This window comes from Gemmatimonadaceae bacterium (assembly GCA_036496605.1).
Classification (GTDB): domain Bacteria; phylum Gemmatimonadota; class Gemmatimonadetes; order Gemmatimonadales; family Gemmatimonadaceae; genus AG2.
This window is the reverse complement of sequence record DASXKV010000032.1, coordinates 115,343-230,685: the sequence shown is the minus strand read 5'-3', so window position 1 is coordinate 230,685 and position 115,343 is coordinate 115,343. Positions and strand designations below refer to the sequence as shown.

Sequence of the window (115,343 nt, the reverse complement as noted above, 5' to 3'; positions counted from 1 at the left end):
GTTGACGTGGACGGCGTCGCGAAGGACCGCGACGTTGCCGTGCACTTCATCGAGGGCGACAAAACCCGTGCTGTCGCAACGATCTTCCGCGATAAGGCCAGCCTCGACGCGGAAATCGCGATGGAGCGTCAGAGCTAATGGGTCCAGATCAGCACGCGACGAGTTTCTTGAGCAGCGCGATCTGCCCGCCGTGATACGTCCCATGCTCGACGACGCCGTCGAGCATGACACGGACGGTGTAGTCGTGGCCAACGACTTTCTCGTCGAGCTGGTCGTCGCCCATGGCCTTGACGGTTGATGCGAGCGCACGATGTCGCTCCTCGAGCCGCGTCAGCGCGGCCGTCCACGCGTCTTCGGTCGCGACCCTGGGTGGAGACGGCCAGTCTTCGTCCGTCACAACGTCCTTGCGAGGGGCACCGCCCAGTCGCTCGTGCGGTATGTCGACCCAGGTGATGATGTGGAGCACGAGCTCCCAGATCGTGTGAGCAGACGCCACCGGTCGCTCCATCGCTTGTTCGTGTGTTACGCCGCCGAGCACCTCCGCCAGGGCCGGGCCATGCCACATGGGACCGATGAACGTCCGCTCGAGTCGATTCGCCAAGGCCTGTGTCTCGGACATTGTAATGGTGTTTAAAGACTCATCATCGCGGCGGCGCATAGTATCGGAATCCGCCCGAACTGGCTCGGAACCCAGCGGTGGTGAACGCGGCGGCGTAGGCGCTTCCTGCGGCGGGCACACCGTCGACGGTCTCGATCATCGGATCGCGGCGCCCGTCGCTCGTCTCGGCCAACCGTCTCACGAGCGCTCGCGCCGCGTCCGTCACATCGGCGAGGCTCGCGCCGGACTTGATCGTTAGGCGGCGCCCTCGCGCTTCGGCGACGAGAAGTACCTCACCGGCGCGCGTCGCGAGCAATGCCCCTCTGCTCCGTCGCCGTGCCAACTCCAGCGAGCGACTTTCGGCAACGGCGGTGCCAGGCAGCGTGTACGGGTTCGCAGGATCACTCGAGGCCATTATCACGATCGGCGACGCGCTGCTCGCCTCCTCGGCGTTCGCGCTCGCCTTTCCACTGGTACGCAGCAGCTCGACGGCCGCTGGCAGCGCGAATTGAGCACCGGCCAGGCCGCGCACGAAGTACCCTCGCCGCACGTCACCGCGAAATTCGAGTCGCTTGAGCTCCCGATAGATGGCGCGCCACGAAACGGTCGGTCGCTCCCGCTTCCACCAGTCACGCGTCACGACCCCATAGCGGTCGAGCCATTGCCGCGCGACGACTTCGGCGAGAACGCTCTCGTCGTCGGATACCCCAAGAATTCCGCTTGTTCGTAGGAGTGCCCAGCGGCCAGGCCACGTTGCGGAGCCCGGATCCGGTCGCCCCTCAGTCGGCGGCCTCCACTTCGGGAGACGCCGCAGGTTCGGGCGCCGCTGCACCACCGGTCGGTTCGCCGAAGGTGAGAAATCCGCCGGAAGCCAACGTGTCGGATCGGGTTGCCTGCGAATGCGCGCCGATAGGAAGGGCCGCCAGCGCACGACGTGACGCAGGGATTCCATCGTATCGTTCGTGACGAGTCCCGCGCCGACGAGTTCCTTGAGGCCGTCGCGCGTGGCCCGCCCTCCGAGCTGCGTCGAACGCACGAGGTCATCGAAGAACGATGCTCCTTCGGTCCGGAGCGCCTGATATAGCCGCTCGGCGTTTTCGGTCAGCGTTGGCCCGCCATCTACCGGCTCCACGAGCCACGCGCGCCCGCTTCCACGCCTAACGAACCGGAGCTGGGCGAGCGTCGCGCTCTCGTCACTCGCGGTGGTGGCGGAGCCGCCCACCCACACGGCCTCACCAGCGGCAAAGAGCCGCGAGATTGCCTCAGCGTCGTATCCATTCACGCGTTGGCGCAGGTACTCGCGCTCCCACGCATCCGCCGGTCGCGCGATGCCGTACATCTGGCGAATCACCGCACTCGTGCCGTCTGCGCCGTCCAGCTGGGACGCGGGTTCCAGGTGCTGCCAGCGCTGCAGAAAATGCGCGAAGGCTTCGATGCCGACGGCTTCGACCTGTCGTCTGGCGGTGGCGAGCTCCCGACGACGTGCCTGCTCGAGCAGACGACGCGAGACCCATCGCTGCGCCGGCGGTTGGCCTTCGCCGATCGCAAAATTGCCGCGTACCAGCTTGCCGGCAGCAGTCCACTCGTCCAGCTGTCGAGCAACAGTTTCGACCTCGAGATCGTAGCGCTGCCGGACGTCTTCGATGGAGAGAGGGCCATTGAGCGCGACAAATCGAGCGAGGAGCTCGCGTCGCGCGGCACCGCGGGTTACGGTGGCGCGGCGCAGTGACTCCGGGATGGCAACCGTTGCTGGCGTCTCCGCGAGCTCCGGCCCCGCCCCCACCATGATCATCGCCGCTTCTCCGAAGGAAGCCACGTAGCGCGGGTAGGCATCCGTGAGAATGATCCGTTGTTGCGTCCAGCCGTTGCCTAACGGGATTGCCAAGCCCACCGCTCTTCCGCTCTCGAGCAGCTCGCGGATCGGTTCACCCATCACTCCTTCCGTCACGATCCGTTCGCGCAACTCCGCGATAGTGAGGTCGCCAGCGCGATCGAGGAGAATCGCGAGCTCGTCGGCCGTCCGCGCGCGACGCGTCAACGCCGTCCCGCGGCGAACGGCGAGGAGTTCCTCGAGCGAGCGGAGCGTGCCTTCGTCCGCCGCAAGACCATCGGTGCCCAGAAGTTCGTCGAGCAGCCCTCGATCGAGCGATAACATCGCGGCGCGCTGCTCGGCGCGCGGCGTGTCGTCCGCGTACATCCAATCCATCACGAAGCCGAACTGCAACGTCGCCGCGAACGGCGACGGGACTGCCGTCTCGACGTCGCGCATCTCGATGGCGCCCGACTGCAGCGCGCGCAGCACCTCCGCGAGCGCCGGCATGTCGAATGCGTCCTGCAGCACGTCGCGATACGTCTCCACGAGGATCGGAAAGGACGGAAATTCGCGCACTGTCTGCAGCAGATCCTGCGCCTTGAGTCGCTGGAGCCAGAGCGGCATGCGCCGGCGCGGATTGCCGCGCGGCAGCAGCAATGCGCGGGCGGCATTCATGCGAAAGCGCGCTCCGAACAGCGAAGAATCTCCGATTTCCTCGAGGACGCAGCGCTCCGCGTCCCCAGGCGTGAGAAGGCGCAAGGCATCCAGCGGAACGGGACCGTTGAGATCGGGGAGGCGGAGCATGATCCCGTCGTCGGTCGTCTGAACCTGGACGTCCGTACGCGAGGTGCGTCGTGCGCCATTGCGATGGAGCGCGTCACGCACACGAGCGGCGAGTACCATTCCCCAGGGTGCGTTGACACGTCCGCCGAACGGCGCGTGAAGGACGATGCGCACCGCGTTCGTCTCGTCCCGAAAGTGTTCGACGACGAGAAGCTTGTCGTCAGGCACCACACCGGTGGCGTGGCGCTGCTGGTGGACGTATTCGACTAGCGACTGAGCAGTCGCAAGATCACACTCGTACTCCTTTGCGATCTCGGCGGTGTCTGCTTCTGTCCGTGCCTCGTCGAGTCGCCGTCGCAAGACACCGACACGCGGTGCGAGGTGCGCCGAGCGCGCCGCGTATTCTCCATGCCAGAAAGGCATTCGCGCGGGCGCGCCGGGTGCCGGTGTGACGATGACACGATCGTGCTCGATCGCGTTGACCCGCCAAGTCGACGAGCCGAGCTGAAAGACATCGCCGATTCGCGTCTCGTGCACGAACTCCTCGTCGAGCTCCCCGAGCCGGGTGCGGTCGGGAAGATTCACCGCGTATAGTCCACGGTCGGGGATGGTACCACCATTGACGACCGCGACGAGTCGCGCGCTCCGGAGCGGCGTTAGGCGGTCATTCGTTCGATCCCAGACCATGCGCGCCTCGAGTTCCCCCGCGACGTCGGACGGATACTTGCCCGCGAGCATTGCCAGCACCTCGTCGAATGCGGCGCGAGTGAGGGCGTGATATGGGTACGCCTGCCTGACGAGCTCGAAGAGATCCTTGCTCGTCCAGTCGTCGTCGATCGCGACGGCGGCAACCACGCCCTGCGCAAGTACGTCGAGAGCATTCTGCACGACGCGCGTTGGCTCGACGTCGCCGCTCCTCATCCCTCGCATTATCGCCAGCGTCTCGGCGGCATCATCGCGAAATGTTGGCACGAAAACGCCGCGACTCACTGCCTCCAGCGTATGTCCGGCCCGGCCCACACGCTGCAACGCCGTCGAGACGCGCTTAGGACTCTGCAATTGCAGAACGAGATCGACTGAGCCGATGTCGATGCCAAGCTCGAGTGAGCTCGTGCTTACGAGCGCCTTGAGCTTACCGGCCTTGAGCGCTCCTTCGAGTAGAAAGCGCCGCTCGCGCGAGAGTGAGCCGTGATATGGTAGTGCGAGCTCCTCGCCAGCGAGCGCATTGACGCGCGCGGCCATCTTCTCCGCCTGAGCGCGATTGTTGACGAAAACGATGGTTGTGCGCGCGCTACGCATGTAGCGCAGCACGAGCGGTGCAACTGAGGGCCAGATGGTGCCGCCCGGAACATGTCCCAGATCCTCGACCGGCGATTCGACGATGATCTCGGTGCGCTTCACGAGTCCGCAGTCGACGATCGTGACGGGACGGAACCGGCCGTCGCGGCAACCGCCGAGGAAGCGCGCGATCTCGTCGAGTGGCCGTTGCGTAGCGGAGAGACCGATTCGTTGAGGACTCTGCTCGCACAGCCGCTCGAGTCGCTCGAGCGTGAGCGCGAGGTGAACGCCGCGCTTTGTACCGGCGATGGCGTGGATCTCGTCCACGATCACCGCCCGAACTGCCGAGAACATCCCTCGCCCGCGCACCGTCGTCAGCATTATGTGCAGGGACTCGGGCGTCGTGATCAGTACATGAGGCGACTTCCGGATCATGCGCGCACGCGCAGACGCGGGCGTGTCGCCGGTGCGTACCGCAACGCGAATCTCGGGGAAGGACTCACCCGCGGTGGCGAACCGTTGCTTCAGCTCAGTCAGCGGCCGCTCGAGGTTGCGCTGGATGTCGTTGTTGAGCGCCTTGAGCGGCGAGATGTAGAGAATGTGAACGGCGTTCGCGAGCGGCTCGACACTCCCGTCGACAATGAGGTTGTTTAGTTCCCAGAGGAACGCGGTGAGCGTCTTGCCCGTCCCGGTCGGTGCGAGAATGAGCGTATGCTCACCGCTCGCAATTGCCGGCCAGCCCTGCTCCTGCGGCGCGCTAGGCGCGCCGAGGGTCTCGCGAAACCACTCTCTAACGAGAGGATGGAAAGGCTCGAGAACGGGCGACACCAGCGGGCGCTTCGGCATATCAGGAAAGCTGCCCGGCGTCCGACTTCCGCGCTAGGAAAAATGGAACGTCGTCGTGTCTCGTGATGACGTTGGTGGCTGGTGCTTGGTCGTTGGTGGTTAGGAACTAACGGCCAGCAACCACCCAGGGACCAACCTCCCACGACCAACCACCAGCCACCAACCGCCCACGACCAACCACCAGCCACCAACTACATCACCACTGCCTGCGCCAAAGTCATGTGCAACGATGCACCGGCTGGCAGACAGGACTCGTATTTTTCCGTCGCCTTCGCGGCGACGGCGCCGGCCGCCGCTCCTGTCGCGGCGCCGATCACAGTGCCCTTGGTATTGTGGCCGATTATCTGACCGAGAATCGCGCCCGCAATCGCGCCGCCAATGACCTTCTTCTTATCCGCATTGGCGTCCGGATTCGGGACTTTCACGCGCTCCAAAGGCGTGCTCGGCGAAACGTCGCCGGCAATGCTGTACGACGAGTCGTTGACGTATACCGAACGCACTCGGAAGAGAATCTGGGCCTGATCGCCTGGCGTTACCGAAGCGACCTCTAACACGACCTTCGAGCCCGCCGGAATGACAGCGCCGTTTGTGCCGTTCACTGGCGAGTCGACCGTAGCAACGATCTTATCGCCCGGCCGGTTGGTCTCGGTGCAAACTCGGCCGCCGGATGTCATGTCGATGCCCGTGCCCGAGCCGATCTGACGCGTTGGCGTGGCCGCCGGCGCTGGGCCAGGGGCCGGAAGTGGTGCCGCAACCTGAGCATGCGGTGTCGCGTCCAACGGCGTCTGAGCCGGCGACATCCGTTCTCTGCGAGCCGTGCGCGTCGGCGTGGGCGTCTTTGCCGGTGCAGACGCCCGGATGGGCGCGGTCCGCGGACTCAGCGCCGTGTCCTGAAAAGTCGGCTGAGGCTGCGCGGCTACTTGCCCTGCGAGCTGGAGATCGCGCGAAAGGTCCGAGTCTGCCGATGCGTTGCGCTTCTGATCCGAGCAGGCCGTAATTCCGCCGACCACACACAGAATCACCGCTACTGTCTGGCGTGATGGAATTCTGGAAACGAGCAAAGGAATTTCTCCGCTACGTGCTTAAGGGTCAGTGCCGTCACTCCGGCCAGCGATCGGAGAGATCTCTTCATCGCGGCGCTACCTGGAATGACACAACTACCGCAACGATCCCTTATTACACGCGCGAAGAGCGCTAGTTCGCTGTGACGCGAAGCGCTCAGCTTTCTTTACGGCTGGAACTTGTACCCGACTTTCCACACGGTGAGGATGTGCCTCGGCTCTGCCGCGTCGGGCTCCAGTTTGCGTCGCAGCTCGGCGACGTGCGTGTCGACAGTTCGACTCACGACCGACGCGCTGTAGCCCCAAACGGCCCGCAGCAGCTCGTTCCGGCTCGTAACCCGACCCTGACGGCGGAGAAGAGCGATCAACAGATCGAACTCCTTCGGGGTAAGCTCGACACGCTCACCGAGACGTCGCACCGTCCGAGCACTGACGTCGACCTCGACGTCGCCGAAGCGCTCGATGACCGGCGTCGCCGGCGCGGTCGCCACACCTCGCCAATGTCGTGTCCGCCGGATCAACGCCTCGATGCGTGCGAGCAGCTCGAGCACGCCGAAGGGTTTCGTGACATAATCGTCCGCGCCGAGGCGAAAGCCCAGAACCTTGTCCGCCTCCTCGCCGCGCGCCGTGAGAATGAGAACCGGCACGGCGCGTCCCTCATCGCGAAGCGTCCGCAGGACGCGGTAGCCATCCATCCCGGGGAGCATCAGATCGAGCACGATGAGATCTGGATCGAGCTCTCGCGCCTGCTCGACGCCCGAGAATCCATCCTCGGCAACAGCGACGGTGTAGCCGGCGATCTCGAGACTGTTGCGGAGGCCGTAGGCGAGGTCCGGATTGTCCTCGACGACCAGCACCGTCGAACCAAACTGAGCATTCGGTCGCGCGTCGGCCATCTGCGGGGCGAAGGAGGAATCGTCGCGAGATAAAATGCGCTCGCGCCGGACGTCTGCACCTCGTACGAAAATGCTCATTGTCTGGTGACGAGATGCTCTGCGACGCCGCTGTATGAGGCGGAGGCGCTCGAGACGGTGGCGGCCGCCGGCGTGCGCGAGTACGGCTGCGCTGCGCAGGGGATCTCGATGGTGAAGCGCGAACCGGCGGTAGCGCCTTCGTCGACGAAAACACGGCCGCCGTGCGCGGCGGTCAAGTTGAGCACGAGCGCTAAGCCAATTCCGCTGCCCGCGATGGCGGAATTGGCATCTCGGTCGAGACGGTGGAATGGCTCCCAGATCCGCTCGCGTTCGGACGGGGGAATTCCCGGTCCCTCATCCTCGACCCACATCCGCGCCGAGCGACCGTCGCCGACACGCTCGAGTCCCACGGAAATGGTCTGACCGGACGGCCCGTACTTCACAGCGTTGTCGAGCAGATTGATGAGGACCTGACGCATCGCGCCGCGATCCACCTCCGCGACGACGTCGTCGTCGAGCCGCACGCTCACTTGCACGTGCCGCGCGTTCGCGAGCGGCGCGAACGCCTCGAGCACTTCCCGAACGAGCGGCGCGAGCTCCGTCTGCTCGGGCATAAGCGTATTCTCACCACGCTCGAGACGGTCGAAGCAAAGCACCTTGTCGACGAGATGGCCGAGGCGCCGGGCTTCCTGATCGATGATGTCGAGCGAACGCGTATGCTCCTGCGTCGAGCGAATCCATCCCATGCGCAGCAGCTCGGCGAACATGCGGATCTGTGCGAGCGGCGTCCGTAGCTCGTGCGAGACGCTCGACACGAAGTCGGCTCGGAGCCGAGCCAGCGCTGCCTCGCGTCGCAACTGCCGGAAGGCAATTGCGACGAGAGCAGCCGTGATCACGAGCAGCGCGAGGAGAACGGGAAATCGATAAGAGTCGCCGAGGATGAGCCTTCCAGCGACTCCCGGCTTGAGTGATGCCTCGACGGAGAATCCGGCGACGTTCTTCTGTTGCTCGTACTCCGCGCTGTACTGATCGCCGAACTGCCACGGTGATCGGTACAGAACGTTGTTTTTTTCGTCTCGGACGGTGATTGCCACCAGATGGTCGTCACCGGCCTGCTTGGCCAGTGATGGCGGGAGCAGTTCCCATTTGGCGAGATTCGCCGCAAAGGCGGCGACATACCGTTTCGATTCGCTCACGACGCCGAACGCGGCAACTGGTCGGCCCAGCGTATCGCGAACGACCGTGTACGACACCGTTAGGCGGCGTCCGTCGACCTCACCGACGACAGTGGCAACGCGCCAGTTCATCTTGAACACGCGGATGGCGTGGCGCGTGATCGTATCGCGCAGCCAGGATCGTTCGAGGCGCTCCGGCTCGCGCGCGACATTGCCATCGCTGAGAACCGTCGTCAGCGCGCTGTCGTTCAAATCGAGCCGGAAGTAGTACGACGCGGGGATCGGCGCCGCGCAGTCGTTGCAATGCTCAATGTGGCGATTCTGTGCGACGAGAATACCGGGAGATGGAAGGTCAGCACCTGGCTGCGGCGGATCGAGCTGCTCCGCGGGACGCAGCAGCTCCGTCATCGAGAGCCACATCTCCTCCTTCATATTCGACGCGAATTCCCAGGCGGCGAAGCCTGCGTATTCGTGGAGCGCCCGCGACGCCGTCGCGCGCTGGTCCTGTTCGGCGCGGAAGGCCTGAAATACCAGCGCCGACACGACCGCCAAGGCGGCGAGCAAAATGGCCAGGGTCGGCACGCCACGACGTGCACGGCCAGACGATCGCGAGAAAACGTTAGGCATACGCGTCACACGAGTCACGGACAGACCGAACGGAAAGTCGCCCCGAAATATGCGATCCGGCGTCCGGCGTACCTGTCAGCAAATTGTCAGGCCTGCCTCAGACCGACCGGCCGATGACCAATTCCTCTCCTGCCGATGACGGCGTTCGCTGCGGGAGCATCACGGAAAAAACGCTCCCGTCGCCGTAATTGCTCCGCACGCTAACCGTGCCGCCGAGACGGTCGAGCAACTTTCGCGTGATGCTCAACCCGAGTCCCGTTCCGCCGAACTCGCGCGTGCGTGATTGGTCGACCTGGCGGAAATCTTCCCAGATCGCCTGGAGATCCTTCTCGCGAATGCCGATGCCGGTGTCGACGACATCGATGCGCACGCCGTCGCCAGTGTCGGCGCAGCGTGCAACGACGGCAACGCGTCCCTTGTTCGTGAACTTCACCGCGTTCGACAACAAGTTGAGCAATACCTGACGCACCTTCGTCCGATCGGTATGCAGCGCTGGACATTCGAGCCCGATGTCGACGACGAACTCCAGGCTCTTCTTGCGGACCATCGGTTCGATCTGCTGCGCGACCTCCGCAATGACGTCGCGGAGCTCGACGTCCTCGAGGTGTAACGGCATCTTCCCGGCTTCGATCTTCGCGAGATCGAGGATGTCGTTGATCAGCGCGAGCAGGTGCTCGGCGGCCGCGCGGCTGCGGCGCAGTGCGTCGCGCTGGCGGTCATTGATGTCGCCGAGCACGCCGTCGATGAGAAGTGCCGAGTAGCCGATGAGAGCGTTGATCGGCGTGCGGAGCTCGTGCGACATGCTTGCGAGAAACTCCGACTTCAGCCGATTGGCGCGCTCGACCTCCTGTGACTGCCATTGGAGTCGCGCGTTTTGTTCCGCGAGATCGGCGGTCGCCGCTCTGATCCGCTCCTCGAGCTCGCTGTTCATCGTCTTGAGCGTTTCATAAAGCCGCTCGATCTCGACCTCCTTGGTGCGATCGTGCAGCACGGAGACGATGGCGATCGGCTCGCCGCGCTCGTTGAGAATCTTCCCGGAAACCACTTCCACGGGCAGCTGGCTGCCGGTGAGCGGATGGACGAGCGCGATGCGCTCGCGCCGCGCGCGCGCGTCGAGCAGCGCGAAGTCGGAGATGAATGACGTGAACTTCGTGTCGTTGCCGCGAACCGCTTGCAGTTGTCTCCGACTGCGCTGTTGGATCTCGCTCGCCTGGAACAACTGCTCTGCCTGATCATTCATCAGGATGATGTTCGCGCGCTCGTCGGTTACGAGAATGGGATCGGCGACGTTCTCGAGAATCAGATTCAGTCGGTCGCGCTCCGACGAGGCTTTCATCTCGGCGAGCCGAACGCGTTGTACCTGTCGTTCGAGCTCGTTGGAAGCGCGTCGCAGGTCCGTGACGTCGCGCAAGACCGAGAGAACGGCGTCGTCGGGTCCGACGCGTTCGCTCAGCGGGTGTGCCAGTACTTCGAACAGGAGATCATTTCCTTCGTCCGGGTCGACGAGATTCAACTCGCGCGGTCCACTGGCCTGGCCGCCCGTCATCACCGCCTTCGCCAGAAACGACGTGAACAGCAGGTTATTCAGCTCGATCGCGCGGCGGCGACCGCTCGAATCGCCGTCCTTCCCGTTGAGCAGTCGCTCCGCGCGCGAATTCTGAGCAATGATGTCGTTCGTGGCGTTGGTGATGACGACCGGATCGGGAAGCGAATCGACCATCAACGTGAGACGATCGCGCTGCTGCGAGAGTCGCTCGATCGAGTCGCGCGATTCCTGCAGCGAGGCGAGGCGAGCGATGATCGGGCCTGCCAGCATAACGAGCGTGGTCACCGATCCGATGACGCGCTCGGAAACGGCACCGTCGATGACGATCACGCCGCCCGGCGCACTTGCGAGGCGCCGTTCGACGGACGCGAGCAGTCGGACCTCGCCTTCTCCCACAATCTCTTGAGCGTGCGGGAGCGACATCACGGGCAGCGACCCGCGCACTCGCGCTTGCGGCATCGGCAGCGCGGTCCAGCGAGCCATCGAAACGAAGGCACGAATGCTCGACCGGCCGCCACCGGTGACTGGCGCAAGGGTGAGCGCGCAAATCACAAGCGGATTCGAGAGATCGCCAATCGAGATCGCCGCGTGAGGCGGCGAGTCGTAGCCGATGCTCGAGACTGAAATCAACGACTCCTGCGCCGTATCGAGGCGCAGCATGTGCCCGCGTTCTACGTCTGCAAGGTCGAGCACCTGCGCGAGGAGAAACGACGCGGCCGAAGAGAAATCGGGTGCCTCGGCGAGCGCCGACAAAACGCTCGCCACCGTCCGATCGGCGACTTCCGTCGCGCCGATCAATCCTTCGAGCTCACGCGTTCTGCTGTTCAAGCCGACGTCTCAGCTCCGCGTTCTCACGCTGCACGCGTTCGAGCTCCGACATCTCGCTCGCCCCAAGCTCACGCGGACGGGATACGGGCGACGTGATGCCGACTGCCTCCGAGTACTTGAGGTACGTGTCGATCGATGCCACGACGATACGAGCCTCGACCGTCACCAGGTCGATGCCGACGAGCGAGACGCGTACCCACGCGTCGATGACGATGCCTTTGTCCAGTACACGGTCGAGAACATCAATGAGTGAACTGCCGCTAGGCGTGCGTTCGACGGCCATGGAGGAGAGGGTTGGGGGCTAGATGACGAGCGGGGGGTTGGTAACGCAATTCTCGGTTCGTTTGAGAGTGTTCGGGTTCGGCGGCAACGCCTCACCCCTTCGATCCTCTCTTCTTCGCGAGTCCTTCGAGCGTACGCTCGATCCGATCGAGACGTTCCTCGAGCTGCCCGGGTCGCAGGGCGGCGTAAGGCGAGCCAGTCGTGAGGCGCGGATCGCTACGCCACCAGTTCAGACCGATTTGTTCGGCCTTATCGATGGAGCAGACAAGGAGCCGCACCTGAATCGTCAGCAGCTCGACATTCGCGAGATTGATTTTGATATCGCCGGCGACGACCAGGCCCTTGTCAAGGACGCGGTCGAGAATGTCTACCAGGCCGTGCGAGCGAGATGGATTAACGAACTCGGGCAATCAGCGATCCTCGTGAGTCGAGTTCTCCTCGGTCGAGATGAACGCGCCAGTGAGCTCGCGCGGCCCTCTCGTCATTAACGAAGTCGGCCCAACGGCCCGAGGTCGATATTCAGATCCTCGTCGGTGAGTCCGAATGTCGTCTTGAGCTCCCCCATTCGCTCGTTGAGCTTCAGGAGCGAGAGCCCGAGACGTTCGACTTGTTCGTCCGACAACGTGCCGCCATCCATGCGACGGATGGCTTGATGCTCGAGAATTTCCCGCAGCAGTTCTATCACGGTCAGCACGAGTCGCGCAAGGCCGTTTTCGACGTGTTCTGGGTCGGCGTTGATGCGGTCAGGCAATGCACGAGCAAGCGCTTCCAGCGCTAGATCCGGAGAGGAAGCCGGACCTATCGCATTGTGGCCGCTTGGTTCCTTCGGCGCGGCGAGGGGATCGTCGCGTTCACTCATTGCGGTTCGGGCTGCCAGAATCATGCCGAGCGCACGCCATGCTAATCTGACGCAAAACTATACGGCGCGCGCGGTCCCGCGACGACGATTCTGAGCGACGGACCCGCATTCACGCCAGCGAGCGCCCGTCGATAGTGCTCGAGATCTGCCCGCCGCACGAGATGCGCAATCGCAACCGGTTCTTTGGAAAGGGACCGGCGCTCATCCCTGGCGACCTCCGACACCGCGACCGTTACGCGATCGGTCAGGGCATCAGCGGCCGCGCGACGTTCGTCCGCGGCTCGTGTACGCTCGCGCACTACCTCGAGGTAGCGTCGACCTGCAGAAGGTTCCTCCCCCCGTGGAAGGGCGGCCGGCCATGGAACCGCACCTTCGATCGGGACGAGAAGCACCGACATCTCGATCGCGTCGGCGACTCGCTCCAAGCGCTCAAATAACTCGTCCTCACGCGCCGAGAGGTCGGCGAGGCAAGCCTCGTCGTCAGCGAAGCAGGAACCGAAGCGAGTCGGGAGCGGTGTGCGCCGCGTCGCCAGCGCGGCCTCGATCACCTCGTTATGCAGCAGCGCGAGCCGCGCGAGCGCGCTGCCGCTCGCGCGGAGTTTCGATTCGTCGACAGTCGCCACCCATGCCTCGAGGCCCGCGCCCGCGCGTGTGGTGATTGCACGGACGGCTGCACCGGCGATCCCGGTCAGGCCGGTGGGAAAATCCTCAGTCTTTGGCGGAGCCAGAACGCAGTAGAGATACGTCGCCATGCTCTGCGGAATCGTAGCGCTCGAGCGCCGTTTGCACGGAAGTCAGGATGAGCTTGAGATCCAACGCCAGCAAATCGATGTCGGCAATCGAGATCGTCACGTGGCCCGAAATGACGACGCCCTTGTCGAGAACGCGATTGAGCAAATCGCCAAGCGCGAGCTGGCGGTCGGACAGCTCATCGTCGTCCGAGTCGTTAGGCGTCGTCGTCACTGGATGCGGGCTGGCTTTGAACGAAGTGATATAGCGGCCATGGACCGGTAAAGTCGAACCGAAACCCCCGGGACGAGTGACGGCTGACAAGATCGGTAAGCACTCGCTGGAACCGTTCCAGCTCGCCCGCGGCGACCAGAAACGCGGCATCGAGGATCAGCGCCGCCTCCGCACCGCCATGACTGGCGCGAGGCGGGATACGAGTCTCGGTCGAGCCCACAGCGACGGGTCGGAGCGCGGCGACGATATCGCGGGCGACCCTGGCGCCGATGGCGAGGAGCTCCTGCTTCCGTTCCGTTTCGAGCTTGCGCTCGATGAGGTATCGCTGACCGGGCGTGGCCGCCGCCGCGGCGTCGCGCAGCTCGGCAAGTCGCGGACTGAAATCCACTGCCGACTTCGCGAGCTCGGAGTCGATGCGATAGACGCGCAACGCGTACTCACGTCCAGACCCGGCGCGGTCCAGCGCCGACGAGAGTTGTGACCCTCGTTCGATCAGCATCTTTTGAACTGCCGGTGCACCACTGAACAGAGAGAAGAGCGGAAGCGGCACCACCGGACCCTGGTCGCTCGCCCAGATCAACACGCGGTCGTGCGCAACCGCTCGCGGCGCGAGCCATTCCACGTCTTCCGTCGCATGCTCGACGGCTGCCGGCGCATATTGCTCTCCGTCGAGTCGCGACACCAGCGCCGCGAGATCGCCGTCAGCACACAGCTCGACATCGGTGTCGTCCAAGCCAGTCGGCGCGCGGGTCACGTCGAACGCTGCAGGAACGACGCCATAGACGTACCAGATATCCGAGAAAGATGGGGAGGGACGCGCCATCAGATTTGAGAAAAGGGAACTCGAGCCTTAACGCGAATCTTCTCGCTGCCAACGTTCGCACCAGTCGCGAATCGCGGCAACGCCAATCGGAGGTGGATCCATCTCGGGAGCGAAGAAAACCACGCGTGCCAATTGCTCCGGAGCCACTGAGGTATGGGAGCTCGCAGCCACACGATTGCGAACTTCCCCAAGGATCGCGATTCCCGTTGCGCCAAGTGCCGCCGACAATCGCTGTGTCTCGGCGGTCACCGCTGGCTCGTCGAGCGAGACCAGCACGGCGCCGGCTCTTGTCGAATCGTGGAGCAATCGATCCAGTGTGCGCGTCCGTCGACTGAAGGTCACGAGATCCTGCGCCGCGTCTACCAGTCCAGCGACTTCTCTGTACTTCATGATGAGACGCATCAAGCGATGACTCCATTCGAGAGCCAGTGACGGCAACTCGAGGAGCCGCATCAAGTGTCCCGTAGGAGCGGGATCGATAATGACGCGGGCGTAGCGTCCTGCTTCGAGCAACTCACCCAGTGACGCGAGCGCGTAGAGCTCATCGATGCCAGGTGGAGCGAGCGACAACAGGTCACGTAGAATGGCGCGATCGTGTGCGATATCGACGCTGCCGCCGGTAATTGCATCGAAGAAGCTGTCGACACGATGGCGATAGCGATCACGGAGCTCGTCGAAGCCGCTCCCGGCATCCATTTGCCATACATGTAGCCCGGGTGCAGTGTTCAGGGACTCCGGCCCTTTGTGTGCCCAGGGCGTGCCAGTGATTCCAAGAGCGTCACCGATGGATGGCGCGGGATCCGTCGAGACGAGCAGTGTGTCGTCAACTCCCTTGGCGCCTTCGAGAGCGGAGATGATTGCGAGGGCACAGGAGACTGTCGTCTTACCGACACCCCCCTTGCCGCCGACAATTGTGAGAGTGCGCAGCAGGCGGAGGATGCGTTTCCTCTGGCCGGCGCTGTCGGGCCCGGCGCTGGGGGGCCCCCCCGCCTTCGAATCTACCTTCGATCGATGTTCGTTCCGAAAGCGTTCTCTCGCACCCACCATCGATTTCCGACGGCCGGCAGCCACTCCAAGCGGAGTCAGCGCGCCTAACGCTAACGAACACGCCCTCAGGCCGATCGGCGGCGGCTCGACGCGCGGCAGCCCGAACAAACCACCCGCCGGCGCGATCTCCGACAGCTCTGCCATCGCGACCGCATCCTCTGAAATCGCTCCCTCCATCGAGTCCACGACAACCGCGACAATAGAGATCCCGAGCCCCCGCAGCGCCTGTGCATATCGCACCGTTTCGTTCACGACGACGCGCTCCGACCGCGTCACCAGCACCGCGCCCGCTCGTTCCGAATTGCCTAACGCTTCTCGCAATTCGCCAAGCGTGCGCCGCATCTCGTCCAGAAAGTCGTCCGCCGCGTCCCGTCGGTAACGGTGCGTCAGCGCGCTCACCATGAACCGATGCTTCGCCTGCATCGAATCGAGCAGCGAAATCATCGCGGCGAAGGTGTCAGGCAGCGCGAGGAGACGAAGCGTGTGCCCGGTCGGCGCCGTATCGACAGCGAATCGACTCCATCGTTGCGGCGCGTCGGCGCTCAACAGCTGCGTCAGAACGAGCAGACCGAAGATCTCGTCTGCGCCGGGAAATGATGTGTCGACGAGACCTCGGATCTCCTCCGAGTCGAGGTAGGTCCCACGATCGATGATCGTGACCAAGACCTCTCGCCACCGCTGGAGAAACGCTGCCCGTGCGGAAGCCGGATCGAGTTGCATCGCCGACAGCCCATTCGCGCCGAGGACAGCGCTGGCTTCTCCAGGGACGAGCGTCGTTTCGAGGGCGGGACCGAGTGAACCGGCGGGATCCGTGGCGACGAGGAGGGTCCGGTTCCCTGCGGCGGCAAGCCGTGCGGCAATACCAATTGCGCATGTGGTCTTTCCGACTCCGCCTTTACCGACGATGAGGGCGAGGCCGGGCAGTCTCTCGAGAAATTCGTCTATCGCGGGACGGCTCGGCGCTCGATCAGCGCTCACCCCTTTGCGCCTTCGTCCTCGTCGCGCGCGACGCGAACCGGGCCTCCCGAGACGCCCTTTCCCAGACGCTCACGCCACTCGCGCACTTCGCGCAGTCGCTGCATCAGTGCCGCTTCGCGCCGCACGTACTCGGCATCGTCGATGTCTCCGAGCTCGACCAGCATCTGCAGTTCCATGAGCTGCTGCTTCACGGCCGAGTCGTCCGTCAACTCCTCCTCCACAACGGCCTGAACCTTTCCTAACGCCCACCGGACACCCGCAACGGGGCCGGTAACGGGAAAGAAAAGGATGTTCGAGAGCAGCCCCATGCGGGAGGTCAGTCCGCCTTCTCTAACTTCAGCTTGATATTCACAAAGTTGTACGGGGGCCAAGGGCCCGAGTACTTGAACGTCAACAACTCCTCGTACTTTCGGCTCGTCTCCTTTACGCGCTCGTCGAAGGCAAACTCCTGCGCTCGATCGACGAGGAACGCCGCGTTGAGGATCATTCGATCGCCGATCGGCTTGTTGCTGCGGCTTGCGACGGCAACGGGCTTGATCTGATCGTGAATGTCGTTCACGTAGCGTTGGCCGATTTCCTCGAGTGCGGAGTCGATCAGGCGGCCGAGCTGCATGCGAGCGAAGTATGTCGATGATGCGGTGTGTCGACTGATCTCGTCCTTCAACCTTCGGATCTCGTCGTTCTCTCGCTCGATGTTGGCGATGACCTTCTCTCGGTCCCACAACACTTTCAGCCCGAACTCGATCTTGTCCTGCATCTTGCTGAGAACATCGCTGAACGCTTGATAGGTCGAGCGCAGTAGTTCGGTAACGTCGTCTTCCGATCGAAACACCGTGCCGAAAGACATGGGAATCACGGTGTGCTCTTTCATCACGGTCTCGTTCACGAACTCGTGAGCGAGTACGTTCTCGCGCGTCGGATCGTAGATGACGATCGGAGTATCGCTCACGACCGCCGCGAGATCGTGAAAGGCCACCGTGTATACGCGCTGTCCACCACCGATCCCGATCGCCCCGAACTCACGCAGGCGATCGCTGCGAATGATGCAGTACACGTATTTACCGACGTCGGGTGCGACGCCGGCGGTTACAACGTCCGTCGGGGAGGTTTGCAAATCAGCCATGATTCGCTGGCACTGGGATGCTTGTACGTCAAGCAGGGCGCTGGCCGATCCTGAGCCGACCCTGCCGCAAGGTCGGGAGAATATATGGGCGAGTACAAACTTCGGCCAACGGGAAGCAACGCCCAGTGTCCTTCGTCACCTTCCTGATGAGACTTGCTGTCATACCAGCGTGACTCTGTATTCTCGTTAGACACTGAGCTCGAATTGCGGAATCTCGCCCTCCAGTCCCTCACGCACTTGCATAGCGATGTCATCGATCGCCGTCGGATCCGCGATGATGTCGTACTCGCGAACATCGATTGCGAGGACGGGACAGCGATGGAAACCCGCAATCCAGTCAGCGTACCGCGTGTGCAGTGCCGTCCAGTATTCGACGCTCGTATCGCGCTCCTTCGGACGCCCACGATCGGCGATGCGGTCGAGAACCGTAGACAGGGGCGCATGGAGGTACACGAGCAGCCGCGGCGGCCGAGCTGCGGGCGAGTGTAGGAGCTCGCCATAGAGCCGAGCGTAGAGGTCCCACTCGGCCGCCGTCATCAATCGTTGCTCGTACAAGCCACGCGCAAACACTTCAGCATCTTCGTACCAGGTCCGGTCGAGCACCCAGCCACCGCCCGCGCTGCGGATGCGCCGCATAGCTGCGAAGCGCGAGGCAAGAAAGTGAAGCTGGAGATGCAACCCGTACGTGCGCATGCCCTCGGGCTCGCCGTAGAAGTGCTCGAGCCATGGGTTGGTTGCGTCGACACTCTCGAGCGCGAGCTGAAGGCCGAATCTGGCTGCTAGTGCTCGGGAAAGGGTCGTCTTTCCGGTTCCGACCATCCCGGCAACGCCGAGGAGCATGTCTGACGAGGGGCGGTGGGGAACGGAAGGAGACCGGCGAGCGCGAGGGGACGCGAACACTGCCCCTTCTTGCTCTCCGAAGCAACACCGCGCGTCACACTTTTTCGCGCGTGGCGTGAGGACGGGCTAGCCGATCGTCAACTCGTCGGTTTGAGGGTTATACGAGGTGGGGATCGTCGCGAGCGGGTTGATCGATGTGGGCGCGGAGTTGTCCGGCCCATTGATCACCGTCCCGTCAGGGTTGAAACGCGAATGATGACAGGGGCATTCGATGATGTTCGTCGGCTGCACGGCTGTGTCGCACCCTTGATGAGTGCAGATCAGCGACAACGCAAAGAACGACATTGTGTCGACTCGCTTGACGGCGCGTTCGCCGAACTGCACGAGCGTGCCGACGGAGGCGAGCTCAGTGTGATCAGAAACCTTGATCGTCAGCGTGCCCGAGGGGACGCCGCCGGCGGAGTGCGACGGCAGGGGTGGACCGAACACGCCGTTGCCGCACCCTGCGACGAGTGCGGCGGCCGCCGCCGCCGCCGCGCCCTTCGCCAGAAACGCGCGCCTACTTAAACAATTCGCACACGACATGAGGCTCCTTCGTCAAGCCTGAATGAACGCCCCTTTCCACTCCGCGGCGTCCTTGTCCTGTTGATACAGTTTGTCGAGATCGACCACGACGTTGTCGCCGTTGCGGCGTACCGCGAATCGATCCATGCCGCGGGTTGCACGTCCCTCGATGAAGGAGCCGTCTGGGCGATACTTTGAGTGATGCTTGGGGCACTGGAACTGCGCTTCGCGCTGCTCCCATTTGAGCGCCGTGTTCTGATGCGGACACGCGAGCGAGAAGACGTAGACCGTTCCCTGCCAGCGCACGACGATCAACGATTCCTCCCGGTCGATCATGGCGCCGTCCTCGTTAGGTATCGGATATGTGCGCTCGTCGGCACGCGCCGACACCGGCAACGAGGACGCGAAACGCACCGGCAGCGCACGCGCGTCGGAGGTGACGGCGCCAAGCGCGGCGAAGATACCCACCGCAGCCAGCGCGGCGTCGCGCAGAAAGCGGCGGCGCTCCAGAACCTCGCCCAATGGACACTCGGTGCACGAATTCATACTCTGCTCATCTTTCACATCACGACGATTCATCGATGCTCCTGCCGATCGTATCGGACGTGCCAGGGCGGCGCTAGGCAATATTGGCCAACGCGACGCCGGCGAGGGTGATGGCGTACCACAGCGCAACGCTCGTGAGCGCCGTCCGACGCAGACGCGTCCACGCTGGCGAGCTCTCGGCCGCGTCTGCGCGGAGCGCCTTTTCGGCGCGAGTCATCGCGAATCCGTTTCCGAGCAGCACACAGATCATTCCCATTTTCAACCAGAAGACCCACGAACGCAGAAAGGTTTCCACATCGGAGGCGAACAACAGCAGCCCCGTTGAGACCGAGAGCACGAGGCCGCCAACGACGAGCTGGTGGACGCCAGACAGCTCCAGGAGATGCCGTCCGCGTTCGGCGGCGGCGAGGCGCAACGCACGCAGCGTCGCACGGTCCGTCGCAACCGCCAATCCGCCGGCCATGAGCAGCGAGGCGATGTGGCCAAAGGTCACCACGGTCGCGATCAACTTCGAATCGGCGTAGAGATGCGCCCACGGTTCGAACAGGCGCGCGAGTGCCACGGTCGTTGGCGCGGCGGCTGATTCCAGGAGCATGCTACTTGTTATACAGCTTCATCGCCAACGCACTCACAACCGTCACCGCCATCGATGAGATCGCGATCGTGCGGTGCTCGCGTCGCTTGTTGAAGTCCGTCTCGGCGTCCTTCGACAGCTTCACACCCGCGTAGGTGAAGCCCGCGTCCGCCACGAGCATCGTCAACGCGTGAAAGTATCGCAGCGCGCGACCGTTCGGAGTACTTCGCGAGTCCCAGAGATTCCACAGTCCAGTGACTGTATTGACTGTGAAGATACCCGCGAGTGCGGTCGCTCCAGCGCGATGCGTCGTCTTCGCCCAGTCAGGAGCCTCGTTTCCGTGCTTGTAAATCCGCTCGCCGGCGAACCACTGTGCGGCGAAGATTGGGATCACGGTGTAGCTGAGCGTGCGATGAATGGTCAGGCGACGCCCGTACCAATCGCTGATTTCAATCGCTCGCGGACGAACGCGCGGCGTGTCCGCGACAACTAACGGGGGCACGAGAAACGTCAACGACGTATCTCGCGCCAACGTCGAATCCGAAGCCCCGACGACGACACTCACGACAAACGGCAAGACATGTACGAGCAGCATGTACGATCCTGTACTGGACGATGCGGTAGACGGAACCACCAACCCCGGACGAGTAGGTGGCGTTCCCGGCAATACGTGGAACTGGCGGAGTGATTGGCAACTGCCGGAGAGCGCAATCGATTGAGACGCAGCGAATGCAAAGCGCAACTGAGCGACGGCGTCTGTCGTTCGCGCGTCGGTGTCAGCTGCGCCTCACTTGATTGCGTCGTCAGCCAGCGGCGGGATTTTCGGTCGCGGGGAAGCTAGTCCTGCGCTTCAGCATCAATCTGCTCTCATCTGAACGCGAAGCTTAGTGAGCGCTTCGCCCCTAATCTGCGAGATCCGCGACGCAGATAGTCCCAGAACTCGCGCGATCTCCTGAAGCGTGAGCTCCTCGTAGAAGTAGAGCGCCAACACAGTGCGCTCCTGCGGTCGCAGCCCGCGAATCGCCAGGCCAAGCAGTGCGACCTCCTCCTCCTGGCCAAGGCGCTCATCCGCGCCCGGTGCGCTCTCGTCCGCGATCGCGCCCGCGGCGGTGAGCTGTCCCTCGTCACGGAGCGCGCGTGGTGCGACGTCGAGCGACACTTCGATTGCGCCGTCGACGTCCATCTCCCACTGACGCAGCGTGTCGACGCTGACGTTGAGTTCCATCGCGACTTCCGACGACTTGGCCTCTCGACCCAATCGATGGAGGAGTGCCTCGCGCGCTGCGGTTATCGATCGCGCCTTGCGGCGCGCGCCGCGCGACATGAAGTCGTGTCGTCGCAACTCGTCCAGCATCGAGCCACGGATGCGCGGAACAGCGTAGGTGCTGAACGTGAGACCTCGTGCGGGTTCATAGCTCGCCGCCGCCTGCATCAGCCCTACCGCGCCGGCACTCACGAGCTCATCGAGGTCGACCTTGTCGTGCAGGCGCCGTGAGAGCTGACGCGCGACATGGTGCACGAGACCCACGTGCTGTTCGGTCAGCACCGACACGCTTGCGTCGGCGGTTTGGCTCGACAGCCGGAGAGAATAAGAGAGGGAGGGAGACATCGCGGAGATCCTCGTGAACGGAGGGGAAGGGCCCGTCTCGATCGTCCGCGCCTCTAAAGGCAAACCGTGCTCCACTATTAGACCGGCGATTCTTGCCGCCAAGGCTAACGCGGCTTCGGTTGGCATGAGTGCGACTAATCAACTGTAAGTCAACAACTTGCGATCGCTGCCAGAGCCACCAGTTGCAGCTCTCCGCCGAACGTACGTCGTGCGGCGTAAACTAGGCAGAATTTTCCCTACGGCAGAAATTGCCGGGTAGTGTTGGTTATCCTGGGTCCTGAAGGAAAAAACGGGCGCGACAGCGCCCGCCCCCGAACTCGCTCTTCTAGAGCAGCTGTTCGGGTTCTCGACGGGTCAGCTCCTCGGCAGCGCATTCAGTTTGTTTCTCAAGGTACGCACGCTCAGCCCCAGCAATTCGGCCGCGCGCGTGCGATTCCCCTCTGTCGCCTCGAGCGCTCGGACGATCAACTGCGTCTCGGCCGCGCCGAGGTCGAATGAGTTCAGTACGACTCGCTCGAGATCACTGGGGTCAGAGCCGTTGGTCTCCAACGCGTGGATCCGAAGCCCCACCTCTCGAGCGGAGCTCGCTTTTTGTATGAGACCGAATCGCTGACCCTCGAAGTGCGTCGGCAGTAGCATCGGCCCGCTTGCCAGAATGACTGCTCGTTCGATCGCGTGCTGCAGCTCCCGCACATTTCCCGGCCAGTCGTATCGCTGCAGCAGGGCCAGCGCATCCAATGAGATTCCCGCAAACTCCTTCTTCGTCTCGGTCGCCGAGTGCGCGGCGAACCGATAGGCCAGAAGCGGAACATCCTCGGAACGCTGACGAAGCGGCGGTATTTCGATTGGAATCACGCTGAGGCGGAAAAAGAGATCGCGGCGAAAGCGGCCGGCTTCGGCTTCCGTGGCGAGATCGCGGTTCGTGGTTGCGATGATGCGGACGTCGACCTTGATCGATGATGTCCCTCCGACGCGCTCGAACTCCTGCTCCTGCAAAACGCGCAGAAGCTTTGCCTGAAGATCGAGCCGCATCTCGGAGATCTCGTCGAGCAGCAGCGTTCCACCGTGTGCGCGCTCGAATGCACCGGCCACGCGCTTGATAGCGCCGGTGAATGCCCCGCGCTCGTGACCGAAGAGCGCACTTTCGACGAGTCCCTCAGGCAGCGCAGCGCAATTCAGCTTGATGAACGGACCTTCCGCTCGCTCGCTCTGGTCGTGGATTGCCCGGGCTACGAGCTCCTTGCCAGTTCCCGACTCTCCCTGGAGGAGCACGGTGGCTCGAGTGGGCGCCGCCGTCGCAACTGTTTGCAACAGACGCCGCATAACTGCGCTCTCGCCGATGATCTGCCGCTCGTTGCGTAGCGCCATCACTTCGTGCCGCAGGACGTTGTTCTCTCTTCGCAGTCGAGCCACTTGCAGAGCTTTGGTCACCGCGTGCTCGAGCTGTTCGGGCCGGACGGGTTTCGTTATGTAATCGGCGGCCCCTGCCTTGATGGCCTGCACGGCGTGCTCGATCGAGGCGTATCCCGTCACCATGACGAGTGGGATTTCATAGCCCTCATCGCGAAGATGCGCGAGGAGCTCGAGACCCGTCATTCCGGGCATCTTGAAATCCGAAATGATCAGCTCGATGTCGCCATACGAGAGAGCTTGTAGTGCCTGCGGTACGCTGCGCGCCCCGATGGCCTTGTGCCCCGCGCGGAGGAGTGTGTCCTCGAGCAGCAGACCGATAGTCGGGTCATCATCGACGTACAGAATCGTCGCCATCGTCGTCCCGGAACGACTGGTCCTCTCACTGGCGCGGGAGCAATCCCCGCCGATACTCGGATACCTGATGCAGAAACGTCACTGTTCACCTACGGTCCGGTGAAAGGACGAGGCGGCCGAGAACGCTCTAAAGAATCCGCGGCCGCTCCCGATACTGTAGCTATGAGGTTGCGATGACGATAGGCTTCTCGCCCTTTATCACTGCGGACGTGGACGAGACCTTCAGCCACGGGGCCCAATGGTCGCCTGCCACAGGCGGCACGGAAGGGAACGACACTCTTCCGATCAGGCTCGAGCTCATCCGGCGCCGAGTGCTTGTCGGATACTACGCTTCGCCCCGAGTAGCGACTGAGCTTGCTCGCCGCATCGTCCAGAGTGACTCGTTGTCGGAGTATTAGCTCGCGGTAGCAGAGTCTGGCCGTAATAGCTTACGGCCATGACGTATTCGCACCGTCGCGAGCCAGACCAGTCGACTCGGCGCATTGCCATCAGCGGAGCCTCTGGGTTCCTGGGCGCCGCGCTCGCCGCGCAACTGCAGCGAGAGGGCATGACCGTTCAACGCCTCCGTCGAAGCGAGCGCGCTACTCCTCCCGACGTCTCATGGCGACCGGATAAGGGAGAGATCGACATCGCCGCACTGAACGGTGTCGACGCGATCGTGAATCTCGCCGGCGCGCAGATCGCCCGACGCTGGACACACAGGCGGAAACGAGAGATTCGCGACAGCCGAGTCACATCGACAACGGTCCTTGCGAACGCGATCGCGCGCCTCGAGCATCCGCCGACAGTATTCGTCAGCGGATCCGCGATTGGGGTCTACGGCGATCGTGGCGACGAGGAGCTCGACGAGGAGAGCGCGATCGGAACGGGGTTCCTCGCCGACGTTGCCTCTGCGTGGGAGCAATCGACGGAACCGGCCCGCCTGGCCGGAATTCGGGTCGTGCTCATACGCACGGGCATTGTGCTGAATCCCAGCGGCGGTGCGCTCGCGAAGCTGCTTCTGCCCTTCAAGCTTGGGATTGGCGGGCGAATCGGATTGGGGACTCAGTGGATGAGTTGGATCGGACTCGAGGACTGGATTGCTGCCGTTGAATTCGCGCTCGCCGCCGACGTTGCGGGTCCGGTCAATCTCGTCGCGCCCAACCCCGTGCCTAACGCGGACTTCGTGACGACCCTAGCGCGCGTCCTCGGTCGGCCGACACTCCTTCCCGTTCCTGCGAGCGCGATCAGTCTCGTCTTCGGCGAGATGGGGCGTGAGACCTTACTCGGCAGCCAGCGCGTCCACCCCCGTCGTCTGGTGAAGGCGGGTTTCGAATTCGCTCATCCCACGCTCGAGCAGTCGCTGCGACAGGAGCTGGCGTTAGGGGCCAGTCCAGCGAAATCACAGCCCCTAGCGCCTCAGGTCTAGCCACTCTACTCGATTAGCGCGCTCAGCCGATCCGAGTACACGCGACTTGCCGTCAATCGGGTGCCGTCGCGCATGATGACGATGTACTCACCGTGGAACCAGGGCTCGAGCTCTTTTACGCGATCGATGTTCACGATGGCCGAACGATGGATCCGCACGAACGTGTTCGGATCGAGACGACCTTCCATGTTCTTCATGCTTTCACGGAGCAGATGCGATTCGCTACGCGCATGCAGACGAACGTAGTTGCCCGCTGCCTCGACCCAGTCGATCTCTTCGGTCCTCAGGAAGAACACGCGACCGCCCGATTTGACGATCAGGCGATCGGAGTGTCGCTGTCCACGACGTTCGGTACGCAGATCCTCGAGTAGGGCCAACAGGCGAGCATCGACCGTGTCGCGCGACTGTCGCACGTGCCGTCGTGCACGCGAGAGCGTCTTCTCGAATCGTGCTTCGTCGAAAGGCTTGAGAAGAAAGTCGAGCGCGTGGATCTCGAAAGCCTTGAGGGCGTGATCGTCGTGTGCGGTGACGAACACGATTGCTGGCGCCTTGACGCCAGTGCCTTGAGGCGCCTCGGGATCGCCGCGCTCGAGCGCCTCGACGACCTCGAATCCATCGACGTCGGGCATTTGAACGTCGAGAAAAACGAGATCAGGATTCTTGTCGTCGATGGCGCGCAGTGCCTCGGCGCCGTCGGCGCACTCGGCAACGACTTCGATGTCGTTGTGCTCCGAGAGTAGTGCGCGCATGCGCTCACGCGCGAGCTCTTCGTCGTCGACGATCGCGACGCGGATTTTGTTGAGATCGGTAATCAATCGGCCGCCGTCCGTTCGAGGGAATGATATGGAATTGCGAGCGACACGCGGGCACCGCCGCCCGGGTTCGCCAGGAGCTCGAGAGAGAACCGTTCGCCGTACAGGTGGCGCAATCGTGCGCGGGTGTTACTGATGCCCACGCCTTCGCGAGGGCCCGACAGCGGAATGCCGCGTCCATTGTCGACGACCTCGCAATGCAGCATATCCCCGTCCGGTGCCACCTTCACGCGTACGTGGCCGGCCCGCATACCGTCGCCGAATCCGTGACGGAGCGCATTCTCGACCAATGGCTGCAACACGAGCGTCGGCACGCGCGCGTCGAGGACTTCCGCTTCGATATCAAGCGTCACCGTTAGGCGATCGCCGAATCGCAGACTCATGATCTCGAGGTATCGCTGGAGGAAGTCGATTTCCTCGCGCAGCTCCACCTCCTGGACGCCAACGCTTCGCAACGACATGCGCAGCAAATCGCTCAATGCTGCGATCATGGAGTCGGCCCGTTTCACGTCCTTGTGCATCAGCGCCGAGATCGTATGCAGCGTGTTGAACAGAAAGTGTGGCTGCAGCTGCATGCGAAGCACCTGCAACTGCGCCTGGGCCAGCCGCGCCTCGAGCTGTGAGGCGCGCAGGGCGCGGTCTTGCGAGACGCGGTAGTACACCAGCGCGTGGTACACGGCGAGCAGCGTACAATAAACGATGGAGTCGAGCGTGAACCACGACGCCAGATAGCCGGTGAATAGCCGGGAGAGTGGAATGGCCGTCGACACATCGCCAAGGAGCAACGACGCCGCCGTGAACAGGGCGACGTGCAGAATGACGAACGAGACGACGGCGACGAGCTGAAAGATCCAATTGCGAAGGGTGGTGCGCCCGTCGCTGCCGTGATGCGTTCCCCACACCGGGAAGCGACGGCCCGTCCACATCACGAGTGGGGTCAACAGTGCCCACAGATACGTGAAAACAAGCTCGGCGGGGACAAGCTGACCCAGCGAAACCTCTTGCCCGAGCAATCGCCGATAGAAATACCGTTCGAGCGAGTAGAGAACGGCGATGATGGTTGCGATGGCGAAGATGATCAGCGCGAAACTCGCGCGGCGTTCGCGGCTGATCGGGGGCTCTCCGGCCCGAGTCAGTCCGAAGATCGAATATTCTCCGGTCTTCGCGAGTCCATCAGCCAGTGTTGCGGGCGTGGTCGGCGGAGGAACCCGCCGTAGCTCGTGCCCGCTTCGAGATCGTCTGCCAGCCGCGCCCGTGAGGAACATCGAACCTCTGCAGGTCGAAAGAATCAGCGTGGGCTTTATGCGATCGATCGATCATCAATCGATCATTACCGTACCGTGACGACGCGTCCCAAGTTTCGCACTTCTGCGGCTGAATTCTGCCGCGCTGACACCAGTTTGACAGGGTAATCTCGCGAAGCGTTGCAGGCGTGCTGTCTGACTTTTGTAAGCAACTCGGTCTACTGTCCGGATTCGAACAGTGGATTCCCAGCCGCGGACAGCGTGTGCGCGTCATTCGCTGCTCGTTGACGCGATCGCATGTGCCACATGAGCGCCGGTCATTCGTTATGCGGACCAGGCCAAACGACAAACCCCCGGCGAAGTCGATCTCGCCGAGGGGGTCTATGACAACGAGATCCGTCAGGCGAAAGACGGTGGTCGCTTCAGATGAAAGTCCGTTGCGCTCTGAAACGCGTGGGCGACGGCGAGTATTTTCTCATCCTGGTAAATCGGACCCATGATGTAGATCCACGTAGGAAGGGGCGTCTTCGACGGCGGAGGCGGCCGCAACGTCTCGGCGCGCAACGAATCGTTGTGCGTGAGGGGTGGCGGACCCCCGCGACCGCCCCCAAACCCTCCCGGCTGCGGCACCGCGAATCCCGTCGGTACGACGATCGATGGCGTACCGGTGATGTTCGTCACGGAGGTGTTCTCGCGCGGCGTGAGAATCACGTCGTGAGTCTGGAACAAATCCCACCAGTCCTTGCAGAGCTTCGTGCGCGCGCGTTGAGCGTTCACATAATCCACCGCCGGCAGGAACTGAGCGGCCCTGAACGTGTTGGGCCAGGTGCTGTACGGCTCGAGCTCGCTGATCTTGCCGTTGAGCGTGTCGGCCTCGAAGGCGGCGCCGCACTCGGCATTGAGCGTGAGCTGGGCCAGGAAGCCAGAGTTCGGCGTGGGCTCGTCGATGGGCGTGAGCTTCACGCCTAACGATTCGAGCACTTTGAGTACGTTCAGCGCCTCCTCGTTGCGGAACGGCGTTCCATCCTGCCGCGCCCCCTCGAAGTGCGATTTGATGTAGGCGATGCGTAGCTGCGACGGTTTGAGGTTCGCGTTCCAGTTGAATGGATAGTTCTTCACCGAGTAGTCGAGACCATCCGGTCCCTGGATGGCGTCGAACACGAGTGCGCAATCTTCAGCGCTGCGGCAGATCGGACCAAGCTTGTCCATCGTCCAGGAGAGCGCCATCGCTCCCGTGCGTGGTACGCGGCCGAAGGTCGGACGGAAGCCACTCAGTCCGCATGTTCGCGACGGCGAGGTGATGGAGCCATTGGTCTCGGACCCGATCGAAAAGCCTACCAATCCCGCCGCGGTTGCGGATGCCGGACCGGCGGAGGAGCCACTGGAGCCCGTCTCCGGATTCCACGGATTGCGCGTGCGCTCGGCATACCAACGGTCGCCCTGCGCGAGCGCGCCAAGCGTCAGCTTGGCGAGGAGAATGGCGCCCGCGTCGTCGAGTCGCCTAACGACTGTCGCATCGTAATCGAAGGTCTGGTTCTTGTACAAACCGGCTCCCCACGTCGTCGGGTAGCCCTTCACCGCGAGCAGGTCCTTCGCGCCCCAGGGAATTCCGTGCAGCGGACCACGATACTTGCCGCGGGCGATGTCGTCGTCGGCCGCTTTCGCCTGGGCGCGTGCACGATCTTCGGTGAGCGTGATGACACAATGGAGCTGTGTGTCGAAGCGCTTGAGTCGCGCGAGGTACATCTCGGTCAGCTCGCTCGGCTTCACTTTGCGCGTGCGAACGAGCTCGGAGAGCTGCGTCACCGGCGCGAACGCCAGCTCGTCGAGGTTTCCCGGCCGCGCCATGACGGGTTTGCGCGAGCGCACCGGTGCGGAGTGTACCTTCGCTGAAAGCTTCTCACCTGGCGGCACCGGATCGAACACGATCGCCGGGAAGACGGACATATCGAGCGGCGCCTTGTGCAGCGCCTCGATGGCGGTACGAGTTTGCTGAAGTCCACGGGTGATGTCGGCGCGCTCGTCGTCGGTCAAATGAATTCCGGCGATTTGTTCGGCGGAGGCGATCATCTCCTTCGAGATCTCGGGTTCTTGTTCCTGCTGTAGTCGTGCCCAGAGCACGCCGGGGAGCAGGGTCGAGCCGAGGCCGATCGAGCCGAAGTACGCCATGAAGGCGCGTCGGTCGTAAGTCGTTGATTGCGTCATCATTTGTGAGGTCGGAGGGGGCGTCACGACAGCACGTCGTGGGCAAGAGCTACGATGGAGGAGAACGCAAAGCAAGTCCGCCCGATGGCTGCACAGGCTTGCAATCGAAAGCAAACATAACAATGGACGTTAAACATCACGCGCGTCGCAAGCTCGTGACGCGCCTTGGGATGCACGCGGTCCTCTGTGAGTCCCGTCTCGTCAACTGAAACTGCCGCCTCGCGCGACTCGTCATGACGAGACTTCTCTCGCGCAGCCTCACGGCACGCTAGTACAATACGAGATGGCGAAGCGCTGGAATGGCCAGATGCCGCAAGTCAGCGGCTCGGCCACGCCACTGATACAACTTGCCAAACCGTAGCCGGTGGTTGGTGGCTGATGGTCAGTACGATCACCAGCCACCAACGACCCACCAACATGACCATTTACGAATTCTCACTCGCCCTCGGTGCCGCCGGTCTGAGCATCATGGCATTGAGTGGTTTCGCCCACGCCGTCGGAGGGCATCACGGAGCTCACGCCTCGCAGAGCTCACACGTCGGCCATCATGCGGGAGGGATCCGTGATGGCTTCCGTGGGGGATCGACGCGTGGCGGCGGAACCCGTGCGCTCTGGGCTCTGTTGTCTCCACGGCCGATTTTCAGCATCCTCGTGGGATTCGGCGCCGTTGGTCTGATCCTTCAGTCGATGCTACCGGGTGCGCTTCTCCTTCCTGTATCGGTGGCGGGCGGTATTGTCTTCGAGTTCGGTATTACCAGGCCGTTTTGGAATTTCCTGTTTCGCTTCGAATCGGCGCCGGCCTTAACACTGGAGAGTTGCATTGGCGACGAGGCACGTGCGGCAACGAGCTTCGACGCGCAGGGCAATGGACTCGTGGCCCTCGAGCTGGACGGTCAGATCGTGCAGTTGCTAGGCACGCTGCGCCGCGAAGATAAGGAGTCAGGAATTCGCGTGCGCGCTGGGGATCCGGTGCGTATCGACGAGGTAGATGCCGAACGCAATCGTTGTATCGTCCGTCTGGTTTGAGCACTTTCTCATTTCTTTTCACCGGCGAGGGGTAACTGCCGGTAGTCTTCATTTCGCCTCGGCGAAGGTAGCGTCATGGATCTTCACACCATCATTACCAATCCGTTGTTCATCGGCGCGGGCGCGCTGCTTCTCCTCTTCGTGGTCATACCCACGATCGTTGCCGCATTTCTCCGCGACGTCGATGCGGGCACAATTCGCCTCGTCAGCTGGATCACCGGCGGCACCGTCATTTATCGCGGCCCTGGCAAGTCGAAGGAGATCCCTTTGCTCACGACCGGTACAACCATCTCGAGCAAGGTGATCAACGTCGACCTCGACATCACCGATCAGACAGCGGACGTCGACGAGACCGGACGGCCGCAGCCGATCAAGATTCGCGTGCTGGCGAGCGCCATCGTCTCGGTCGGTGACTCCGACGTGATGGTCCGGACGGCCGCCAATCGCTTCTTCGCGAAGCCGGATTCGGATCAGATGAGCACACTCACCGATCTGCTTTCGAGCTCGGGCCGACGCGCAATCAACCTACTCACGCACGATCAGCTTTTCTCGGCGAAGACGGTGCCGTCGCGCGCGCTGCCGGAGACCACTGGCGTCGCTCCCGCCACGTCGCTCACCTTGGCGAAACCGCAGGCGCTCGCGTTCCCCGCCGCGGTCCAGGAAGACGAAGACGACCCGCTCGCGGTGATCATTCGGAAGGCGTGCTCGCGCGAGCTCACGGACCTCGGGTTGATTTTCAATTCACTCAACATCAAGGTCGTGCAGTCCGAGGTGGCCGAGGCGCGGCGGCGCATGTCGGCCGCCGAGGCACAGGCGAACGCCGACATCGTTTCCGCGCAGCAGTCGCGTCGCGCGAAGGAAGCGCAGCTCGAAGCCGAGCGCGCGATCTCCGACAAGCAGCGTGAGCTCGAGCAGACGAAGGCGTCGAACGCAGCGCTGGTTGCACAGGCCGAGGCCTTGCGCCAACAGGCGCAGGGCGTTCAGCGAGAGGCCGAGCTGGACGCGACGCAAATCGCGCAAGCGAAAGCGGACGCCGAACGGGTCCGAATCGAGGCGACGGCCGCGGCCGAGGCCGAGGCAATTCGTATTCGCCGCATCGCCGAGGCACAAGCGGAGGCGATCCAGCACGTAAACGACGCGATCAAGGCGGGCGGGGAATCGTACTTCCGCTACCGCCAGATCGAGATGCTTCCGCAGATCGCGCCCGCGATCGCCGGTGCCCTATCGGAGGCGAAACTTATAACCATTACGGGCGGCAACGGTGACGGCGGCGCCCCACAGGCAACGACGGCGAACATCGCGAGCGTGATCCAGACCGTTCTTGCGGCGCAGCTGGTCTCGAGAGGCGGAATTTTGGATGGAGCAGTGCCAGCGACGAACGCCGGCGGCCCGCCGCCAGTCGCCGCGCCACCGCTACCACCAATGCCCTCCGGACAGACAACCAGGCGCTGACAGCAAGGCAAAGTCAGCAGACGTGAAACGTGGTATCGCCGATGACTCAACTCGACGGTACCACGTCTTCTCTAGGCTCAACGGGAAGGCCGGCCTCCAGCCAGGCACGCCATCCCCCGACCAGCGCGCGCGACTGCGGCCAGCCGGCATCGCGAAGCTCGCGCGCCACACGGGCGCTCGTCGCCTCGTCCACTCAGGCACAGTAGACGACCAGCGTTGCGTGCTGCTCGAGGCGGAGTGCGCGCGCAGCGCGCACCGCGTCGTCAGGCGGGACGCGCAGTGCGCCGCGAGCGCGCAGCCCGTCGTTCCGATAGGTCCGATCCGAGCGACCGTCGATCAAGACAACGGGCGCGTGCCGAGCCCACAGTTCCCGCAACTCGCCAATCGTTATGCGCTCTGGCGTCGGTCCGAGAAAGGCCGATGGCGGCGCGCGCAGCTCGATTGTCGGCAGCGGAGCGCGCCGAGCACTACTCTGATTCTCGGCGGGCACGGAAAATTCGCGCCGGCGGAGCAAGAGAACGATGCCGCCGCCATGCAACGCAACGGAGAGCAGCACGACGAGGCACGCAATCGCGAACAGCCGCTCTGCTCCCGGAACGCCAGCGAATACTGCGAGCAGCACGAGCAGCAGCGTGCTCAAGCCGCGCGGTCCGAACCAGGCAATGAGTCTTCGCGTGGCGTTCGTCACGCCGGCGTGGCGGAGCACCGGCAACAGCACTGCGGTCCGCACAACAAGCGCAAAGACGGCGAAGAGCAGTGACCGTAGATCGATGACCGAAAGTCCAATCCAGATGAGCGACGCGCCGAAGGCGACGAAGGTGAGGAGCAGGAACATCTCCGCGCTCGCTTCGCCGTAGTCGAAGAAGCAGTCGCAGAGCTCGACATCGAGGGACGCGATCACGAGGCCGGCCGTGAACGCGGCGAGAAATCCGCTGCCGCCGGCTCCCTCGGCTGCGGCGAAAGCGGTGAAAGCGACGCCCAGTGCGTAGAGCGACTCGTAGTCGCGCCTAACGCCGAACCGCCGACGAATCTGCTCGAGCAGCGTGATAGCGGCCCAGCCGATCAACGCACCGAGCGCTGGCCCGAGCAGGAACAGTCCGAGCAAGCGGCGTCCAATGTCCGCCGACGCTGCGCCCGAACGCACCTGGAGCGCGAGAATGGAGAGCACGACGATCGGAAGGAGCACGACATCGTTCATACCACTCTCGAGGCGAAGAGCAATGCGCGCGTCGGCGGGAAGCTCTGGGCGCCGCACGAGCGCGCGTAACAGCACCGGATCGGTCGACGCGAGCGCAGCGCCGAGAATGAGTGCGGCCGGAAGAGAGAGGTCCAGGAGGAACCAGGCCCCCGCCGAAATCAGAATGGCGGGAAGCAACGTCCCAGGCCCGAGCACGAACAACGCGAGTCTCCTGTTCGAGCGCGCCTCGCTGACGTCGACGCCGATGGCGTCGCTGAAGAGGACGAGAACGAGCGCGAGCGTCGCGATCACCTGCAGCGACGGAGAATGCAGATTGAGGTCGAGCAGCCCGAGCCCGAACGGTCCGAGGATCAGACCGAGGAGGAGGAAGATCGCGACTTGCGGCAAGCCAGTTCGATCGACCCACCCGGAAAGGAGGGACGACACGAGAACGACGATACCGATGAGTGCGAGTGTCGCGGGAAAGTGCTCGAGCATCCTGAATGGCCGACGAGACGCTCAACATACGCGGCATGTCCAGGGCCACATAGATGACGACGGCGTACTGCTTGTATCTTTCGCTCATGCCCATCGTTTCCTTCGATTCGCTTCCCGAGGAGTCGCGTGTCTGGGTCTTCGGCAGCGACCGCGCTCTGACTGGCAACGACGCCGAACGTCTACTCGCCGAAGTCGACCGGTTCCTCGCTCAATGGAAAGCGCACGGCGTTCCTCTCACCTGCGCCCGAGATTGGCGCGATGAGCACTTACTCACTATCGGTGTTGACAGCACGGTCGAGAGCGCGTCGGGCTGCTCGATCGACGGGCTGTTTCGGGTGCTCCAGGCGATCGAGCGTCCGCTCGAAACCCGCCTCCTCGGCGGCGGCCGCGTTTTCTATCGCGACAAGTCGGGACGTGTCCAGTGCGCTACGCGCGATCGACTCCCGGACCTCGCGAAGAGGCACACGCTGACCGGCGATACGCCAGTGTTCGACACGAGCTTGGCGACAGCGGCGGAATGGCGCTCGCGATTCGAGGCGCCCGCGGGCACGACGTGGATCGGAGACCTCCTCGGCGTCTAGTCACATCAGTCGAGCCAGCGTGCGAGATGCTCCTCCACGAAGGCGTCGTCGTTGAGCTCGGGATACTGGCGACAAACGCGATCGATCTCGTCCGCCTGACCGGGGGAGAGTTGCTCGTGCGGATCGAGACACCAGGCGCCGCGGAGTAATCCCTGGCGGCGTAGAATGTCGTGAATGCCGGGGATACAACCCTGAAACGCGTGCGCGACGTCGAAAATGGCGCCGTTCGCATCCGTCAGCGCCGCGGCCTGCTCGAGCCATACCCGGTCGATCGAGCTCGACGCCCGCGCCGCCTTTGCGCGCTCGAGCAGCTGCACCGCGGCTCGCGTCCAGCAGGCCCACTGACCGAGCAGTCCACCGTCAATCCAGCGAACGGTGCGTTCCCCGCGTGTCATGACCGGAAATGGCGTGAGCAAATCTAAAACAATGTTGTCGTCGTTCCCCGTGTACAGCGCGATATCGTCGCGGCCTGCGTCGGCGACCGCGCGCACAACGTCGAGCGTCTGATACCGGTTGAATGGCGCGATCTTGATCGCCCACACGTTCGCTACCTCCGCGAACTCGCGCCAGAATGCGTAGCTCAATACGCGTCCGCCCACGGCCGGTTGCAGGTAGAACCCGAAGAGCGGAATTACTTCGGCAATCTCGCGGCAGTGGAGGATCAACTCGCCCTCGTCTTCGCGCCGCCAGTCACCGAGGCTGAGCAGCCCGATGTCGTAGCCTAACGCGGCAGCGATCTGCGCCTCGCTCAGCGCCTGCGCTGTGTGGCCACAGATTCCAGCAACCTTGATGAACGGACGCTGGGGGCCCGCCGCGAGCGCCCGGTTCGCGGTCTCGGCTGCGAGCTCGAGCACGGGGCGATAGAGCCCGTACTGTGAATCGCGAATGGCGAATTGCGTCGTGTGCACGCCGACAGCGATGCCGCCCGCGCCAGCATCGATGTAGTAGCGCGTCAACGCACGCTGACGTTTCTCGTCGAGCGTTCGGCGCGCGGAGAGCGCCAACGGATGGGCCGGGACGACGACGCCCGAACGCAGGTATTCGCGCGTAGATACCATTCGAGATTCAGAACTTGCCCGCCCGCTCCTCGAAGTGCGTGGGCTTGCCCAACATCGGACCGTCACCGCGAATCCAGTCCGCGATCCATTCGATCATCGTCTCGAGGCCGATCTCGGGTGGTGAGAAGCTGGCGCGCATCCGATCCGTGTTGCTGAGCAGAGCGTCGGCACTCTCCTTTCCGCGAAAACGAACTGCCTTTCCAAAGGCCGCGCCGAAGGCGTGCGCGATGTCGCGCACGGCAAGGGTGTCGATGCCCGTGACATTGACGATGAACGGTGGCGTCGCCGCGAACGCGAGCGATTCGATCGCAATGCGGCTCGCGTCACCTTGCCAGATGACGTTCACATGCCCCATGGCGAGCGGGACGGGCTGCTCGTGCCAGACACGGAGACCGATGTCGGCGAGCACGCCGTAACGCAGATCGATGGCGTAGTTCAGCCTGATGATCGACACGGGCGTCCGATTGCGCTCGGAATAAAACTCGAGCACGCGTTCACGGCCGAGTGCCGAGGTGGCATATTCGCCGACTGGACCCACTGGATCGTCTTCGCGCGCGCCGCCGGCCACAACGGCGGTGAGCGGATAGACGTTCCCAGTGGAGAACGCCACGACATGCGCACCGCGGTATCGCTCGGCGCAAATCGACGGAATGATGGTGTTCATCGCCCACGTGGTCCCCGGAGCCGCGTTGGTACCGAATTTCTGCCCCGCCATGAAGATCACGTTAGGCGCATCTGGCAGCGCGGCAACGGCATCACGATCGAGCAGATCGCAAGCGACGGTCTCGATACCGGCGCCGCCGAGTACGCGCGCGACATCGGGCGAAGAGAATCGAGAGACGGCATACACTTGGCGGCCATCGCCGACCTGAGCGGCTGCGCGGCCCGCCATCCGCGCGACCGTCGGTCCCATCTTGCCTCCAGCGCCGAGAACGACGATGTCACCGGGCGAGTTACGCAGCACTTCTACCGTCGCGGCGCGCGGCGTCGAGAGCAATTCGTCGAGTTCGGCTTCGTTCACGTCTCGAGAGTATGAGATGCCGCGGATTCGTTAGGCAGCGGCCGCGGCGGCCTGCTTCGCGTAGCGCTTGATCCGGAGCAACATCGCGGTCAGTCCAACCTCGCGTCCGGCAAGGCCGATTCCCTCCATCACCTGTCGCGCGAAATCATCCGGAATCGCGAGGACTGTCGAGGGCGGTTGATCGTTGATCGCCGAAAAAAGAATCGCCAGAAAGGCAGCGATTGTCGGCGATTGGCGAACATTGAGGTCCGCGTAGTAATGCATCGTCCCGTCGTGGAACTCGGGAAAGAGATCGACACGAGTCTGACACTCCGGGACGCTGAACGCGTCGCGGTCGAGCTCGCGAAATCGCTCAGGTATCGGCTCGAGCCGCTTCGAGTAGCCGACGAGCGCTTGCATCTTCTCCTCTCGGCCGAGCGACTGAAAGTAGCGGAGCACGCGCGCGATCGAAGGCGGAAGCGCGCTGGCGCCGTCCGTAGCGGATACCTCTGGCATATGAGGATAAAAGTTCGCTCGGCGATGGCGGTCAAGCGCGGGCGTCGGGTAGTTATTCTGTAGGCGGAAGGATTGTCACCACTGATACGGGAGATCTCAAGTCATGCCAACGCGGACCGCAAGCGCGACATGGAAGGGCGGGCTCAAAGGAGGCACGGGAAGCTTCAAGGGCCAGACGGGACTCGGTGGCTCATACTCGTTCGGATCGCGCTTCGAGAATGCGACCGGATCGAATCCTGAAGAATTGCTCGCGGCTGCCGAGGCAGCGTGCTACAGCATGGCGCTGAGCGCTGGTCTCGAACGCGCTGGCCATCCGCCAACCAGCGTCGACACGACCGCGCAGTGCACGATCGAGAAAGTCGGTGAGGGCTTCAAGGTGACGAAGATGCGCCTCGAGGTGCGCGCTTCCGTGCCGAAGATCGACGGCGCCGAATTCAAGAAGATCGCCGAGGCGACGAAAGACGGCTGTCCGATCTCGCAAGTGCTGAAGGGCAATGTGCCGATCGAGCTCGACGCCAAACTCACGAGTTGAGTGCGGCGCTCAGTCCGCAAAGTACTCTTTGATGCAGACGGCGACGACGCGTTGGAGGATGCGTGTCTGCTCGTCCTCAGTACGCGCGTGCTCGACGTCGGGCAGTGCGCGCCAGATATTCTTGAGAGCGACGAGGAGGTGCTCTGGGCTGATACTTTTCTGCCGCGCCTCACGCGCCAGGCTGTGCAACGCGGCCCGGAGCTCCGGTGCGGGCTCCGCGTCGGCCGTGTTGACGTGACGTTCGAGCGCGCGCCGAACGGCATCCACCGTGTCCTGAGCGATCTCGTTAGGCGGCATCGGGCCCGGATCGGACTGCGTCATCATACGGGTCGCTCGTGGTGGGCGGGCGGAAGGGCGGAACAAAAGACGAATGTTTATCCCGTGCCTGTTCTCGTCAAGCCCCAAACCCGAGGCGACGATGCGGGCCCCGTGATTGACGTCGCGCAGTAGCCATTGCGTCCCGCTTGCATTATCGGTTAACGAGCGGTCGCAACCGCGCTGAATCCGTCAACCGTTTAGCGACTTTTCATGCCTACATCATCCGATCGTACTGCACAGACGCGCTCCGTTACCTGGTACCGCTGGGAGGAGCTGCCACGAGAGAAAGTGTCGGCGATGTTGGACCGCCGCCTCATTACCGGAGACCGGATGATGCTCGCCCACGTTTACCTGAAGAAAGGCTGCGTGGTGCCGAAGCACAGCCACGAAAACGAGCAGCTCACATATATCCTCGAGGGCGCGCTCCACTTCTGGATCGGCGACGATGAGAAGGAAGAAATCGTCGTCCGCGCGGGCGAAGTGCTGCACATTCCTTCGAATGTGCCGCATAAGGCCGAGGCGCTCGAGGATACATTGGACGTCGACGTGTTTTCGCCGCCGCGCGAGGATTGGTTGAACAAGACCGATTCCTATCTCCGGCGCTAACGCGCCGCGACGTTAGGCATCGTCAGCTATGGATCTCGGACTACGCGGCAAGACCGCGCTCGTCGCCGCGGCCAGTCGCGGGCTTGGTCGGGCGATCGCGGAAGCGCTCGCCGCGGAGGGCGCGTCGCTCGTCATCTGCGCTCGTGGCGCGGACGCGCTCGACAAAGCGCGACATGCGATCGTGGAACGCACCGGTGTGGAAGTCGACGCGGTCGCCGCCGACGTCTCGACCGAAGAGGGAATCACCCGTGTGTGGCAACACGCGCGAAAACGGTTGGGACACGTCGACATTCTCGTCACGAATGCCGGCGGTCCACCCTCCGGGCCTTTCGAGACGCATGCGTGGAAGATCTGGCAAGAGGCGGTCGAGCTGACGTTGCGGAGCGCGGTCGAGCTCACGCGCTTGGTGTTGCCGGACATGAAGGAACGCCGGTGGGGGCGCATACTCCACGTCACGTCGATCGCCGTCAAGCAGCCGGTCGATGGCTTGATGCTCTCGAACAGCATTCGCGCCGCCGTAACGGGATTCGCACGCACGCTGGCGAACGAGGTCGCACCCTACGGCGTGACCGTCAACTCGATGTTGCCCGGCTACACGCGCACCGAGCGTGTGGAGCAGCTGAACACGGCGACGGCGTCGCGGGAAGGCATCAGCGTTGATGACGTCTCGCGTCGCATCGAAGCGCAGATTCCGATGCGACGACTCGGCGAGCCGCACGAGTTCGCAGCGCTCGCGACGTTCCTCGCCTCGGAGCAGGCGTCGTACATTACCGGTCAGTCGATCGCGGTGGACGGCGGCTGGATCCGATCGCTGCTCTGAGTTGGTGGTTGGTGGCTGGCGGTTGGCAACAACTGCGCTCCCTCGAGCACCACCGAACGCGTTGGGAAGGCGAATTCGATTTTCTCGGCGTTGAAACGACGTAATAGCTCGAGGTTTATCGTTTGCTGAATGTCGAGATAGCGTGAGTAGTCCGCGTCGAGGACGTAGTACACCGTCTCGATGCGAAGCGCGGAGTCCGTATACGCAGTAAAGTGACTCCGGTCGAAGCGCACCGGCTGCTGGGTCGACACCACTTCGCGGATCATACCTGGGATCCGCGCGACGGTCTCGGGCGCGGTGTCATAGGTGATGTCCGTGGTGAACACGACGCGCCGGTCGAGCTGACGTTTGTAGTTCCGGATACGGCTCTTGAGCAGCTCGCTGTTCGAGATGATGATTTGCTCACCACTTACGCTGCGAACGCGCGTCGTTTTGAGGCCGATCCGCTCGACGGTGCCCTGCATCTGATCGACGGCGATCGAATCGCCGACGTCGAACGGCTTGTCGAAGACGATCGAGAGCGCGGCGAAGAGATCACCGAGCACATTTTGTACGGCGAGCGCGATCGCGACGCCGCCGATGCCGAGTCCCGTCACCAGCGTGCTGACGTTGACGCCGAACTTGTCGAGCGCCGTGATGAACACGATTACCCACAGCACCAGCTTCCCGCCGATGCCGAGTGCGCGAATCGTCGTAACGCTTGCGACGTCCGAGCGCGTCGCCTTGAGATCGGCTCGGCGCTGAATCCAGAGATCGACGGCCCCGGCGCCCCACAACCCGCACTGCAGGAGCAGCACGAGCGCAAACGTCGCGTCGAAATACCTGTCCAACGTCGGCGGCAGAACGAGAAAGTGCGAGCCGAAGACGAGGGCGGCGGCGGCGAGGAAGTACGGCTTCGTCCGCGCCACCAGTTCGACGAGAACATCGTCTACTTCGGTCGTCGTGCGCTTTGCGATCGCTCCTAACCGCCCAACAAGCAGAAAGCGAATGACCAAGAGCGCAAAAAACGACGCCAGCGTGACAGCACATGCTGTCAGCCACTGACGCATCGAGTTGTCAAAGAGAATTCGATCGAGGAACTGATCGGGGTGCATATCGGTGAACGGACGGAGGCAGGGGGGCGTCAACGATGTGACTGCCGATCCACAAGCCTACGCGCGATGCACCGAGCGGTCTACACCCCCACGGCGACCTCTCCCTTCCGGATGCGCCACTTCGACATCGCATCACACGCGTCGCAGTTACCGCACTCCCAATCCGGCTCGACCTCTTCACCGAAATACTCGAGGATAAAGCGCGTGCGACACTGCGCGGTCTGGCAGTATTGCACCATGGCCCGAAGCTTCGCCCGATCCTGCATCCGTCGCGCTTCGTAGTCGGTGAGGTCGGCGCTCAGGTCAATCGAGGTGAGGCGCTCGATCGAGAGCCGTTCCCAGCTGCCGCCGCGATACTCGCGAACGAGCCCGTGTCGCTTGAGGAGAACGAGGACGATTCGCGCCTTGCGTCTCGGTACGCCCGACTTGTCCGCGAGATCATCGAGATGGACCTGCTCTCTGAGCGGAGACTGCTCGAGCGTGATGGCAACGCGCGCCGCTTCCTCGACGTCGGGATACTTTCCGCCGAGAAAATAGGACTGTACCCGGCTGTCCTCGACACGATAAAGCACGGTGCACGTCGCGGGGTCGCCGTCGCGGCCGGAGCGTCCGGCCTCCTGGTAGTACGACTCGACGCTCCCCGGAAAGTGGTAATGAATGATGAAGCGGATGTCGCTCTTGTCGATGCCAAGTCCGAACGCGTTCGTGGCGATGATCGCCTTGAACTCATCGGCCATGAATCGATCTTGCATGTCCTTTCGATCCGCCGCCGCCATCTTGCCATGGTAGAGACCAATCTTCACGTCATGGCGAAACTCCTCGTACAAGCGCTCCGCTTCGCGGACCGTTGCGACATACACAATGCCGACGCCAGGGCCATCTCGCAGTAGACCGCGGAGCGCCTGATCTTTCTCCCGTTGATTGACTGTGCGTCGCATCTCGAACCGGAGGTTCGGCCGGGCAAAACCCGTGATGGTCACGACCGGATCGTTCATGCCCAACTGCCGCGCAATGTCTCGGCGGACTTCTTCCGTCGCCGTGGCGGTCAGCGCGAGGATTGGTGGACGGCCAAGACGCTTCACGATCGAGCCGAGCATCAGATAGTCCGGCCGAAAGTCGTGTCCCCACTGACTGACGCAGTGCGCCTCGTCGACAACGAACAGGCTAACTGAACGAGAAAGCAGTCTCTCGAAAAAATCGCGATCCTTGAAGCGCTCGGGCGTCAGATAGAGAATTTCGCCCTCGCCATCGAGTACTCGCTGCTCCAGCTGGCGTACCTCGGATTCGGAGAGGTGCGAGTGCATCGCAAGTGCGTCGACGCCGCACGCCGTGAGCTTATCCTGCTGATCCTTCATCAATGCAATCAGGGGGCTGACGACGACCGTCAGCCCCTCGAGCATCAAAGCTGGTAGTTGGTAGATGAGTGATTTTCCGCTTCCCGTCGGCATGACGACGAGCGCATCATGTCCCGCGAGCGCGGCCCTGATCGGCTCCCACTGTCCTGTCTGAAAGTCACGGTGGCCGAAGCGCGCGACAAGTATCTCGCGAGCCCGGGCCCGAGATGTATTGGACATGAAAACATCTTGGGCACGAATTGTTCCGATTTCTCAGCAGTCAGCGTGCTGAGCAATTGCTAAATTGCTTGATCGACATCAGGAACCGGACGTCGGCCGAAGCAGTATCTTCCTCTGAGTTCGAGGCTTGCACGCGCACGGAGGTCAACGATGTGGATCAGACGCCCGGACGACATCAAGTCGTCGGAGATAACTGACGAGAAGCTCTACTTCAACCGGCGGCGTTTTCTCGTCGCAGCGGGAATCATCGGGGCTTCCGGGGTCGGCCTCCTCGCGTGCAACTCGGACGCGCGAGGCTCGTCGGACGGCGATGTGTCCGTGGACTCCGCTCAACAGCCGGAGGACAAGCTGAACACGTACGAACAGATCACTTCGTACAACAACTACTACGAATTTGGCACCGACAAGGAGGACCCGAAGGACAACTCTGCAGGGTTTCATCCGATGCCGTGGTCGGTGCGCGTCGAAGGGCTGTGCAAGAAGCCCGGCGACTATCACTTCGAGGATCTCATCAAGCCGCACAAAATCGTGGATCGCACCTACCGCCTTCGGTGCGTCGAGGCGTGGTCGATGGTCATTCCCTGGCAAGGGATTCCGCTCGCCGAGATGATCCGCCGGTTCGAGCCCGCGCCGTCGGCAAAGTACGTCGCGTTCACGACCGTCTCTCGGCCGAACGAGATGCCGGGGCAACGACGACCGATTCTGCAGTGGCCGTACGTGGAGGGCCTTCGCATGGACGAGGCGATGAACGATCTGACGCTGATGGCGACGGGCCTCTACGGAAAGCCACTACCGAATCAGGACGGAGCGCCGATTCGGCTGATCGTGCCCTGGAAGTATGGCTTCAAGGGCATCAAGTCGATCGTGAAGATCGCTTTCGTCGACAAGCAGCCGGAGACGACGTGGAACATCGCCGCGCCCGACGAGTACGGCTTCTACGCCAATGTGAATCCGGAGGTGGATCATCCGCGCTGGTCGCAGGCAACAGAGCGGCGGATCGGCGAATTCCGACGCCGGCGTACGCTCATGTTCAACGGCTACGCTGAGCAGGTAGCCAGCATGTACTCGGGGATGGATCTCAGGAAGAATTACTGAGTCATCCGACGATTGATTTCTCGAGCGTGAAGTCCGCGAGTGTGTTGGGCCGCCTCAAGCCGGCGGTGTTCGTGCTCTGCCTCGTGCCGGCGGCGCTGCTCGCCTGGAATTTCTGGGGTGTCACGCACGACCGGCCGGAGGCGTTAGGCGCCGATCCTGTTCGCGAGGCGGAGATCTTCACAGGCCTGTGGACACTTCGGTTCCTGGCGATAACGCTCGCGGTGACGCCCGTGCGAGAGCTGCTCGGCGTTGGCGCGCTCGCGAAATATCGCCGCATGTTCGGGCTCTTCACGTTCTTCTACGCTTGCGTGCACCTGAGCATGTGGGTCGGCGTCGATTGGTTCTTCGACTGGCGCGCGATGGGCGGCGAGATTGCCAAGCATAAGTACATACTCATCGGGATGACGACGTTCGTACTCTTGGTGCCGCTCGCCCTCACGTCTACGAAGGGCTCGGTGCGCCGTCTCGGCGGAGCGCGCTGGGCACAGCTTCATCGAATCATCTACGTGTCTGCGATAACGGGCACGGTGCATTATTTGTGGGCCGTGAAGAAGGACACGTTGTTCCCGCTCGTTTACCTGTTCGTGTTCGTGATGTTGCTTGGCTTCCGTTTGTGGGAGCGCTACGTGGGGCCGCTCCGATTACGTGGACGCCGAACCCAACGCGCGCCAACACGATCGAGCATCCTGACTGATGCCGCAGCGCCAAAAGCCCGCGCCGTCGGCGACGCGAAGTAAGTCCGCGAGAACGCTCGAGGCGTACGCCGCGGCGGCACCGGGACTCGAGCCGGTAGTCGCCGCGGAGCTCGAGGCTCTCGGGCTCACGCCGCGCGCGGAGAATGGGGGCGGCGGCGTCGCATTCTCCGGACCGATCGAGTCGATCGCGCGAGCAAATCTGTGGCTGCGCACAGCCAGCCGAGTGATCGTGAGAGTGGCCAGCTTTCGCGCCCGTGCCTTCCACGAGCTCGAGCGTCTGGCACGCGCCATACCGTGGGAGCGCTTCGTCTCGGGCGGCAGCGCGGTGACCTTTCGGGTGACGAGTCGAAAGTCCCGTCTCTATCACACCGGCGCGATCGAGCAACGCCTCGCCGAAGCGATCGAACATCGCCTCGGCAAGGTGAGCGCGCTCGAGGCACCACAGAGCGACGACGAGAACGATGTGCCGGGGTCGCGTGCTCAACTATTCGTGATTCGCGTCGTCGACGATGCGTTCACGGTGAGCGCAGACAGCTCGGGCGCGTTGCTGCATCAACGCGGATATCGACAGCAGGTTGCGAAGGCGCCGCTGCGGGAGACGCTCGCCGCGGCGATGCTCATCGCAAGCGATTGGTCGGGAACGACACCACTCATCGATCCGTTCTGCGGTTCGGGCACGATACCAATCGAAGCGGCGCTCCTCGCGCGACGAATGGCGCCCGGTCTGACTCGGAGCTTCGCTTTCCTATCATGGCCCGAAGTTCGATCAGCGATGTGGGAGAAGCTTCGCGAGGAGGCGGTCAGTGATGCGCTTCCAAAATCACCGGTCGCCATCTCGGCATCGGACCGTGACGATGGCGCCATCGGGGCGGCACGGGCGAACGCCCAACGTGCCGGCGTCACAGGGGACATCGAGTTCACGGTGCGCGCCGTCTCGGCCATCGAGCCGCCGCACGAGATGACTGGACATGTCGTAACGAATCCGCCGTACGGCATTCGTATTGGCGAGGCGGAAAGGCTGCGCGATCTGTACGCACGACTTGGCCAGATCCTGCGGAAAAAGTGTCCCGGATGGGAGCTCGCGATGATGTCCGCGAATTCGCGTCTCGAGCGTGAGATGCGTTTGCCATTGAGCGAGCGCCTGCGTACTCGAAATGGCGGAATCGAGGTGCGGTTATTGACGACGCACCTGCCTCCTGTCGTCGAGCGATAGTCCGCGCAACGTCGTTACCTGCCGCGAGTTTCCGCGCGCGCCTCGCCGCGGTCGAACTCGCCCGCTTCTTGCGGATCTGTATGTGCTTTTCGGCTCGCGCTCGGCCTCACGTTCACGCGAATCACAATGCGGTGAAGAGTGCCTGAGTCCGGCATCAGTTTTGAAGAAATGAAGGCGAAGAAGCGCGTCGATCCCGTCGCCACAGGCGAACGAACGACGCGGCATTTTATACGCACCTCATGATCGGGATTCTGTAGACCGAACGACGCGCGAACTGGTTTCGCGAGTCGGTGCCCTCCACTACCCAAATCGCCAGGAGCTGACCGTGGGAGTCGGCGAACGACCGGACTATCTGGAAGAAGAAGACGCGCCAGCGGGCGAGCAACGCGGCGGCAATGGCAAACGTGGACGCCGCCGGCAGAGTGCACGGCGTCGGGCCGCCGGCGATAGCGCTGCCACGAGCGAAGAAGCGAATGGCGACATCGCCGTCGAGCGCGAGCTTCGAGAGCGCCGCGGTGACGCGCCAGAGCGCAGATCTTCGCGCGAGCGTTCGCTGACCCGGCTGCTCGCTGGTCTTCGCTCCATGGACGCTGGGGATTTCTCGGTCCGCCTGGAGCCGAACGGCGATCCGCTGATGGCGGATCTGATCCTCGCCTTCAACAACGTCGCTCAGCGTCACAATCGGCTGACGGATGAGATGGTGCGCATCGCGAGCTCCGTCGGTCGCGAGGGAAAGATGCGCGATCGTGCGTCGATCGGTCCTGCCTCGGGGCAATGGTCGATCTCGGTGGACTCGATCAACAGCCTGATTACCGATCTCGTTCAACCGACGTCGGAGGTCGCCCGCGTTATCAAGGCAGTGGCCGAGGGCGATCTGTCGCAGAAGGTCGAGCTGGAGATCGAGGGGAAGCAGGTGCAGGGCGAGTTCTTCCGCATCGGATCGACCGTGAACCGAATGGTCGATCAGCTCAACGCATTCGCCAGCGAAGTGACACGCGTTGCGCGCGAGGTAGGCACGGAGGGCGTGCTCGGCGGGCAAGCGAACGTGCAGGGCGTGAGCGGGACGTGGAAGGATCTCACGGATTCGGTGAACGCGATGGCCTCGAATCTCACGGGCCAGGTTCGCAACATCGCGCTCGTTACGACGGCGGTCGCGAATGGCGATCTCTCGCAGAAGATCATGGTCGAAGCGAAGGGCGAGGTGCTCGAGCTGAAGAACACGATCAATATCATGGTCGATCAGCTCTCCTCCTTTGCGGCCGAGGTCACTCGCGTGGCGCGCGAAGTGGGCACGGAAGGAATCCTGGGTGGTCAGGCGAGCGTGCAGGGCGTGAGCGGCACGTGGAAGGACCTGACCGACAACGTGAATTTCATGGCCGCGAACCTAACGAATCAGGTTCGCAATATCGCCCTGGTTACGACAGCAGTTGCCAACGGTGATCTCTCGCAAAAGATCATGGTCGAGGCGAAGGGCGAGGTATCGGAACTCAAGAACACCATCAACGACATGGTGGATCGTCTGCGCATCTTCGCAGACGAGGTCACGCGCGTCGCCAAGGAGGTAGGAACCGAAGGCATTCTCGGCGGTCAGGCGAACGTGCCGGGTGTCGCGGGGACGTGGAAGAGCCTCACCGAGAACGTGAACGCGATGGCGGCGAACCTCACGGGACAGGTTCGGAACGTGGCCGATGTCACCACCGCGGTGGCCAAGGGCGATCTGTCGCGAAAGATCACGGTCAGCGCACAAGGCGAGGTGTTGGAGCTCAAGAACACCATCAACACGATGGTGGATCAGCTCAACGCGTTCGCGAGCGAGGTGACCCGCGTCGCGAAGGAAGTCGGTACGGAGGGCAAGCTCGGTGGCCAGGCGCGGGTCGAGGGCGTCGCCGGTACCTGGCGCGACCTCACCGAGAACGTGAATGGCATGGCCGGAAACCTCACGGTGCAATTGCGCGACGTGAGCGCGGTCGCGACGGCCATTGCGAACGGTGACCTAACGAGAAAGATCACCGTCGAGGCGCGGGGCGAGATCCTGCAGATCAAGGACGTCGTCAACCGCATGGTCGATCAGCTGAACGCGTTCGCGGGTGAAGTGATCCGCGTGGCGCGCGAGGTCGGAACCGAAGGCGTGCTCGGTGGACAGGCAAACGTGCCCGGCGTGGCGGGCACATGGAAGAACCTGACCGACAACGTCAACGGAATGGCGAACAACCTGACGATTCAAGTTCGTAACATCGCCGACGTCACGACCGCGGTGGCGAAAGGCGATCTGTCGCGCAAGATCACGGTCGAGGCGAAGGGCGAAGTGCTCGCCCTGAAAAACACCATCAACACGATGGTCGACCAGCTCTCGGCGTTCGCGAGCGAAGTGACACGCGTGGCGCGAGAGGTGGGCACCGAGGGAATTCTCGGTGGGCAGGCCAGCGTGCAGGGTGTGAGCGGAACCTGGAAGGACCTGACCGACAACGTGAACGCGATGGCGTCCAACCTCACCGGACAGGTTCGGAACATCGCTCAGGTGACGACGGCGGTCGCGAACGGCGACCTCTCGCAAAAAATCACCGTCGAGGTGCGCGGTGAAATGTTGGACCTCAAGGACACCATCAACGCGATGGTGGAGAAGCTGCGCATCTTCGCGGACGAGGTGACACGCGTCGCGAAGGAGGTGGGAACGGAAGGGCGGCTCGGCGGACAGGCGAGCGTGCCGGGTGTCGGTGGAACCTGGAAGGACCTGACCGACAACGTGAATGCGATGGCCGGCAACCTCACGGTGCAAGTGCGTAACATCGCCGACGTCACCACCGCGGTCGCGCGCGGCGATCTGTCGCGCAAGATCACGGTCGAGGTGCGCGGCGAAATCCTCGAGCTGAAAAACACGATCAATACGATGGTCGATCAGCTCAACGCCTTCGCAAGCGAAGTCACGCGTGTAGCGCGCGAGGTCGGAACGGAAGGAAAGCTGGGCGGGCAGGCGAAGGTTCCAGGCGCCGGTGGCGTATGGCGCGATCTCACGGACAACGTGAACTCGCTCGCGTCCAACCTCACAGGCCAGGTCCGCAACATCGCTGATGTGTCGACCGCGATAGCGAATGGAGACCTGAGCCAGAAAATCACCGTCGAGGCGCAGGGTGAGGTGCTCAACCTCAAGAATACGATCAACAACATGGTCGACCGGCTGCGTGTCTTCGCGGATGAAGTGACTCGCGTCGCCAAAGAGGTGGGCACGGAAGGAAAGCTCGGCGGCCAGGCCGAGGTACCAGGCGTGGCGGGCACGTGGAAGGCGCTCACCGACAGCGTGAATGCGATGGCCAACTCGCTCACCGTGCAGGTGCGCAACATTGCCGACGTCGCAACGGCAGTAACCAAAGGGGACCTAACGAGACAGATCACCGTCGACGCACAGGGCGAGCTCGATGAGCTCAAGCAGAACATCAATCAGATGATCGGCAACCTGCGCGAGACGACGGAGCGCAACCAGGAGCAGGATTGGCTCAAGACCAACCTCGCGAAGTTCTCGCGCATGATGCAGGGACAGAAGGATCTCGAGTCTGTCTCGCGCCTGATCATGTCGGAGCTGACACCGCTGGTTTCGGCTCACCACGGCGCGTTCTTCATCGGCGAGGGCGACACCGGCGAGCCGAATCTGAAACTGATCGCGAGCTATGCGTATCGCGCGCGCAAGAACGTCAGCAATCGATTTGCGCTGGGCGAAGGACTCGTTGGGCAGGCGGCGCTCGAGAAGCAGCCGATCCTGCTCACGAATGTGCCTGACGACTATATCCAGATTACGTCCGGACTCGGCGAAGCTCCGCCGCGCAATGTCATTGTTCTACCCATTCTGTTCGAAGGAGAGGTCAAGGCGGTCATCGAGCTGGCGAGCTTCCTGCCGTTCAGCATGATCCATCAGACGTTCCTGGATCAATTGGCCGAATCGATCGGCGTCGTGCTGAACATGATTCAGGCGAACATGAGGACGGAGGAGCTGCTCGAGCAATCCCAAAAGCTCACGCAGGAGTTGCAGAGCCAGTCGAAGGAACTGCAGCTGCAGCAAGAGGAGCTCAAGCGGTCGAACACGGAACTCGAGGCGCAGGCCCGCACGCTCCGTCAATCGGAGGAGCTGCTCAAGGAGCAGCAGGAAGAGCTGCAGCAGGTGAACGAGGAGCTCGAAGAGAAAGCGAGCCTCCTCGCCGAGCAGAACACGAAGGTCGAGCAGAAGAATCGCGAGGTCGAATCGGCTCGTCAGGCGCTCGAGGAAAAAGCGCAGCAGCTCGCGCTCAGCTCCAAGTACAAGAGCGAATTCCTCGCCAACATGAGCCACGAGCTCCGGACGCCACTCAATTCGCTACTCATCCTTGCGAAGCTGCTCACGGAGAACAAGGACAAGAATCTCACGGGGAAGCAGGTCGAGTTCGCGCAGACGATCTACTCGTCAGGCACGGATCTCCTCAACCTCATCAACGACATTCTCGATCTGTCGAAGGTCGAGGCGGGGAAGATGGAGGTGAACGCGATCGACGTTCCCGTGCGCGATATCACGGACTTCGTGGAACGCACGTTCCGGCCAGTCGCCGAGCAGAAGGGCCTCAATTTCGCGCTCGAGGTGGCGCCCGACGCGCCGTCGCCGATCTACACCGATGGTCAGCGACTTCAGCAAGTACTCAAGAACCTGCTTTCGAACGCGTTCAAGTTCACCGAGCGCGGCGGCATCTCGCTGACGATTCGGCGCGCCGACAAGGGACGACGCTTCGCGTCACGCTCGCTCGATCGCGCCGAGGAGGTGATCGCCTTCGGCGTGAAGGACACCGGCATCGGCATCGCTCGCGATAAGCAACAGCTAATCTTCGAGGCGTTCCAGCAGGCGGACGGAACGACGAGTCGCAAGTACGGCGGCACGGGCCTCGGGCTCTCGATCAGTCGAGAGATCGCGCGTCTGCTTGGCGGCGAGATCCACGTCGAGAGCACGACGGGACAGGGAAGTACCTTCACCCTGTTCCTTCCCGCGCGATACCACGAGCAGGACCGTCGCCGACTGGAGGACGAGCTGACCGCGATGCCGCGGCAGGATCGGCTTCGCTCACAGCCGTCTCTCGAGCGGTCTGCGCCGCGCGCCGCCTTACGAGAAGCCAGCGCCACACCGGCGCAGCAGCCACCCTCGCCGGCGCGCGATGTCGAGCGCAGACCGATGCCCTCGGCCACGAATACTGGCGCGGCGACGACGAGCGCGTCATCGGTCTCGACGGCGGCTGCGGTCGCGCCGACGGAATCCGCGAAAACCGAGCCCGCGGATGAATGGAAGCTGCCCGACCTGTCGTCGATTGGAATGGAGCAGACGACGACCAATGATGCGGGCGTGGATACGCTCGAGCCGCCGATGGAGGACCTGCCGCGGCCACACGGTTTCGAGGACGATCGCGACGATCTGCAACCGGGCGATCGCGTCGTGCTGATCATCGAAGACGACGCCAGCTTCGCGCATATTCTGCTCGATCTCGCGCGCGACAAAGGGTTCAAAGGCATCGTCGGCCACGATGGTGAGGTTGGCCTCCAATTGGCGCACGCGTATCAAGCAGACGCCATCACGCTCGACATCGATATGCCGGGCATCGATGGCTGGGCGGTGCTCGATCGGCTCAAGCATCATCCGGACACGCGACACATCCCGGTCCACATCATCACCGGAATTCGCGAGCGTCAGCAGGGAATGAAAGCGGGTGCCATCGCATATCTCGAGAAGCCCGTGACGAAGGAAGCGCTCGACGAATCGTTCAATCGGATCTCGCAGTTCATCGATCAGCAGGTGAAGCGGCTGCTTGTCGTCGAGGACGACGACGCGCAGCGAAAGAGCATGATCGAGCTGATCGCGCACGAGGACGTCGAGATCACGGCCGTTGCGACGGCGGAGGAAGCGCTGCACGAGCTCTCGCAGACACACTACGACTGCATGGTGCTCGACCTCGGACTCAAGGGTGGCCAGGATGGTTTCCAGCTGCTCGAGACGGTGAAGGGCGATCCGGAGAAGCGCGATCTGCCGATCATCATTTACACCGGCAAAGAGCTAACACCCGAAGAGGAGACACGGCTCCGGCGCTTCGCGGATACGATCATCATCAAGGATGTGAAGAGCCCGGAGCGCCTGCTCGACGAGACCGCGCTCTTCCTGCATCGAGTCGAGGCCAAGCTGCCCGAGCAGAAGCGGCGAATGCTCGAGCGGCTGCACAATGCCGACGCGGTGTTCGCGGGCAAGCATGTGCTCATCGTCGATGACGACGTGCGTAACATCTTCTCGCTGACGAGCGTGCTCGAGGATCATGGCATGCGCGTCTCGTTCGCGGAGAACGGCAAGTACGCCATCGATCTGCTGAAAGGCGCATCGGACGTCGATCTCGTGCTGATGGACGTGATGATGCCGGAAATGGATGGCTACGAGACCACGCGCGCGATTCGTCAGATTCCGGAACTGCGCAATCTGCCGATCATCGCGCTCACCGCCAAGGCGATGAAGGGTGACCGTGAGAAGTGCATCGCCGCCGGTGCCTCGGACTATATCACGAAACCCGTCGATACCGAACAGCTTCTCAGTTTGATGCGAGTATGGCTGTACCGGTAACACCGAGCAAGGCGCTCACCGGGCCACCTGTCGCCTACAACTCGGATCTCGAGCGACTCGAGATCGAGCTGTTGCTCGAGGGGATATTCCGGCATTACGGCTTTGACTTTCGCTCGTACGCGTACGCTTCGATCAGGCGCCGGCTGTGGAAGCGCATCGAGGCCGAAGGCCTGCGCACGATCTCGGAGCTGCAAGCGCGCGTGCTTCACGATCCGGAAATGATGGAGCGGCTGCTGCTCGACCTCTCCGTCAACGTGACGGCGATGTTCCGCGATCCGGGCTTTTACCGAGCCTTTCGCCAGATCGCCATCCCGTTATTGCGGACGTGGCCCTTCGTTCGCATTTGGCACGCAGGCTGTTCTACGGGCGAGGAAGTCTACTCGATGGCGATTCTGCTCAGCGAAGAAGGACTGTACGAGCGGTCTCGCCTCTACGCGACAGACATCAACGACGTCGTATTGCGGCAGGCGAAAGCGGGAATCTTCCCGCTCAATCGAATGCAGGAATACACGGAGAACTACATCCGGGCGGGCGGGAAGCAGTCGTTCTCCGAGTACTATACTGCGAAATACGACGGAGCACTGTTCAGCCCGAATCTCACTCGGAATGTCGTATTCTCGCAGCACAATCTCGTCACGGATCGGTCATTTTCTGAGTTCAACGTCATCTTCTGCCGTAATGTCCTGATTTACTTCGATCGCGAACTGCAAGACCGCGTGCATGCCTTGTTTTACGAGAGTCTTTCCATGTTCGGAGTGCTCGCTCTTGGGTCCAAGGAGACGTTGCGCTTCTCGAAGTACGAGCCTTGCTACGAGAAACTGCACGCGCGGGAAAAGATGTACCGAAAGGTGAAATAATTCTTCGGCATTAACCCGTGGCATACTCGATCGTGGTCGTCGGCACCTCCTGGGGCGGTCTCAACGCACTTCGCGAGCTGGTGGGCAAACTGCCGGCGGATTATCGACTGCCGACTGTTCTGGTGCAGCATCGCCATCGTGACTCCGATCACCTGCTGAGCACGTTTCTGCAGGAGCGAACGAAGCTCATCGTTAGCGAGGTCGAGGACAAGATGCCGATCGAGCCGGGAATGCTGTTCGTCGCGCCAGCGGACTACCACCTCCTCATCGATCGCGATGTCTTCGAGTTGTCCACGGATTCGCCTGTCCGTTACAGCCGGCCGTCGATCGACGTGACGTTCTATTCCGCCGCCGACGCGTACGGCTCGGCAGCCATCGGCGTGATTCTGACCGGCGCGAACTCCGACGGATCACGCGGACTTAGGCGCATTTTTGACCGAGGCGGCCTCGCCCTGGTCCAGGATCCAAGCACGGCCGAGAGCCCGGCGATGCCCTCCGCGGCAATTCGATGCGTCCCGGGCGCTCAGGTGCAAACGATCGCGCAGATCGCAACGACGCTGTGCGACGTCGATGCCACAACGAAGGCCGAAAAGGGCGCGCGCGGGCCCAGCGCGGCATTCGATCGCGGCGCTGATTCGCTGCGCCGCGGCGCGCCGCCAGGAGGCGCGTGAACGGCAGGCAGCTCTCGCCTAACGGCAACCGCGCGCCGTCCACCGCGCGCCAACCGGAGACGACGCCTGCGGCGGCGGCCGACCAAGTCGATATTCTCATCGTCGACGACCGCGCTGAGAATCTGCTTGCCCTGGAGGCCATCCTCGAGCCGCTCCATCAGCACCTCGTGCGGGCGTCGTCTGGTGAGGAGACGCTCCGCCGGTTGCTCGAACGCGACTTCGCGCTGATTCTACTCGATGTGCAGATGCCGGGAATGAACGGCTTCGAGACGGCGCGCATCATCAAGTCGCGCGAACGCACGAAGTCCATCCCCATCATCTTCCTCACGGCGATCAACAAGGAAGAGGCGTACGTCTTCGAAGGCTACTCGGTCGGCGCCGTGGATTACCTGTTCAAACCGTTCCAACCGGAGATTCTTCGCTCGAAAGTCGCGGCCTTTGTCGATCTCTACGTGCGCCAGCGCAACGTCGCGGCGAAGGAAGCGCTCGTGCGCGAGAGTGAGCGTCGCGAGATGGAGTTGCGGCACATGCGCGAGCTCTGGGAGTCGCAGGCTCGCTTTCGTGAAGTTGTGACTTCGGCGCTCGACGCGATCATTCTGTTCGACGAAGCTGGCAGAATTACCCTCTTCAATTCAGCGGCGGAGGCGATGTTCGGGTGCACGAGCGCGGAAGCGGTCGGCACACCGATCACGCGCTTCTTCGCGGCCGAAGCGCAATCGGTTCGGGAGCTCGAGCTCTTTGCTGAGGACCGCGACGGGAACGACCCGAAGCGGCCGGACCCGGCGACGAGCACGCTCGAGCTCACGGCACAGCGCCCGTCGGGAGAGTCGTTCCCGATCGAGGCATCCGTCTCGCTGCTCAAGTCCCGGGAAGACCGGACGTACACGCTCATCTTACGTGACGTCTCAGAGCGCGTTCGTCATGAGGAAATGCTCAAGCAGCAGGCCGTCTCGCTCGCGAGTACGATGAGCGAGCTCAAAGCACTCAACGACGAGCTGAACGAGCGCCAGCAGGATCTCGAACGGGCGATGACGGCACGCAGTCGCTTCTATGCATCGATGAGTCATGAACTGCGCACGCCGATCAATGCCGTGCTCGGCTATAGCACGTTGCTGCTCGAGAACATCTATGGTCCCCTGAACGAGAAGCAGCGCGAAGGCATCGAGCGCACCCACAAGGCCGCAAAGCATCTGCTCGAGCTCGTGAACGATGTCCTCGATCTCTCCAAGATCGAAGCGGGAAAGATCGATCTCCGATTACAGCCCGTGAGCTTCCCCTCGATCATCGAAGATCTGTTCGTCACGGTCCGTCCCCTCGCCGACCAGTACGGCTCAACGCTTCGCATCGAGCACACCGGCGATTCGATTCGCGTCGTGTCTGATCCGCGTCGCGTTCGTCAAATTCTGCTCAACTTGCTGTCGAATGCAATCAAGTTCGGCCGTGGAAAGCCGATTCGCGTTGCGCTCACGCGTCGCGATGACAATGGCATCGTCATCGAGGTGATCGACGAAGGCGAGGGAATAGCGCCCGACGATCAGGAGCGCATCTTCCAGGAATTCGTGCAGCTCGGTAAAACGCAGCTCACCGAGGGCACGGGGCTGGGATTACCGATCTCACGTCGGCTGGCGGAGCTCCTGCGCGGCTCCTTGACATTACATTCAGAGCTGGGACGCGGCAGCACGTTTCGTCTTTCGCTCCCCGCAACCGCGGAGCGAGCGACCACGGCGCGCATGCCCGACCAGGACATGACACCGACTCCCGCAGACGATCGCGTCGGGCGACCTGTGTCTCGCGATGATACAGGAGAGATGAATGCGCCCGAGCCGCATACCGCGAGTCGCATCGCAAGCTGAGTCAGAACAATTCACTTCGGGTGATACACATCACGCCGCCGAGACCCGCACATCAACTGAACAAACGAGTCGGTCATCGGTATATTGACCAACTATGCGTGTGCTCTGCGTCGGGCGACATCCGTATCTCAGTGATCACCTCTGCCGTTTCTTCACTGCGCTGGGCGTGAACACGCACGCTGGCGTCGGGCTCCAAGATGCAATGGAAGCGGCCGCTGCGTACCAGCCGGATGCGGTAGTCTGTGATTACGACCTGCTCGCGACGATTCCATTGGATGGTTGGGAACGCGACCCACTCCTCTCACGCCTTCCGGTGATCGCGGTAAGCTTGACACGGCGGCCTGCGGAAGTGCATTTGCTGGACGTGAACGGCATCGCGGGCTTTCTCTACCTGCCGACGCTGGAAGCCGAACAAGCGTTGCAGATGCTCGGCGCGGCGGCCTCATGGCGTCGCGCTGCGGTAACGGCGCCCGCTTCGTTGCCTTGGCCGGCGCTTCGCGCCGCACGAATTCCCTCGTGACCTCGTAGGACGTAGACGTGAATCGCGACGATCGGGACGTTACGGAAGCGTCCCGCCTGTCGGCTGCGAGGGTGCGGCCGATTGATGACGGCGCTCAGTCCGCCGAGCCTGGAGATCGCTCTCGGGTTCGCGAGACGGATACGACGTCGAAGACGCTGCCGCCGCTCGCGGACTCAATTCCGCAGCGCGATGTTCGGGTCGACGCCGCCGCTGTGCTCGACGCCCTCGGGAGCGCCATCGCCGTCGTCGGCGCGGATTGGCGCATCCTCATGTTGAATCGGCAGTGGGAGCGGATCTTCGGTCGTGCCGCCGCCGAATGTACGCGGCGAGATCTTTTCGCCGCGTTTCCGTTTTTTGAGGAAGAGTACGCGGCTCAGATGCTCCGCGCCGCGCGCGCGGACGGGACCACTCGCCATTTCGACCTCGAACTCTCATACACGAATGGCATTGAACGCTACGGCGTTCGCGCCGTATGCAGCGTTGATGAGCGACTCATCATCGAGGTGACGGAAGCAGTTCCGGCGGGTAGTAGAGAGGATGCCGCCGAGCGGAGCGCGGAGAACGCGGCCCTTCGTCGTCTCGCTCGGCAGATGGCCGCGATCGCGGACACCAGCGAACTACTCGATCTGTTGTGTTCCGCAGCTGCGGAACAGTGCGACGCGACCGGAGCGGCCGTACTCCGTGGCGCTGGGAGTGAAGGCGAGGTCGTGTCGGCCGCGGGCGCGATGACGCTGGGTCTCAAGCGTCGCTTTTCCCTCGACGGGTCGGTCGCCAAGGAAGCGCTCGAGAGTGGCGGCGTAGTTTCCGTCGAGAACTTCACGGCGTCGCAACGTCCGTTGGCGCGCATCGTACCGGAGCTTCGTATCGGGCCGATGCTCGCCGCTCCGCTGATCGCGCACGAGCGCTTGTTAGGCATTCTCACTGTCGTCCGCGGCGATCGTGCGGCGGCATTTTTGCCAACCGAAGCGCAGCGATTGCGCGTCATCGCGGACCATGCGGCGCTCGCGATGTGGAAGGCGGAGCTGCTCGAGCAATCACGCGCCGCGGATCGCGCCAAGGGACGCTTCCTCGCGACGATCTCGCACGAGCTGCGGACGCCGCTCACCGCCCTCACCGGATACGAGGAACTCCTGGCGGATGAAGTCATGGGTCCGCTCACCGAGTCACAGACCGACGTCCTCGAGCGCATGCGCTCGGTGACACATCACTTGACCGTGATGATCGAGGAGGTGCTCGCATTCTCGAGCATCGAAGCGGGAGGTGAAGTCGTCAGGCCAACTGAGTTTCTGGCTGAGGATCTGGTCCGCGCGGCCGCCGCGATCGTCGAGCCGCTCGCGCGACAAAAGCTCCTGCGCCTGGCCTGCGATTTTCCCGCCGACCCCGTTCGCCTCACGAGTGACGTCGACAAGGTGCGCCAGATCATCGTCAATCTCGCGGGGAATGCGGTGAAATTCACCGACGACGGCGAGGTTCGCATCGTGTTGAGCGAAATCCACTCGTCAGGCGAGGCCGAGGGTGACGAGCGGCGCGAGGTGCGCATCGCCGTGAGGGACACGGGATCGGGGATCTCGCCCGAGGATGCGCGTCGACTCTTCCGTCCGTTCTCGCAGGTCGATGCCGGCCTCACTCGCCGGCATGGTGGGACTGGGCTTGGTCTCTACATCTCACAGCGACTCGCCCAGTTGCTGGGCGGACGCATTGACGTCGAGTCCGAGCTTGGCGCTGGCTCGACCTTTACGCTCGCGCTTCCGGCAGACTAACGGCCGTCGCTCGCGCTGCGCGCTCGCTCCTGATCCTCTCGCGGAACTGCGGGATTTGGATTGCGAGTACATTTGGAAAGCCCAATCGCTTCTGATCATGAGCTCCTTACCGATTAGCAGTGTCTTCAACGACGGCTACGTCGCCGAGATGTACGATGCATATCGCCGCGATCCGGCTTCGGTCGAAGAATCGTGGCGACAGTTCTTTCGTTTTGCCGAGTCGCTCGCCGGCACCAGCGGGCCGAGCGGAGTAGACGAGTCGCTCCTTCGTAAGGTCGCCGGCGCCGCCGCATTGCTCGGCGCCATTCAGCGCTACGGTCACCTTGCCGTTCAGCTCGATCCGCTCGGCGCTCCACCACTCGGTGCGGCCGAGCTCAAGCCTGAGTTTCATGGAATAACCGAATCGGACCTTGGCGAGATTCCGGCGACGGCGCTCGCCGACGCGCACACGAGTACACAGCTCACGGGCACGGCAGCCGACGTCGTGCAGCATATGCGCGAACTCTACTGCGGCACGATCGGCTTCGAGTTCGATCACCTCGAGGAGGAAGCGGAGCGTGACTGGTTCCGGCGCGCGATCGAGGAGCGACAAGTGACGGCGCCGTTGACCCCGGACGAAAAGCGCCACGTGCTGCAGCGGCTCACCGAAGTCGACGGCTTCGAGCGGTTCCTCGGCCTCGCGTTCGTGAACGTGAAACGGTTCTCGATCGAAGGCGTTGACGCGCTCGTGCCGATGATCGACGAGGCCATCGAGCGCGGTGCGCTCGTCGGCGCGCGTTCGGTGGTTGTCGGCATGGCGCACCGCGGCCGGCTCAATGTGTTGACGCACATTCTCAACAAGCCGGTGCAGTCGCTGTTCGAGGAGTTCCTTGGCCATCACGGTGATACGAACTCGGCCAGTGGCAGTGGCGACGTGAAGTACCATCTGGGTTACCGCAGCGAGCGCCACATCGAAGATGTTGGAACGGTGGAGCTGGAGCTCGCTCCGAATCCGAGTCACCTCGAATTCGTCAACCCGGTGCTACAGGGTTCGGCGCGCGCCAAGCAACGTATCGAGGGCGGAGCTCCCGGCCAGCGCGATGAATCGCGAGTGCTGCCGATTCTCGTCCACGGCGACGCGGCCTTCCCAGGGGAAGGCGTCGTTGCTGAAACACTAAACCTGGCGATGCTGGAGGGCTATCGAGTCGGCGGAACGCTGCACATCATCGCGAACAATCAGGTCGGTTTCACGACCGATCCGCACGAGAGCCGGTCCACGTACTACGCCAGCGATCTCGCGAAGGGGTTCGAGATTCCTGTGGTGCATGTCAACGCGGATGACGCCGAGGCGTGTCTTCACGCCGTTCGGCTCGGGATCGCGTACCGGCAGCGCTTCCATAAGGACTTTCTCATCGACGTTGTCGGCTACCGACGGCACGGGCATAACGAAGCCGATCAGCCAAGCTTCACACAGCCGAAGCTCTATGAACTGATCAAGACGCATCCGTCGCCGCGGCAGGTCTGGGGCGCGCGCCTCGTACGCGAGCGCGTCCTGACCGAGGACGACGTGCAGGCGATGGACCGCGACGTCGCCGATCAGCTCGAGCGGATCTTCGCCGAAACGAAGAACGCCGATACGGACGAGTATCCGATCGCCCGGGCCGAAGAGCCCAAGTCGACCGAGGTGCGCGAAACGGCGGTGCGGTCCGAGCAGCTGGTCGCGCTCAATGAGCAACTGCTCATCTGGCCGTCGACGTTCAAGCTTCACCCGACGCTGCAGCGTACGCTGCCTCGTCGTCGCGACGCCATTCACAACGGCGGCATCGACTGGGGGCACGCCGAAGCACTCGCGTTCGCGTCGCTCCTCGCGGATGGATTCAACGTGCGGCTCACGGGTCAGGACACTGAGCGCGGAACGTTCTCGCATCGTCAGGCGGTCCTGCACGACGCGAACACGGGCGAGCGCTACACTCCCCTCGCCAAGCTCCCACAAGCACGTGGAACGTTCGAGATCTATAACAGCCCGCTCTCGGAGACGGCGGTGATGGCCTTCGAGTATGGCTTCAGCACGGCCGCGCCTAACGACCTGGTGCTCTGGGAGGCGCAGTTCGGCGACTTTGCGAACGTCGCGCAGCCCATCGTCGATCAATTCCTCGCCGCGGATCGCGCGAAATGGGAACAGGACTCGGGGCTCGTCCTTCTACTGCCACATGGCTATGAGGGACAGGGGCCGGAGCACTCGAGCGCACGCCTCGAGCGCTACCTGCAGCTCTGCGCCGAGAACAATCTCATGGTGGCCTACCCGTCGAGCCCGGCGCAGTACTTCCATATACTGCGGCGCCAGGCGGTGCGGCCGAGCAAAAGGCCGCTGATCCTCATGCAGCCGAAATCGCTGCTGCGTCTTCCCGCGGCGGCGTCGAAGCTCGAGGAGTTGGCGACGGGGAGCTTCCGTCCGCTCATCGACGATGCAACCGCAAGCCGCCGGCGCGATGAGGTTCGTCGCCTCGTCCTCTGCACCGGCAAGATCTACTACGACCTGATCGAGAAGGAGCGTCCGGCGGGGCTCGCAATCGTTCGCATCGAGGAACTATATCCGTGGCCGCAGAACGTGGCGCGAATCGTCGATCAGTACCCGAACGTCGAGGAGGTCGTCTGGGCGCAGGAAGAACCGAAGAATATGGGAGCGTGGACCTACGTGTCGCCGCGGTTGCGCGCCGACATCGGCACCGTGCTTCCCTTGCGCTACATCGGGCGTCCCGAACGGGCAGCTCCGGCAGAGGGATACCACAATTCTCACGTGCAGGAACAGTCGCGCATCGTGAGTGACGTGCTCACCGTACCCGCGCCGTCGGGACGACGAAAGGCCGGTGCTGCTAGGTGATCTGGTGGTTGGTGCGGGGCTATTGGTGGTTGGTTCTTGGGTTAGTGATTGGGCGCCGGCGAGCGAAGCTCGCCGGCCTTCCTTTTCCACCAACGACGACCAACCAGCACCAACACCGATCGCAAGCCCTGACATTTCCCATTCCTGCCATGCCTGTGATCTCTGGCGCACGCTCATACTTTTCGACGCATGATTCGAGGCAGATTCATCGCGGCGCTTGCCGCCGTTGCTCTTATTTCCTCTCGCAGCTTCGCTCAGCAAGGGAGCGTTGCCGATCTCGGTGAGCTCATTCACGGGCTCGGTGTGAACACGCGCGTCCTCGTCATCGGTGCGCATCCCGACGACGAGGACACACAACTCATCACATGGCTCGCGCGGGGCCGGCAGGTTGAAACGGCGTATCTCTCGCTGACCCGCGGCGACGGCGGACAGAATCTTATTGGCAATGAGCTCGGTGAGGCACTCGGCGCCATTCGCACCGAGGAACTCCTTGCCGCGCGGCGAATCGATGGCGGCCACCAATACTTCACGCGTGCGTACGATTTCGGGTTCTCGAAAAGCGCCGAAGAGACCTACAAGCACTGGCCCAAGGACTCGATTCTCCGCGACGTGGTGAGCGTCGTGCGCGACTTCCGGCCACACGTCATCGTCGCGGTGTTCAGCGGTACGCCACGTGACGGCCACGGACATCACCAAGTGTCCGGCCTGTTGGCGCGAGAGGCGTTCGATCTTGCGGGAGATAGCGTGCGTATGCCGAGAAGCGCGACGCATGGGCGCGCGCCGTGGACGCCGCTCAAGTTCTATCGCTCGTCGCGCTTCGGTGGCGAATCGACATATCGTTTCGACGTCGGCGAATACTCGCCATTGCGCGGGGAGTCGTACGCCGAGATGGCGGCGGAAAGCCGCTCGCAGCACAAGTCGCAGGCGTTCGGGACGTTGCATCGAAAGGGCGTGATCATGGACGGCGTACGGCTGGAGGCATCGCGCGTCAGCCAGGTCACGCCGGGAATGACGGAGGCGTCGCTCTTCGATGGCATCGATACGACGTGGGCTCGCGTCGAGCACGAAACGAAGGGCTCGCGCGGCGCGATCGATTCCATGCCCACTGCGATTGCGGCAGCGGCTCGTGCGTTCGATCCGCTCGTACCGGAGAAGCTGCTGGAGCCACTCGGACGCGTTAGAAGGCTGGCGAAAGCGGCCGCGAACGCGCGGAATCCGGACGTCGAAGCAGTGCTGGCCGAGCTCATTCGTCGCGTGGAGCGGGCGATTGTGCTGGCGTCGGGCATCGGCATCGAGGCAGTCGCGGATCATGAGACGTGGGCCGTCGAGGAGCCGGTGCGCCTCGCGACGAACGTATTCAATAGGACTCGCACGTTGCCGGTGAATGTCGGGGTGTCGTTCGACGGACGCGCGCTGTCGGTGCGCGACGCCCGTTCCGTCGCGCCGCTCACGAGCGCGCAGTTGGTCGACACGTTAGGCTCCAACACGCTTGCTCCAACGCAGCCCTGGTGGCTCGTGCGTCCGCGCACCGGGGATATTTTCGGCACGCCGATCCTCGCATACCCGGAGGATCGTCTGCATGGACTGGCCGCGACTCTATCGGGTGACGTCGGCGGCGTGTTCTTCAGCGTCGTACAGCCAGTCGTGTATCGTTTCGCGGATCCCGTGAAGGGCGAGATCCAACGGCCGATTGCGATCGTGCCGGCTGTGAGCGTGACCGTCGATCAGCCGATCCAGTACGTTCCGGCCAATAAGCCATTCGAACGCATCGTTAGGGTCGAGCTGCGGTCGGCAAGTAGTCACCCCCGCACTGTACGAGTCTCGCTCTCGTTGCCATCTGGCCTAACGGCAGATTCAGCGTCGCAAACGATCGGCCTGCCGGACTACGCGGGAAACTTCGGGGGCGAAGGGGAACCTCGGGGGATTCCCGGCGGACGCGCGGTCCCTGGGAATTCGCCCACTCGCACCGTGGAGTTCCGCGTGAGCGGGACGCTGCCGGCGGGCAGGCACACGATCGCCGCAATGGCCGAGAGTGAAGGTCGACGCTACGCGGACGGATACACACTCGTCGAGTACGATCACATCCGGCCACAGCGACTCTTCCGCGGCGCGACGCTCGAGATGAGCGCCGTCGACGTGCAGATCGCGTCCGGCCTCAGGGTCGCGTACATCCCCGGCGTCGGCGACAATGTTGCGCCGATGCTCGAGCAACTCGGTATTCCGCTCACGGTCATCGAGCCGGCGAAGCTGGCCGGTGTCGACCTGTCGGCGTTCACGACGGTCGTGGTCGGGCCCCGTGCGTACGAGTCGAGTCCCGCGCTGGTTGCCGCCAATCCAAAGCTGCTCGACTTCGCGCGGCAAGGTCACACACTCGTCGTTCAGTACGGCCAGTTCGAGATGGCGAACGCAGCGATGATGCCGTATCCGATCACGATCGTTAGGCCTGGCGATCGCGTCACCGAGGAAGACGCGGCGGTACGCGTTACCGATCCGGCGTCACCGATCCTCAACGCGCCGAACCGTATCGGCCCTGCGGATTGGAACGGGTGGGTTCAGGAGCGCACCTTGTACATGCCGCGCACCCACGACGAGCGCTACCGCACGATGATCTCGATGAACGATACCGGCGAGCCGCCGAACGACGGCGCCATCCTCGTTGCGCCGTTGGGCAAAGGCACGTACGTCTACACGACGCTGGCCCTCTTCCGGCAATTGCCGGCTGGTGTTCCGGGTGGCGCACGTATCTTCGCCAATTTGCTCAGCGCCGATCATCGCTCGGCTGGCACTCCGTCCACCCCGCCAAAGCCGTGATCGCTCGCCGCACTCGACGATCGTGGTCCGCGCTGCTGCTCGCACTGGCGACATCGTGCGGCGGCGATTCCCGGACGCCGCTCGTGGTGTACTCCCCACACGGCAAGGACCTGTTGCAGTACTACCAGCAGGCCTTTGAGAAGGAGCATCCGGATGTGAACGTCCAGTGGGTCGACATGGGCTCTCAGGACGTGCTCGATCGGCTGCGCTCGGAGCGCGCCAATCCGCAAGCCGATGTCTGGTTCGGCGCTCCATCCGAGACGTTCGCCCGAGCCGCGAACGAGGGATTGCTCGAGCCGTATCGACCATCGTGGGCGTCGGTGATGCCTGACGAAGCCCATGATCCCAAAGATCTCTGGTACGGCACGTATCTGACACCCGAGGTCATCGCGTATAACTCCCAACTCCTCTCAGCGGCCGAGGCCCCTAAAGATTGGGACGATGTGCTCGATCCGAAGTGGAAAGGGAAGATCATTATTCGAGATCCCATTCCCAGCGGCTCGATGCGCGCCATATTCGGCGCGATCATTCTTCGTGAACTCAAGCGCACCGGTTCGACGGCGGCCGGTTTCGATTGGCTACGACGTCTCGACGCGAACACCAAGGAGTACGTCATCAGCCCGACGATGCTCTATCAGAAGCTGGGCCAGCGGGAGGGTGTGTTGAGTTTGTACGACATGCCGGATATCGAGACGCTCCGTCAGACGACCAAGTATCCGATCGCCTCGCGGATTCCCTCTTCTGGTACGCCGCTCCTCGTCGAGGGGCTTGCCGTCGTTCGTGGCACTCGGCACGCCGCGCTCGCGAAGCAGTTTTACGAGTTCGTAACCACGCCTGGCGCTCTCAAGATCGCCGCCGAGCGATTCGTGCGAATGCCAGCGCGCCCGGATATCCCGAACGACTCGCTCCCGGCGTGGATTCGTGAGGCGCGCGCTCAGATCCGTCCGATGCCGCTCGACCGTCGGATGCTGGCGGATAGCCTCGACAGCTGGATGAACTACTGGGATGCACACGTGCGCAACTGCTGCCGGGCGCGGTGACGCTCGTCGTCGAGCGGCTCACCCGACGCTTCGCCGACGCCGACCGGCCGGCGGTCGACGACATGTCATTCACCGTCGGCGAGGGCGAAGTCCTCGCGCTGGTTGGCGCGTCCGGCTCCGGCAAGACGACGACGCTGCGCCTGATCGCGGGCTACGAGCATCCCGACGCGGGGCGGATCGTGCTCACCGATCGCTTCGGCGGATCGCCGCGCGAGATCACCGCCATGCAACCGCAGCGCCGTGGCTTCGGAATGGTCTTCCAACACTACGCGCTTTTTCCGCACATGAGCGTGACCGAGAATATCGCGTTCGGTCTCGAAGCGCGCGGTGTGAGCAAGCGCGAGCGAGTGGAGCGCGCTCGTCAGGCACTCGATCGCGTCGGCCTGGCCGATGTGGGACCCCGGGCCGTGCAATCGCTTTCGGGCGGTGAGCAGCAGCGTGTCGCACTCGCGCGCGCGATCGTGATCGATCCGCCAGTGCTCCTGCTCGACGAGCCGCTCTCGAACCTCGACCCGGCGCGTCGACAGGAGACGCGCGAGTGGTTGCGCCTCAAACTGCACGAGCTCAACTCGATCGCGATCTTCGTGACGCACGATCAGGAAGACGCGTTCGCCATCGCCGATCGGATGGCGGTGATGCACGAAGGAAGGCTGCTGCAGCTCGGGACGCCTGACGAGTTGTATCGTCGACCGAGCTCGATTCACGTTGCCGACTTCATTGGACGGTCGACGCTCGTCGCGGCGCGACGCGACGGAAACCAGGCGTGTGTCACCTTGAACGGCGTCACACAGCACGCGCCCATCGCGTCGATGCCCGGTACTCCCGCGAGTGACGTCCCGCTCGTGGCGGTGATCCGCCCCGAGATGCTCGACCTGTGTCCGCCCGACGCGCCCGACGCGTGGCACGGTCATGTGGACGCCTGTCGTTATGCGGGTGCGTATTACGTGTATCGAGTGTCAGTTCCGGCAACGCCTCGCGGCGATCGCGACCACATCTTCGAGATCGAGAGCGAGGAGGGCTGTTTCGGTGAACAAGCTGACGTGGGAATCAAGTTGATGCCCAAGGCGGTCGCGCTGGTCCGACCATGAAGCGGCGATTCGTCGTCGCAACGATCCTCATGCTCGCGCTCCTCGTGTGGAGCGTCGTACTGCCTAACGTATCGGTCATCGTCGGTAGCTTCACCCACGGGCTGGCCGACTGGCGCGCCTTCGTCGCCAGTCCGGCCGACCGGGAGGCGCTCTGGAGTACGCTGGTCATTTCCGTTGGCTCCGTCGTTGCCGCGCTGATCATCGGCCTTCCCCTCGCGTTTCTTCTCGGACGCTTCGACTTTCGAGGACGTCGCGCGCTGAGCGCTGTTGCGACGTTACCAGCCGCGCTTCCCCCGCTCGTCGGCGTGATTGCCTTTCTCTTTCTGTACGGAGAGAGCGGAGTCGTCACGCGAGTCGTACAACGCGTGCTCGGCCTCGATCACGCGCCCTGGTCGCTCACTGGCTTATCGGCAATCGTCTTCGTCCATGCGTATACGATGTACGTGTACGTGTTCTTGTTCGTCGCAGCGGGACTCGAGCGATACGACACGACGCTGGACGAAGCCGCGGCGGGCCTCGGTGCAACGCGCGGTCGAACGCTGCGTCGTATAACGTTGCCGCTGCTGATGCCATCGATCGCCGGCGCGATGCTTCTCGTATTCATGAGCTCACTCGGCTCGTTCAGCGCGCCGTACATCTTTGGCGGCGGCCAGCGCGTGCTCGCGACACAGATTCTCGTGTCGAAGCTCAATGGATCGATGGGCCTCGCCTACGTCGAAACGACCGTCCTCGCGCTCGCCGCGGTCGCGGCGTTGCTGGCGCTGCGCTGGCTCGAGCGGAGGCGTCGTTACGCACTCACAGGTAAGGGGAAGACAACACGCGACGTCGTCCGCTCGCGAGCGGCGCGCGTACTGGCCCCCGTTGCCGCGCTCATTGTTGTGACGTTTCTCGTACTGCCGCACGCGATGGTCGTGCTCGTCTCATTCGCCCGCGACGGTGCGTGGACCACGCAGATACTTCCTCCCGAGTACACGCTCGACAACTTCCGGAGACTCGCCACCGATCCCGAGCTCTGGCGTCCGATCACCAACAGCGTCGGCATGTCGGCATTCGCGACCGCGGCCAACGTCGTCGTCTGCTTTGTCGCGGCGTACCTGATCGTTCTCACGAGAGCGCCGGGGCGGCGGCTGCTTCAAATACTCGTCGTGCTTCCGTGGGCAATTCCCGCGACCGCGATCGCACTCGGTCTCGCGGCGACGTTCGACGTCAGCAAACCGCTCGAGGGAAGAATCCTCCTCGTCGGCACCTTCTGGATCCTTCCGCTCGCGTACTTTGTCCGCAATGTGCCGGTGGTGACGAGCGCGGTCGAAGGATCGCTGCGTCAGATGGATCCTTCACTCGAGGACGCGGCGCGTGGCCTCGGCGCGTCGTGGCTTCTGGCGATGCGCCGCGTCGTCGTCCCGGCCGCGCGCCCGGGCCTCGTCGCCGGAACCATGCTCGCCGCGATCGCTGCCGTCGGCGAGTTCGTCGCGAGCGTCGTGCTCTACACGCACGCCAACCGGCCAATCTCGATCGAGATTCTTGCACAGCTGCGGTCGTTGTCGTTCGGAACAGCGGCCGCCTATTCAGTGTTGCTCATTGCCCTCGTGCTGGCGATTACGTTAGGCGCTCGGCTTGCCGAGGGACGAGTCGAGCGTTTCTAGGCTTGGGCTCCCAGGGCCGCCCGTTCGCCGCGTGTGTGCGTGCTTCGCGTCAGTGGGAATGCGGCTGGGACGCGCTGCTCGGCGACTCCGAAAGGTTGTGATGGGCTGGGGAAAGGTTGCGACACGTCGCAGAAACGCTGCGGTCGATCGAGCCGACGTTACACACGAGCGTAGAAAGATTGCCGCCGCTGCTGCAAACGTTGGAGCCGCGTGTACAAAGGTTGCACTCGAGCCTGCGAACGTTGCGCTCGAGCCTGCAAGCGCTGCCCACGAGCGTGCAAACGTTGTCGCCGCTCCGGGAAACGTTGCCGCCGATCCTGCAAGCGTGGCACTCGCGAGTTCAAACATTGCACTCGAGCGTGGAACCGTCGCGGTGCATTGCGCGAACGTTGCAGTCGATCGTCCGAACATCGCCGTCGAGCTGGCAAACGTTGCCGGCGATCGGGCACGTATCAGAGCCGATAGTGCAAACGATGGCGTCGATCGAGCCAAGAGCAGCGTGAATCGAGCCAAGAGTAGCGGCGATCGAGCCAAGAGCAGCGGCGATCGAGCCAAGAGTAGCGGCGATCGAGCCAAGCGCAGCGGCGATCGAGCAAAGCGCAGCGGCGATCGAGCAAGGAGTAGCGTCGATCGAGCAAAGAACAGCGTCGATCGAGCAAAGCGCAGTGCCGATCGAGCAAAGCGCAGCGCCGTTTCAGCAAATCTCAGCGTCGATCGAGCAAGTGGCGGCGGCGCTAGAGAAAATAGCAACGCCGATGGAGCAAATGGAATCGCCGACGGGGCAAACGGCAACGCCGAGGGAGCAAATGGCACTGCCGATCGAGCAAACGACAGCGGTGATCGAACGGCAGTGCCGATCGAGCAAATAAAAGTGGGGCTGGACCAACTGGCAGCGCCGGTCAAGCAAATTGCAGGCAATTCAGCAAGTCTCAGCGGCGATCGAACAAACGGCGGCGCCGGTCGAGAAAAACCCAGCGTCGATCGTGCAACGCTCAGGGTCGATCGTGCGAACGTCGCTGTCGATTGTGCTGCCAGAACTGGCGCCCGCTCACATCATTCGGCTTCCTATGCGCTGATTTGTCCTAGATCTACAACCCACGTACTGGCCCTCTACATTTCTATGAAGATCTCGCGATGAAACTACCGCGCGTCCTCATCATCGGTGCGGGCTTTGGCGGTCTCTATGCCGCGCGCGAATTTCGCGACACGCTAACCGATCTCACCGTCGTCGATCGCTCCAATCACCACACCTTCCAGCCGCTCCTGTATCAGGTGGCGACGGCCGTGCTCGCGCCGTCGGACATCACGGCGCCCATCCGCTGGCTGCTGCGGAAGCAGAAAAACACGGAAGTTCTCATGGCCGAGGTCGAGCGCGTCGATCCCGATCGCCACGTGGCCGTGTTGGATGATGGCAGCGAGCTGCCTTACGACTACATCATTATCGCCGCCGGCGCGCGGCATTCATACTTCGGCCACCCGGAGTGGGAATCGCTCGCACCCGGTCTCAAGAGCATCGACGACGCGCTCGAAATTCGGAGACGCTTTCTCTCAGCCTTCGAGGAGGCGGAGAGAACGACCAACGAAGCGGAACGTGAGGCATTTTTGACGTTTGTTATCGTCGGCGGCGGACCCACTGGCGTCGAGCTGGCCGGCATGCTCCCGACCATCGCGCGTCACACGCTGCGTGGCGATTTTCGTCGCATCGACACGGCGAAAGCGCGTGTGATACTCCTCGAGGGCGGACCGCGCATTCTGCCCACTTTTCCCGAAGACCTCGCAAGGCACGCCGAGCAAGACCTGCGAGAGTTGGGCGTCGACGTGCGGACCTCGACGATTGTGACATCGGTCGAACCCGACGGCGTGCGCATCGGAGATCAACATATTGTCGCGCGCACTGTCCTCTGGGCTGCTGGGAACACAGCTTCGCCAGTCGGCCGACTACTTGGCCCCAAGGTGCCGCTGGATCGCGCGGGACGCGTGCTCGTTCGCTCCGACCTCAGTGTGCCCGATCATCCGGAAATCTTCGTCGTTGGCGATCTCGCTCTGATGTCGACGGCCGGTGAGACAGTACCTGGAGTTGCGCAGGGTGCGATTCAGAGCGGACGCGCCGCAGCGCGGAATATCCTGCACACGATTCGCGGTGAAGGGCGGCGCGATTTTCGATACCGAAACAAGGGCGATTTGGCGACCATCGGTCGCTACAAGGCAATTGCCGATTTCGGCCATGGCATTCACATCTCAGGACATCCGGCGTGGTGGTTCTGGCTCTTCCTGCACATCTTGTATCTCGCCGGTTTCCGCAATCGGCTCAGCGTTCTGGTCGAGTGGGGGTATGCGTTTTTCAGATATGGACTTGGGGCACGCTTGATCACCCATGATTCCGATCGCCGGCAATGGGGCCGGAAGAGCTGAACACTGTACGCTTGGGCACGTGTCATTGACACGGTTGCGCCCCCCATCCATCGTGGACGGGCTGCCAGTTGCATCCACGACTCATCCCGCCGAGCCACCGTGCCGCACTCCAATTCCGACGTGGACCGCAGTCGACAGACCGTCCCGTCGGAGATCGCTCGCCTCGAGCTTCTCTTTGAGGCGGTCCCTCTCGCGTTCGCGACCTTCGACGCCGATCTGAGGCTTGTTACCGCGAATACGCGGTATCGAGAGCTCACCGGTCTGGACGTCGCGGGCGCCGCGCAGCGCGCGATCTACGACGCATTTCCGAACGCGCTCGCCGATCTCACCGACCAGATCGACAGTGCGCTCGACGGTGTTCCCGTCGTCGCGGCGCGTATACCATTCCAGACGCGAGCTGGTCGTCGGCTCATCGAGGTCACCTTCACGCCGCTGGCCGAGCCGACTCGCCGCGGCGGGACCGCCAAAGCTCGCGGACTACTCTTCGCCGGCATAGATGTCACCGAGCGAGAGGAGTTGCGTGAAGACCTCGCACGAAGCGTCGCGCAGCTCGAGTCGATTTTCGACGTCATTCCCGACTCGGTCCGCGTCGTCGATACCGAAGGAAGAACCGTTCGCTCGAACGCGCAGGCATTGCACGACCATCCGACGGGACAGCCCTCGACCTTGCGTGAGCTCTGGCAACTCGATCGACCACGAACGATTGATGGGACGAGCCTCTTCATGCACGAGCATCCGACGGCGCGGGCGCTGCGCGGTGAGCGCGTCCGCGGTGAGACGCTTGCCGTGAAGCGTGGTCCCGATGGCCGGCAGGTCATTATCGAGGTGAACTCGAACCCGCTATACGACGAACACGGAAAGATTCGGGGCGCGGTCACCGTCGAGCGCGACGTGACCGTCAAGACGCAACTCGCCAGGCAGCTCGAGGAAGAAGCGCGTCGAACTGCCGAGCTCTACGATCGCGTATCGACTGAAGCCGAACGACTCGAGAAGATGGTCGAGGAGCGCACCGCGGAAGTACTCGCTCTGCAGGAAGCCAGAGCGCGAGAGCGACGTCTGGCCGCTGTCGGTCAGTTGGCCGCGGGCGTTATGCACGACGTGAACAACGCGCTCAACCCGATCATGGCTGCGGCGTATCTCCTCCAGGCGAGCGCCAACAATCCCGACAAGGTCCGCGACTATGCCGACCGAATCGCGAAAGCCGCCGAGACGGGCGCGGCGACGGCGGCGCGCGTTGGTCGTTTCATCAGGCAAGAGCCACTGCAGGGAGAAAGCGAAGAGCTCGTAGATCTCTCGCAGGTAAGCGACGAGGTCGTGGCGATGACTCGGCCGCTCTGGGCCGAGCGCGCGAGGGGCGGAGTGGTACAATTCGAGCGCAACCTTGCGGGCGGCGTCATGGTGCGTGGTATCGCCGGCGAATTGCGTGAGGCGTTGCTCAACCTCGTGCAAAACGCGCTCGATGCCATGGCCGGCGGCGGTACGCTCTCGATTCGGACGTATTCGACCGGGGGCGAAGTCAGCGTCGAGGTTCGGGACACCGGTGTCGGTATGTCGGCCGAGGTGCGCGAACGTGCCTTCGAGCCGTTCTTTACCACGAAAGGCAAAGCGGGCACAGGCCTCGGCCTCGCAGAGGTTTACGGTATCGTCAAGCGGCACCGGGGCCACGCCGAGATCGAATCGATGCCTGGCGTTGGGACGACCGTCCGTCTTGTGTTTCCTGTCGCGGTCGTGGGTGGGACGGCCGTCGCCGTCGAGCAGCAGGCGCGGACGCGCGCCCCACGTCACGTACTTCTGGTGGAAGATCACACCGACAGCCGCGAGTTCATGCAAGCATTACTGGAGTCCGACGGGCATACGGTCGATACTGTGACGTGTGTGCGCGATGCCACAGCAAAGCTCGAGTCGGCCGCAAAGAATGGCGGGACGCCCTATCACGTTCTCGTAACGGACATTGGCTTGCCGGACGGTAGCGGATGGGACCTGATCGCCGTTGTGCGAGAACGCTGGCCGACGTTGCGAATTGGCGTCGTGACGGGATGGGAGCCGCGTGCGACCGCTGGCACGGAGGGAGACTTCGTACTGCGTAAACCAGTTCGTACGTCGGAGCTACTGGCTCGCGTGGCTGGAGCATGAACATCGACTCGATTTCACAGCGCAACGAAGAGGGTTCGGTGCCGCAGGGCGTCCGTAATGAGGCTGGCGCTCGTTTCAGCGCCGATACAGATTCTCGCCAGATGAGTGAAACCGCAAAGATTCGCGTCCTGATCGCCGAGGATGACGACAACGCACGATCTCTGCTCGTGGAGCTTCTCGCCACGCTCGGCCACACCGTCGTATCGGAAGTGGCGACGGGGCGCGAAGCGTACGAGAGCGCGAGAGATGTCGTGCCGGATGTCGTGCTACTCGACGTCCACATGCCCGATGGTTCGGGCATCGAAGCCGCGGAGCGGATAACGCAGAACATTCCCGGCGTCGCCGTGGTCCTTTTCAGCGGCGATCAGTCGCTCACGCTGAGCGACCGGGATGTCACCGCGACCGCCGCGATTGCCTTTCTTCCGAAACCCGCGCCGCCGCGCGTACTCGATTCGACGATTCGACTCGCCGCCACTCGCGCGAAAGAGTTGTTGAACGCGCGCAAGGACGCCGAGGCTGCGAAGCAGGCACTGGAAAACCGCAAGACAATCGAGCGCGCGAAGGGAATTCTGATGCGCCGCACCGGTTCGTCCGAGCAGGAGGCCTACCGCATCTTGCAGCGCACCAGTCAGGATCGCTCTGTGCCGATGGTCGAGATCGCGAAGGCCGTGCTCGCGAGTGAGCCGGGCCTGCACGACACGGCCAAGGGATGAAGCGCGTAAGTAGTTGTTGGTGATTGGTTGTTGGTGAAAATGGAAAGAGCCCCGCGAGCATTGCCCGCGGGGCTCGATCATTATTAGCAACTACTAACTAGCCGCCACCAACAACCAGCCACCAAACACCAGCCACTACTTCAATCTCACCAGCGACATCACCACAGCGGTCGACGCCGTCGTCCACTTGAGCGATCCAACCTGGCCGGAGGGTACGCCGAACCTCACGTAGGCGGCGCCGCCGCCGTTCAGCGACACGGTGAGCGGCGCGTTGTCGCCCACCGTCACCGTCGAAAGCGGATACTTCTTCGTCGACAGCAGGTTGAACATCGAGCGGAAATTCCAGCTCGGCTGCTGCCACTCCGTTGCGACTCCCGGGATATCGTCGGTCACCGTAGCGATGGCCCAGTCGCGGAAGATCGAGGGAAGACCACTGCCGAAAACGGTCTGCAGATTCGTCAATCCCGTGGTCGTCGAGTTCACGAGCAGCTTCCACGTGTCGGCGTCGCCGCTGGCGCCACGATGATCGGCCGCGTATCGCAGGAACGACCAGGTTGCTCCACGCGTTGCCAGCGAATCGTTCGTTGCGTACGGCGAATTGGTGGATGGCTTCGCCAGGTACAGGCGGAAGCGGCCGAGATTCTGCGCCTGATCGAAATTGTACGCGTTGATATTGATGGTGTCGGTCTTGAACTGGAGGCTGTCGACGTCCATCCGGGGTGCCAGATGGTCGCTCTGCTTGTAGAAGAGCAGCTCCTCGGCAGTGTGGCTCAAGCCTTCGTTCAGCCAGGTCTCCTCGAAGTCGGTTGCTGCCGTGTTCACGTAGAGGCGGCGTGCCGCATTGATCAGATGCTGAAATTCGTGCGCCGTCGTCACGACGGTGAGATGAGAGACGTCGAACTTGGTGCGATCGTTCCCGTTGACCACGCCGTTCGGGTCGGGAACGAGCAGATAAAACATCTCCGCGAAGTTGCTGCTCGGACATCCTTCGATCCCCGAGACGTCCTGCTTGGGAAAGAGATCGCGCGCGTAGAAGAATCCACCCACGATTCCACCGGGACTTCCCGTCGGCGTCAGCTCGTTCACGGCTCGCGTGAAGAACAGGATTACGTGGCCGTTGCCATCGATGTCGGTGGGCGCGCCGAACGCCGTCGTGTCCATTGTGAACACGGTATCGAACTGCGTGGCGATCTGCTGATACTCCGCGTCAGTGTAGCCGCCGGCCGGATTGTTGACGTCGTCGACGACGATCGCGGTGTTGGAAATCGCTGCGATACGACCCGGCCGGAACACCGCCGTCGTGCACGCGGCGGCAAGGTCGCCGGAGTTCGTGTTGAGCATAATCGTATCACCCACCGCCGGGGGCGATGTCGCAATCGAGAACGACGGCTGCAAACGGCCGTTCGCCGTGAGGTGGCTCCGCTGCCACGCATGGGCTGCCGGGATGAGTCTCGTCAAAACACGACGCTCGCTTTGACGTAGTCCCGTCTCGAACGCTGTCGATGGCTGCAACGATGCGCTGCTCTGATTCGCGAGCAGATTGAGCGTCGCCAAGGCACCTGGCGTGCGCGACTGGAGCTGTGTCGTTACGGTGTTTACCCCGGACGTCGTGATCGAGACCGACGCGAGATTCGCGAAAGTCAGGTCGCCATTGTACGGGACGAGGGCGTACTCCGCGGTCGATGAATTCGAGGACACGTAAACGCAACCGCCGCTGATCGCGGGCTGCACCTCTCCGACGCTCAGCGTCAATGGATTGGACGCATCGCAGAGTTTTTTGGGCGGCTCCGTGCCGTTCGAGCATGCCGACATGAGCCCGAACAATCCAACAAGTACGATCGCGAACTCTCCGCGTTTGCGGGGAGCGTGCATGGCCTTACTCCTGGAGCTGGGGACCACGCCCGACGATCGAGGCGCGTGTCTCGTAAAAGGTGAGGAGCGAAGAGCTTTGGCGGTCACCCCCGTGCCGAGGCGCACAGTTCATACCCGTGTGATCGTGGAGAGATCGCCAGCCAAAGGCTCAACCAATCTACCGTGAAGTATGCGACTAATCTCCAAAGGCGGCCGTGCGTTCGCACCTCGCCCAACGTGAGCGGTCTCACAATCCGCAAATCGTCCGCGTCGGCACTCCGAATTGTCCGACGCGGATTAGACACTTCGACGGCGCTCTACACCTATGCCGCGGGCGCCGCAGTCTGAGGCGTCGCTTTGGGGCGGATGTTTCGCTCCAGCCCGATGCCAAGGTAGATGGTTCCCGCAACCAGCGCAGCAGAGGCGAGGAAGGGCAGCTCGATGAACCGATCGAAGGCGAGGCCAGCCAGAGCGGGGAAGAGTGCGTTGGCGACTCCGCCGTATGTCTGCTGGAGCCCCATGTACAGTCCGCGTTCGTTGCTTGGCGTCACGCGCGATAGCATCGCTGTCACGCACGGGAAGGTGAATGCGGTACCGAGCGGCAGCAGTGCTACCGCGAGCGCGAGCGGTAAGAATGGCAGCACCCTGACGAATGACACCGAGAGGTGAAGATTGTGCGCCAGCGATGCCGGGTCACGGAGCGGGTACATGAACGCAATCGCCGCGAGGCCGATGGCCAGCAACATCGATCCGAACCGCGACAGCCGCGCTTCGCCGTAGCGATCGACCGCCCGGCCAAGAATCGCAGCACGGGTGAGCACCGAAATCAGCGCGATGTACGTGAAGAAGTAACCGATCGTGTTCTTCGTCACGCCGAAGCGCACCGCGAGAAAGAGAGCGAGGATCGCATTCACGCCGCGAAAGGCACCGATTGCGATCGCGTAAATCCAGATCAATCGGGAGGCCGGCTCGCTGGAATGCGTCACCACGCGCGTGAGCGCCTCGAAGGACCGCGCCCGAGTGGTGGGGACGGTCTTGGCTTCCGCCATGTCGCGTGACTCCGAGAGGAAATGCCACGCAAAGGCGATATTGAGAACACACAGCGCAGCTGCGGCGAGCCCAGGTCCACTTCCTCCCAGGCTGCTGGTTACTGTGCCAAGCACCGGGCCCAACGCGACGCCGGCGTTCGTCGCCGCCGAGAGCCACCCCAAGCCCTTCGCCCGGTCCTCGGGCTTCACCGCATCGGCGACGTAGGCCTGGATGACACTGACAGTGCCGCCGCCGGCGCCCTGAACGAGACGCGATAGGAACAGGAGCCATAGAGTGTTCGCGTAGGCGAACACGACATAGGCGATCGCGGATGCTGTCAGTCCAACGAGAAGTGCCGGCCGCCGGCCATAGCGATCGGAGAAGCGGCCCCACACAGGCGCCGTTATCAGCTGGGCTACAGAAAAGGAAGAAAAGAGGAGGCCAACGATCAAGCCGTTGGCCCCAAGGTCTCTGGCGTAGAAGGGCAGGAGGGGGATGATCATCAACAGCCCCACCATGTCCACGAACGCCGTGATCATCAAAACGACGAGCTTACCCATGCAAGGAACTAAGGATGGCCTCTTCCGAATGCGCGAGACGCGTCGCGCCGAACTTACTGAACGCTGACAGGACTATTCTCCGGCCACTTTCCCCAATGCCGCCGGCGGAACTGCTCTGCCCACCACGCCCGCGAGCGCAACGATCGTCAACACATAAGGAATCATCTCGACGAACTGTGACGGCACGAGCTGCGCTCCCTGCAGTTGAATCTGAAGCGTCTCCGCGGCCGCGAATAGCAAGCACGCGATGCCGACCCGCATCGGGTCCCACCGTCCAAAAATCGTAGCGGCGAGTGCGATGAAGCCACGGCCGGCGGTCATCTGGTCGGTGAACTGGTGCTGGTCGAGCACCAGATAAACTCCCCCGAGCCCTGCAAGGATTCCCGAGAGCAACACCGCGCCGTACCGGATGCGCGTGATCGGCACGCCCACCGAGATTGCTGCCGCCGGATGCTCTCCTACGGCGCGGATACGTAGCCCGAACGGCGTTCGATACAGCAGCCACGCTACCACTGGAATCGCGAGCAGTCCGAGCCAGATCATGGGATTACTGACGAGCGCGAGAAAGCCACTGCCCGCCTGCTCTGCGCCGAATCCCGCGACGCGTGGCGAATTCGACGAGCTCCCGAAAGCAAGTCGCAGGAAGAATCGCGTGAGGCCAATCGCCAGCAGGTTGATCGCGATCCCGATCACTACCTGGTCGGCCCGGAAACGAATCGCGCTCACGCCATACAGGAGCGCGAGCGCGGCGCCGCCTCCAATGCCCGCGAGCACCCCGAGCCAGGCGCTGTGCCCGTAGTAGCTGCCCAAGGCCGCGGCGAATGCGCCACCGAGCATGTATCCCTCGAGCGTCAGTCCAATGAGTCCCACTCGCTCGGTGACCACGCCGCCGGCAGCGGCGAAGAGATACGGGATTGCAATGCGCAGCGTCTGCGCGAGAAAGAGAAGCGCCGCCATTAGTCGCGACGGCGCTGAGAGCGAAGCAGGCCGCGCACTTCGGGAACGGACACTGCGACCGCGATGATCACGACAGCCTGAAGGACCTCCACGAACTGCTTCGGCACCATTGCGTTCACGGCGAGACCGCCTTGCGAGATTGTCGCGAACAGGAGTGCGGCGAGCATGACGCCTAACGGGTGCGTCCCGCCGACGAGCGCGACGGCGATGCCGAGGAATCCTGCGCCGCCGGCAAAACCCTCCTCGTAGTAGTGCTTGTAGCCAAGCACGAAATTCAGGCCACCGATACCCGCGATCGCGCCGGAGATCGTCATTGCGCGGGTCCACACGGCGCCGGGACGCACGCCACCGTATTCCGCTGCTTCCGGCTGCAGCCCAACCGCGCGCAGCTCGAAACCGCGACGCGTATGAAACAGATACCACCACGCGCCAAGACAGGCGAGCACCGCGAGCACCAGGACGACGTTCGCCGCCGAGCCATGAAACGATGGAAGAAAATCCGCGAGCCGCGGAACCGCACCACTCCGAACTTCCTCGGTGTGCAGCGTCTCCGGCACTTTGAGATGCGCCGCCGTGAGATAGCTCAGCAACGCGAGCACGATGAAGTTCAGCATGATCGTCGTGATCACTTCATGTGCGCCAAACCGCGCTTTGAGCTCCCCCGCAACTCCGCCGACGATTCCGCCGCCTAACGCGGCTGCGGCGATGTACACCGGTAAGGTGACGATCCACGGTAAGCCTTGCGGCAACAACAACCCGATTGTCGCGGCGACGAAGCCTCCGGCCGCCAACTGGCTCTCGGCGCCGATGTTGAACAATCCTGCACGTAAAGCGAACGCGATCGAGAGACCCGTGAAGGTGAGTGTCGTTGCTTTGTACAACACCTGGCCGAAGCCATAACTGTTACCCCACGTGCCCTCGAGGAGCAGCTTGAACACCGTCGCAGGCGATTGGCCGAAGATCAGGATGAGAACATCGCCGACAATTGCCGCAACGAGAAGCGCGACGAGCGACGGGAGCAGCGCCTCTTCGATTCTCAGCTTCGACGCAGAACGTGACGGTACCGACGTCTCCGCGGTAGCGGCGGTATCGCGCGACAATTCTGGCGACGTCGTCGTCATGCAGCGCGTTCCGCACCGGTCATGTAAGGGCCGAGAACCTCTTCGCTCGCTTGCGCGCGAGGTAAGAGGGCGACGAAACGGCCGCCGTACATCACGGCGACGCGATCCGAGAGCGCGAGAATCTCGGAGAGATCCGCCGATACGAGCAGGATCGCTTTCCCCGCGGCCCGCGCCGCGCGGAGCTGCGCGTGAATGAACTCGATTGCGCCGACGTCGACGCCGCGTGTCGGCTGCGCCGCCAACAGGACGCGGAAGTCGCGACCCATTTCCCGCGCGACCACGACCTTCTGCTGATTGCCGCCCGATAACGCGCGCGCGCGAAGCGAAGGGTCGTTAGGCCTGATATCGAACGCGGTGATCTGTTTTCGCGCATTGTCGGCGATCCGCTCGCCATCGAGCGTATTGAGGTACCCGCCGCGCGCGAATCGATGTTGCTGCCCGAGAATCAGATTTTCCGCAATCGTGTAATCCAGAACAAGACCGCGCGCGTGGCGATCCTCGGGGATGTGCGAGAGTCCAACGTCGCCGCGTGCGCGCACGGTGGCCTCGGTGATGTCGAGGTGATCGAGGAGAATCGACCCCGACCGTGTCCGGCGTAGTCCGGCGATCGCCTCGATCAACTCCGTTTGTCCATTTCCCTCGACGCCAGCGATGCCAAGGATCTCGCCGGGAGCGATGCTAAAGCTCACTTCGTCTACCGCGGCTGGCCGCCGCGCATTCGAGACGACGAGCTGGCGCACCTCGAGCGCCGGCAGCGAGGTGTCGGAGCCTAAGGTGCCGTGTTCCGGGGCCGACGCCGATGGCGTTGCATCGGCCCAGGATTCGCCGGCCAGCGTGGCGTCGCGCCGCATCTCCGTCGCCAGGACGACGTCGCGTCCGACCATCTCGCGCGCGATTTCCTGTGGACTCGTGTCAGCCGTGCGCAATTTCGCGATCGTCCGGCCGTGCCGCATAACGGTGACGCTGTCCGAGATGCGAATGACCTCGTCGAGCTTGTGCGTGATGAGCACGATCGTCTCGCCGCGCTCGCGCATCTGACGGAGCACCTGCCACAACTCGGCAACCTCCGGCGGGGACAACACCGCCGTCGGCTCATCGAGAATGAGAGTGCGTGCGCCACGATACAGCGCCTTGAGGATCTCGACCCGCTGCGCCTCACCGACGGAAAGTTCGGCGACGCGTTGCTCGGCGTTCACGCGAAGTCCCGTCCGATGGCTGAGCTCCGTTACCGCGTTCGCCGCTCGGGTGCGATCCAGGACTCGGAGTACACCGTCCTTCGTCAGCTCGGCTCCGAGTATTAGGTTCTCGGCGACAGTGAGCGTCGGCACGAGCATGAAATGCTGATGAACCATGCCGACGCCGGCTGCGATGGCGGACGCAGTGTTCCAACCGGTGACGTCGCGCAGCGCGCCGCCCGCGTCGATCACTTCCATTCGACCCGCGTCTGGCGAATACATACCGCTCAACACGCGCATCAGAGTCGATTTCCCGGCTCCGTTCTCTCCGACGAGTGCGTGGATCTCGCCCCGCGCGACCTCGAGCGACGCGCCCCGGTTTGCCTGTACCGGGCCGAACGATTTCTGGATGTCGGTGAGCCGTATGGCCGGAGCAGTCAACGGCGGCGTCATCTCGTCGACGGGACGTTGATCCGACCGGCGACGATCTCCGCGCTGAGCGATTCGACTCTCGCGCGAATGCTATCGGGTATGAGCGCGCGATTCTGCGCGTCGTACACATAGCCAACGCCGTGTTCGGCAAGACCGAACTGATAGATGCCGCCCTTGAAGCGATGCTCCTTTACGAGCTTGACGACGTCGAATACTGCCTCGTCGACACCCTTCACCATCGATGTCAGTACGTATCCCGGCGCCTCGGCGTACTGATCGGCGTCGACGCCAATTGCGAGATGTCCCGTCTGACGTGCGGCTTCGAACACGCCGAGCCCTGTCGATCCCGACGCGTGATAGATGATGTCCGCGCCCTGTCCGTACTGGCTCAGCGCGAGCTCTTTTCCCTTGCCGGGATTGCGAAAGGCCTCCGGCGTTACGCCGGCGTAACCGACGAGCACCGCGCACGTCGGACAGACCTGCTTCACCCCGGCTCGGTAGCCGACTTCGAATTTCTGAATCAACGGAGAGTCCATGCCGCCAACGAAGCCCACCTTCTTCGTTTTGCTGTCCAGCGCGGCGAGTGCACCGACAAGAAAGGAGCCTTGCTCCTCGCGAAACTTGAGTGCTGCCACGTTAGGCGGCGGCAGAATGGGATTACCCGCATTATCGGTGCTGACGGCGAAGTCGATGCCCGCGAAGTTCGTGCGCGGATAGTCCTTGGCGAGTTGGGTTATGTCGTCGGTGAAGATGAAGCCGACGCCGATAACGAGATCCATGCCTTCCGCGGCGAGCAGACGAAGCCCCGACTCTCTGTCAGAACCGTCGCCGGGTTCGATAAATCGGACGCGCGCTCCGAGTTCGCGTTCGGCACGCATTCCGCCGACGTATGCGCCGTCGTTGAACGACTTGTCGCCGCGTCCGCCGACATCGAAGACGATGCCGACGTTTACGTCGGACTGGGTCCGTGCCGCGGCAGCACCCTTCCGATGCACGAGGAGCAGACCAACATGTACGAGCGCCAGCACGGCGAGCAACACCAACAATTTCCGCATGGCAGCAAAGGTCGTTGTGCGGATCGATTGTGGGAAGAGGTCGGTCAGTCTGTCATCCCTCGCTGCACTTGGGTATGACAATGGATCGCTCGGGATGACAAGGGGACCGGCCGCTCTATCTTTCGACGATGACTGACCGCCTGCGAACAGGTGTGCTCGTGATCGGAAGCGGTGTCGCCGGCTTGCATACTGCTTGGCGCGCCGCGGACCAAGCCGACGTCCTGCTTCTGACGAAGCGCTCGTTGTTCGACAGCGCGACGGCATACGCACAAGGCGGCATCGCTGCTGCATTGGGAGCCGGTGACTCGCCCGAATTGCACCGGCGGGACACGCTGGCCGCGGGCGCCGCGCTCTGCGACGCCGCAGCGGTTCAGATTCTCGTCGAGGAAGGACCAGCCCGCGTGCGCGAGCTGCAGACTGCAGGCGCAGACTTCGATCTCGACCCGACGGGCGACCTCAAGCTCGGTCGTGAGGCAGCGCACTCGAAGAATCGTATCGTCCACGCTCATGGCGATCAGACCGGCGCCGAGGTGGCGCGCACGCTGATCGACCGCGTGCACGAGAGCGAACGAGTCGGTGTCATCGAGAAGGCTCGCGTCCTCGATCTCATCGTGCGAGGTGGTGAGTGCGTCGGCGTGCGCGCGAGCATTGCCGGCCGGCCGGCGGAGATCATCGCGGACGTCACCGTTCTTGCCACTGGGGGATGCGGACAGGTGTACCGCTACACGACGAACCCCGTCGTTGCCACCGGTGATGGTTTCGCAATTGCTCATCGCGCCGGCGCACGCTTGGCGGACATGGAGTTCGTTCAATTCCATCCCACCGCGCTCGACACGTCAGAGAATCCGCTGCAATTGATCTCGGAAGCCGTGCGCGGCGAAGGAGCCATTCTCGTGAACGCGGCGGGCGAGCGATTCATGGTGAAGCGGCATCGCCTCGCGGAGCTCGCACCTCGCGACGTTGTCGCGCGCGCCATTTTTCGCGAGCAACGCCAGGGCAAGGTGCATCTCGATGCGCGAAAGCTCGGCAACGGGTTCACGAAGCGCTTTCCGGGGATCTTCGCCATCTGCATGGCACGCGGCATCGATCCGCGTCACGACCTCATCCCCGTCACGCCGGCTGCGCATTACATGATGGGCGGCGTCGTGACCGATCTCTCCGGACGCTCGACGATGAAACGCCTCTACGCCGTGGGAGAAGTGGCGCGCACCGGTGTACACGGGGCGAATCGGCTCGCGTCGAACTCGCTACTCGAAGGTCTCGTATTCGCCGAGCGCGTTGCGCGCGACCTGTCGCATGTAACGCCGCTCAAGAGCGAACCGCCGGCCGGGTCATGGAAAGTCGCACTCCTTACCGATCGAGGCGCGGCGCAGGTGAGTGCGGACGCGGTGCGAGCACTGATGTGGGAGCACGCGGCGATTGCGCGAACCGCCAAAGGGCTGCGCTTCGCACTCCACTCGCTCGCGACGATCGAGGAGCGATTGCCCGTTGGCGCGACCGAAGAGCAAAATCTCGTCGAGACGTCACGACTGATCATCGAGGCGGCGCTTCAGCGCAAGGAATCGCGCGGCGGCCACTACCGCTCCGACTTCCCCAAGCCACAGCGCTCCTGGCAGGGGCGTCACATCGAGCAGTAGTTCCGCGCTCAGCAGTAATTCGTCGCGTTGGATCGACGCGCGCTCGCGTTTTGCATCTCTGTGGTGTTTTACTTCTTACCAAACCTCGCGCATTACATTCAGCGGCATGCCTAGCTCCACCGCGCCTCAGTCCTCTTCGCTGGCCAGGGACGAGCTCATCGCGGAACTGCAAGCGGAGATCAAGGAGGTCGCACGCGAGCGAAACGCGGTCATTCTCGCGCATAACTACGAGCGGCCCGAAGTTCAGGATGTTGCCGACTTCGTTGGAGACTCGCTCGGCCTGTCTCGTGAAGCCGCGAAGACATCGGCCAAGGTGATCGTATTTTGCGGCGTGCATTTCATGGCCGAGACTGCGGCCATTCTGTCGCCCAGCAAGACTGTTCTTCTCCCCGATCTCGCGGCGGGCTGTTCCCTCGCGTCGACCATCGATGCGGAGCAGCTGCTCGCGTGGAAGGCTGAGCATCCCGGCGCCGTTGTGGTGTCGTACGTGAACACTACAGCCGAGGTCAAAGCCGAAAGCGATTATTGCTGTACTTCCGGCAACGCCGTGGAAGTCGTCAATTCAATCGCGCCGGATCGGGAGATTCTCTTTCTTCCCGACATGTTCCTCGGCGCGCACGTTCGCCGGCTGACGAAGCGGGAGAATATTCTCGTCTGGATGGGTGAGTGCCACGTGCACGCGGGTATCGATCCCGAGAACATTCGACTGCAGCGTCACCTGCACCCTAACGCGGAATTCCTCGTGCATCCCGAGTGTGGATGTTCGACAAGCGTGCTCGAGGCAATGTCCGCCGGCGACATCGATGCCGAGGGCGTGCAGATCCTCTCGACGGAAGGGATGATCAAGCGTCCTGCTCTATCCGACGCCGACGACTTCATCGTGGCGACCGAAGTCGGCATCCTGCACCGCCTGCGCCGAGAGAATCCAAGCAAGCGCTTCTACGCCGCGAACGAACGAGCGTTGTGCGCGTACATGAAGGTGACGACGCTTCCGAAAGTCCTAACGGCGCTGGAGCGTTTACAGCACCAAATCACCGTGCCTACCGAGATCGCCGATCGCGCACGTCGCGCTATCGAGCGAATGGTCGCTATCGGCGGCACCGCGAAACAGCCGCTCTCGCCAGTACCAGACGGCGTCGACCCGGGCGAGTGAGATCACCTCACTTACTCGACCATCGCCTTCCGCTACGAAGAGGACTTATGGAGAATCCCACGCCGATGAAGGAGTCGCAGCCACCGCGTCGTTCCGTTCCTCGTACCGTCACGCCGCTCAGCGTACCAGCGATCGATGCAGTGGGGACATTACGATTTCCGCTGAAGCAGCAAGCACTCGATGCACTCGTTCGCGGCGCTCTCGACGAAGATGGCGCCTTCGACGACCTCACCACGATAGCGACGGTCGTCTCCGAACGTCGCGCGCGAGGCACGCTCGTCGCGCGCGAGAACGGTGTGGTGTGCGGCGTCGCGCTCGCGCTGGACGCCTTTCGCCTCCTCGATCCGAAAGTCGCGATCCGGATCGACGTCGAAGACGGAGTCCGCGTCGCGAAGGGCGCCTCCGTGCTCTTCGTTAACGGGAACGCGCGGGCACTCCTCTCCGCGGAGCGTGTCGCGTTGAATTTCCTGCAACGACTTTCCGGCATCGCGTCGCTCACCGCGGAGTTCGTCGCTGCAGTTGCCGGCACTGAGGCGAAGATCCTCGACACGCGGAAGACGACTCCGGGATGGCGACAGCTCGAGAAGTACGCCGTTCGCGCTGGCGGAGGCCACAATCACCGCATGAATTTGTCGTCGGCCGTGCTGATCAAGGACAACCATCTTGCGGCACTCGACGGCGACATCGCGACCGCAGTCCATCGCGCGCGCGAGCTCGCGCCCGAGGTGAAGGTCGAAGTGGAATGCGACGACATGGAGCAAGTCGAGCGCGCGCTCGCGGCGGCCGCCGACGTCATCATGCTCGACAACATGTCGCTCGATGAGATGCGGTCGGCGGTGCGACACGTACGCAAGCGTGCGATTCTCGAGGCGTCCGGTGGCGTGAACCTCGGCACCGTGCGTGGAATCGCCGAGACAGGCGTTGACTGGATTTCGGTTGGCGCGCTGACGCACTCCGCACCAGCGATGGACTTGGCTTTGGATTTCGACTAGCTCGTCAGCTCAGCTTCGCCAACTCCGCCCGCGTCTTCTCGACGGTAATGCCGAAATCGAGTAGCACCTGGGCGGCAATTCCGCGCTCTTCCCGGACGAGTCCGAGCAGCAAGTGCTGCGTGTCGACGGTTCCTGCCTTCGAGACGCGCGCTTCGGCCATCGCGAGCTCGAGTACCGCTTTGGCGCGCGACGTGTACGAGAGTTGGTCATCCGACGTCGCCACGCGGCCGCGGAGCACGGTCTGCTCGAGGACCACTTTCATTTTCGATCGATCGACGCCGAGCACGTCGAGTACCACACCGGCGAGGGACGGCGGCGCGCCACCGTCACGGCTGGTGTCACTGAGGAGGGCGATGAGCAGATGCTCGGTGCCGACATGCTCGTGTTGCAGTCGCGCGGCCTCCTCACGCGCCTCAGTCAGCACGCTGCGTAATCGATCAGAGAACTCGAGTGCGTCCACGCGCCGATGGCATCCTTGGAAAGGGAATGAGAGATCGCTGAATCAGGCACAGGCTATGACGGGCGACAACGGCCCACAAGTCTGCAGCGTCGGGCGCGGGGCTTACCCCTCTATTGCCGTCCATTCGGTATCTCTTCAGGGAATTCGAGACGACCAAGGCTGAAACTGCGGTGACCGCGAGTGTGCCACGGCGTCGGCTAAGTGGCGACCTGATCTATTCGGTCGCACACTTTAGCCAGGAGCTCCTTGCGCCGTTCCGGATCTCTTCGCGCTCTCAGCATCTACGTTGCAATAGCGGTCATAAGTGGTTGTCTCACCGAAGCTTGTGCCAAGCCGTCGCCGTCGATCGTTGCAGCCCCCATGCAGCAAGGATCCGTGGTTCTGGTCACTCATGGCGAGACGTCCGCCGAGCCGAACGAGACGGTCGTTGCTGCCGGCGGACGCGCGTACGTGTGGTCGCGCTCTGGCACTCTGCGGCTTTGGGTTCAGCCCTGGACCGACAAGCCAGGTGAGTCAATCGACCACGGAAAACTCGTTGACGAGGCGGTACACGCCTGGATGCGCTCGGACGTGGTCCGCGTCGTGAGGGTGAGTTGGTCGCTGGATGCGGACATCCGGCTCTACTGGAGTGACCGGCTCCCGCCGAGCAATCCCGGCGTCACGATGCTCTACAGTAGTAAGACGGGTAAGCTCACGCGAGCCGACGTCTTTGTGTCAGTGCAACCAGCGCCCTGGCAGATCGGTTCTCCTAATCGCGTGCTGTACGCGACGATCGCGCATGAGCTCGGGCACGCGCTCGGGCTTCCTCACGATCCGTCGGCGAGCGCCTTGATGCATCCGGCGCCGCTGGTGACGTCCGTAACCGATGAAGACCTCGCACGTCTGCGCGCCCTTGTCCGCGGCCCATAGACCCTGAGCAGCAGCGGCACGATGCGATAGCTTGGGGCGCATGGCTGCCGCGCCACGGATCATCGTGCTCATGGGACCTGCGGGCGCGGGAAAGACAACGGTTGGGGAGGTCCTCGCCGAGTCGTTAGGCTGGCGCTTCCTCGAGGCCGACGAGTTTCACTCGCCGGAAAACATCGAGCGGATGAAACGCGGCATAGGGCTGACGGATGCGGATCGCGCGCCGTGGCTCCGCGCGATACATGATGCGCTTCGCGATCTTCATGCACGGCAGGTGAACGTCGTCCTCGCCTGCTCAGCGTTGAAAGAACAGTATCGGCGCGCGCTCGTGCCGTCTGAAGCGACGGACGACGTACGATTCATATACCTCCGAGCGCCGGAGTCGATGCTGCGGGAAAGGCTTGCGCAGCGAAGCGGTCATTACGCCGGGCCGTCGCTCCTCGCGAGTCAACTCGCGACCCTCGAGGAGCCGCATGAGGCGTTGTGGCTCGATGCGTCGTGCGAGCCGGCGGAGATTGTCCGGCGCATTCGCCACGACCTCTCGCTCTCGAGGTGACGCAGCGCACCGACGCGCCGATCACGTTGCCCGTCTCACGGCGACAATCGTCTTCATTCTGTCTCTCTTTGCGTGAGGGCACTCCATGCAGATCCAGTGTCCGAAGTGCAGCGCCCCGATGAAGACGATGCAGGTCGAGCAGACGCAGATCGATCGATGCACATCGTGCGAGGGGCTCTGGTTCGACGCGCTCGAGGATGCCGATGTGCACGCAAAGGAGAGCATCGATCTGCTCGATCCGCCGGGCGCCGCGGCGCGCCCGGGCCTCAACGAGCAGCGGCGTGTCGATTGCCCGCGCTGTCACCAGCCCATGATCCGTATGCTCGATCGGCAAACGCGCGAGGTATGGTACGAGTCGTGTCCGATCTGCTATGGCAAGTTCTTCGACGCGGGTGAGTTTCGCGCGATTCAGCCGCGCACGCTGATGGACATGCTTCGCAGCTGGGTGGGCGGCCAGTCGCACTAAACGGCTCACAGGCGGTCCGCAACGCTGGACATTGGCGCGCACGCTGGCGAAGATGACGCGTCCCCCCTCGGTGCTCATCATGCTTCTCCCGCCGTCGCTCGCCAGGCCGATGATCCGACCCTTCAGCTGCGCCTTCGCCGCGCTTTCGCTCGCTCTCGCTTCGCTTCTCCCGTTAGGCGCCTCTGCGCAGGATGTCGAGACCCCGCAGCGCGAATACGCGGCGGTGGCCAACCAGCTCGAGCGGCTCATCGATCGTGAGATGCGCGTCCAAGGCTTGCCAATCGTCGCCATTGCCTTGGTCGACGATCAACAGGTGGTTTGGGCGAAGGGCTTCGGCGTCGTCGACTCTGCATCGCATCGAGCTGCGGGACCCCAGACAGTGTTTCGCGTCGGCTCGGTCTCGAAGCTGTTTACCGATGTCGCGATCATGCAGCTCGTCGAGCAAGGAAAGATCGATCTCGATGCGCCGGTCTCGAGATACCTGTCCGACTTTCATCCGCACAATCCATTCGGCAAGCCGATCACGCTCCGCCAGTTGATGTCTCACCGCTCGGGTCTCGTTCGCGAGCCTCCGGTCGGGAGCTACTTCGATAGCACATCGCCGCCGCTATCGGCCACGATTGCGAGCCTGAATCGCACGACGCTGATCTACCCGCCGGAGACGCATACCAAGTACTCGAACGCCGCCATCGCCACGGTAGGGTACGTTCTGGAGCGCGTGAGCGGAGCGCCGTTCGCGCGGGCTTTATCGAAAGCGGTGCTCGAACCGTTAGGCATGACGACAAGCGGTTTCGAGCCATCGGCTGCGTTGACCCGCGAGCTCGCACCCGCGACGATGTGGACGCTCGACGGACGGACCTTCGCCGCGCCCACCTTTCAGCTCGGCATCGCGCCCGCGGGAAGCATGTACACTACCGTAACCGACCTCGCGCGCTTCGTCAGCGCGCTCTTCGCCGGCGGCCGCGGTGTGAATGGACAGTTGCTCAAGCCCGAGACCATTGCGCAGATGTGGACTCCACAGTTTGCGCGTGCCGGTGAGCAATCGGGCTATGGCATCGGCTTTCGCGTCGGCTCGCTCGATGGCCATCGGAGCGTTGGCCATGACGGCGCAATCTACGGATTCGCGACGACGCTTCAGGCCCTGCCCGACGACAAGCTCGGTGTCGTCGTCGTGGCGACGCGCGACGGCGCGAATGCGGCCGTCGATCAGATTGGTGAAGCTGCGTTGCGCGGGATGCTCGCCGTGAGGGCGAGAGCAGGTCGTAGCAGCAGCATCGTCGCCGAGGGTGCACCCGCGACCGCGATGGACACGACCGGCCCGATTGCGCCGACCCGAGCGCGTCTGCTCGTCGGTCGTTATGTGCCACGGTCGGGCACCGGGCGCGAGATCGAGCTCACGCATCGCGGCACCGGGCTCGCCGTGCTCGGCCCCGCCGGCGGCGGCGTGCCGGAGCTGCGGGCGCGCGGCGATACGCTGCTCGTCGACGACCGCGTCTTCGGGAGGGGAGCGACTTACTTGCCTAACGCTGATTCGGCGACGGCGATTCGAACGGGAAATGCATTTGCCGATACGCTCGTTCGTATCGACCATGGTATGCCGAAGGACGCTCGCTCTGGTTGGCGCGGACTCATCGGTGAGTATGGCCCTGATTACGACATTCTCTACGTTTACGAACGCGATGGGCGGCTCTGGGCGCTCATCGAGTGGTTTTTCCCGTACCCGCTGACCGAGGTCGCGCGCGATACCTTTGCCTTCCCAGCGGATGGCCTCTATGACGGCGAGCGCATCGTCTTCACACGCGACAGGAGCGGTCGCGCGACCGGGGCGATTGCGGCTGGCGTGCACTTCCGGCGTCGCAACATCGAGCCGAAAGCGGGAACGAACCAGCTGCGCATCACCCCGCTCCGCCCGGTGCCGGAGTTGCGAAAGGAGGCGCTGGCGGCGACGCTCCCCGCCGAGAGCGGTGAGTTTCGACCGACCGATCTCGTCGAACTGGTCAAGCTCGATCCGACGATCAAGCTCGAGATCCGGTACGCGACGACGAACAACTTTCTCGGCACCCAGATCTACGACGAGGCGCGCGCATTCATGCAGCGTCCCGCGGCAGCGGCGCTCGTTCGGGCGCACCACGTTCTCAAGTCGTTAGGCTACGGTTTGCTCATCCACGATGCGTATCGTCCGTGGTACGTGACGAAGGTCTTCTGGGATGCCACGCCGGCCGCAAAGAAGTGGCTCGTCGCCAACCCCGCCGAGGGCTCGAAGCACAATCGCGGGTCGGCCGTCGATCTTACCTTGTATGATCTCAAAACGGGCAAGCCGGTCGAGATGGTGAGCACGTACGACGAGAGCACCGAGCGTGCGTACGCCGAGTATCCGGGCGGGACGTCGCTCCAACGGTGGTACCGCGAACTGCTCCGCCAGGCGATGGAGGCGCAAGGCTTCACCGTGAATCCCCAGGAGTGGTGGCACTTCGATCACGAGGACTGGCGCAAATATCGCATTGGCAATGTGCCGTTCTCGCAAATCAAGAATTGAGCACTCTCGAATGCGTCCGGCAGTTCATTGACCGAGTGGCAGGATGGACAACGATAATTTGTGAAGACTCAGAATCACGCTGTCTCCATCGATTTCGCGCAGGTCGCTCAGCGGGTGCTGCGCGAAAATGGCTTCGATCCCGAATTTGACTCCGGCGTCGACGAACAGGTCGCGGCGACGACGCAACCGGCGAAAGCGGATGGCGGCTTGCGCGATCTCCGTGACCGGCTCTGGTCCTCCATCGACAACACCGAATCGCGTGATCTCGACCAGATCGAAGTAGCGGAAGCCTCGGGCAATGGCGCGATTCGAATCCTTGTTGCCATCGCCGACGTCGACGCCCTCGTGGCGAAGCACACGCCGGCCGATCAGCACGCCGAGGAGAACTCGACTTCCGTGTACACGGGCGTGCGGGTGTACCCGATGTTGCCGGAACAGTTCTCGACCAATCTCACCTCGCTCAACGAGAACGCCGATCGCGTCGCCGTCGTGATCGAGAACACCGTCGAGCAAAATGGAGACGTGTCGAAATTCGACGTGTACCGAGCTGTCGTGCGCAACAAGGCGCAGCTCGCCTACGACGACACCGGGCGGTGGCTCGAGAATACGAGCGGCGGCACGGTACAGCCGCCGGAAAAGGTCGCAAAGACCTCGGGTCTCGCCGCGCAGCTCCGACTGCAGTGGGACGCGGCGCAGCGGCTGAAAAAGGAGCGCGAACGGAATGGCGCGCTCGACCTCGAGACGATCGAGGCAACGCCGGTCGCGAAAGACGGGCGCGTCGTCGACCTCACGCTGACGCACAAGAGTGCGGCGCGCGATCTCATCGAGGACTTCATGATCGCGTCGAACGTCGCGATCGCGAAATGGCTCGAGGCGCGCGGCCGTTCCGGCATTCGCCGCATCGTACGTGAGCCGGAGCGATGGGGACGCATCGTCGAGCTGGCGTCGCAGTACGGCGAGACGCTGCCACGAGAGCCGGACTCACTCTCGCTCGCCCAATTCCTCGCCAAGCGGCACGCGGCCGATCCGCTGCGCTTTCCCGATCTCTCGCTCGCGATCGTGAAGCTCATGGGCCCGGGTGCGTACGCGCTCGATCGACCGGGGAAGGATCCTGGCGGGCATTTCGGCCTCGCCGCGCACGATTACTCGCACGCGACGGCACCCAATCGTCGTTATGCAGATCTGATCACGCAGCGTTTGGTGAAGGCGGCGCTTGCCAACACGGCGGCGCCATACAGCGACGACGATCTCGGTCAGCTCGCGCAGCACTGCACCGAGCGCGAGGACGCCGCTCGCAAGGTCGAGCGCACCATGCGCAAGGTTGGCGCGGCGATCATGCTCGCCGATCACATCGGGGAGAAGTACGACGCGATCGTGACCGGACGATCGTCGTCGGGTACGTACGTCCGGCTGCTGCATCCGCCGGCCGAGGGACGCGTCGTTAGGGGCGAGAAGGGAATGGATGTCGGGGATCGCGTCACGGTGCGGTTGATTGGCACCGATGCCGAGAAGGGATGGATCGACTTCGAGGGTGTCAAGTAGAAGTCGCTTCCTCGACAGACCCATGCGTTGGGAGTTCTAGGTTTCGCGCCAGCGGACTCCATCCTTCGCAATCAGCTCCTCCGCCTCTCGCGGCCCCCAGGTGCCCGCGGCGTATGTCGGCATCTGATCCGGCGGATTCTCCTCCCAATGCCGAATCAGCGGGTCGATGACACGCCACGCCGCCTCGACTTCATCGCTCCGCGTGAAGAGTGTTGCTTCGCCGATCATCACATCGAGCAGCAGCGTTTCGTAGGCAGGCGCCGACGTCTCGCCGAAGACTTCATCATACGTGAAATCCATGTCGACGGGTGCGACTTCGACCTCGGACGTCAGCGCGACCGCGGCGCCCGGCACCTTGACCTCGAAGTTGAGGTTCACGCCCTCGTCAGGCTGAACGCGCATAACGAGCGTGTTCGGTCGAAGCACTTCGCGCGTCTGATGCCCGAACATGAGATGCGGCGGCGACCGGAAGGTGACGGCGATTTCCGAGACGCGCTTTTTCATCCGCTTGCCGGATCGCAGGTAGAACGGCACGCCATTCCAGCGCCAGTTGTCGACGTGCAGACGCACCGCCGCGTACGTCGGCGTCGTCGACGACGGATCGACATCTTTCTCCTCGATGTAGCCGCAGACCAGCTTTCCGCCGATCGGGCCGGCGCGGTACTGCGCCCGCACCGCGTTGCGCGGGATCGCCTTCGGATCGAGCCAGCGCACCGACTTGAGCACCTTCACCTTCTCGTCGCGCACCGCACCCGCGCTCATCGTGTACGGCGGCTCCATCGCCGTGAGCGCGAGCAGCTGCAGCAGGTGGTTCTGGAACATGTCGCGAACGACGCCTGCTTCCTCGTAATAGCGACCGCGCGATCCGACACCGACGTCCTCGGACGCGGTGATCTGCACGTGATGGATCCACTGCCGATTCCAGAGCGGCTCGAAGATCGAATTCGCGAAGCGCAAAACGAGGACGTTCTGAACGGTTTCCTTGCCCAGGTAGTGATCGATGCGGAAGACCTGGTGCTCGCCGAACAGGCTCAGGACGAGCTCGTTGAGATTCGTCGCCGTCTGGAGATCACGACCGAAGGGCTTTTCGACGACCAGGCGCACCCATGGCTGTTCGGAGGCATCCTTCGTCCGCGGAGCCAGCCCGCTCGCCGACAGATTGCGCACAATCGGCTCGAAGATGCTCGGCGGCACGGCGAGGTAGAATAGACGGTTGCGATCCTCGGCCGCACGCGTCGCCTCGATCTCGGTGAGCCGCGCGCCGACTTTCTCGTACTCCTTGGGGTCGGTGAGCTCGACACAGGTATAATGCAGACGCTCGCAGAGCGAGTTCCACAAACTCTGATCGAACCCGTGCACTTCGTCCGACTGTTGAATTGCCTCGCGCATGCGCGCGCGAAACATGTCGTCGTTGTCGCACGACTCGCGTCCGACGCCGAGGACCGCGAAGTCCGCGTCGACGAGTCCTTCCTTCATCAGCTCGTAGAGCGCCGGCATGAGCTTGCGCTTCGTGAGATCGCCCATCGCGCCGAAGATCACCATGGTGCAGGGATCGGCGCGGTCACGCTTCGGTCCGATACCGCTGATCTGGACGCTCGGTCGAGCCGTGATGACAGCGCTCGCGCTCATGACTTCGTCACCGCGTGGCCACCGAACTCATTGCGCAACGCCGCGATCACCTTGCCCGCGAACGTATCCGGCTGGCGAGAGCGGAAGCGCATGATGAGCGACAGCGTGATGACGGGCGCCGGCGTGTCGGTGTCGATCGCCTCCTGCACCGTCCATCGCCCTTCACCCGAGTCGGCGACGAATCCCTTGAGAGCGGAGAGCGACGGATCGCGGCTGAAGGCTGCCGCGGCGAGCTCGTTCAGCCACGATCGCACCACGCTGCCATGCTGCCACACCTCGGCAATCTGATGCAGGTCGAGTTCCGGGAAGTCTTTGGAGTTGTTGAGGATCTCATAACCCTCGGCGTAGCCCTGCAGCAGCGCGTACTCGATCCCGTTATGCACCATCTTGACGTAGTGGCCGGCGCCCGTCGGCCCGACGTGCGCGTATCCATTCTCCGGCGCGAGCGCGAGGAAGATCGGCTCGCACTGTTTCACCGCTCGCTCCGTGCCGCCGACCATCAGACAATAGCCGTTCTCGAGTCCCCAGATCCCGCCACTGGTGCCGCTGTCGACGAACTCGATGCCGCGCTTCGCGAGTGATGCCGCGCGTCGCATCGTGTCGTGGAAATTCGAGTTGCCGCCGTCGATGATGATATCGCCCTTCGTTAGGCTCGGCACGAGCGTCTCGATCGTATCGTCGACCGGTGCGCCCGCCGGGACCATGATCCAGACGACGCGCGGCGTCTTCAGCTTGGAGACGAGATCGGCCAGATCCCTTGCTGCCGTCGCGCCCATCGTCTGGTACTTGCCGACGACGTCCATACTCCGATCCCAGACCACCGTCTGATGTCCCTTTCGCATCAGGCGCTCGACCATGTTCCCGCCCATTCGGCCGAGGCCGATCATTGCCATTTGCATTGCATAACCTCTTGTTGTGTTTCCGCTTCACAAGCGAGCACGTACTAAAGCTTGAATCCTAGTTCGGCAAGCGCCCCCGCGAGCTGCGGCGCGCTCTCGAAGTGTATCGTCTTCATACCCAGCGCTCGTGCCGGCGCGAGGTTCTGCTCGCGATCATCGACGAACACACTGCGCTGCGGATCTGCCTGTGTCATGCCAAGCACGCGCTCGTAGATCTGCCGCGTTGGCTTTCGCACGCCGAGCCAGCACGAACTGAAAAACACATCGAAGAGATCGCAGAGCCCGAAGTGGCGAATTCGATGCTGGTTCAGCTCCCGCGACTCGTTATTGAGCGTCGCGAGGCGCACGCGCGTCGGCCGCCCGCGGATATTCTGGCGCAACCGGCGCACCACGTCGAGGCTCTCCGGCCACGGCGTACTCAGGCCGAGCATGAACTTCTTGAAGTCGTCTCGGGAGAAATCGCGGTGGCGCGAGAACACAGTCACGTCGAGATACTCGTCAAGCGAAATCTGACCCGACTCGAACGCGCCCACCGTCTCCTCGTGCCGGTACTGAAAGTCCTCGGCATCGAGACCGAAGCGTTCCACGGCTTCGCCACGCTGCTCGCGATCCCAGCCGTTCGATCCGAGCACGCCGCCGATGTCGAAGAGCAGCTGGTTGATCCCGCTCATCCAAACAAGACCGCGCGCGACGGAGCTCCGTCGATTCCAGCGAGCAACACGGGAAGACAGTACAGCTCATAGGTGCCCGGACCGGGCTCGGAGAGATCGAGTCCCTCGACGATCACGATGTTACGCGAGAGCAGCGTCTTGTGCGTGCGATGATGCCCCGAATGAAACTGCTCGATCGAGAGATAATCGATCCCGACGAGCCGCACACCGAGTGACGCGAGGAATTCCGCACCGTCCGGCGCGAGATAGGTGTAGTCGCCATGGAAATTACGCTCGCGAATGAAGTGCGAGTTTCGCGTTTTCAAAAGTACGCGCTCATGACCGCCAATCGGCTGCGTGCGCAGATACGCTTCCGTCACTGCCATGACGTCGTCGTCGAACGCGAGGACGATCGCCGGTCCGATGAGCACGTCGAGCGGAATGGCGTCGACGCCCGCGCCGCCTTGAATCATGTGCTTTGGCGCGTCGACGTGCGTTCCGGTGTGTGAGCCGATCGACACGAGCGACACGTTCGAGCTGCCACCCTTCGCCATGTCCTGCTGCGCCTCGATGTGAATCTCGGGGTTTCCCGGATACACGACGCCGCCATTCATGACGGGTACGGAGATGTCGAAAAAGCGTGGCATTGCTGGGCGTTCTCGAGGTCGCGTGCTCAAAAGCTAGTCGATCCGGCCGCGAGGCGAAGCAGCGACAATCTCAAACGAGTCGAGGTCTCGTCTCCGTTTCGGTGTCGGGTGTGCTGACGCCGGCCTCGAGAATCGCGTCCGTCACGAAATAGCCAGTGGCGTCACGCACCGCGCGTGCAACGGCGCGTCGTAGCTCGTCCTGAGGCGACTGCACGGCCTGCCGGTTTGCCCGAAAGCGACGTCCGGACTCAACCACGAAGAGATCGCACAACTCGATCTCCCGCTCGCACAGGGCGATGCCTCGCTCCTCGATCATGCGTTGCGTCCGTGCGAGCACGCATCCGGTGGCGAAGAGCTCGATTGCCATGCCGGCGAGGCGCTCCAATTCCTGTTGGCGCTCGACGATCTCGGCGCGATAGTGCTGAACGACGCGCTCGGTGATCGTGTGCAGCTCGGCGACGTGCTTCTCGAAGTACCGCTTGTGCGTCGCGAGCCGCTCGTGCAGCGCAACATCGAGCGTCGGCGTTGCGCCGAGCGCGCTCCGGATTCGTGATGCGGCAAAACCACTGATGAGACCGAGATTCCGCACAGGCTTGCGGAGCGCCGACCCGATCTCCTTCAATCGCTCTGCCGGGCCCTGAATGCCATTCAGCGCGATGAACAATCGTAGAATTTCGTTCGTGCCTTCGAATATGCGATTGATGCGGGAGTCGCGGAGCCAGCGCTCGTACGGATAGGGCTTCACGAATCCACGACCGCCTGCGATCTGCACGAGATCGTCGGCCGAGCGCCAGATCATGTCGCTCGTGAAGACTTTGCAGCAGGCAGCCTCCAGCGACCAGTCGTCTGCTTCCGATCCAGGTTTCGCGGATGCGAGCTGAGTAAGGATGCCGAGCATCGCGTCCGCCGCGTAGATGTCGGACGCGATGCGTGCGAGTTTGCGTTGCGTGATCTCGAAATCGGCGATCGGCCGACCGAATTGCACGCGATTCTCGGCAAAGCTCGCCATCTCGATCGCAACCTGCTTCGTGCCTGCGGTGCAGCCGGCAGCAAGCGAAAGCCGTCCGCCATTCAGCACGTGAACGGCGACGCCAAAGCCTTTCCCCACGACGCCAAGCACGTGATCGGTTGGGACGCGCAGATCGCCGTAGACGAGCTCCGCCTGCGTGGAGCCGCGTATTCCCATTTTGCGAATGATGCGCTCGACATGAAATCCGGGCATGTCGGGGCGAATGATGAATGCGGTCGGACGCGAGACGACCTTCCCACCGCGCTCGACTTCGGTTTGCGCGAAGGTGACGATCACGCCTGCCCGATGACCATTGCCGATCCAGAGCTTGCGGCCATTCAACGTCCAATGCGATCCATCGTCGGTCAGTCGAGCCGCTGTTTTGATATGCTGCGCATCGGACCCCGTATCCGGCTCTGTGAGCGCGTACGCAGCCAACGTCTCACCCCGCGCGAGCATTGGGAGGTATCGCGCCTTTTGTTCTGGGTTTCCAAAAAGTACAATTGCCTTGGACCCGAGCCCGCAGTGCACGCCGACGAGGACTGCGAGTGAGGCATCGGTGCGAGACAGCTCACCGAAGACGCGAGCGTACCCTGTGCTCGACAGTCCGAGACCCCCGTACTCCTTGGAAATCGTCAGTCCAAGGAAGCCCGTGCGCGCGAGCGCCCGCACGACATCCTCACCAATGGTCTCCTCTTCATCGAAGCGTGCGGAGTCGATGAGTCCAGAGCGCTGCATCCCGCGCAAATCGTCGATGAGGCGACGAACGACGCGCGCTTCTCCAGGGTCGCGTCGCTCGAGCGGTGGCGGATAGGGAAAAAGCAACTCGTCGTGCAGAGCGCCGGCAAATATTCCGCGAACGAACGAAGGCATTGTGCCGGTGGAGGGTAGAGAGTGAGCGTTTGGTTCACGAGTACGAACGGGAGCGCGAGCAACGCGCGCGACGTAAAATAGGCTTACAGGCGAGCAAAGCTCGTCTGTAAGGAATGGGTAATGGCGACCCGGTGGGCTTTCCAAGCCCGCGGCTGGACATTTCCTTAGGTGCTGCATGCGCGCCCACGGCTCTTCTTCCCGCTCCTTCGGCACAATTGTCCTTCTCGGCGTCGCGCTCGTTCTCGTCGGCGTTCTCGTGTACCAGGCACAGGATGCCGCGCGATCGCAGCAGCGCATCGCCGAGTCGACGCTCGACGACTACGCGTCATTTGCCGACTGGCAGCTGACGCAGCAGGCGAAGGGCAGCGTGCTGTCGACGGTCATCACGTCGCTCAGCGCGCAAGCCTCACGCTTCGATCCCGAGGCGCCGGAGAAGACGATCGTGTCGCCCGAGCAATCGGAGGCGGACGCGCGCGCCATCACCGAACCGTGGTGTCGGTGCCTCGGCGGTGTTCATTATTTCTTCCGCTACGACTGGTCGGACGGAACGTTCAGAACGACGGCCAACGATCTGCCGGACGCCGCGATCGCATGGGCTCGCGACACGCTCGTCAGCTACGCGAAAACGTTGGCGCCGATAGCTGGTCCGCGCCCAACGACGTTCGGTTCGCCCGACTCCCGGTTGGGCGCGCTGCGGCCGTTGGCTGCGGTGGTGACGAGCGACGCCTATGGGATGATCTTCGCCGGCGCCAAGCGCGTGCGCGCGACAGGCGATACGTCGGTGCCGCAGCTGCTCGTCTTCGTTGTGGTGCGTGAGCCGAAGGCCGGGCACCCAGTCATGATCTACGGATACGCGACCGACCCGCGCACGTACCTCAGTCCGACGCTCAGCTTGATTCATCGCCGGAGCGCGCTGCTTCCCCCGTCACTGCTGCGCGATACGGCGCCTGATTCGATTCTCTCGATTTTGGTGACGACGATCGATGGCAGCGAGATCTATCGATCGCCGGGATACTTCCCGTCGAGCTATCGTGCGGCCGACACTCTCGAGTCCAACTTTGGTCGACTCGTTATGCATGTCGGTTTGCGTCCGGAGTTGGCATCGCAGTTGATCGTCGGCGGCCTGCCGCGATCACGCTTGCCGCTTCTTGCCGGCGTCTTCCTGCTCACCGCGGGCCTGCTCGGCGTGGCTTGGCGACAGCTCCATCGGCAGCAGGAATTGGCTCGACTCAGAACGGAGTTCGTTTCTGGTGTGTCGCACGAGTTGCGCACGCCGCTGGCGCAGATTCGCTGGTTCGCCGAACTGTTACACCTCGGTAAGCTCCGCTCCGATGACGAGCGCGCCCGGTCCGCGGGCATCATCGATCAGGAAGCGCGGCGGCTGACGTACCTCGTCGAGAATGTGCTCAACTTCTCGCGCGGCGAGAAAGGCGCGAATCGCATCACGCCGGCATCGCTCGATCTCGACACCGAGCTGCGCGACGCGGTGGAGATGTTCACACCGCTCGTCCGGTCGCGCCGCACGTTGGTGCGTCTCGGTCCCGCGACTGGTCTTACGGTGAAGGCCGATCGCGATGCGTTGCGACAGATCGTTCTCAACTTGCTCGACAACGCGGCCAAGTATGGTCCCGCCGGCCAAACCATCTCCGTCGGGAGTGCGGCCGTGCCGGCAAGCGAGGGCGCGCGGGTTCGATTTTGGGTCGAGGACCAGGGTCCGGGCATCCCCATCGCCGATCGTGATCGCGTGTGGGAGCCATACGTGCGGCTCGGTCGCGACGTCGAATCAGCGACGGGTGGCAGTGGGATCGGACTCTCCGTCGTGCGCGAGCTTGTCGCACTTCACGGCGGCGAAACGTGGATCGAGGCTGCCGGTGCGGGCGGCGGCGCGCGTGTGGTGGTGGAACTGCCGGCGCGCCTCGACATGCCATCGACTGTGTCGACGCCGGAGCCGGCATCGACGAGCGAGCACGCTCCCGCCATAAGCGAACAGTAATGTCGGTGCTGACGCAGCAGGGGAATATCCTCATCGTCGAGGACAATCCCGATCTCGCCTACGGTCTTCGCACCGGACTCGAGATCGAGGGCTACGAGGTGGCGGTCGCCGAGGATGGCGAGACCGGACTCGCGAGGGCGAAGCAGTGGCTTCCAGATCTCGTGATTCTCGATCTCATGCTGCCGGGGATGGACGGCTATCGCGTGCTACGAAGTCTGCGTGACGACGGCCTCGAGATGCCGGTGCTCATCCTCACAGCGCGCGGTCAGGAAGCGGATAAGGTTCTTGGCTTCCGGCTCGGCGCCGACGACTATGTCACGAAGCCGTGCGGTGTGCTCGAACTACTCGCGCGCGTGGGTGCGTTGCTTCGTCGTTCGCGCATGTCGGATCGGGCGGTACACGCCGGAAGTGAGACGGTCGAGCGGTTTGGGGACGTGGAGATCAACCCGGCGTCGCGCACGGTGACGAAAGCCGGGCAGCTCGTCGCGCTGAGCCCAAAGGAGTTCGACCTGTTGCTGACGCTGGTCCGGAGAAGGGGAGCGGTGGCGTCGCGTGTCGAGTTGTTACGGGAGGTCTGGGGACACCGAGTTGAAGTCATGACCCGAACGGTGGACATTCATATTGCCGAGCTGCGTCGGAAGCTCGAAGACGATCCGTCGGCGCCGCGGCATATTCTCACGGTCTGGAAGGCTGGATACCGGCTCGAGCCATGACACCTTGCTTTGCTCGTTGCGCAGTCCTTGCTCTGTCGATCGCCGTTTTCGGTTGCGCGCATTCGCCTGCCGCGACTTCGCCATCGCCATCGACGGTCTCACAGGGCAGGCGAACCGACCCGGCGAACGGTACCGACGTCGTTCGCGCGATGCACGACAAGTACTCGGCGGTCTGGTACAAGACGTTGACCTTCTCGCAGACAACGACGCTCACATTGGCAAACGGTGGGACCTCCGTTCAACAGTGGCTCGAAGCGGGAAAGTTTCCGGGGCGCCTTCGCATCGACACCGACACGGCCAGTCGCGGCGGGGTGATCTATGCGGGTGACACTGTGTACCGCTTCGCCAACGGCAAGCTCGCTGCCGCGAACGCGGACATGAACGAGCTCCTCATCCTTGGCTTCGACGTTTACACACAGCCTGTGGATCGCACGGCTGACATTCTGCGGCGACGGGGGATCGACCTGTCGAAGATTTCGCGAGGAACATGGGAGGGGCGGCCGGTCTTCATCGTCGGTGCTTCGCCGGGCGACAGCGCGAGCAAGCAGTTCTGGGTTGACGCCGAGCGATTGCTATTCGTTAGGCTTCTGGAGACGGTCACGACGCCCAGCGGACCACGTCACGTGGAGTACCGGTTCATGAAGTATGTCCCGCACGGGCAGGCCTGGGTTTCCGAAGAGGTCATGGGGCTCCGCGACGGCAAGCCGAGCCTGCACGAGGTCTATGCGAATGTGCGCATCGACGTCCCATTGAGCGACGCTACCTTCGATCCGGCGCAGTACGGTACCTTCACCCCGTGGTATAGGTTACCCCGTTAGGCGGCGATGGCCGATCCAGTCGATCGAACACATCTCGAGCGGCTTGCCACTCGCTTCGGTTCGCATTTCCTGCTTCAGATCATCGATCTCTTCATCGTTCAGGGGCGGGATCGAATCGCGGCGGCCGAAGAGGGGATCGCGAGCGGGAATGCGGCGGCGATTATCGCCGCCGCGCACGCGCTCAAGTCGAGCGCGGGCAATCTTGGCGCCGGTCCGTTAGGCAAGTGCGCCGACGCGATCGAGCGGCGTGGCTCGGCTGGCGCGTCGGTCGACGTGCTGGCGCCGATGGTACCGTCGCTCCAGGACGCATTCGTTGCCGCATGTACCGTCCTCGAGGCCGCGAGGGCCGACGTCGCGCGCCGGACCGCGTGAACAGACGTTAGGCGCTCGCGGCGGCTTCGAGCTGCGCCGAGAGTGCCTCGGCGTCCGTCACGGGCGCGTCGCATGTGTAGTGGCGGCAGACGTAGGCGGTCGCGCGTCCCCCCGCAGCCGTCCGGTCGGCGAGAAGCGGAATCGTCTCGGTGTCGCGCACCGGTCCACCCGCGAGGACGAGTGACGGGACGTATCGCTCCGCCGCGGCGCGGTTCAGCGACCGGAAGTCGTCGGCCGCCGGATCACCGACGATCGCCAGCTCGATCGCGCCGCGGACGAGCTGGTCGGCGACGCCTAATGCGTGTCCGAAGGCGGCCGGCTGCCGCACCATAGGCTCGGCGATCGTCTCGAGCACATACGTCGCCCGGCGGCGCATCGACTCGTCTTGCAACAGATCGGCGAGCCGTGCGAGCAGCTCGGCGGCGAGCGACGTTCCCGAAGGCGTTGCATTGTCGGTCACGTCGCGCGGGCGCGTCACGAGGGACTCGTGATCGCTGGCAGTATCGAAGAAAGCGCCGGTGTCGTCGTCCCAGAACCAGCGCACCGCGGATTCGGCAAGAGTGTGCGCGCGGGTGAGCCAGGTCTCGTCGAAGGTGAGCTCGTAGAGAGAGAGCGCCGCGAGGCCGAGCGCGGCATAATCCTCGAGAAACCCGGAAATCTTCGCTCGGCCGTGCTTCGCCGTTCGAAACACGCGGCCGTCGCGTACGAGCAAGCCGAAGAGATACTCGCCGTGTCGAATCGCTTCGGCACGGTACGACATCCGGTCGAAGGCGCGCGCGGCTTCGGCGAGGGCGCGTAGCATCAGCCCGTTCCATGACGCGAGCGTTTTGTCGTCGCAGCCAGGACGAACACGCGATGCGCGCGCAGCCAGAAGCGTGTGGGCCGCACTCGCGATGCGGGCGCGAAGTTCGTCGACGGTAATCCCGTTACGGGCGGCCACGACCCTTGGCTCGTTAGGTACGTGGAGAATGCTCTTCCCCTCGAAGTTCCCGCCGGCGGTTACTCCCCAGTACTCGATCGCCAGGGCCGCTTCGGCACCGAGCAACGCGCTGACTTCCTCGACCGACCAAACGTAGAACTTGCCTTCGTGGCCTTCACTGTCCGCGTCCAGCGACGAGAAGAATCCACCGTCTGGAGCAGCCATCTCGCGCAACGCCCAATCGAGGGTCTCCTCGACAACGCGTCGGATCTCGGCATCCTTGGTGGCCTGCCAGAGATGTGTTCCGAGTCGGGCAAGCAGCGCGTTGTCGTACAGCATCTTCTCGAAATGGGGAACGAGCCACGCCTGGTCCACTGCATAACGAGCGAAGCCGCCACCCAATTGGTCGAAGATGCCCCCGCGCGCCATTGCACGAAACGACTCCTGTGCAATCGTGAGGGCGAGCGAGGTACGCGTCCGAGCCCAATAACGAAGGAGGGAATCGAGTGCCATGGCCTGCGGGAACTTCGGCGCGCCGCCGAAGCCGCCGTTGCGCAGGTCGTAGTCCCGGGCCAGCTCGCGATAGGCGCGCTCGAGCAAAAGAGAGGTGAGAGCGCCCGTGCTGCGCGTCGGATGCGTGGTTGACGCGAAGAACTGACGCAGCTGCGTCGTCGTGCGCTCGACGTCTCCTCGGCGATTCTGATATGCCTCGCCCACCGCTGAAATCACGCGCCTGAAGGAGGGCAGGCCGTGACGGTCGTCGGCCGGAAAGTAGGTGCCGGCATAAAACGGCAGTCCCTCGGGTGTGAGAAATACCGTCATCGGCCACCCGCCGTGGCCGGTCATGGCCTGCACCGCTTGCATGTAGATGCCGTCGATGTCCGGCCTCTCCTCGCGATCGACCTTGATGTTGATGAACTTCTCATTCATCAAACTGGCCGTTGCCTCGTCCTCGAAGGACTCGTGCTCCATGACGTGGCACCAATGGCAGGCGGCGTAGCCCACGCTGAGCAGAATCGGTTTGTCCTCAGTCCGTGCGCGAAGCAGCGCGTCGTCGCCCCACGGATACCAGTCCACGGGATTCCCGGCGTGCTGCAGCAGATATGGACTGGTTTCGTTTGCAAGCCGATTTGCCATGGGCAAATTCCGGATGATCTTTGCGACACCGCTTGTCGCGGAGGCGTACTGAGAGAAGGTTACATGCCTCGACGGCGGCGTGCCTCACCGCCCTCTCGCTCACCTCCCGTTTCGTGGCTCAATCTTCCCGACATCGTTCGCGCAAACACTCTGCGGCGCGGCTCGAACCGTTGCCCGCGGCCCCACCGGCGCCGATCTATCAGCGCGTTCCATGGTCCGGCGTAGTCGCGACTTTCCTCGTGCTTCTCACCGCCGCGTTCGCCGTAGATCCCATTCGCGACGCGGTCTCACTCGGTGCGGTAACCGAGGCTCGTCTCGAGCATTCAGTCGGCTACCTCGCCATCGCGCCGATCTCGGCGATACTCGACACGCTCACGCTGCTCGGCGCTCGTCAGCACATTGCCGTGGTTCTCTCGCTGATGGTTCTCTACATCGCGATCAGGACGTGGCGGATTCGTCGCCAACCGAATCCGGAGCAGGCGCCGAAGACGCGTCGCACGCGCGTCGCGAGCGAGGCGACTCACGGCGCGATTTTTCTGCTCGTCGTCGTTCTGAGTTACGCCGCTGCCCTTGTCCTTCCCCGGCCCATGGCGTCGCTGGCGCTCGAGGCGTCCGACGTACTGCTTGCGGTCGACTTTCACTCGCATACGCGATATTCTCACGACGGACGTCCCGGTTGGGATCCGGCCGACGTACGCGCTTGGCATCGCGCCGCCGGATTCGATGCCGCATACATCTCGGATCATCGCACGGTTCATGGCGCGGAGCTCGGCATCGCCGACAATCCTGCCGAAGCAGGACAAGGCACGATGCTGCTGCAGTCACTCGAGGCTGGATGGCGGAGTGAGCACGTCAACATTCTCGGAGCCAATCGCTTCTACAAGGGGCTCACGTCCGCCGATCTTCGCGACGTCGACGAGCAAGCGCTGGCGCTCGCGAGTCTCATTCGCAACCACGAGCCGATCGTCATCGAGACGCTGCCGGCCAACTTGAACAACGTCGTTGCTGCCAGAGGTCCGGGAACGGCTGGAGCGCGTGCGATCGAGGTCGTGGACGGCTCGCCGCGCGGTCTCGATCAAACGCGCATCATGCGATCGCGGATCGTGCACCTGGCGGATAGTCTGCATCTCGCGATGGTGGCGGGAAGCGATAATCACGGCTGGGGGAAAACCGCCCCTGGATGGACACTGCTCATCATTCCGGGCTGGCGCGGGATGCGCACAGACTCGCTCGAGTCGGCGATCGAGAGCGCGCTGCGGCTCGGCCACGATGCCACGCGCGTCGTGGAGCGGCGCGTCGCCGGTGAGCTGAATGGCAGCAACGTGTTCGGCGTCGCGCTCACTCTCCCGCTGGTGACCTGGGGAATGTTGACGACGCTTTCGGTTGACGAGCGGATCATGTGGGTCATCTGGGTGTGGGCGGTCGTGTTGACGGCAAGCCTAACAACGGCATGGCGACGGCGACACCGGCTCAGACGAGTCGTTTGACGGGCGTTCGCGACCCCCTGGGTCTGACATCCCGGCGAACACTCATCATCGGCGTGCTCGTCGCCGGTGCCGTCGTCCGTCTCGTCTTCGCCGGTCTGATTCCGCTTTTCGGAGACGAAGCCTACTACTGGGAATGGTCGCGTCGCCTCGCCGCCGGATATTTCGATCATCCGCCTGGGATTCCGATCCTGATTCGCGGCGGCACGGCACTACTCGGTACTACCGCGTTAGGCGTGCGGCTTTTGCCAGTACTTGCGGGTTTTGTCGCCGCCCTCGCGTGCGCAGGAATCGCGCGGCAAATCGGGGACGAGGATTCCGCGCTCCGCGGCGCTGCAATCATAACGTGTATGCCACTCGCTGCGGCTGGTCTCGTCCTCGCCACGCCGGACTCGCCGCTCCTCGCGACGAGCGCCGTTGGCATGTACACGCTCGTACGCGCACTCCAGGCCCCACGGGCATCCCGAGCGTCGCTCGGCTGGTGGATCGCGACAGGAATCGCTCTCGGCTTCGCGTTCAGCTCGAAGTACACGTCGATTCTCATGCCGATCGGTGTCACGCTGGCTGTTCTGTCTCGCGCGAGCTTGCGTCAGCGATTGCGCGATTCAGGACCGTACGTCGCCTGCGTCGTCGCTACGATTGTGTTTCTTCCCGTGCTGCTCTGGAACGCGAGTCACGAGTGGGCGTCGTTCGGGTTTCAGATCCATCATGGCTTGGCGGCGCCCACCCATCGCGACGTATTCGCGCCACTCAAGCGTCTCGGCGACATGATCGGCGGTCAGGCCGGACTCGTCTCGCCGATTCTCTTCGTGCTGCTTGGCTTGGCCGTTGTCCGCGGGCTGCGCCGCTCGGTGTCTGATGTGACGTATGTACTCGCGGTCGTGACAGCGTTCACCTTCCTGTTCTTCTGCTACAGTGCAACGCGTCAACGGGTCGAGGCGAACTGGCCTGCACCCGCTTACATCGCAGCCATTCCCCTTCTCGCCGCATTGCCGATGTCGCCAGTGCTGGTGAAATGGTTCCGGGCGGGTTTGTGGCTTGCTATGGCCGTTTCAGCACTGGTTTACCTCCACGCCGCGTTCGAGATCCTTCCCATTCCTCCGCGAAAGGATCCGGTAGCGCGTTCGGCGGGCTGGCACGAGCTCGCCGCTGCGGCCTCGCTCATTGCGCAGCAGACTGCATCCGGGTCACGAGGTCGCACATGGCTTGCCGCGGACCGCTACATGGATGCCGCCGAGCTTGCGTTCTACACACCAAACCATGTGACCACGTTCTCGCTGAATCTTGGCGGGCGGAGCAACCAGTACGATCTGTGGCCGGGCTTCGCCGAGACGGCGCGCGCGGGAGACAATCTCGTCGTCGCACTCGACGAGACCGTGGACACGCATCCGATCGTGGCGCAGCTTGCACCATTCTTTCGCACCATCGGCCGCGACAGCCTTGTAGATATGCGAAACCGCCACGGCCTGGTGACGCAGCGTCGTCTCTGGATCCTGCGAGGGTGGACGGGGGGTTGGCCGGCACGCAGATAGGCGGCGGGCATTGCCGTAAGGGATTCCAGGCCAAATGCGTGAGCATCCTTGCAAGTTGGCGCGGCAGACTGCTTGTTAGAGTCGACGCGATTCCCTCACCGGGGTATCGCACCGCACCGATGGCCAGTGGAGGCTCGTGCGATGACAATTCCGAGATTCCGACCTCCGCAGCAGACGCGCAGTCAGGAGACGCTCGACCGGATTCTCGACGCTGCGGAGCGCGTGCTCGAGGAAAAGAGCTTCACCGAGGCAACGCTCGCCGAGATCATGGACCGCGCGGGAGTCACGGTCGGCGCCTTCTATCGGCGCTTTCCCGACAAAGACGCGCTGCTGCATCTACTCGACGAACGCTTCTTCAAGCAGATGAAGGAGCGGGCCGACGAACTACTCGACCCCGAGCATTGGCGCGGCGCGTCAGTTTCGCAAATTCTCACCGAGTTCGCGCGCACCGCCGTGGCGGTGTATGCCGCCAAGCGCGGCGTTGCGAGGAGCGTCTTTCTGCGGGCGCGCGTCGATCCGGTCCTTCAGGCGACGGGTCGCCAGGTCAACGCCCAGAACATCGAACGGCTCCGTGCGCTCCTGCTCGATCCCAGTCGACGAGCGGAAGTGACGCATCCCGATCCCGAACGCGCCATCGCACTCGGCTTCATGATGTTCTTCGGCGCCTTACGAGAGACGACCGTCTTCGGCGAGGTCTGGCCTGAACACCGACAGTTGATCGGACCAAATCTGGGAGATGAGATGGCGCGCCTGTATCTCTCCTACCTCGGTGTGCGCGATGAGAAGCACGAGAGCGCTAGACAGTGACTGGGGACTAGCGATTTCTCTCGGCATCTGGCACCTATCAGCTAACACTGTCACTCAGGCCTTAGCCCCTCGCCCCTACTCTCGTCCATGGTTCCCGCCGATTTGGATCAGTTCTTCACGAAGAACGAAGCACGCATACGGAACGAGCTCTTCGAGCTGCTGCGGATTCCCAGCGTCAGCGCGCGCTCGGAGCATAACGAGGATACCGCACGAGCCGCCGAGTGGGTGGCTCGAAGCATGCGCGACGCAGGATTGAAGGCCGCCGTGCATCCGACGGCAGGGCATCCCGTCGTCGTCGGCGAATGGCGCGGCGCCGGACCCGACACGCCGACGGTCCTCGCCTACGGCCACTACGATGTACAGCCGGCGGAGCCGCTCGAGCTCTGGGAAAGCCCTCCGTTCGAGCCCACGGTTCGGTCGGGAAAGATCTTCGCGCGCGGATCCGTCGACGACAAAGGACAACTCTTCCTGCACGTCAAGGCGCTCGAAGCGTTATTGCGCACTCGCGGGACGTTGCCCGTGAACGTCGTGGTTCTCGCGGAGGGGGAGGAGGAAGTCGGCAGCGAGCATCTCCCGGACTTCGTCGAATCGAACGCCGATCTGCTGCGCGCCGACGCCGTCGTCATCTCCGATTCATCGATGTTCGCGCCGGGGCTTCCGTCGATTCTCTCATCGCTTCGCGGTCTCGCCTACTTTCAGATCGACGTCCAGGGCCCGTCGACCGATCTCCACTCCGGCAGCTACGGCGGTGCGGTCGTGAATCCGGCGATGGCGCTCGCGCGCATTCTCGCGACGATGCACGACAGCAAGGGCCATATTGCGATCGACGGCTTCTACGACAAGGTCATCGATTGGGGTGATGCCGCGCGCCGCAAGATTCGCACGCTTCCCTTCGACGAAGGACATTTCCGGGATGAGACAGGTGCGCCGGCGTTAGGCGGCGAGGCGGGATTCTCGGTCCTCGAGCGCCTGTGGATGCGACCGACGTGTGAAGTCAACGGGTTACTGAGCGGCTATACGGGAGAGGGCGCGAAGACCGTGCTGCCGGCGAAGGCAATGGCGAAGGTGAGCTGCCGGCTCGTGCCCGATCAGGATCCGCTGGAGATCGAGCGATTGATGCGCGCGCACGTCGAGCGCGTGGCGCCGAAGGAAGTGAAGGTCACGGTGATCCATCTTCACGGGGGACGACCCTGGCGAGCGAATCTGGATGGTCCGCTCTTCGACGCCGCGCGACGTGCTCTCGCTGCCGCCTTCGGCCGCGAGCCGGTGATCACTGGCGAAGGAGGCTCGATTCCCGTCGTCGGCGATTTTCAGCGTATCCTCAACACCCCAGTGCTGCTGATGGGCTTTGGTCTTCCCGGCGAGAACGCCCATGCACCTAACGAGTGGATGAGCGAGGAGAATTTCACGCGCGGGTTGCGCGCGGTAGCGATGCTGTACCAGGAACTGGGAGAGGCGATGGGCTAGAGAATAGGGGCTAGGGGTTGGACTCCCTAGCCCTGTTCTCCAGCCCAGCCCCCTCAGAATCTCCACTGTCGGATGATCAACGCGCCGTACGCCTGCTTTGAGTACGAATTCTGCGCCTCGAGCGTCGGTTCGAGGAGGAGCGCCTGCGGCGCCGTGTACGCCGAGTACAACCACCCCTTGCTCGCGCGATACTCGAGCCGAACGCCGGGATAGTTGTTGTAGAGCTGCACGCTGACAAAGGTATTCGGGTTGATGTATTTCCCCGCCTCGACGCGCGTGCTCTTGATGAAATTGCTCCACCCCTGCTGGCCTGTCTGGAGCTCGGGCGTATCTCCAGGCGAGATATAGAACTGATCTGCGCCTAACGCCTTCCCCGCGCGCGATTGCAGCTGCTCGAACAAGACGCCAAGGGCAACGCCCTCGAGACGAGTCATTGCGACCTGGGCGCTCTGACCGACGACGCCCCCCGGTTGGCCCGCACCGCCGAGACTGGAGCCCTCCGGCTCCAGCAAGTTCGTCGTCGGGCCGCCGAAGGCGAGGAGCGTCAGGAGCTCCGACTGCGTCTTCGGAGGCTGTGCGTCGCTCTGCAACGTAACTTTTGGCGCCTTGAGCGTGCCGCCAATGAGAACCTGGATGTTCAGCGCGGGCGCGTTCGTCAGCTGCACCTGATATTCGCCTGTTGCTTGCAATGTCGGATTGAGATCGGGCGTGCCGACGAACGTCGCTGAGCCGCGCGTAATCGTGAAGCGCTTGCTGAGGAACGTGTAGTCGCCGCGATCGGTGCCGACCGCTCCGGTGAGCGCGAGCGCCGAGTGCGAGACATGGACCTCGACCGGATAGTCGGTGTAGATCTCGACGTTCGCGTCCGTCGTGCGCACCCAGGTGTTGTGATTGATGCCGACCGCGACGTCGATGCGCATGTTCTGAAGGATCGGCGACTGCGCGGGAAAGAGCTGCTTGTCGGCTATGAGCGCGGTGTCCGCGACGTTGAACAAATCTGGATCACCGGCGCTGATCACGCTGCGATTGTCAGTCGCGAATTCCATGACGCCGCTCGTGACCTGCACGCGCCCATTGAGATACGGCCGATTCAATGGTCCCGTGAAGCGCATGTTCGCATCGGCGTTCAGACGCCCGCGATCGTTGTTGAGAACCTCTGCGTTATGCGCCTCGAGCGCGAGATTGAACGCCGGATCGCGCCAGTCGCCGACAGCCAAGCCTCCCGTCACCGCGATCGTACCACGACCGGTTCTTCCAGTCAGCGTATCGACCCGCACGGTGTCGTTCGCCATGCTCAATGCGGCGGTGAGGTTATCCACATACATACCCGTCGACGCGACGCGCACTATCCCCTTCTTCAACCGGAAGGTTCCCGTGAGCGAGGGTCGGTCGAAGGTTCCGCGCATTGCAATCTGGCCCGCTGCCACGCCGTGCACTTCGCTCACGACGCCGGTGAATGCCGGAATGAGCTCCAGCGGCAGGCTGTCAGCGGTGAGGTCGACGGCGAGCGGTTGGCGCAGGAGCCGCGGGCTCGTCGTACCTGACAACGCGAGGTTGAGCGGCAGATTCGCCGTTACGGTCGCCATCGGCGTACGGGCACGGTGCAGCAGATCGAGTTGGCCGCTGAACGATCGATTGGCGTAACCGAATGTCCCACGCAAGTCGGGAACCGTATCGCCCTTGTAGACGCCGTGCACGACGCCTAACGCGCCACGCATTCTCGGCGATGCCAGGGTTCCTTGCATCGTCCCGTGTAGCGACACGAGTCCCTTTAAATCCACGTCGCTCTGCAGAATGTCCAACAAGTCGCCGACGGGGAAGTTGTCGATCGCCACCTCGAAGTTTGCACTGCCATTCGACGGCAATAGCCCATTCGCGTAGATCCGGCTCGTTGAGCCACTCCGCAATTCGAGATTCTGAACGCTGATTCCAGCGGCGCGAGATTCGATGGTCGCGGGATGCGTCGACTGCCATGTCGTCGTGTCGAAGCGCAGCTGCATGTCCGCTAGGCGCAGCTCGCGCAAGTTCGAATTGACTACATAGTCACCCTTGAGGCCATAGTCACGCTGATCGCCCTGGCGCACGAGCACCTCGACGCGACCGCCGCCGTTCTGTGCGTGATAGCTCAGATTCGCGGCGAGGCTGTCGAACTGAAAGCCTGTCGCGCTGATCGAGTCGCCGCGCACCGCAAGCGCGATCGTCGAGGCAGACGTCCGCGCATTCGTCCACGCGTACTCGCCGATGAGCATTCGCGCCGCATTGCCATGAACATTGATGTCGGCGGCGCCGAGCTTGCCTCGAGTGTCGAAGTTCGTGATGTTGCCGCTCAGCGTACCCGCCGCGAACAGTTTTCCTTTCAGAGTGATCGGCGTCGCCTTCGGTGTGTCCACGACGAGACGCGGCATCGCCCGGCCCGTCGCGAGTCGCTCGATCTCCGTTCGCCGCGCGATGCGCGCCGAATCGGCCCGGCCGCGCCTAACGGCGCGCGCGATCGCCGCCGGCCGCGGCCGGATCGAGCCTGTGTCGGGCGCGGTATGCGGAAGGACTCGATCCAAGGCACCCAACGAGTCGACGGCGATGTGATAGTTCAACGTCCCGGTGCGCGTTGCGACGAGCCCGAACGATCCATTTGCCGACACGAGCGTGTTCGCGCCGCTGAGGTTCAGCTTCTGGACCGTCGCGACCCCACTCGCGATTGCGATCCGTACGCTGCCACTGTCGACGGCGAGGCTGTCCCACTTCGACGTGGCGAGATCCGCCGCGAACGTCGCGTTCATTGTCGCCGGTTTGAACCCGGCACCGCGTGCCGATGCGGTCATCGTCAACGACGTCACGGGTCCATTCGCGAGCACCGTGCGCAGATTGAAAATCTTCAGGCCCAACGCGAGATCGTAGTGCTGTGCGCCCGTCAGGCCAACGGTTCCACGAGCCGAGAGCTGGCCGCCGTCGGGAAGTCGCAGGTCAGACGCAACAGCCAGATTCGAGAGCGATCCGGTCAGACGAATTGGACCCACCGCGCGACCCTGCAGCCCAACCGACGGCACGAAGCGGCCGACCTCGGCGAGGGACACGGGCCGCGCGACGACATTCACATCGAGCCACGGCGCCGCGCCGCCAGTCGGCAAGCGCACCGCTGCCGTACCGGTCAGCTGCGAGTAGTTGCCTCGATCCTCATGTGCGATATCGACGTTGCCCGCAAGCTGCGACTTCGTATCGCCCGAGACGACTGCCGTTCCGGTAACGATGCCGGAGAGCGGAAGCTGAAATTTTGGACCGGCGAGCCCCTTCACGAGCTCCACCTGCATTGGATGCATTCGCAGCCGCAGGTTGTTCGCGCGCATGCCGTTGGGCTCGAAGCCAATCACGCCGACAGCAGCCAACTGACTCGTCCCCGTCGTGGCGTCCGCGAATGCGACGTCACCGTCGACATGCAAGTCGTGCTCGCCGCCGTTCACCACCGCGCGTCCCGTGAACGAGCCGCGTCGCGGCGACTTGAAGCCGGCGATCAGTTGCTCCGCAAGCCGGGTGTCGAGATTCGCAAAGCGCAGATTCGTGTCGTGCAGCGCGAACGTGTCGGAAAGCGTGAGGCCGAAGTCGCCGCGCACCCTCGCGCTGCCTAACGCGATGTCCGCATTGCGCGCTGTGTAATCGTCCACGCCACCACGCCAGCTCAGCGCGAAGTCCAGGTTGCCGCCGCCCTCCGACGGCAAGCGCGGATAGAGCCAACGCAAGTCGTTGAGTGCCGCCGGTGCGCCACGCACCGACAACATCATGTCACCAGAACTGAATGCGTAGCTGCCATCGCCGCTCACGTGCGATGCTGGCATCGAAGCGCGAATGCCCTTCCACCACAGCGAGTCGTTGTCGAACTGAAAGCTGCCACGCATCTCCGTCACGACCGCCGCCGGCGGCCGGAACGGAAGCGCCGTCATCTGCAACGACGCGATTTCCGCATAACGACTCTTCTGACTGGGATCGGCGAGTCGCAGCATCGGGAAGGTGGCGTTGATCGAGCGCAGCTCCACCAGCTTCTGAAACGGTGGTGCGCCAGCATAGGCATGCGGTGCCTCGACGACCATCGCGCGCCCCCTGCCGGAGAGCGCGTCCCGAACTGCCGAGTCGCGCGCAGCCGGCGAGAGCTTCGTGCCCGGCGACCACGGAGTGCGTACGACGAGGTCGCCATCGACGACGGTCACGTTCTCCAGCCGAATCCAGCTTCCGAAGCCCGGCGTGGTCGACGCTGGCTGTGTCGTGTCGGACGCGAAGATCCGCTGATAGTTCCATTTTCCGCCCGGCGGACGGTCGAGCACGACCAGTGGCCGCGTGAGTCGCACGTCGGTCAGCCAGATCTTCTTGCCGATCAAAGCACCCAGTGCATAGCGAGCGCTCGCCTCTTGGGCGGCCAGAAACGGCTCACCGCTGCTATCACTGATCGCGAGATCGTGAACCGTTAGGCCAGAAATCAAATTGCCCGACAGCTGACCAATGCTGACGCGGCCGTGCACACGGCGCTGCAACTGCGACAGCGCGAGGCGCCGCACGCGCTCGTGTCCCCAATCGGTGGAAGTGAGTACGACGACGACAATCCCAACGAGCGCCACGATGCCCAACACCACCGTGAAGATGCCGAGCAAAACGCGACCGAGGCGACCGAGAGCTGAAGGCATCAGTACGCCTGCCCGATCGAGAGGTGAAGCACGAGATGTCCGAGGAAGGTGTTGCGGCCCTCGGTCCATGTCCGATCCGACTGCAGCGCAACCAGCTTTGGTACGCCGTTCACGATGTCGTTCGTGACGACGGGGAGATTCTCGGTGAGTTGCGGGTTGTAGCCGATGTCGACACGAATCGGCCCCACAGGAGAGTTGTACCGAATGCCGGCGCCGGGCGTAATCGCGCCGGTGCCCTTCGCGAAACTGGTGATTGACGCGATGTCGCCGAATCCCTGCAACCTGCCATTGCCGACCAACGCCGCGTCGACGAAGACCGCGCCATCGAGCCGATGCATGAGCGGAACACGAAGCTCGACGCTTCCCTCGATGACGGAAGTGCCGCCGGTTGGTCGCGGGACGAAGACGCCGTTCGAGCCGACTTTGTTCGGGTCACAGGCAGTTATGGGAGTACTCAACGGGCAGAGCACGGTGACGGCGCCGCTCTTGGGATCCGTTGAATACCGTAAGCTGCTATCGCTGATCGTCAGCACGCGCGGGCCGAGCTGATTTTCGCCGTAGCCGCGCACCGACATCGCCCCGCCGGCGTAGAATCGCGTTCGAGGATGGAGTACGGTGTCGCCCGTGGAGCTCGCCATCGCACGCACGATGCCGAGGCGCAGGTGACTCGCCACCACCTCGTGGCGCAGACTCGGATGCCAGTACGCCGCCGCATCGACGAGCGCGCGATTATAGCGATAATCGGACAGGGTGTATCGCGTGGCGCTCTGAAGATCGATTCGCGCGACGTAACCCTTTGTCGGCGTAAAGGGCTGATCGCTTCGATCGATGAACGTCGTGAACGTCAGTGGCGAGAGGCTCTGGTGACTGCGCAACGTCGCGATAGTCTGCGTATCGCAGACGCCGTAGTTCACGCAGAAATAGATGTCGCCTGCCTCTACTCGCGTGACCTCGTAACGATACGTAAGGCTCGCCGGGAGGCGCGCCGCCAATTGTCGCGTGAAGGTTGCGGTCGCGCCGTAACCGCGGTCGATGAAAATTCCGGGCTCCGAGCGGCGGTGCGCGAAGACGCCGAATCCAGCCTGATTCTCCGGGCGTCGCATGAACGCCGGCTGAAGGAAATCGACGCTTGCTCCCCATGTCGGCTGCAGAAAGATGTCCTTCGACCCGAAGAGGTTCTCGATGTCGTTCATCTTGGGCGAGAAGATACCCGTAGTCGCGAACAGGTTGCCGACACTTCCCGTCACATCGAACCGGCGCGCGCCGCCCAACAAGTTGTGCGCGCTGTAGCTCGCCTCGAGCCGTGCGTAATTCACATTGTCGAAACCAGCGCCAAGGCGCGCATCGTGCAGCGGCGCCTCGACGACTTGAATCTCGATGTGCTTCACGCTGTCGCCCGTCGGCGGTAGAATGCTCGCGAGACGGAACATGCTCGACGTGTAGAGCGTTCGCTGGCTCTCGAGCATGTCGTCGCGATTGAACGGACGCCCCGGACGCAGCAACAGCATGTTCAGAATTGTCTGCGTCGCGACGCGCTGATTGCCGAGCACCTGAATGCTGCCGACGGTCGTCGGCCAGTTCGAGAAGACGCGAAGCGCAACCGCGGCGCGACGCGTCGAATCGTTGACACTGACGGCCGTATCGACGATCGCATCCGCATAACCGCGCTGCCACATCTGGCTCTGAAAGTTGAGCCGCATCGTGTCGAGCACCGCGACGTTCAACGGCTGACCGACGCGAAGGATCGCAAGTCTGTTGCGCTGCTTGGTGCTGATTAGCGTCGTGTCATAGTCGATGCGCAGAGCGCTGACGATCGTTGGCTCGCCCTCGTGGACGCGGAACGTGACGTAGACGCCTTTGCCGTGCGGCGTCACGGACGTGTCGACCGTTGTCTCACGATATCCGGCTCGCCAATAGTAGACGCGAATCCTGAGCACATCCCGCTCGAACTCCTGCCGATCGAGATAATGCTTCTCGACGAAGATCGGCGACTTGCTCACGAGGCAGAACGGCAGGAGCAGTGGGCTGTTGCATCTCGAGGCCTGCGTCGAGATGCTCTTCAGGAGATAATGCGGATCGACATGCTTCACGCCGGTGACGCTCAGCTTGAGGACCTCGGGTGAGGAGGTCTTTTGTGGCGTCGTTGACTGCGCGGACGACAGCCGAGCGCCCACGGCGAGAAGCAGCACGGCTATCCAGTGCCACGGCGAGCCGCACGCGGACGGGGCGCGGGAGAAATGCGGTAACCTCATGACGGCGGAGGAGACAAGCAAAGCTCGCGCCCGCAGCAAAAAGGCCGCGGCGCTCTTCGCGCCGCGGCCCTCTTTCCAACGCGCCGAAGTCCTTACAAGCCAGCGAGCAACGCGTCGTTGGACGGCGTGCCGCCGATTCGCTTGATCAGCCACTCCATTGCCGATTGTGGCGGCATCTGACTGAGCCCCCGGCGAAGGGTGTACACACTGTCGAGTTGCTCCGGGCGGAAGAGCTTTTCCTCGCGCCGCGTGCCGCTCGTCCCAATGTCGATCGCGGGATAAATGCGCTTCTCGGCGAGCGGTCGATCGAGCTTGATCTCGCAGTTACCCGTTCCCTTGAACTCCTCGAAGATCACGTCGTCCATTCGTGATCCGGTCTCGACGAGTGCCGTGGCGATGATGGTCAACGACCCGCCTCCCGCCGATGCAGGAATCGCCCGCGCCGAACCAAAGAACGCCTTCGGCTTTGCCATGGCGGTGGCGTCCAGACCACCAGAAAGTGTGCGCCCCGTCCCGCGCTCGGCGGTATTGTGCGCGCGCGCCATGCGGGTGAGCGAATCGAGAACGATGACGACGTCTTTGCCGATCTCGACAAGACGCCGCGCCCGCTCGAGCACCATTTCCGTCACCTCGACGTGTCGCTCGGCCGGCTGATCGAAGCTCGATGCGACGACCTCGCCGACGCCCCACGAGATGGCTTCGCTCACTTCTTCCGGGCGCTCGTCGACGAGCAGAATGATCAGCGACGCATTCGGATGGTTGAGCGCGACACCCTCTGTGATGCCGTGGAGCAGCGTCGTCTTGCCAGCTCTCGAGGGTGCGACGATGAGCGCTCGCTGGCCATAACCGATTGGCGCGATCAGATCGATTGCACGGCGAATCAGCTCGGCACCGCCGCGCGCCGATCGCCCAGTCTCCAGCGTGAGCTTGCGTTCGGGATACGAAGCGGGAAGAGAGTTGAACTCGGCGCGGCGAGCGGCCGTGGCGGGGTCGTTCTCATTGATGGAGCGAATCTCGATGACCGTGAGACGTCCGCGCTGGTCACGACCAACGGTGGCGTCGATCAAATCACTTTTGCGAATACCAAGCTGGCGGACGAGCGTCGGCGGAATCCACGCATCGCCGGCTTCCGCGAGATAGCTGTTACCGGCCCGGCGCACGAAGCCGCCGTCGCGCGATGGCTCGAACCATCCTTTCGTGTCGCCGCTCGGTACGAGCGTAACCTGTGCCTGTTGCTGCTGCGGATGATCGCGACGCGGTCCACGATCTCGCCCGCGGCGGCGGCGACGGCCATTGCGGTGTTCGCGCGGCGGATACGAGCCCTCATGTCGAGAAGGATTCGGCGAACCGTAGTTCTGCCCCATCGACTGGGGTGATCCGCCGTTTGTGATCGTGTTGTTTCCAACCGCGCCGTCTTCGTTGACGTTCTCGCCGCCGGAATAGCTATCGGCTCGCGGAGCCTCGGATCGGTTGATCGAGGTGTCTTCAGGAGCCTCATGCGAGTCGGAGCCCGGCTCGCGCGTTGGCGAGGCCAAGGGCATCGGCGGTGCGTCGTTCGGCTCCATGTCACGTGGTTGGGCCGTATCGACGGCCGTGGTCACGACGTGAGGTATCGACGTGTCATCATTCGGGCCGCCGCTGGAGCTCGAGGACGGAGCATCATCCGGGCTGGTATCGACTGGCTCGTCGCGATAGGGATTCGGCTCGCCGG

Annotated in this window: 89 protein-coding genes (1 of these 89 cut by a window edge); 41 read left to right on the top strand and 48 right to left on the bottom strand. The window is 63.2% G+C overall.

Annotated elements, in window-relative coordinates:
• Positions 1-138, top strand: partial view of an FAD-dependent oxidoreductase gene (locus tag VGH98_11710; GenBank protein HEY2376632.1) — the end only. 1,410 nt of this gene lie to the left of the window's left edge; 138 of the gene's 1,548 nt are visible here — the last part of the coding sequence; its start codon lies beyond the left edge, outside the window; it ends in the stop codon at positions 136-138.
• Positions 139-148: 10 nt separating this feature from the next.
• Here the strand turns inward: VGH98_11710 and VGH98_11705 are convergent, their stop codons facing one another.
• The 22 genes from VGH98_11705 to VGH98_11600 all read right to left on the bottom strand — a co-directional run bounded on the left by VGH98_11705 (position 149) and on the right by VGH98_11600 (position 23,444).
• Complete coding sequence (locus tag VGH98_11705) at positions 149-619, bottom strand: DinB family protein (protein ID HEY2376631.1); 471 nt, start codon at positions 617-619, stop codon at positions 149-151.
• Between the two features lie 22 nt (positions 620-641).
• Positions 642-5,318 (bottom strand): DEAD/DEAH box helicase, encoded by a 4,677-nt coding sequence (locus tag VGH98_11700; GenBank protein HEY2376630.1) that lies wholly within the window; start codon positions 5,316-5,318, stop codon positions 642-644.
• Between the two features lie 191 nt (positions 5,319-5,509).
• Positions 5,510-6,379: a glycine zipper domain-containing protein gene (locus VGH98_11695; protein HEY2376629.1), complete on the bottom strand. Its 870-nt coding sequence runs from the start codon at positions 6,377-6,379 to the stop codon at positions 5,510-5,512.
• Positions 6,380-6,546: 167 nt separating this feature from the next.
• Positions 6,547-7,353, bottom strand: a complete 807-nt coding sequence (locus VGH98_11690) for a response regulator transcription factor (protein HEY2376628.1) — start codon at positions 7,351-7,353, stop codon at positions 6,547-6,549.
• The gene (locus VGH98_11685) at positions 7,350-9,113 is read right to left on the bottom strand and encodes a HAMP domain-containing sensor histidine kinase (protein ID HEY2376627.1); all 1,764 of its coding nucleotides are present in this window, start codon (positions 9,111-9,113) and stop codon (positions 7,350-7,352) included. Before VGH98_11685 ends, VGH98_11690 begins: the two co-directional genes overlap by 4 nt.
• Positions 9,114-9,192: 79 nt before the next feature.
• Positions 9,193-11,469 (bottom strand): ATP-binding protein, encoded by a 2,277-nt coding sequence (locus tag VGH98_11680; GenBank protein HEY2376626.1) that lies wholly within the window; start codon positions 11,467-11,469, stop codon positions 9,193-9,195.
• On the bottom strand, positions 11,450-11,752 hold the full coding sequence (gvpA, locus tag VGH98_11675; GenBank protein ID HEY2376625.1) for a gas vesicle structural protein GvpA: 303 nt from the start codon (positions 11,750-11,752) through the stop codon (positions 11,450-11,452). The genes VGH98_11680 and gvpA overlap by 20 nt, the downstream gene beginning before the upstream one ends.
• Positions 11,753-11,843: 91 nt before the next feature.
• Positions 11,844-12,161 carry a gas vesicle protein gene (locus VGH98_11670; GenBank protein HEY2376624.1) on the bottom strand — a complete coding sequence of 106 codons (318 nt, stop codon included), beginning with the start codon at positions 12,159-12,161 and terminating at the stop codon, positions 11,844-11,846.
• A gap of 74 nt (positions 12,162-12,235) precedes the next feature.
• The gene (locus VGH98_11665; protein ID HEY2376623.1) at positions 12,236-12,610 is read right to left on the bottom strand and encodes a gas vesicle protein K; all 375 of its coding nucleotides are present in this window, start codon (positions 12,608-12,610) and stop codon (positions 12,236-12,238) included.
• Between the two features lie 41 nt (positions 12,611-12,651).
• Positions 12,652-13,362 carry a GvpL/GvpF family gas vesicle protein gene (locus VGH98_11660; protein HEY2376622.1) on the bottom strand — a complete coding sequence of 237 codons (711 nt, stop codon included), beginning with the start codon at positions 13,360-13,362 and terminating at the stop codon, positions 12,652-12,654.
• The gene (gvpJ, locus tag VGH98_11655) at positions 13,319-13,573 is read right to left on the bottom strand and encodes a gas vesicle protein GvpJ (GenBank protein HEY2376621.1); all 255 of its coding nucleotides are present in this window, start codon (positions 13,571-13,573) and stop codon (positions 13,319-13,321) included. The genes VGH98_11660 and gvpJ overlap by 44 nt, the downstream gene beginning before the upstream one ends.
• Positions 13,557-14,396, bottom strand: coding sequence for a GvpL/GvpF family gas vesicle protein (locus VGH98_11650; GenBank protein ID HEY2376620.1), 840 nt, complete (start codon positions 14,394-14,396; stop codon positions 13,557-13,559). The genes gvpJ and VGH98_11650 overlap by 17 nt, the downstream gene beginning before the upstream one ends.
• A gap of 27 nt (positions 14,397-14,423) precedes the next feature.
• Complete coding sequence (locus tag VGH98_11645) at positions 14,424-16,421, bottom strand: ArsA family ATPase (protein HEY2376619.1); 1,998 nt, start codon at positions 16,419-16,421, stop codon at positions 14,424-14,426.
• The gene (locus VGH98_11640) at positions 16,418-16,729 is read right to left on the bottom strand and encodes a gas vesicle protein GvpG (GenBank protein ID HEY2376618.1); all 312 of its coding nucleotides are present in this window, start codon (positions 16,727-16,729) and stop codon (positions 16,418-16,420) included. Before VGH98_11640 ends, VGH98_11645 begins: the two co-directional genes overlap by 4 nt.
• A gap of 8 nt (positions 16,730-16,737) precedes the next feature.
• Entirely contained in the window at positions 16,738-17,544 is an 807-nt protein-coding gene (locus VGH98_11635) for a GvpL/GvpF family gas vesicle protein (GenBank protein HEY2376617.1), read from the bottom strand.
• 186 nt (positions 17,545-17,730) lie between these two features.
• Complete coding sequence (locus VGH98_11630) at positions 17,731-18,384, bottom strand: deoxynucleoside kinase (GenBank protein ID HEY2376616.1); 654 nt, start codon at positions 18,382-18,384, stop codon at positions 17,731-17,733.
• Positions 18,385-18,510: 126 nt separating this feature from the next.
• Entirely contained in the window at positions 18,511-18,969 is a 459-nt protein-coding gene (locus VGH98_11625) for a Rieske 2Fe-2S domain-containing protein (protein ID HEY2376615.1), read from the bottom strand.
• A gap of 12 nt (positions 18,970-18,981) precedes the next feature.
• Entirely contained in the window at positions 18,982-19,527 is a 546-nt protein-coding gene (locus VGH98_11620) for a Rieske (2Fe-2S) protein (protein ID HEY2376614.1), read from the bottom strand.
• A gap of 40 nt (positions 19,528-19,567) precedes the next feature.
• Positions 19,568-20,089, bottom strand: a complete 522-nt coding sequence (locus tag VGH98_11615; protein HEY2376613.1) for a hypothetical protein — start codon at positions 20,087-20,089, stop codon at positions 19,568-19,570.
• A gap of 1 nt (position 20,090) precedes the next feature.
• Positions 20,091-20,663: a hypothetical protein gene (locus tag VGH98_11610; GenBank protein ID HEY2376612.1), complete on the bottom strand. Its 573-nt coding sequence runs from the start codon at positions 20,661-20,663 to the stop codon at positions 20,091-20,093.
• 261 nt (positions 20,664-20,924) lie between these two features.
• On the bottom strand, positions 20,925-21,677 hold the full coding sequence (locus VGH98_11605) for a FliA/WhiG family RNA polymerase sigma factor (GenBank protein ID HEY2376611.1): 753 nt from the start codon (positions 21,675-21,677) through the stop codon (positions 20,925-20,927).
• A 354-nt stretch (positions 21,678-22,031) separates the two neighbouring features.
• A complete protein-coding gene (locus VGH98_11600; protein ID HEY2376610.1) occupies positions 22,032-23,444 on the bottom strand; it encodes a sigma-54 dependent transcriptional regulator in 1,413 nt (470 codons plus the stop codon).
• 436 nt (positions 23,445-23,880) lie between these two features.
• Between VGH98_11600 and VGH98_11595 the strand changes: the two genes are divergently transcribed.
• On the top strand, positions 23,881-24,852 hold the full coding sequence (locus VGH98_11595; protein ID HEY2376609.1) for a TIGR01777 family oxidoreductase: 972 nt from the start codon (positions 23,881-23,883) through the stop codon (positions 24,850-24,852).
• Positions 24,853-24,857: 5 nt separating this feature from the next.
• On the opposite strand, the gene VGH98_11590 is transcribed toward VGH98_11595, so the two are convergent.
• The 3 genes from VGH98_11590 to VGH98_11580 all read right to left on the bottom strand — a co-directional run bounded on the left by VGH98_11590 (position 24,858) and on the right by VGH98_11580 (position 29,116).
• Positions 24,858-25,667, bottom strand: a complete 810-nt coding sequence (locus VGH98_11590) for a LytTR family DNA-binding domain-containing protein (GenBank protein ID HEY2376608.1) — start codon at positions 25,665-25,667, stop codon at positions 24,858-24,860.
• Positions 25,664-26,929, bottom strand: a complete 1,266-nt coding sequence (locus VGH98_11585) for a histidine kinase (GenBank protein HEY2376607.1) — start codon at positions 26,927-26,929, stop codon at positions 25,664-25,666. The genes VGH98_11590 and VGH98_11585 overlap by 4 nt, the downstream gene beginning before the upstream one ends.
• Before the next feature lie 378 nt (positions 26,930-27,307).
• A complete protein-coding gene (locus VGH98_11580; GenBank protein ID HEY2376606.1) occupies positions 27,308-29,116 on the bottom strand; it encodes an amidase in 1,809 nt (602 codons plus the stop codon).
• Between the two features lie 414 nt (positions 29,117-29,530).
• Here VGH98_11580 and VGH98_11575 point away from each other — a divergent pair, with 414 nt between their 5' ends.
• Both VGH98_11575 and VGH98_11570 read left to right on the top strand, forming a co-directional pair.
• Positions 29,531-30,139, top strand: coding sequence for a hypothetical protein (locus tag VGH98_11575; GenBank protein HEY2376605.1), 609 nt, complete (start codon positions 29,531-29,533; stop codon positions 30,137-30,139).
• A gap of 75 nt (positions 30,140-30,214) precedes the next feature.
• Positions 30,215-31,591 carry a hypothetical protein gene (locus VGH98_11570; protein ID HEY2376604.1) on the top strand — a complete coding sequence of 459 codons (1,377 nt, stop codon included), beginning with the start codon at positions 30,215-30,217 and terminating at the stop codon, positions 31,589-31,591.
• A 193-nt stretch (positions 31,592-31,784) separates the two neighbouring features.
• On the opposite strand, the gene VGH98_11565 is transcribed toward VGH98_11570, so the two are convergent.
• Positions 31,785-33,266 carry a cation:proton antiporter gene (locus tag VGH98_11565; protein HEY2376603.1) on the bottom strand — a complete coding sequence of 494 codons (1,482 nt, stop codon included), beginning with the start codon at positions 33,264-33,266 and terminating at the stop codon, positions 31,785-31,787.
• Between the two features lie 86 nt (positions 33,267-33,352).
• Here VGH98_11565 and VGH98_11560 point away from each other — a divergent pair, with 86 nt between their 5' ends.
• Positions 33,353-33,847, top strand: a complete 495-nt coding sequence (locus VGH98_11560) for a hypothetical protein (protein HEY2376602.1) — start codon at positions 33,353-33,355, stop codon at positions 33,845-33,847.
• Positions 33,848-33,852: 5 nt separating this feature from the next.
• On the opposite strand, the gene VGH98_11555 is transcribed toward VGH98_11560, so the two are convergent.
• Genes VGH98_11555 through VGH98_11545 form a run of 3 tightly spaced genes read right to left on the bottom strand, consistent with a single transcriptional unit; the run spans position 33,853 to position 36,421 of the window.
• Positions 33,853-34,905 (bottom strand): dihydrodipicolinate synthase family protein, encoded by a 1,053-nt coding sequence (locus VGH98_11555; GenBank protein HEY2376601.1) that lies wholly within the window; start codon positions 34,903-34,905, stop codon positions 33,853-33,855.
• A 7-nt stretch (positions 34,906-34,912) separates the two neighbouring features.
• The gene (locus tag VGH98_11550) at positions 34,913-35,926 is read right to left on the bottom strand and encodes an NAD(P)-dependent oxidoreductase (GenBank protein ID HEY2376600.1); all 1,014 of its coding nucleotides are present in this window, start codon (positions 35,924-35,926) and stop codon (positions 34,913-34,915) included.
• Positions 35,927-35,956: 30 nt separating this feature from the next.
• Positions 35,957-36,421: a SufE family protein gene (locus VGH98_11545; GenBank protein HEY2376599.1), complete on the bottom strand. Its 465-nt coding sequence runs from the start codon at positions 36,419-36,421 to the stop codon at positions 35,957-35,959.
• Between the two features lie 103 nt (positions 36,422-36,524).
• On the opposite strand from VGH98_11545, the gene VGH98_11540 reads away from it, so the two are divergent.
• A complete protein-coding gene (locus VGH98_11540; GenBank protein HEY2376598.1) occupies positions 36,525-36,953 on the top strand; it encodes an OsmC family peroxiredoxin in 429 nt (142 codons plus the stop codon).
• 9 nt (positions 36,954-36,962) lie between these two features.
• Here VGH98_11540 and VGH98_11535 read toward each other — a convergent pair whose 3' ends face one another.
• Entirely contained in the window at positions 36,963-37,277 is a 315-nt protein-coding gene (locus VGH98_11535; GenBank protein HEY2376597.1) for a Clp protease N-terminal domain-containing protein, read from the bottom strand.
• Between the two features lie 204 nt (positions 37,278-37,481).
• Here VGH98_11535 and VGH98_11530 point away from each other — a divergent pair, with 204 nt between their 5' ends.
• Both VGH98_11530 and VGH98_11525 read left to right on the top strand, forming a co-directional pair.
• Positions 37,482-37,877, top strand: a complete 396-nt coding sequence (locus tag VGH98_11530; protein ID HEY2376596.1) for a cupin domain-containing protein — start codon at positions 37,482-37,484, stop codon at positions 37,875-37,877.
• A gap of 28 nt (positions 37,878-37,905) precedes the next feature.
• On the top strand, positions 37,906-38,697 hold the full coding sequence (locus tag VGH98_11525; protein HEY2376595.1) for an SDR family oxidoreductase: 792 nt from the start codon (positions 37,906-37,908) through the stop codon (positions 38,695-38,697).
• On the opposite strand, the gene VGH98_11520 is transcribed toward VGH98_11525, so the two are convergent.
• Together VGH98_11520 and VGH98_11515 are read right to left on the bottom strand one after the other, a co-directional pair.
• Positions 38,652-39,824 (bottom strand): mechanosensitive ion channel family protein, encoded by a 1,173-nt coding sequence (locus VGH98_11520; protein ID HEY2376594.1) that lies wholly within the window; start codon positions 39,822-39,824, stop codon positions 38,652-38,654. The two genes, VGH98_11525 and VGH98_11520, sit on opposite strands and share 46 nt — an antisense overlap.
• Positions 39,825-39,871: 47 nt before the next feature.
• Positions 39,872-41,365 (bottom strand): ATP-dependent DNA helicase RecQ, encoded by a 1,494-nt coding sequence (locus VGH98_11515; protein ID HEY2376593.1) that lies wholly within the window; start codon positions 41,363-41,365, stop codon positions 39,872-39,874.
• A 150-nt stretch (positions 41,366-41,515) separates the two neighbouring features.
• On the opposite strand from VGH98_11515, the gene msrP reads away from it, so the two are divergent.
• From msrP to VGH98_11430, 17 genes are all read left to right on the top strand, one after another.
• Positions 41,516-42,460 (top strand): protein-methionine-sulfoxide reductase catalytic subunit MsrP, encoded by a 945-nt coding sequence (gene msrP / locus VGH98_11510; protein ID HEY2376592.1) that lies wholly within the window; start codon positions 41,516-41,518, stop codon positions 42,458-42,460.
• 26 nt (positions 42,461-42,486) lie between these two features.
• Entirely contained in the window at positions 42,487-43,197 is a 711-nt protein-coding gene (locus VGH98_11505; GenBank protein HEY2376591.1) for a protein-methionine-sulfoxide reductase heme-binding subunit MsrQ, read from the top strand.
• Positions 43,154-44,368, top strand: a complete 1,215-nt coding sequence (locus tag VGH98_11500; GenBank protein ID HEY2376590.1) for a class I SAM-dependent RNA methyltransferase — start codon at positions 43,154-43,156, stop codon at positions 44,366-44,368. Before VGH98_11505 ends, VGH98_11500 begins: the two co-directional genes overlap by 44 nt.
• A gap of 325 nt (positions 44,369-44,693) precedes the next feature.
• Positions 44,694-50,975 carry a HAMP domain-containing protein gene (locus VGH98_11495; GenBank protein ID HEY2376589.1) on the top strand — a complete coding sequence of 2,094 codons (6,282 nt, stop codon included), beginning with the start codon at positions 44,694-44,696 and terminating at the stop codon, positions 50,973-50,975.
• The gene (locus VGH98_11490) at positions 50,960-51,832 is read left to right on the top strand and encodes a protein-glutamate O-methyltransferase CheR (protein HEY2376588.1); all 873 of its coding nucleotides are present in this window, start codon (positions 50,960-50,962) and stop codon (positions 51,830-51,832) included. Before VGH98_11495 ends, VGH98_11490 begins: the two co-directional genes overlap by 16 nt.
• Positions 51,833-51,849: 17 nt before the next feature.
• Complete coding sequence (locus VGH98_11485) at positions 51,850-52,503, top strand: chemotaxis protein CheB (GenBank protein HEY2376587.1); 654 nt, start codon at positions 51,850-51,852, stop codon at positions 52,501-52,503.
• Positions 52,500-54,356, top strand: coding sequence for an ATP-binding protein (locus tag VGH98_11480; GenBank protein HEY2376586.1), 1,857 nt, complete (start codon positions 52,500-52,502; stop codon positions 54,354-54,356). The genes VGH98_11485 and VGH98_11480 overlap by 4 nt, the downstream gene beginning before the upstream one ends.
• A gap of 94 nt (positions 54,357-54,450) precedes the next feature.
• The gene (locus VGH98_11475) at positions 54,451-54,876 is read left to right on the top strand and encodes a response regulator (protein HEY2376585.1); all 426 of its coding nucleotides are present in this window, start codon (positions 54,451-54,453) and stop codon (positions 54,874-54,876) included.
• A gap of 17 nt (positions 54,877-54,893) precedes the next feature.
• Positions 54,894-56,636, top strand: a complete 1,743-nt coding sequence (locus tag VGH98_11470; protein HEY2376584.1) for a PAS domain-containing sensor histidine kinase — start codon at positions 54,894-54,896, stop codon at positions 56,634-56,636.
• 97 nt (positions 56,637-56,733) lie between these two features.
• Positions 56,734-59,496: a 2-oxoglutarate dehydrogenase E1 component gene (locus VGH98_11465; GenBank protein ID HEY2376583.1), complete on the top strand. Its 2,763-nt coding sequence runs from the start codon at positions 56,734-56,736 to the stop codon at positions 59,494-59,496.
• Between the two features lie 189 nt (positions 59,497-59,685).
• Positions 59,686-62,307 carry a PIG-L family deacetylase gene (locus VGH98_11460; GenBank protein HEY2376582.1) on the top strand — a complete coding sequence of 874 codons (2,622 nt, stop codon included), beginning with the start codon at positions 59,686-59,688 and terminating at the stop codon, positions 62,305-62,307.
• Entirely contained in the window at positions 62,304-63,347 is a 1,044-nt protein-coding gene (locus tag VGH98_11455) for an extracellular solute-binding protein (GenBank protein HEY2376581.1), read from the top strand. The genes VGH98_11460 and VGH98_11455 overlap by 4 nt, the downstream gene beginning before the upstream one ends.
• Positions 63,344-64,435: an ABC transporter ATP-binding protein gene (locus VGH98_11450; GenBank protein ID HEY2376580.1), complete on the top strand. Its 1,092-nt coding sequence runs from the start codon at positions 63,344-63,346 to the stop codon at positions 64,433-64,435. Before VGH98_11455 ends, VGH98_11450 begins: the two co-directional genes overlap by 4 nt.
• A complete protein-coding gene (locus VGH98_11445; GenBank protein ID HEY2376579.1) occupies positions 64,432-66,078 on the top strand; it encodes an iron ABC transporter permease in 1,647 nt (548 codons plus the stop codon). The genes VGH98_11450 and VGH98_11445 overlap by 4 nt, the downstream gene beginning before the upstream one ends.
• Positions 66,079-67,212: 1,134 nt before the next feature.
• The gene (locus VGH98_11440; protein HEY2376578.1) at positions 67,213-68,490 is read left to right on the top strand and encodes an NAD(P)/FAD-dependent oxidoreductase; all 1,278 of its coding nucleotides are present in this window, start codon (positions 67,213-67,215) and stop codon (positions 68,488-68,490) included.
• A 99-nt stretch (positions 68,491-68,589) separates the two neighbouring features.
• On the top strand, positions 68,590-70,623 hold the full coding sequence (locus tag VGH98_11435; GenBank protein HEY2376577.1) for an ATP-binding protein: 2,034 nt from the start codon (positions 68,590-68,592) through the stop codon (positions 70,621-70,623).
• A 101-nt stretch (positions 70,624-70,724) separates the two neighbouring features.
• Positions 70,725-71,336: an ANTAR domain-containing protein gene (locus VGH98_11430; GenBank protein HEY2376576.1), complete on the top strand. Its 612-nt coding sequence runs from the start codon at positions 70,725-70,727 to the stop codon at positions 71,334-71,336.
• A gap of 135 nt (positions 71,337-71,471) precedes the next feature.
• Here VGH98_11430 and VGH98_11425 read toward each other — a convergent pair whose 3' ends face one another.
• From VGH98_11425 to VGH98_11400, 6 genes are all read right to left on the bottom strand, one after another.
• Positions 71,472-73,208 (bottom strand): hypothetical protein, encoded by a 1,737-nt coding sequence (locus VGH98_11425; GenBank protein HEY2376575.1) that lies wholly within the window; start codon positions 73,206-73,208, stop codon positions 71,472-71,474.
• A gap of 302 nt (positions 73,209-73,510) precedes the next feature.
• Positions 73,511-74,776 carry an MFS transporter gene (locus VGH98_11420; GenBank protein ID HEY2376574.1) on the bottom strand — a complete coding sequence of 422 codons (1,266 nt, stop codon included), beginning with the start codon at positions 74,774-74,776 and terminating at the stop codon, positions 73,511-73,513.
• Positions 74,777-74,848: 72 nt separating this feature from the next.
• Positions 74,849-75,733, bottom strand: coding sequence for an ABC transporter permease (locus VGH98_11415; protein ID HEY2376573.1), 885 nt, complete (start codon positions 75,731-75,733; stop codon positions 74,849-74,851).
• On the bottom strand, positions 75,733-76,854 hold the full coding sequence (locus VGH98_11410) for an ABC transporter permease (protein HEY2376572.1): 1,122 nt from the start codon (positions 76,852-76,854) through the stop codon (positions 75,733-75,735). The genes VGH98_11415 and VGH98_11410 overlap by 1 nt, the downstream gene beginning before the upstream one ends.
• The gene (locus tag VGH98_11405; GenBank protein ID HEY2376571.1) at positions 76,851-78,482 is read right to left on the bottom strand and encodes an ABC transporter ATP-binding protein; all 1,632 of its coding nucleotides are present in this window, start codon (positions 78,480-78,482) and stop codon (positions 76,851-76,853) included. Before VGH98_11405 ends, VGH98_11410 begins: the two co-directional genes overlap by 4 nt.
• Positions 78,479-79,516 carry a BMP family ABC transporter substrate-binding protein gene (locus tag VGH98_11400; protein ID HEY2376570.1) on the bottom strand — a complete coding sequence of 346 codons (1,038 nt, stop codon included), beginning with the start codon at positions 79,514-79,516 and terminating at the stop codon, positions 78,479-78,481. Before VGH98_11400 ends, VGH98_11405 begins: the two co-directional genes overlap by 4 nt.
• A 128-nt stretch (positions 79,517-79,644) precedes the next feature.
• On the opposite strand from VGH98_11400, the gene VGH98_11395 reads away from it, so the two are divergent.
• From VGH98_11395 to nadC, 3 genes are all read left to right on the top strand, one after another.
• Positions 79,645-81,153: an L-aspartate oxidase gene (locus VGH98_11395; GenBank protein HEY2376569.1), complete on the top strand. Its 1,509-nt coding sequence runs from the start codon at positions 79,645-79,647 to the stop codon at positions 81,151-81,153.
• Positions 81,154-81,259: 106 nt separating this feature from the next.
• On the top strand, positions 81,260-82,306 hold the full coding sequence (gene nadA, locus VGH98_11390; GenBank protein HEY2376568.1) for a quinolinate synthase NadA: 1,047 nt from the start codon (positions 81,260-81,262) through the stop codon (positions 82,304-82,306).
• Between the two features lie 47 nt (positions 82,307-82,353).
• Positions 82,354-83,298: a carboxylating nicotinate-nucleotide diphosphorylase gene (nadC, locus tag VGH98_11385; protein ID HEY2376567.1), complete on the top strand. Its 945-nt coding sequence runs from the start codon at positions 82,354-82,356 to the stop codon at positions 83,296-83,298.
• A gap of 4 nt (positions 83,299-83,302) precedes the next feature.
• On the opposite strand, the gene VGH98_11380 is transcribed toward nadC, so the two are convergent.
• Positions 83,303-83,758, bottom strand: coding sequence for a Clp protease N-terminal domain-containing protein (locus VGH98_11380; protein ID HEY2376566.1), 456 nt, complete (start codon positions 83,756-83,758; stop codon positions 83,303-83,305).
• 360 nt (positions 83,759-84,118) lie between these two features.
• Between VGH98_11380 and VGH98_11375 the strand changes: the two genes are divergently transcribed.
• The 5 genes from VGH98_11375 to VGH98_11355 all read left to right on the top strand — a co-directional run bounded on the left by VGH98_11375 (position 84,119) and on the right by VGH98_11355 (position 89,764).
• Positions 84,119-84,667, top strand: coding sequence for a matrixin family metalloprotease (locus VGH98_11375; GenBank protein ID HEY2376565.1), 549 nt, complete (start codon positions 84,119-84,121; stop codon positions 84,665-84,667).
• A 40-nt stretch (positions 84,668-84,707) separates the two neighbouring features.
• Positions 84,708-85,220, top strand: a complete 513-nt coding sequence (locus VGH98_11370; protein ID HEY2376564.1) for a gluconokinase — start codon at positions 84,708-84,710, stop codon at positions 85,218-85,220.
• 85 nt (positions 85,221-85,305) lie between these two features.
• Positions 85,306-85,686, top strand: coding sequence for a zf-TFIIB domain-containing protein (locus VGH98_11365; GenBank protein ID HEY2376563.1), 381 nt, complete (start codon positions 85,306-85,308; stop codon positions 85,684-85,686).
• Positions 85,687-85,738: 52 nt separating this feature from the next.
• Positions 85,739-88,222, top strand: a complete 2,484-nt coding sequence (locus VGH98_11360; protein HEY2376562.1) for a serine hydrolase — start codon at positions 85,739-85,741, stop codon at positions 88,220-88,222.
• 60 nt (positions 88,223-88,282) lie between these two features.
• Positions 88,283-89,764: an RNB domain-containing ribonuclease gene (locus tag VGH98_11355; protein ID HEY2376561.1), complete on the top strand. Its 1,482-nt coding sequence runs from the start codon at positions 88,283-88,285 to the stop codon at positions 89,762-89,764.
• A gap of 36 nt (positions 89,765-89,800) precedes the next feature.
• Here VGH98_11355 and zwf read toward each other — a convergent pair whose 3' ends face one another.
• The 5 genes from zwf to VGH98_11330 form a co-directional block, all read right to left on the bottom strand.
• Positions 89,801-91,393: a glucose-6-phosphate dehydrogenase gene (zwf, locus tag VGH98_11350; protein HEY2376560.1), complete on the bottom strand. Its 1,593-nt coding sequence runs from the start codon at positions 91,391-91,393 to the stop codon at positions 89,801-89,803.
• Positions 91,390-92,292 carry a decarboxylating 6-phosphogluconate dehydrogenase gene (gene gnd / locus VGH98_11345; GenBank protein ID HEY2376559.1) on the bottom strand — a complete coding sequence of 301 codons (903 nt, stop codon included), beginning with the start codon at positions 92,290-92,292 and terminating at the stop codon, positions 91,390-91,392. Before gnd ends, zwf begins: the two co-directional genes overlap by 4 nt.
• Before the next feature lie 44 nt (positions 92,293-92,336).
• The gene (locus VGH98_11340; protein ID HEY2376558.1) at positions 92,337-92,963 is read right to left on the bottom strand and encodes an HAD family phosphatase; all 627 of its coding nucleotides are present in this window, start codon (positions 92,961-92,963) and stop codon (positions 92,337-92,339) included.
• Entirely contained in the window at positions 92,960-93,589 is a 630-nt protein-coding gene (locus VGH98_11335) for a cyclase family protein (protein ID HEY2376557.1), read from the bottom strand. The genes VGH98_11340 and VGH98_11335 overlap by 4 nt, the downstream gene beginning before the upstream one ends.
• A gap of 70 nt (positions 93,590-93,659) precedes the next feature.
• Entirely contained in the window at positions 93,660-95,471 is a 1,812-nt protein-coding gene (locus VGH98_11330) for an acyl-CoA dehydrogenase family protein (GenBank protein HEY2376556.1), read from the bottom strand.
• Positions 95,472-95,646: 175 nt separating this feature from the next.
• Here VGH98_11330 and VGH98_11325 point away from each other — a divergent pair, with 175 nt between their 5' ends.
• Genes VGH98_11325 through VGH98_11310 form a run of 4 tightly spaced genes read left to right on the top strand, consistent with a single transcriptional unit; the run spans position 95,647 to position 99,367 of the window.
• A complete protein-coding gene (locus VGH98_11325; GenBank protein ID HEY2376555.1) occupies positions 95,647-97,464 on the top strand; it encodes a HAMP domain-containing sensor histidine kinase in 1,818 nt (605 codons plus the stop codon).
• Complete coding sequence (locus tag VGH98_11320; protein ID HEY2376554.1) at positions 97,464-98,177, top strand: response regulator transcription factor; 714 nt, start codon at positions 97,464-97,466, stop codon at positions 98,175-98,177. Before VGH98_11325 ends, VGH98_11320 begins: the two co-directional genes overlap by 1 nt.
• Entirely contained in the window at positions 98,174-98,995 is an 822-nt protein-coding gene (locus tag VGH98_11315; GenBank protein ID HEY2376553.1) for a hypothetical protein, read from the top strand. The genes VGH98_11320 and VGH98_11315 overlap by 4 nt, the downstream gene beginning before the upstream one ends.
• 6 nt (positions 98,996-99,001) lie before the next feature.
• Positions 99,002-99,367, top strand: coding sequence for an Hpt domain-containing protein (locus VGH98_11310; protein ID HEY2376552.1), 366 nt, complete (start codon positions 99,002-99,004; stop codon positions 99,365-99,367).
• A gap of 7 nt (positions 99,368-99,374) precedes the next feature.
• On the opposite strand, the gene VGH98_11305 is transcribed toward VGH98_11310, so the two are convergent.
• The gene (locus VGH98_11305; protein HEY2376551.1) at positions 99,375-101,423 is read right to left on the bottom strand and encodes a thioredoxin domain-containing protein; all 2,049 of its coding nucleotides are present in this window, start codon (positions 101,421-101,423) and stop codon (positions 99,375-99,377) included.
• 170 nt (positions 101,424-101,593) lie between these two features.
• On the opposite strand from VGH98_11305, the gene VGH98_11300 reads away from it, so the two are divergent.
• The 4 genes from VGH98_11300 (at position 101,594) to VGH98_11285 (ending at position 106,713) form a co-directional block, all read left to right on the top strand.
• The gene (locus tag VGH98_11300; protein HEY2376550.1) at positions 101,594-102,910 is read left to right on the top strand and encodes a hypothetical protein; all 1,317 of its coding nucleotides are present in this window, start codon (positions 101,594-101,596) and stop codon (positions 102,908-102,910) included.
• Complete coding sequence (locus VGH98_11295) at positions 102,838-104,439, top strand: glycosyltransferase family 39 protein (protein HEY2376549.1); 1,602 nt, start codon at positions 102,838-102,840, stop codon at positions 104,437-104,439. The genes VGH98_11300 and VGH98_11295 overlap by 73 nt, the downstream gene beginning before the upstream one ends.
• A gap of 141 nt (positions 104,440-104,580) precedes the next feature.
• Complete coding sequence (locus tag VGH98_11290) at positions 104,581-105,246, top strand: TetR/AcrR family transcriptional regulator (protein HEY2376548.1); 666 nt, start codon at positions 104,581-104,583, stop codon at positions 105,244-105,246.
• Positions 105,247-105,333: 87 nt separating this feature from the next.
• Positions 105,334-106,713, top strand: a complete 1,380-nt coding sequence (locus VGH98_11285) for a dipeptidase (GenBank protein HEY2376547.1) — start codon at positions 105,334-105,336, stop codon at positions 106,711-106,713.
• 53 nt (positions 106,714-106,766) lie between these two features.
• Here VGH98_11285 and VGH98_11280 read toward each other — a convergent pair whose 3' ends face one another.
• From VGH98_11280 to rho, 3 genes are all read right to left on the bottom strand, one after another.
• A complete protein-coding gene (locus VGH98_11280; protein HEY2376546.1) occupies positions 106,767-111,380 on the bottom strand; it encodes a translocation/assembly module TamB domain-containing protein in 4,614 nt (1,537 codons plus the stop codon).
• Positions 111,380-113,569: a BamA/TamA family outer membrane protein gene (locus tag VGH98_11275; GenBank protein ID HEY2376545.1), complete on the bottom strand. Its 2,190-nt coding sequence runs from the start codon at positions 113,567-113,569 to the stop codon at positions 111,380-111,382. Before VGH98_11275 ends, VGH98_11280 begins: the two co-directional genes overlap by 1 nt.
• A gap of 155 nt (positions 113,570-113,724) precedes the next feature.
• The gene (gene rho / locus VGH98_11270) at positions 113,725-115,233 is read right to left on the bottom strand and encodes a transcription termination factor Rho (GenBank protein ID HEY2376544.1); all 1,509 of its coding nucleotides are present in this window, start codon (positions 115,231-115,233) and stop codon (positions 113,725-113,727) included.
• Positions 115,234-115,343: the final 110 nt, after the last annotated feature.

What these genes read in the sequence shown, in the direction of transcription:
- VGH98_11375 (HEY2376565.1), top strand. Translation starts at nt 84,119, where the DNA reads ATGCAGCAAGGATCCGTGGTTCTGGTCACTCATGGCGAGACGTCCGCC.
- VGH98_11630 (HEY2376616.1), bottom strand. Translation starts at nt 18,384, where the DNA reads ATGCTCCTCGGCGTTGCCGGGATGGTCGGAACCGGAAAGACGACCCTT.
- VGH98_11310 (HEY2376552.1), top strand. Translation starts at nt 99,002, where the DNA reads ATGGCCGATCCAGTCGATCGAACACATCTCGAGCGGCTTGCCACTCGC.
- VGH98_11525 (HEY2376595.1), top strand. Translation starts at nt 37,906, where the DNA reads ATGGATCTCGGACTACGCGGCAAGACCGCGCTCGTCGCCGCGGCCAGT.
- VGH98_11490 (HEY2376588.1), top strand. Translation starts at nt 50,960, where the DNA reads ATGGCTGTACCGGTAACACCGAGCAAGGCGCTCACCGGGCCACCTGTC.
- VGH98_11545 (HEY2376599.1), bottom strand. Translation starts at nt 36,421, where the DNA reads ATGCCAGAGGTATCCGCTACGGACGGCGCCAGCGCGCTTCCGCCTTCG.
- VGH98_11325 (HEY2376555.1), top strand. Translation starts at nt 95,647, where the DNA reads ATGCGCGCCCACGGCTCTTCTTCCCGCTCCTTCGGCACAATTGTCCTT.
- VGH98_11360 (HEY2376562.1), top strand. Translation starts at nt 85,739, where the DNA reads ATGACGCGTCCCCCCTCGGTGCTCATCATGCTTCTCCCGCCGTCGCTC.
- VGH98_11475 (HEY2376585.1), top strand. Translation starts at nt 54,451, where the DNA reads ATGCGTGTGCTCTGCGTCGGGCGACATCCGTATCTCAGTGATCACCTC.
- VGH98_11615 (HEY2376613.1), bottom strand. Translation starts at nt 20,089, where the DNA reads ATGCTCCTGGAATCAGCCGCCGCGCCAACGACCGTGGCACTCGCGCGC.
- VGH98_11570 (HEY2376604.1), top strand. Translation starts at nt 30,215, where the DNA reads ATGGATCTTCACACCATCATTACCAATCCGTTGTTCATCGGCGCGGGC.
- VGH98_11540 (HEY2376598.1), top strand. Translation starts at nt 36,525, where the DNA reads ATGCCAACGCGGACCGCAAGCGCGACATGGAAGGGCGGGCTCAAAGGA.
- VGH98_11410 (HEY2376572.1), bottom strand. Translation starts at nt 76,854, where the DNA reads ATGACGACGACGTCGCCAGAATTGTCGCGCGATACCGCCGCTACCGCG.
- VGH98_11690 (HEY2376628.1), bottom strand. Translation starts at nt 7,353, where the DNA reads ATGAGCATTTTCGTACGAGGTGCAGACGTCCGGCGCGAGCGCATTTTA.
- VGH98_11565 (HEY2376603.1), bottom strand. Translation starts at nt 33,266, where the DNA reads ATGCTCGAGCACTTTCCCGCGACACTCGCACTCATCGGTATCGTCGTT.
- VGH98_11280 (HEY2376546.1), bottom strand. Translation starts at nt 111,380, where the DNA reads ATGCCTTCAGCTCTCGGTCGCCTCGGTCGCGTTTTGCTCGGCATCTTC.
- VGH98_11415 (HEY2376573.1), bottom strand. Translation starts at nt 75,733, where the DNA reads ATGGCGGCGCTTCTCTTTCTCGCGCAGACGCTGCGCATTGCAATCCCG.
- VGH98_11635 (HEY2376617.1), bottom strand. Translation starts at nt 17,544, where the DNA reads ATGGCTGATTTGCAAACCTCCCCGACGGACGTTGTAACCGCCGGCGTC.
- VGH98_11580 (HEY2376606.1), bottom strand. Translation starts at nt 29,116, where the DNA reads ATGATGACGCAATCAACGACTTACGACCGACGCGCCTTCATGGCGTAC.
- VGH98_11705 (HEY2376631.1), bottom strand. Translation starts at nt 619, where the DNA reads ATGTCCGAGACACAGGCCTTGGCGAATCGACTCGAGCGGACGTTCATC.
- VGH98_11700 (HEY2376630.1), bottom strand. Translation starts at nt 5,318, where the DNA reads ATGCCGAAGCGCCCGCTGGTGTCGCCCGTTCTCGAGCCTTTCCATCCT.
- VGH98_11285 (HEY2376547.1), top strand. Translation starts at nt 105,334, where the DNA reads ATGGTTCCCGCCGATTTGGATCAGTTCTTCACGAAGAACGAAGCACGC.
- gvpA (HEY2376625.1), bottom strand. Translation starts at nt 11,752, where the DNA reads ATGGCCGTCGAACGCACGCCTAGCGGCAGTTCACTCATTGATGTTCTC.
- VGH98_11340 (HEY2376558.1), bottom strand. Translation starts at nt 92,963, where the DNA reads ATGAGCGGGATCAACCAGCTGCTCTTCGACATCGGCGGCGTGCTCGGA.
- VGH98_11660 (HEY2376622.1), bottom strand. Translation starts at nt 13,362, where the DNA reads ATGGCGACGTATCTCTACTGCGTTCTGGCTCCGCCAAAGACTGAGGAT.
- VGH98_11290 (HEY2376548.1), top strand. Translation starts at nt 104,581, where the DNA reads ATGACAATTCCGAGATTCCGACCTCCGCAGCAGACGCGCAGTCAGGAG.
- VGH98_11370 (HEY2376564.1), top strand. Translation starts at nt 84,708, where the DNA reads ATGGCTGCCGCGCCACGGATCATCGTGCTCATGGGACCTGCGGGCGCG.
- VGH98_11305 (HEY2376551.1), bottom strand. Translation starts at nt 101,423, where the DNA reads ATGGCAAATCGGCTTGCAAACGAAACCAGTCCATATCTGCTGCAGCAC.
- VGH98_11620 (HEY2376614.1), bottom strand. Translation starts at nt 19,527, where the DNA reads ATGAATCGTCGTGATGTGAAAGATGAGCAGAGTATGAATTCGTGCACC.
- VGH98_11330 (HEY2376556.1), bottom strand. Translation starts at nt 95,471, where the DNA reads ATGCCTTCGTTCGTTCGCGGAATATTTGCCGGCGCTCTGCACGACGAG.
- VGH98_11440 (HEY2376578.1), top strand. Translation starts at nt 67,213, where the DNA reads ATGAAACTACCGCGCGTCCTCATCATCGGTGCGGGCTTTGGCGGTCTC.
- VGH98_11460 (HEY2376582.1), top strand. Translation starts at nt 59,686, where the DNA reads ATGATTCGAGGCAGATTCATCGCGGCGCTTGCCGCCGTTGCTCTTATT.
- VGH98_11315 (HEY2376553.1), top strand. Translation starts at nt 98,174, where the DNA reads ATGACACCTTGCTTTGCTCGTTGCGCAGTCCTTGCTCTGTCGATCGCC.
- VGH98_11395 (HEY2376569.1), top strand. Translation starts at nt 79,645, where the DNA reads ATGACTGACCGCCTGCGAACAGGTGTGCTCGTGATCGGAAGCGGTGTC.
- VGH98_11560 (HEY2376602.1), top strand. Translation starts at nt 33,353, where the DNA reads ATGCCCATCGTTTCCTTCGATTCGCTTCCCGAGGAGTCGCGTGTCTGG.
- VGH98_11425 (HEY2376575.1), bottom strand. Translation starts at nt 73,208, where the DNA reads ATGCACGCTCCCCGCAAACGCGGAGAGTTCGCGATCGTACTTGTTGGA.
- VGH98_11465 (HEY2376583.1), top strand. Translation starts at nt 56,734, where the DNA reads ATGAGCTCCTTACCGATTAGCAGTGTCTTCAACGACGGCTACGTCGCC.
- VGH98_11445 (HEY2376579.1), top strand. Translation starts at nt 64,432, where the DNA reads ATGAAGCGGCGATTCGTCGTCGCAACGATCCTCATGCTCGCGCTCCTC.
- VGH98_11500 (HEY2376590.1), top strand. Translation starts at nt 43,154, where the DNA reads ATGCCGCAGCGCCAAAAGCCCGCGCCGTCGGCGACGCGAAGTAAGTCC.
- msrP (HEY2376592.1), top strand. Translation starts at nt 41,516, where the DNA reads ATGTGGATCAGACGCCCGGACGACATCAAGTCGTCGGAGATAACTGAC.
- VGH98_11575 (HEY2376605.1), top strand. Translation starts at nt 29,531, where the DNA reads ATGACCATTTACGAATTCTCACTCGCCCTCGGTGCCGCCGGTCTGAGC.
- VGH98_11420 (HEY2376574.1), bottom strand. Translation starts at nt 74,776, where the DNA reads ATGGGTAAGCTCGTCGTTTTGATGATCACGGCGTTCGTGGACATGGTG.
- nadC (HEY2376567.1), top strand. Translation starts at nt 82,354, where the DNA reads ATGGAGAATCCCACGCCGATGAAGGAGTCGCAGCCACCGCGTCGTTCC.
- VGH98_11320 (HEY2376554.1), top strand. Translation starts at nt 97,464, where the DNA reads ATGTCGGTGCTGACGCAGCAGGGGAATATCCTCATCGTCGAGGACAAT.
- VGH98_11600 (HEY2376610.1), bottom strand. Translation starts at nt 23,444, where the DNA reads ATGGCGACGATTCTGTACGTCGATGATGACCCGACTATCGGTCTGCTG.
- VGH98_11665 (HEY2376623.1), bottom strand. Translation starts at nt 12,610, where the DNA reads ATGAGTGAACGCGACGATCCCCTCGCCGCGCCGAAGGAACCAAGCGGC.
- VGH98_11405 (HEY2376571.1), bottom strand. Translation starts at nt 78,482, where the DNA reads ATGACGCCGCCGTTGACTGCTCCGGCCATACGGCTCACCGACATCCAG.
- VGH98_11515 (HEY2376593.1), bottom strand. Translation starts at nt 41,365, where the DNA reads ATGTCCAATACATCTCGGGCCCGGGCTCGCGAGATACTTGTCGCGCGC.
- gnd (HEY2376559.1), bottom strand. Translation starts at nt 92,292, where the DNA reads ATGCAAATGGCAATGATCGGCCTCGGCCGAATGGGCGGGAACATGGTC.
- nadA (HEY2376568.1), top strand. Translation starts at nt 81,260, where the DNA reads ATGCCTAGCTCCACCGCGCCTCAGTCCTCTTCGCTGGCCAGGGACGAG.
- VGH98_11640 (HEY2376618.1), bottom strand. Translation starts at nt 16,729, where the DNA reads ATGGGGCTGCTCTCGAACATCCTTTTCTTTCCCGTTACCGGCCCCGTT.
- VGH98_11555 (HEY2376601.1), bottom strand. Translation starts at nt 34,905, where the DNA reads ATGGTATCTACGCGCGAATACCTGCGTTCGGGCGTCGTCGTCCCGGCC.
- zwf (HEY2376560.1), bottom strand. Translation starts at nt 91,393, where the DNA reads ATGAGCGCGAGCGCTGTCATCACGGCTCGACCGAGCGTCCAGATCAGC.
- VGH98_11535 (HEY2376597.1), bottom strand. Translation starts at nt 37,277, where the DNA reads ATGATGACGCAGTCCGATCCGGGCCCGATGCCGCCTAACGAGATCGCT.
- VGH98_11650 (HEY2376620.1), bottom strand. Translation starts at nt 14,396, where the DNA reads ATGGCGCGTCCCTCCCCATCTTTCTCGGATATCTGGTACGTCTATGGC.
- VGH98_11365 (HEY2376563.1), top strand. Translation starts at nt 85,306, where the DNA reads ATGCAGATCCAGTGTCCGAAGTGCAGCGCCCCGATGAAGACGATGCAG.
- VGH98_11335 (HEY2376557.1), bottom strand. Translation starts at nt 93,589, where the DNA reads ATGCCACGCTTTTTCGACATCTCCGTACCCGTCATGAATGGCGGCGTC.
- VGH98_11430 (HEY2376576.1), top strand. Translation starts at nt 70,725, where the DNA reads ATGAGTGAAACCGCAAAGATTCGCGTCCTGATCGCCGAGGATGACGAC.
- VGH98_11400 (HEY2376570.1), bottom strand. Translation starts at nt 79,516, where the DNA reads ATGCGGAAATTGTTGGTGTTGCTCGCCGTGCTGGCGCTCGTACATGTT.
- VGH98_11585 (HEY2376607.1), bottom strand. Translation starts at nt 26,929, where the DNA reads ATGTTCCTCACGGGCGCGGCTGGCAGACGATCTCGAAGCGGGCACGAG.
- VGH98_11625 (HEY2376615.1), bottom strand. Translation starts at nt 18,969, where the DNA reads ATGTCGTGTGCGAATTGTTTAAGTAGGCGCGCGTTTCTGGCGAAGGGC.
- VGH98_11530 (HEY2376596.1), top strand. Translation starts at nt 37,482, where the DNA reads ATGCCTACATCATCCGATCGTACTGCACAGACGCGCTCCGTTACCTGG.
- VGH98_11595 (HEY2376609.1), top strand. Translation starts at nt 23,881, where the DNA reads ATGACGTATTCGCACCGTCGCGAGCCAGACCAGTCGACTCGGCGCATT.
- VGH98_11605 (HEY2376611.1), bottom strand. Translation starts at nt 21,677, where the DNA reads ATGTCTCCCTCCCTCTCTTATTCTCTCCGGCTGTCGAGCCAAACCGCC.
- VGH98_11610 (HEY2376612.1), bottom strand. Translation starts at nt 20,663, where the DNA reads ATGCTGCTCGTACATGTCTTGCCGTTTGTCGTGAGTGTCGTCGTCGGG.